The 112,258-nt window shown below is 43.8% G+C and carries 97 protein-coding genes; 47 read left to right on the top strand and 50 right to left on the bottom strand.

Annotation, left to right across the window (positions count from 1 at the left end):
* Positions 1–149 precede the first annotated feature (149 nt).
* Complete coding sequence (locus EIP89_RS00980) at positions 150–3,032, bottom strand: alpha-amylase family glycosyl hydrolase (protein ID WP_124396791.1); 2,883 nt, start codon at positions 3,030–3,032, stop codon at positions 150–152.
* A gap of 125 nt (positions 3,033–3,157) precedes the next feature.
* On the opposite strand from EIP89_RS00980, the gene EIP89_RS00975 reads away from it, so the two are divergent.
* Positions 3,158–4,654 (top strand): pyruvate kinase, encoded by a 1,497-nt coding sequence (locus tag EIP89_RS00975; RefSeq protein ID WP_124396790.1) that lies wholly within the window; start codon positions 3,158–3,160, stop codon positions 4,652–4,654.
* Here the strand turns inward: EIP89_RS00975 and clpX are convergent.
* From clpX to EIP89_RS00960, 3 genes are read right to left on the bottom strand one after another with little or no spacing between them, the layout of a single operon-like run.
* On the bottom strand, positions 4,629–5,894 hold the full coding sequence (gene clpX, locus EIP89_RS00970; protein ID WP_124396789.1) for an ATP-dependent Clp protease ATP-binding subunit ClpX: 1,266 nt from the start codon (positions 5,892–5,894) through the stop codon (positions 4,629–4,631). The two genes, EIP89_RS00975 and clpX, sit on opposite strands and share 26 nt — an antisense overlap.
* Positions 5,895–5,900: 6 nt before the next feature.
* Positions 5,901–6,575, bottom strand: a complete 675-nt coding sequence (locus tag EIP89_RS00965) for an ATP-dependent Clp protease proteolytic subunit (RefSeq protein ID WP_124396788.1) — start codon at positions 6,573–6,575, stop codon at positions 5,901–5,903.
* 7 nt (positions 6,576–6,582) lie between these two features.
* A complete protein-coding gene (locus EIP89_RS00960) occupies positions 6,583–7,884 on the bottom strand; it encodes a trigger factor (RefSeq protein WP_124396787.1) in 1,302 nt (433 codons plus the stop codon).
* A 167-nt stretch (positions 7,885–8,051) separates the two neighbouring features.
* Here EIP89_RS00960 and EIP89_RS00955 point away from each other — a divergent pair, with 167 nt between their 5' ends.
* The 5 genes from EIP89_RS00955 (at position 8,052) to EIP89_RS00935 (ending at position 16,044) form a co-directional block, all read left to right on the top strand.
* Entirely contained in the window at positions 8,052–9,206 is a 1,155-nt protein-coding gene (locus EIP89_RS00955) for an SPOR domain-containing protein (protein ID WP_124396786.1), read from the top strand.
* Positions 9,207–9,298: 92 nt separating this feature from the next.
* A complete protein-coding gene (locus EIP89_RS00950) occupies positions 9,299–12,307 on the top strand; it encodes an amidohydrolase family protein (protein WP_124396785.1) in 3,009 nt (1,002 codons plus the stop codon).
* Complete coding sequence (locus EIP89_RS00945) at positions 12,294–13,577, top strand: amidohydrolase family protein (protein WP_160160471.1); 1,284 nt, start codon at positions 12,294–12,296, stop codon at positions 13,575–13,577. Before EIP89_RS00950 ends, EIP89_RS00945 begins: the two co-directional genes overlap by 14 nt.
* A gap of 14 nt (positions 13,578–13,591) precedes the next feature.
* Positions 13,592–14,446, top strand: a complete 855-nt coding sequence (locus EIP89_RS00940) for a glycosyltransferase family 2 protein (RefSeq protein ID WP_124396783.1) — start codon at positions 13,592–13,594, stop codon at positions 14,444–14,446.
* Between the two features lie 56 nt (positions 14,447–14,502).
* Positions 14,503–16,044 (top strand): acyl-CoA carboxylase subunit beta, encoded by a 1,542-nt coding sequence (locus EIP89_RS00935; protein ID WP_124396782.1) that lies wholly within the window; start codon positions 14,503–14,505, stop codon positions 16,042–16,044.
* 643 nt (positions 16,045–16,687) lie between these two features.
* Here EIP89_RS00935 and hppD read toward each other — a convergent pair.
* Positions 16,688–17,821: a 4-hydroxyphenylpyruvate dioxygenase gene (gene hppD / locus EIP89_RS00930; protein WP_124396781.1), complete on the bottom strand. Its 1,134-nt coding sequence runs from the start codon at positions 17,819–17,821 to the stop codon at positions 16,688–16,690.
* Between the two features lie 38 nt (positions 17,822–17,859).
* Positions 17,860–19,017 carry a homogentisate 1,2-dioxygenase gene (locus EIP89_RS00925; protein ID WP_124396780.1) on the bottom strand — a complete coding sequence of 386 codons (1,158 nt, stop codon included), beginning with the start codon at positions 19,015–19,017 and terminating at the stop codon, positions 17,860–17,862.
* Positions 19,018–19,251: 234 nt separating this feature from the next.
* Between EIP89_RS00925 and EIP89_RS00920 the strand changes: the two genes are divergently transcribed.
* A complete protein-coding gene (locus EIP89_RS00920; RefSeq protein ID WP_124396779.1) occupies positions 19,252–20,550 on the top strand; it encodes a Type 1 glutamine amidotransferase-like domain-containing protein in 1,299 nt (432 codons plus the stop codon).
* A 157-nt stretch (positions 20,551–20,707) separates the two neighbouring features.
* On the opposite strand, the gene feoB is transcribed toward EIP89_RS00920, so the two are convergent.
* The 19 genes from feoB to EIP89_RS00825 all read right to left on the bottom strand — a co-directional run bounded on the left by feoB (position 20,708) and on the right by EIP89_RS00825 (position 45,853).
* Positions 20,708–22,810 (bottom strand): ferrous iron transport protein B, encoded by a 2,103-nt coding sequence (gene feoB, locus EIP89_RS00915; RefSeq protein ID WP_124396778.1) that lies wholly within the window; start codon positions 22,808–22,810, stop codon positions 20,708–20,710.
* Positions 22,811–22,862: 52 nt separating this feature from the next.
* Positions 22,863–23,090, bottom strand: a complete 228-nt coding sequence (locus EIP89_RS00910; protein WP_124396777.1) for a FeoA family protein — start codon at positions 23,088–23,090, stop codon at positions 22,863–22,865.
* A gap of 140 nt (positions 23,091–23,230) precedes the next feature.
* A complete protein-coding gene (locus EIP89_RS00905) occupies positions 23,231–24,547 on the bottom strand; it encodes a sialidase family protein (RefSeq protein WP_124396776.1) in 1,317 nt (438 codons plus the stop codon).
* Positions 24,548–24,553: 6 nt separating this feature from the next.
* Positions 24,554–25,609, bottom strand: a complete 1,056-nt coding sequence (menC, locus tag EIP89_RS00900; protein ID WP_124396775.1) for an o-succinylbenzoate synthase — start codon at positions 25,607–25,609, stop codon at positions 24,554–24,556.
* A gap of 12 nt (positions 25,610–25,621) precedes the next feature.
* The gene (gene menA, locus EIP89_RS00895) at positions 25,622–26,515 is read right to left on the bottom strand and encodes a 1,4-dihydroxy-2-naphthoate octaprenyltransferase (protein ID WP_124396774.1); all 894 of its coding nucleotides are present in this window, start codon (positions 26,513–26,515) and stop codon (positions 25,622–25,624) included.
* Between the two features lie 84 nt (positions 26,516–26,599).
* Complete coding sequence (locus EIP89_RS00890) at positions 26,600–27,262, bottom strand: c-type cytochrome domain-containing protein (protein ID WP_124396773.1); 663 nt, start codon at positions 27,260–27,262, stop codon at positions 26,600–26,602.
* Positions 27,263–27,267: 5 nt separating this feature from the next.
* Positions 27,268–28,173 (bottom strand): DUF5777 family beta-barrel protein, encoded by a 906-nt coding sequence (locus EIP89_RS00885; protein WP_124396772.1) that lies wholly within the window; start codon positions 28,171–28,173, stop codon positions 27,268–27,270.
* Positions 28,174–28,749, bottom strand: a complete 576-nt coding sequence (locus EIP89_RS00880; RefSeq protein ID WP_124396771.1) for a YceI family protein — start codon at positions 28,747–28,749, stop codon at positions 28,174–28,176.
* A complete protein-coding gene (locus tag EIP89_RS00875; protein WP_124396770.1) occupies positions 28,746–29,186 on the bottom strand; it encodes a hypothetical protein in 441 nt (146 codons plus the stop codon). Before EIP89_RS00875 ends, EIP89_RS00880 begins: the two co-directional genes overlap by 4 nt.
* A gap of 295 nt (positions 29,187–29,481) precedes the next feature.
* Complete coding sequence (locus tag EIP89_RS00870; protein ID WP_124396769.1) at positions 29,482–30,363, bottom strand: hypothetical protein; 882 nt, start codon at positions 30,361–30,363, stop codon at positions 29,482–29,484.
* Positions 30,364–30,366: 3 nt separating this feature from the next.
* On the bottom strand, positions 30,367–30,843 hold the full coding sequence (locus EIP89_RS00865; protein ID WP_124396768.1) for a DUF5004 domain-containing protein: 477 nt from the start codon (positions 30,841–30,843) through the stop codon (positions 30,367–30,369).
* 21 nt (positions 30,844–30,864) lie between these two features.
* Positions 30,865–32,247, bottom strand: coding sequence for a RagB/SusD family nutrient uptake outer membrane protein (locus EIP89_RS00860; RefSeq protein ID WP_124396767.1), 1,383 nt, complete (start codon positions 32,245–32,247; stop codon positions 30,865–30,867).
* 12 nt (positions 32,248–32,259) lie between these two features.
* Entirely contained in the window at positions 32,260–35,292 is a 3,033-nt protein-coding gene (locus EIP89_RS00855; RefSeq protein WP_124396766.1) for a SusC/RagA family TonB-linked outer membrane protein, read from the bottom strand.
* A 262-nt stretch (positions 35,293–35,554) separates the two neighbouring features.
* Positions 35,555–40,711, bottom strand: a complete 5,157-nt coding sequence (locus EIP89_RS00850; protein ID WP_124396765.1) for a T9SS type A sorting domain-containing protein — start codon at positions 40,709–40,711, stop codon at positions 35,555–35,557.
* Positions 40,712–40,980: 269 nt separating this feature from the next.
* The gene (gene rmuC / locus EIP89_RS00845; RefSeq protein WP_218019304.1) at positions 40,981–42,612 is read right to left on the bottom strand and encodes a DNA recombination protein RmuC; all 1,632 of its coding nucleotides are present in this window, start codon (positions 42,610–42,612) and stop codon (positions 40,981–40,983) included.
* A 437-nt stretch (positions 42,613–43,049) separates the two neighbouring features.
* Positions 43,050–43,979, bottom strand: a complete 930-nt coding sequence (locus EIP89_RS00840; protein WP_124396764.1) for a peptidylprolyl isomerase — start codon at positions 43,977–43,979, stop codon at positions 43,050–43,052.
* Positions 43,980–43,989: 10 nt separating this feature from the next.
* Positions 43,990–44,274, bottom strand: coding sequence for a hypothetical protein (locus EIP89_RS00835; protein ID WP_124396763.1), 285 nt, complete (start codon positions 44,272–44,274; stop codon positions 43,990–43,992).
* 16 nt (positions 44,275–44,290) lie between these two features.
* Entirely contained in the window at positions 44,291–45,310 is a 1,020-nt protein-coding gene (locus EIP89_RS00830) for a peptidylprolyl isomerase (protein WP_124396762.1), read from the bottom strand.
* 6 nt (positions 45,311–45,316) lie between these two features.
* The gene (locus EIP89_RS00825; RefSeq protein ID WP_124396761.1) at positions 45,317–45,853 is read right to left on the bottom strand and encodes an FKBP-type peptidyl-prolyl cis-trans isomerase; all 537 of its coding nucleotides are present in this window, start codon (positions 45,851–45,853) and stop codon (positions 45,317–45,319) included.
* An 88-nt stretch (positions 45,854–45,941) separates the two neighbouring features.
* Between EIP89_RS00825 and trmB the strand changes: the two genes are divergently transcribed.
* The 10 genes from trmB (at position 45,942) to EIP89_RS00775 (ending at position 59,762) form a co-directional block, all read left to right on the top strand.
* Complete coding sequence (gene trmB, locus EIP89_RS00820) at positions 45,942–46,613, top strand: tRNA (guanosine(46)-N7)-methyltransferase TrmB (protein ID WP_124396760.1); 672 nt, start codon at positions 45,942–45,944, stop codon at positions 46,611–46,613.
* A gap of 181 nt (positions 46,614–46,794) precedes the next feature.
* The gene (locus tag EIP89_RS00815; protein WP_124396759.1) at positions 46,795–49,260 is read left to right on the top strand and encodes an FtsK/SpoIIIE family DNA translocase; all 2,466 of its coding nucleotides are present in this window, start codon (positions 46,795–46,797) and stop codon (positions 49,258–49,260) included.
* Positions 49,260–49,895: an outer membrane lipoprotein periplasmic chaperone LolA1 gene (gene lolA1 / locus EIP89_RS00810; RefSeq protein WP_124396758.1), complete on the top strand. Its 636-nt coding sequence runs from the start codon at positions 49,260–49,262 to the stop codon at positions 49,893–49,895. The genes EIP89_RS00815 and lolA1 overlap by 1 nt, the downstream gene beginning before the upstream one ends.
* 6 nt (positions 49,896–49,901) lie before the next feature.
* The gene (locus EIP89_RS00805; RefSeq protein WP_124396757.1) at positions 49,902–51,392 is read left to right on the top strand and encodes an LptF/LptG family permease; all 1,491 of its coding nucleotides are present in this window, start codon (positions 49,902–49,904) and stop codon (positions 51,390–51,392) included.
* Entirely contained in the window at positions 51,389–52,609 is a 1,221-nt protein-coding gene (locus tag EIP89_RS00800; RefSeq protein ID WP_124396756.1) for a glycosyltransferase family 4 protein, read from the top strand. Before EIP89_RS00805 ends, EIP89_RS00800 begins: the two co-directional genes overlap by 4 nt.
* A gap of 1 nt (position 52,610) precedes the next feature.
* Positions 52,611–54,476, top strand: coding sequence for a putative porin (locus tag EIP89_RS00795; RefSeq protein ID WP_160160470.1), 1,866 nt, complete (start codon positions 52,611–52,613; stop codon positions 54,474–54,476).
* A gap of 325 nt (positions 54,477–54,801) precedes the next feature.
* Positions 54,802–57,498, top strand: coding sequence for a valine--tRNA ligase (locus EIP89_RS00790; RefSeq protein WP_124396754.1), 2,697 nt, complete (start codon positions 54,802–54,804; stop codon positions 57,496–57,498).
* A 3-nt stretch (positions 57,499–57,501) separates the two neighbouring features.
* Entirely contained in the window at positions 57,502–58,008 is a 507-nt protein-coding gene (gene tpx / locus EIP89_RS00785) for a thiol peroxidase (RefSeq protein ID WP_124396753.1), read from the top strand.
* A gap of 9 nt (positions 58,009–58,017) precedes the next feature.
* Entirely contained in the window at positions 58,018–58,497 is a 480-nt protein-coding gene (locus tag EIP89_RS00780; RefSeq protein WP_124396752.1) for a GAF domain-containing protein, read from the top strand.
* The gene (locus tag EIP89_RS00775; protein WP_124396751.1) at positions 58,494–59,762 is read left to right on the top strand and encodes a DEAD/DEAH box helicase; all 1,269 of its coding nucleotides are present in this window, start codon (positions 58,494–58,496) and stop codon (positions 59,760–59,762) included. The genes EIP89_RS00780 and EIP89_RS00775 overlap by 4 nt, the downstream gene beginning before the upstream one ends.
* Here EIP89_RS00775 and EIP89_RS00770 read toward each other — a convergent pair.
* The gene (locus EIP89_RS00770) at positions 59,739–60,959 is read right to left on the bottom strand and encodes an NRAMP family divalent metal transporter (RefSeq protein WP_124396750.1); all 1,221 of its coding nucleotides are present in this window, start codon (positions 60,957–60,959) and stop codon (positions 59,739–59,741) included. The two genes, EIP89_RS00775 and EIP89_RS00770, sit on opposite strands and share 24 nt — an antisense overlap.
* A gap of 252 nt (positions 60,960–61,211) precedes the next feature.
* On the opposite strand from EIP89_RS00770, the gene trpS reads away from it, so the two are divergent.
* Positions 61,212–62,183: a tryptophan--tRNA ligase gene (gene trpS, locus EIP89_RS00765; protein WP_124396749.1), complete on the top strand. Its 972-nt coding sequence runs from the start codon at positions 61,212–61,214 to the stop codon at positions 62,181–62,183.
* A gap of 10 nt (positions 62,184–62,193) precedes the next feature.
* Complete coding sequence (locus tag EIP89_RS00760; RefSeq protein WP_124396748.1) at positions 62,194–64,011, top strand: ABC transporter ATP-binding protein; 1,818 nt, start codon at positions 62,194–62,196, stop codon at positions 64,009–64,011.
* Positions 64,012–64,376: 365 nt separating this feature from the next.
* Here EIP89_RS00760 and EIP89_RS00755 read toward each other — a convergent pair whose 3' ends face one another.
* Positions 64,377–66,290 carry a T9SS type A sorting domain-containing protein gene (locus EIP89_RS00755; protein WP_124396747.1) on the bottom strand — a complete coding sequence of 638 codons (1,914 nt, stop codon included), beginning with the start codon at positions 66,288–66,290 and terminating at the stop codon, positions 64,377–64,379.
* 457 nt (positions 66,291–66,747) lie between these two features.
* Positions 66,748–67,353, bottom strand: coding sequence for a S24 family peptidase (locus tag EIP89_RS00750; protein ID WP_160160469.1), 606 nt, complete (start codon positions 67,351–67,353; stop codon positions 66,748–66,750).
* 103 nt (positions 67,354–67,456) lie between these two features.
* Between EIP89_RS00750 and EIP89_RS00745 the strand changes: the two genes are divergently transcribed.
* The 9 genes from EIP89_RS00745 (at position 67,457) to EIP89_RS00705 (ending at position 74,280) form a co-directional block, all read left to right on the top strand.
* Complete coding sequence (locus tag EIP89_RS00745) at positions 67,457–67,666, top strand: hypothetical protein (RefSeq protein ID WP_124396745.1); 210 nt, start codon at positions 67,457–67,459, stop codon at positions 67,664–67,666.
* A 193-nt stretch (positions 67,667–67,859) separates the two neighbouring features.
* On the top strand, positions 67,860–69,815 hold the full coding sequence (locus tag EIP89_RS00740) for an integrase catalytic domain-containing protein (RefSeq protein WP_124396744.1): 1,956 nt from the start codon (positions 67,860–67,862) through the stop codon (positions 69,813–69,815).
* Positions 69,812–70,768, top strand: coding sequence for an AAA family ATPase (locus tag EIP89_RS00735; protein ID WP_124396743.1), 957 nt, complete (start codon positions 69,812–69,814; stop codon positions 70,766–70,768). Before EIP89_RS00740 ends, EIP89_RS00735 begins: the two co-directional genes overlap by 4 nt.
* A 183-nt stretch (positions 70,769–70,951) precedes the next feature.
* Positions 70,952–71,359: a hypothetical protein gene (locus EIP89_RS00730; RefSeq protein WP_124396742.1), complete on the top strand. Its 408-nt coding sequence runs from the start codon at positions 70,952–70,954 to the stop codon at positions 71,357–71,359.
* Positions 71,344–71,553, top strand: a complete 210-nt coding sequence (locus tag EIP89_RS00725) for a hypothetical protein (protein WP_124396741.1) — start codon at positions 71,344–71,346, stop codon at positions 71,551–71,553. Before EIP89_RS00730 ends, EIP89_RS00725 begins: the two co-directional genes overlap by 16 nt.
* Positions 71,546–71,755 (top strand): hypothetical protein, encoded by a 210-nt coding sequence (locus EIP89_RS00720; protein ID WP_124396740.1) that lies wholly within the window; start codon positions 71,546–71,548, stop codon positions 71,753–71,755. The genes EIP89_RS00725 and EIP89_RS00720 overlap by 8 nt, the downstream gene beginning before the upstream one ends.
* A gap of 1 nt (position 71,756) precedes the next feature.
* Positions 71,757–72,407, top strand: coding sequence for a DUF3164 family protein (locus EIP89_RS00715; protein WP_124396739.1), 651 nt, complete (start codon positions 71,757–71,759; stop codon positions 72,405–72,407).
* A complete protein-coding gene (dnaB, locus tag EIP89_RS00710; protein WP_124396738.1) occupies positions 72,368–73,726 on the top strand; it encodes a replicative DNA helicase in 1,359 nt (452 codons plus the stop codon). Before EIP89_RS00715 ends, dnaB begins: the two co-directional genes overlap by 40 nt.
* Before the next feature lie 8 nt (positions 73,727–73,734).
* Complete coding sequence (locus EIP89_RS00705; protein WP_124396737.1) at positions 73,735–74,280, top strand: hypothetical protein; 546 nt, start codon at positions 73,735–73,737, stop codon at positions 74,278–74,280.
* 277 nt (positions 74,281–74,557) lie between these two features.
* Here EIP89_RS00705 and EIP89_RS00700 read toward each other — a convergent pair whose 3' ends face one another.
* Together EIP89_RS00700 and EIP89_RS00695 are read right to left on the bottom strand one after the other, a co-directional pair.
* Positions 74,558–75,076, bottom strand: a complete 519-nt coding sequence (locus tag EIP89_RS00700) for a phage virion morphogenesis protein (protein WP_124396736.1) — start codon at positions 75,074–75,076, stop codon at positions 74,558–74,560.
* A gap of 71 nt (positions 75,077–75,147) precedes the next feature.
* A complete protein-coding gene (locus EIP89_RS00695; protein ID WP_124396735.1) occupies positions 75,148–76,161 on the bottom strand; it encodes a putative phage head morphogenesis protein in 1,014 nt (337 codons plus the stop codon).
* Between EIP89_RS00695 and EIP89_RS00690 the strand changes: the two genes are divergently transcribed.
* From EIP89_RS00690 to EIP89_RS00625, 14 genes are all read left to right on the top strand, one after another.
* Positions 76,151–76,849 carry a DUF2586 family protein gene (locus tag EIP89_RS00690; protein ID WP_148086775.1) on the top strand — a complete coding sequence of 233 codons (699 nt, stop codon included), beginning with the start codon at positions 76,151–76,153 and terminating at the stop codon, positions 76,847–76,849. The two genes, EIP89_RS00695 and EIP89_RS00690, sit on opposite strands and share 11 nt — an antisense overlap.
* Positions 76,850–76,867: 18 nt before the next feature.
* A complete protein-coding gene (locus tag EIP89_RS00685; RefSeq protein ID WP_124396733.1) occupies positions 76,868–77,284 on the top strand; it encodes a hypothetical protein in 417 nt (138 codons plus the stop codon).
* A 3-nt stretch (positions 77,285–77,287) separates the two neighbouring features.
* A complete protein-coding gene (locus tag EIP89_RS00680) occupies positions 77,288–77,671 on the top strand; it encodes a hypothetical protein (protein ID WP_124396732.1) in 384 nt (127 codons plus the stop codon).
* Between the two features lie 20 nt (positions 77,672–77,691).
* Complete coding sequence (locus EIP89_RS00675) at positions 77,692–77,994, top strand: hypothetical protein (protein ID WP_124396731.1); 303 nt, start codon at positions 77,692–77,694, stop codon at positions 77,992–77,994.
* A 260-nt stretch (positions 77,995–78,254) separates the two neighbouring features.
* A complete protein-coding gene (locus EIP89_RS00670; protein ID WP_124396730.1) occupies positions 78,255–80,147 on the top strand; it encodes a tape measure protein in 1,893 nt (630 codons plus the stop codon).
* Between the two features lie 3 nt (positions 80,148–80,150).
* On the top strand, positions 80,151–80,681 hold the full coding sequence (locus EIP89_RS00665; RefSeq protein ID WP_124396729.1) for a DUF6046 domain-containing protein: 531 nt from the start codon (positions 80,151–80,153) through the stop codon (positions 80,679–80,681).
* A 19-nt stretch (positions 80,682–80,700) separates the two neighbouring features.
* Complete coding sequence (locus EIP89_RS00660; protein WP_124396728.1) at positions 80,701–81,657, top strand: hypothetical protein; 957 nt, start codon at positions 80,701–80,703, stop codon at positions 81,655–81,657.
* A gap of 5 nt (positions 81,658–81,662) precedes the next feature.
* The gene (locus EIP89_RS00655) at positions 81,663–82,157 is read left to right on the top strand and encodes a hypothetical protein (RefSeq protein ID WP_124396727.1); all 495 of its coding nucleotides are present in this window, start codon (positions 81,663–81,665) and stop codon (positions 82,155–82,157) included.
* Complete coding sequence (locus EIP89_RS00650; protein ID WP_124396726.1) at positions 82,150–82,422, top strand: hypothetical protein; 273 nt, start codon at positions 82,150–82,152, stop codon at positions 82,420–82,422. The genes EIP89_RS00655 and EIP89_RS00650 overlap by 8 nt, the downstream gene beginning before the upstream one ends.
* On the top strand, positions 82,419–82,652 hold the full coding sequence (locus EIP89_RS00645; protein WP_124396725.1) for a hypothetical protein: 234 nt from the start codon (positions 82,419–82,421) through the stop codon (positions 82,650–82,652). The genes EIP89_RS00650 and EIP89_RS00645 overlap by 4 nt, the downstream gene beginning before the upstream one ends.
* Entirely contained in the window at positions 82,649–83,224 is a 576-nt protein-coding gene (locus EIP89_RS00640; RefSeq protein WP_124396724.1) for a tail protein X, read from the top strand. Before EIP89_RS00645 ends, EIP89_RS00640 begins: the two co-directional genes overlap by 4 nt.
* 1 nt (position 83,225) lies before the next feature.
* Positions 83,226–84,122, top strand: coding sequence for a hypothetical protein (locus EIP89_RS00635; RefSeq protein WP_124396723.1), 897 nt, complete (start codon positions 83,226–83,228; stop codon positions 84,120–84,122).
* The gene (locus EIP89_RS00630; RefSeq protein ID WP_124396722.1) at positions 84,119–84,556 is read left to right on the top strand and encodes a hypothetical protein; all 438 of its coding nucleotides are present in this window, start codon (positions 84,119–84,121) and stop codon (positions 84,554–84,556) included. Before EIP89_RS00635 ends, EIP89_RS00630 begins: the two co-directional genes overlap by 4 nt.
* Positions 84,553–85,365 (top strand): hypothetical protein, encoded by an 813-nt coding sequence (locus EIP89_RS00625; RefSeq protein WP_124396721.1) that lies wholly within the window; start codon positions 84,553–84,555, stop codon positions 85,363–85,365. Before EIP89_RS00630 ends, EIP89_RS00625 begins: the two co-directional genes overlap by 4 nt.
* Positions 85,366–85,369: 4 nt before the next feature.
* Here EIP89_RS00625 and EIP89_RS00620 read toward each other — a convergent pair whose 3' ends face one another.
* Entirely contained in the window at positions 85,370–85,690 is a 321-nt protein-coding gene (locus EIP89_RS00620; RefSeq protein ID WP_124396720.1) for a hypothetical protein, read from the bottom strand.
* Between the two features lie 4 nt (positions 85,691–85,694).
* Positions 85,695–85,886: a PID-CTERM protein-sorting domain-containing protein gene (locus EIP89_RS00615; protein ID WP_124396719.1), complete on the bottom strand. Its 192-nt coding sequence runs from the start codon at positions 85,884–85,886 to the stop codon at positions 85,695–85,697.
* Positions 85,887–86,260: 374 nt separating this feature from the next.
* Here EIP89_RS00615 and EIP89_RS00610 point away from each other — a divergent pair, with 374 nt between their 5' ends.
* Positions 86,261–86,854, top strand: a complete 594-nt coding sequence (locus EIP89_RS00610; protein ID WP_124396718.1) for an acyl carrier protein phosphodiesterase — start codon at positions 86,261–86,263, stop codon at positions 86,852–86,854.
* Between the two features lie 111 nt (positions 86,855–86,965).
* Here the strand turns inward: EIP89_RS00610 and EIP89_RS00605 are convergent, their stop codons facing one another.
* The gene (locus EIP89_RS00605; protein WP_124396717.1) at positions 86,966–87,745 is read right to left on the bottom strand and encodes an amidohydrolase; all 780 of its coding nucleotides are present in this window, start codon (positions 87,743–87,745) and stop codon (positions 86,966–86,968) included.
* Between the two features lie 16 nt (positions 87,746–87,761).
* Here EIP89_RS00605 and EIP89_RS00600 point away from each other — a divergent pair, with 16 nt between their 5' ends.
* Positions 87,762–88,790 (top strand): tetratricopeptide repeat protein, encoded by a 1,029-nt coding sequence (locus EIP89_RS00600; RefSeq protein ID WP_160160468.1) that lies wholly within the window; start codon positions 87,762–87,764, stop codon positions 88,788–88,790.
* A 7-nt stretch (positions 88,791–88,797) separates the two neighbouring features.
* Here the strand turns inward: EIP89_RS00600 and EIP89_RS00595 are convergent, their stop codons facing one another.
* The 5 genes from EIP89_RS00595 to EIP89_RS00575 all read right to left on the bottom strand — a co-directional run bounded on the left by EIP89_RS00595 (position 88,798) and on the right by EIP89_RS00575 (position 98,551).
* Positions 88,798–89,190, bottom strand: coding sequence for an HIT family protein (locus EIP89_RS00595; protein WP_124396715.1), 393 nt, complete (start codon positions 89,188–89,190; stop codon positions 88,798–88,800).
* An 11-nt stretch (positions 89,191–89,201) separates the two neighbouring features.
* Positions 89,202–89,678: a transcription elongation factor GreA gene (greA, locus tag EIP89_RS00590; RefSeq protein ID WP_124396714.1), complete on the bottom strand. Its 477-nt coding sequence runs from the start codon at positions 89,676–89,678 to the stop codon at positions 89,202–89,204.
* A 79-nt stretch (positions 89,679–89,757) separates the two neighbouring features.
* The gene (locus EIP89_RS00585; RefSeq protein WP_124396713.1) at positions 89,758–90,798 is read right to left on the bottom strand and encodes a PorV/PorQ family protein; all 1,041 of its coding nucleotides are present in this window, start codon (positions 90,796–90,798) and stop codon (positions 89,758–89,760) included.
* Positions 90,799–90,822: 24 nt separating this feature from the next.
* Positions 90,823–94,893: a hypothetical protein gene (locus EIP89_RS00580; RefSeq protein ID WP_124396712.1), complete on the bottom strand. Its 4,071-nt coding sequence runs from the start codon at positions 94,891–94,893 to the stop codon at positions 90,823–90,825.
* 10 nt (positions 94,894–94,903) lie between these two features.
* A complete protein-coding gene (locus EIP89_RS00575) occupies positions 94,904–98,551 on the bottom strand; it encodes a TonB-dependent receptor (protein ID WP_124396711.1) in 3,648 nt (1,215 codons plus the stop codon).
* 181 nt (positions 98,552–98,732) lie between these two features.
* Between EIP89_RS00575 and EIP89_RS00570 the strand changes: the two genes are divergently transcribed.
* Both EIP89_RS00570 and EIP89_RS00565 read left to right on the top strand, forming a co-directional pair.
* Positions 98,733–99,203: a hypothetical protein gene (locus EIP89_RS00570; RefSeq protein ID WP_124396710.1), complete on the top strand. Its 471-nt coding sequence runs from the start codon at positions 98,733–98,735 to the stop codon at positions 99,201–99,203.
* A gap of 44 nt (positions 99,204–99,247) precedes the next feature.
* Positions 99,248–100,117 (top strand): hypothetical protein, encoded by an 870-nt coding sequence (locus tag EIP89_RS00565; protein ID WP_124396709.1) that lies wholly within the window; start codon positions 99,248–99,250, stop codon positions 100,115–100,117.
* 1 nt (position 100,118) lies between these two features.
* On the opposite strand, the gene pfkA is transcribed toward EIP89_RS00565, so the two are convergent.
* From pfkA to gldF, 12 genes are all read right to left on the bottom strand, one after another.
* Complete coding sequence (pfkA, locus tag EIP89_RS00560; RefSeq protein WP_124396708.1) at positions 100,119–101,090, bottom strand: 6-phosphofructokinase; 972 nt, start codon at positions 101,088–101,090, stop codon at positions 100,119–100,121.
* 6 nt (positions 101,091–101,096) lie between these two features.
* The gene (locus tag EIP89_RS00555; protein WP_124396707.1) at positions 101,097–102,218 is read right to left on the bottom strand and encodes a THUMP domain-containing class I SAM-dependent RNA methyltransferase; all 1,122 of its coding nucleotides are present in this window, start codon (positions 102,216–102,218) and stop codon (positions 101,097–101,099) included.
* Complete coding sequence (locus EIP89_RS00550; protein WP_124396706.1) at positions 102,219–102,599, bottom strand: hypothetical protein; 381 nt, start codon at positions 102,597–102,599, stop codon at positions 102,219–102,221. It lies immediately after the preceding gene.
* A 15-nt stretch (positions 102,600–102,614) separates the two neighbouring features.
* Entirely contained in the window at positions 102,615–103,475 is an 861-nt protein-coding gene (locus EIP89_RS00545; protein ID WP_124396705.1) for a fructosamine kinase family protein, read from the bottom strand.
* 1 nt (position 103,476) lies between these two features.
* Positions 103,477–104,097 (bottom strand): Fic family protein, encoded by a 621-nt coding sequence (locus EIP89_RS11570; protein ID WP_218019303.1) that lies wholly within the window; start codon positions 104,095–104,097, stop codon positions 103,477–103,479.
* Between the two features lie 187 nt (positions 104,098–104,284).
* The gene (locus tag EIP89_RS11565) at positions 104,285–104,572 is read right to left on the bottom strand and encodes a Fic/DOC family N-terminal domain-containing protein (RefSeq protein ID WP_218019302.1); all 288 of its coding nucleotides are present in this window, start codon (positions 104,570–104,572) and stop codon (positions 104,285–104,287) included.
* Positions 104,573–104,894: 322 nt separating this feature from the next.
* Positions 104,895–105,242 carry a hypothetical protein gene (locus tag EIP89_RS00535; protein ID WP_124396704.1) on the bottom strand — a complete coding sequence of 116 codons (348 nt, stop codon included), beginning with the start codon at positions 105,240–105,242 and terminating at the stop codon, positions 104,895–104,897.
* Positions 105,243–105,353: 111 nt separating this feature from the next.
* Positions 105,354–105,995, bottom strand: a complete 642-nt coding sequence (locus EIP89_RS00530; RefSeq protein ID WP_124396703.1) for a hypothetical protein — start codon at positions 105,993–105,995, stop codon at positions 105,354–105,356.
* 200 nt (positions 105,996–106,195) lie between these two features.
* On the bottom strand, positions 106,196–107,197 hold the full coding sequence (locus EIP89_RS00525; protein WP_124396702.1) for a DHH family phosphoesterase: 1,002 nt from the start codon (positions 107,195–107,197) through the stop codon (positions 106,196–106,198).
* Between the two features lie 54 nt (positions 107,198–107,251).
* Positions 107,252–108,043, bottom strand: coding sequence for an SDR family oxidoreductase (locus EIP89_RS00520; protein WP_124396701.1), 792 nt, complete (start codon positions 108,041–108,043; stop codon positions 107,252–107,254).
* Between the two features lie 3 nt (positions 108,044–108,046).
* Positions 108,047–109,762 carry a gliding motility-associated ABC transporter substrate-binding protein GldG gene (gene gldG, locus EIP89_RS00515; RefSeq protein ID WP_124396700.1) on the bottom strand — a complete coding sequence of 572 codons (1,716 nt, stop codon included), beginning with the start codon at positions 109,760–109,762 and terminating at the stop codon, positions 108,047–108,049.
* A gap of 6 nt (positions 109,763–109,768) precedes the next feature.
* Complete coding sequence (gldF, locus tag EIP89_RS00510; RefSeq protein WP_124396699.1) at positions 109,769–110,500, bottom strand: gliding motility-associated ABC transporter permease subunit GldF; 732 nt, start codon at positions 110,498–110,500, stop codon at positions 109,769–109,771.
* 632 nt (positions 110,501–111,132) lie between these two features.
* On the opposite strand from gldF, the gene EIP89_RS00505 reads away from it, so the two are divergent.
* Positions 111,133–111,837 carry a hypothetical protein gene (locus EIP89_RS00505; RefSeq protein WP_124396698.1) on the top strand — a complete coding sequence of 235 codons (705 nt, stop codon included), beginning with the start codon at positions 111,133–111,135 and terminating at the stop codon, positions 111,835–111,837.
* Positions 111,838–112,258: the final 421 nt, after the last annotated feature.

Below are 112,258 nucleotides of genomic sequence, written 5' to 3'. Positions count from 1 at the left end.
CATTTGCCGGGTTGCTGTTTAAAGACTACTCGCCTCACTTAAAATGTCTATGATGGCTCTAATTTACTTCAATTAAGGGTTTTATCAAAATAAAAAAGAAGGCGTCCTTTACTTTTTGGACACCTTCTTTAATTTTTTCTTTTTAAAAATTAATGAACTTTATTTAATCTGAAAGTGGCAGAATGCTGCTTGCAAGTGAGTTTAAGAATATACATACCGGCTTTTACCTCGTTGCCAAATGAATCTTTACCATTCCACCAATGTAAATGAGTACCGCCACCGAGCTTTTCTTTGTCCAAAAGGGTTGTTACCTTTCGACCGCTCAAGTCAAATATTTCAAGGCTTACTTCATCTAATGAGTGCAAATAAAAGTCGATGGATGTACCAGTAGCAGGTACAGGATTGGGATACACGCGCAAGCCAGGGTCAAATACTTGAGCACTTGAAGGTACTTCGTCGACTGAAAGAGGAATGATCGGACTCAAGTCAGGAGCTGGTAGTGGAGAAGTTGTGTAAATGCGATACTCACCTGGCTGAAGGGTAATTTGAGCATTCAGATCGGTAACATTTAAACTGGTATTAGTAAAATATTCGTACCAGGTACCAGTTTTGTTAAATCCTGGAATAAAAGAGATAGGCTGTACGTGAATATTTCCAAGAATCACTACGTCCATTGATGGATGATAGAGGAAAATCCGCTTGATCAATCCACCTACATCAAGAGTAAAGTTATTGGTCGAAAAAGCTGGATATTGCGTTTTAAGACGCGATACTGCTGCGTATACTTTGTAAAGCCGAGCTCTATTAGTTACTTGAATATAATCCCAACGAATAGGCTTTTTGTCGGTGCGACAAGAAGTGCTAATTGTTCCGTTTGGACAATAATTAATAGAATATGGATAACCAAGTTCATCAAACTGCCACCACATTTTCGGCCCGGGTATGGGAATGAGCAAAGTAGCTATCATTTCAGAACGTTTTAAAGCCACATTTAGATCTCGTACGTTGTGATTTGAATTCGATGTATTTCCAAAATTTAAGGCTTCATACATAAGTCTTTCTTCATCGTGACTTACGGCATAGCCTATCACATGTGGCGAATTCCACCCGCGGGCCTGATGAGAAATCCAGGAGAAGTTGCTGTTTGATTGAAAACCGAGAATACATTGTTTGTAGGCCTCATGTATCATTCCCCATAGCATCATACCATTATTGGCCAAAACAGTCTCTTCGTCATTGTTAGCAAAATGCTCGAGAATGACATATGCCGTAGGATCTACACTCCAGATGTGGGACGAATAGTCAAGCCATATGTTTATACGGCTCTGGTCGTATTGATTCCATGCACCTATGTTGCCCAGTGTGTAGTTTTGAGTAAAGCCTTTTGACAGGTCAAACCGATAGCCGTCAATTTTAAATTCTCTGATCCAATATTCCATAACGCGCTTAGAAAACTGACGTGTGTGTGGGCTTTCATGGTTGTAATCAAAACCTACACCGAAGGGATGGCGATCTGTCTCATTAAACCAGGGGTTTTCTGGAGTTGGCTGACCATACTGACCAGCATTTGGATTGAAATACATCCGAACTTGTGGGTTCTGACCGAAAGAATGGTTTAAAGCTATGTCAAGAATTACAGCGATTCCATTTCGATGACATTCTTCTACGAATCGCTTGAAGTCGTTTTTCGTTCCGTAATATTTATCAACAGCGAAATAAAACATTGGATTATAACCCCAACTTTCATTGCCTTCAAATTCCATGATGGGCATAATCTTAACGGCATTAACACCTAAATTCTTTAAATAAGGCAACGTGTCTTTAAGAGATTTAAAATTGTGTGAATGAATAAAATCTCTCAGCAGCAATTCATAAATCACTAGGCGCTCTTTTGGTGGGCGTTGATATTGAATAGTGGTATCCCAAGGGTAAGGATCTTCGCCAGGTTGAAGCACTGAAACTACATGCGAAGTCTTACCATGTGGATAGGGGATAAGATTCGGAAATACTGACGGTGGAATGTATTGATCGTTCCATGGATCGAGCTGAAGATCAGCATATACATCGCCCACTTGTAACAAAGTAGAATCGATCCAATACTGATATCTGTATTGTTGCTTAGGAGTTAAACCATCTATTTGAATCCACCATACATCGCCGTTTTGATTGCGTTTCATGAAATATTTCGGGTCAAGTTCCCAATCACTCCAGTCACCCACGGCATACACAAACTGTTTAAAGGGGGCATGTAGGCAAAGAATGAGGGAAGAATCGTTTAAATAATTAATGCCATATTTCACATTAGCCGGCGGATTTTGAACGGTTACAGGAGGTTGAACTATAAAATAGGTGGAGTCGTACACTGTAGTTGAACCGTTCGTAGCTTCGAGTGTAATGTAGTGTTTTCCAAATCCTAAGAGGTTTGTGTTTATGGATCCAGTAATTGTTTTGGTATTGTTTTGCTGCGAAATGGTAGTTCCATTTACTTTAATTCTAAGTGTACCAAAATCACTAGATGCCCCTTCGATTTGTATGACCTGATTTATCTGTCGAATCAGATGCTTACCAAACGGTTTTACCAGCTTAGCTGCAAACTGACCCGGCTGATAGACATCTACGAAAATATCGCTGCCATCAGCATTTCGACCTACCCGCGTGCCTGTAGCATTTCGGAATACAAAGGCCATTTTGTATACAATCGTACCCTGTGGCAGATTGTAAAAAGTTGGGATGTGATACTTGATCTGATGAAGATTATTCCCGAGAGGAGTCATTAGCACCTTTGGATCGGCTGTACCCCAAGTACCCTGAACATGCATCCAAGAGGTAGGTGTAGGACTTGTATTGGTGATTACACCCGTATGTGCATAAATCGGAACAAATCCTGCCAACTGACCATTGCCCTGCGATGCATCGTATATGATGGTAACAGTGTCGTTTTGCGTGGGAAAAATTGGAATCGTGGTGATTACTTGAGAATGGGAAAGTACACCTACCGTCCATCCCAACAGCGCGAATAGTTTTCTTCTCATATTCAAATAAATTCTGTTGGCTAATATAGTGTATTTTTTACACTTTCTTAAAAGTTGACAATAATCATTTGACCTTCAAAGATCATTTACTGACCTTGCTGTACCACTTCCAACACATCATAAGTATGAAAACCATCAAAGACTTAGTGGATTTTTTAATACACCTTGAAAAAAAATTTACGCAATCAGAAATTAAAATGCAGGAATTGATGCTTCATCCTAATTATGATGTGTCAGCTAAAAATTTAGCAAAATATCTGGTTTTGAGAAGTCACGAACTACGCCCTATCCAAAATCAACTGCATCATTTAGGGCTATCTTCACTGGCTGCATCTGAAAGTCATACCCATTATCAACTGCTCAATGTACTTAAATGGCTCGCGCCAGAATACAAAGGGAAAGCGTGTACCCTCTCTGATGACGTAGGAAGGGAAATGATAAGCCAAAGAACCAGAAAACTATTTGGCGAAAAACACGCCGATCACAACATCCCTTATCTAATGGTGACTATAGACGAACGCAAAGCCGGCGATGTGAAATACTTTGAAAAATTGCTTATAAACGGGATGAATATCGCTCGAATCAACTTTGCTCATGCCGACGAACTAACTGTTAACCAGATAGTAAATACCCTTCAAACTGCAATAATAAACACAGGGCTGCCCTGTAAAATTCACATGGATTTAGCAGGACCCAAACTGCGCACCCTTATACCAAACAAAAAGAAAAAAATAGAACTACAGCTCAACGATGTCATCTATTTACAAGCAACTACAACCAATGAAAATTTCCCGAAGAAAACAATTTTGATTTCAGAAACTCGCGTATTCGAAACATTACAATCAGGCCATAGAATTTACTTCGACGACGGAAAATTTCATGGAATCGTAGAAGAAGTAAAAAATCAGACTGCAGTGATTCGAATTGTCAAAACCCCTCTAAATAATGCTGTTTTAAAACAGGATAAAGGCATTAATCTGCCAGATACACATCTGAACACTCAATCACTTACTGCTGAAGACATCAAAAATCTTAAAATGATAGCCTCATATGCCGACTTGATTGGCTATTCATTCGTTCGTAAAACGGAGGATATTCAACTTTTGAGGACGTATTTAAAAGAATTCGGCATTCACAAGCCGGTGATTTACAAGATCGAAACATCAGAAGCGGTTGACAGTTTTGTCGAATTGCTCTACGAGGCAATGAAAGACCCACTTTTTGGTATAATGATCGCCAGGGGAGACTCAGCCATTGAAATAGGCTTCGAAAGACTTGCTGAAATTCAGGAAGAACTCCTTTGGCTATGTGAAGCAGCACATACTCCAGTGATATGGGCAACACAAGTTTTAGAAAGCTTGAACAAGACCGGCTTAATCACACGCAGCGAGATTTCGGATGCTGTAATGGCATCTATGTCAGAGTGCGTGATGCTCAATAAGGGAAAAAACATCGTTCAGACGATGCAAACGCTTAAAGACATTTTGAGAAGAGAGTCGTCTCATCGCGAAAAGAAAAGATTCACGATGAGACCTCTCGGTATAGTTAAAAAATTCGTGTCAGAACACTTAAATGATAGTCAGAGCGAAGGATCAATCATGAAACTGCCTTCAGATGTGTGAGTAAATCCGACTTTTCAACCTGCATAGCAGCATATTCGGGAGTTAGTTCGAAGACATTGTCCTTGAGCTCCATTGAAGGCAGCTCAAACATAGCCTCTGTGAGTATGGTTTCACAGATAGAGCGCAGCCCTCTGGCACCAAGTTTAAAGGTGATCGCTTTGTTTACGATGTAGTCAATTGTTTCCTCAGGTACGATGAGCTCAATGCCATCGAGGGCAAAGAGTTTTTTGTATTGCTTAATTAAGGCATTTTTTGGCTCTGTAAGTACTCGACGAAGGGCGGCTGCATCGAGGGGCATAAGATGGCATACCACGGGCAATCGGCCGAGCAATTCAGGTATCAGGCCAAAAGTGCGCAAGTCTGAGTGGTCGACAAACTCAAGCAGTTGGTCTTTTTCGAGGGTGCGTTGTTTGTTAGAATGATACCCTACAGTAGAAGTATTTAACCTTCGAGCAATGATTTTATCAATGCCCTCAAAGGCTCCACCTGCGATAAAGAGGATGTTTTTCGTATCGACCTCTATAAACTTTTGCTCAGGATGTTTGCGCCCTCCCTGTGGCGGCACATTTACCTTGCTGCCCTCCAAGAGTTTTAGCAAGGCTTGTTGTACCCCTTCGCCCGAAACATCGCGCGTTATGGAAGGATTGTCGCCTTTGCGAGCGATTTTGTCGATTTCATCGATAAAGACAATTCCGTTTTGTGCAGCCTCTACGTTGTAGTCGGCGGCTTGCAATAGTCGGGAGAGAATGCTTTCCACGTCTTCGCCTACGTAACCGGCCTCTGTGAGTACAGTGGCATCGACCATCGCAAAGGGCACATCGAGCAGCTTGGCCACCGTACGGGCGAGTAGTGTTTTACCCGTTCCGGTTTCGCCAACAAGGATGATGTTTGATTTTTCAAGCTCTACGTCATCGTCTTGAGCCGAAATGGCCTGAAAAATGCGCTTGTAGTGATTGTATACTGCTACAGAAATCACTTTTTTAGCTTGCTCCTGACCGATCACATATTGATCGAGATAGGCTTTGATTTCTGCAGGTTTATAAATCTTGCGCTGAGTGGATGTTATTGTGCTTTTCTTCTTCCTATTGGCATAGTCATGACCCAACTCAGCCCCTACCAATTCATAGGCTTGCATCACGCAATAGTCGCAAATATGCCCGCTCACGCCCGCTATGAGCATATTCACTTCCTTTTTTTCGCGACCGCAGAAGGAACAAGATTGATAGTCGGGTCTTTTCATTTGGGATTAACCTCTGTTTTTCTTAGAAACCAAAACTTCGTCGATCATACCGTATTCTTTGGCCTCTTCGCTGCGCATCCAGTAGTCGCGATCGCTGTCAGCAGCGATTTTCTCAAAGGTTTGTCCGGTATGCTTTGAGAGAATGTTGTAGAGTTCGTCGCGAACTCGAAGGGTCTCTTTTAAAGCAATCTCCATATCGGCTACCTGACCTTGAGTGCCACTCATGGGCTGGTGAATCATGATACGACTGTGCTTCAGAGCAGTACGCTTACCAGCGGCACCAGCACACAGGAGCACAGCAGCCATTGAGGCAGCAATACCAGTGCAAATGGTGGCTACATCAGGAGCTACCATTTGCATAGTGTCGTAAATACCAAGACCTGCATACACCGACCCACCAGGCGAGTTGATGTAAATCTGAATGTCTTTTTTAGCATCTGTACTTTCCAAAAAGAGCAATTGGGCCTGTACAATGTTAGCCACTTGATCGTTTATGGCCGTACCCATGAAGATAATACGGTCCATCATCAAGCGGCTGAATACGTCCATTTGAGCCACATTGAGCTGACGCTCTTCGATGATGTAAGGTGTCAGAGAATTTTTAATGTATGACTCAAGCGTAAGCGATGAAATGGACTGATGCTTTACTGCGTATTTTTTAAATTCTTTGCCGAAATCCATAAGGATATTAATTAATATTTGACAAAATTTCTCTAAATTGAGTTAACGTTACGGTAAATGGATTTGTTTTGTGGCTTACTAATGCATTTTTCAGCATATATTCGTACGTACGGTCAAACATCTGTTCAGCTCTTTTTTTGTCTTTTAACATTCCCTCTACGTAATTTTTCATCAGAGGTTTCATCGTTTCGAGCTGATCTTCAGGAAGTGTTTTGGTGTATTGTTCGGTATAAAAATCTATTACGTTCTCCCACGAAACTTGCAAATCAAGCAAGCGAGCTAACGTTTTATTTATCAAGGAATTAGTTAATTCCCACACCAAACTGCCTGAAATGGTTTCGAAGGGAGTATTGTTTTTGTTTTTTTCATAAGAATTCCACCATTTCGCCAGAAAATCCATCGGAAGATTGGTGATTTTAGAACGCACAAATTCGAAGGCTTTTTTCAAGAAAATGTCTTTGGATAATTCGTTGTATTGCTCTTCGAAATCTTTTTTCAAAAATTGCTTGAATTCTTCTGGATTTTCAAAGGTTTTGGAAGGTACTATTTTTTTTGCTAAAGTGAGTTCATCGATCTCTTCAAATTTTACCATTCTTCCTAAATGAAAATGATGCGATGAACGAAGATTGTCAAATTTTTTATCTTCAGGATTTAGTAGATAATCAAACACATTTATATGCTCATCTTTTTGTTGAAATTTTTCAACAAATTCCTGAAGTTTATCGTCTGTTATATCGCTTTTCGAAATATAGGTAACTGAATGTTCGGGTTCTTGATTTCCGTCATGGCCGTGAGTATGGGTGATGATTTCAAAAGCCTCAGCTTCATCCAAGCTGTTTGCCTCTATTACATTTTTATTTTCATTCTTTAAACGGGCAATCTCTTCATCTACCTCTTGTTCGGTAAGCTGTACAGCATAAAGGGGTTCTGATACTATTTCTGTGATCTCAATTTGGACCTCGGGTTCAGTTCCGAATTCAAAATTCACTGTTACATTTTCGCCTGTAGAAAAGTTGGCTTCTGGCGAAAACTCTGCAACGGGATCTAAGAGTAGCTTAAATTGATTTTTTGCGACTTCTTCTTCAAAAGCTTTATACGCTTTTTCATATGTTTCATTTATTCCAAAGCTATCACCATACATTTTTACGATAAGTGACTCAGGAGCTGTACCTGGTCTAAAGCCTGGAACGACAGCAGTTTTTTGATATTTTTTTATAGCTTTCTTTCGCTCTGAAAGAAACTCTTCCTTAGAAACTGTAACTGTAATTTTTTTGTGATTTTCAGCGAGTTCAGTAAGTATTACTTCCATTCGTGTCAGTATAATTTAGTGGGCAAAGCTACGATGACTCTTTTAATCGATTTAAGTTTGTTAAAACAAATATGTGTTTCAAATAATTAAAAAGACATTTTTAACAAATTTATTAAGTAAAAACAAAAAAAAATTTACATTTACGCCTTGAAATAAAAAAATTAAAGATGAAAAATATGTTACGATTTGTAACTCTGCTCCTCTCCACTTTTTCATACGTTCAGAATGTAAGTGCACAAGGCCATTTCGTTGTTAATACCTCTTTAGGCGTAATGAAATTGATTTCTCCTTTAGACTCCTGGTCGTACTCTAGATATAAGATAAATGCAAGTCTGATACCTGAAGTGGGTTATCAATTTAACGATAAATTCTACGCGGGGGCGATGCTGTATGTGGGCATTCTGAATGGAGCTAATGCCAATCGTTATTTTGAGTCCACATATTTCGCGCCATCACTGGTCGGTCGATTTAACTTTTTGCCCTATATCAGCAATTCTTCAAAAATGCGGCTGGAAGTAGAAGGTGGTCTTGAGGTTCTTAGTTATTACACTACACTTTACAATAGAATTACCAATGCTAAAATTCTTCAAGTGCCTTCAAACAGAGGTTCGCTGAGCTTCGCTCCTGGAGGTTTTGGAGGATTGCGAGTAACTATACCCCTCAACAACTACCTGGGTTTGAGCGGTGGATATCGATTCCATTTGGTAAATAATCCCTGGATTGACGGGGTAAAAAGTAACCCCGATGAGTTTCTGTCATTCTTACATGATTTCAATGTAGGCTTTCGACTTTCCTTAGAAAACATGCTCAAGAAAAATGAGGTGCGCGTAGATCGCAAGAAATATCAAAATCTGAATGCTCAACTGAATGATTTGCAGCAAAATCAACAAAGATTGACAGCCTCAAACGAAGCAAAACTGAAAGAAAAAGACAACAGAATTCTGGCCCTGACCAAAGAAAATGACAGTCTGAGAGCTTACATCGCTAGCTTGAACATCGAAGAAGAAGACGATTCAAAATCAGGCCAAATTGTAACGACTTCGGGCGGTAAAGTGCGAGGCGATAAAAAGCAAATCGATCCGATGGAGGCGGTTAAAAACAAAGCCTTCCGCATCATCGTGGGCAGTTTCCCTACCCAGCTGATGGCTCAAACGTACATGGAAAAATCGCCACTCAACAACCCAGACATGTTTGTGGTGTATGTAGAAGATCTGAAAACTTACAGGGTAGTGTACAAATCGTATCCGACACGCGATGCAGCCATGAAAGATCTCGGCAAGGTGCGTGAAAGCGTGAAATCGGCTTGGATAATTTATTTCTAATCATCGATCAACTTTTTTCGCCAAGCAGGTTGCCCATCATTGGCAACCTGTTTTTTATTTGTAGCGACATGAAATTGTAATTGCGGAAAGTAATGACAATAAGGCAGATCCTTTGGCAACTTGTGTTAGTCATCGCGTGGCTAACCGGCACAGCTCAGATTCAACAACCAATAGGGGGTATTACGGAAACCGATGAATTAACAGTAGTGTACACAAATGCTCTCGTAATCACAGAGCCCGGAGCTGCCCCGGAGAAGCTCAACATAGCAGTGCGAAAGGGAAAAATCATCCGTGTATCGGCTCAGCCTCCCCAGCCCGGCGAAGTAGTGGTCGATTGCAATGGCATGTACATCTATCCCGGATTCATTGATTTAGTAAGCCAATACGGCATCGAGGCTGAACCAGCTTCAACATCGCCTTCGCGAAGGAGAACATCATCACAGCCTATTCAATACGATAGACAGCGTACCGGAGCTCGCCATTGGAACGACGCCATTCGCTCGGAATATCACTCTTATGAGGATTTTGAGTACAGCAAAAAAGAAGCTGAAGAATGGCAAAAAGCTGGTTTTACCGCTGTGCTGTCTCATAGAAACGACGGCATTGCCCGCGGTTCGGGGTCTTTGGTATTGACTGGTAATGGCCGCGAAAATCAATTGATGCTTCGCGAGCGGGCAAGTATGCACTATTCTTTTTCAAAGGGAAGCAGTAAACAACCCTACCCTACCTCATTGATGGGCGCAATTGCCCTGCTGCGCCAACTTTACAGCGATGCCGATTGGTATCGAAAAGGTGGTAGAGACGGCGAAATCAATCTGGCCATAGCTGCTGAAGCTGCCGCATTAGGACTGCCAATGCTCTTCGAAACACGCGATTTGTACGACCTATGGCGCGCTTCAGAATTGGGAAAACCTTTTAACAGAAGTTTTATCCTTTACGGAACAGGCAGAGAATATCAACGAGCCAAGGAAATCAAACAAATGAACACCAAACTGATTTTGCCCATGACCTTGCCCAAAGTGCCCGACGTTTCATCGCCGTACGACCATCGACATCTCACCTGGGAAAAGTTGGCACATTGGGAGATGGCTCCATTTAATCCGTTTGTTTTGAGAAAAGAAGGGGTTGAATTTGCTTTTACCACAAAGGGGCTTAAAAACAAAACAGAACTTTGGAAGTCGATTGCTGAGTTCCTCAAATCTGGGCTTGACACCACATATGCATTAGCTGCTCTCACTACTGTGCCTGCCAACATGATCAATGCAAGCGATGTATTAGGTAAAATTAAACCGGGCTACGCTGCAGCTTTTATTGGTTTGGAAAAGCCCTTTGGCGATGCCAACAACAAAGTACTCTTACACGTAAGCTACGCTACAAACATTTACGACCCCATTATCAAACCCTCAGCCGGTGTATATGAAGTAAAGATGGCTGATTCTACCGCAAAACTGCTCATTTATTCTACACCGACCAAACCAAAAATCAAGTGGGCAACAAAGGATACTACCGATGTAGAATATACCTTATCTCTTTACAGCATTTCATTGCGGATACCAATTAATAAAAAAGAAAAAAAATATCGAGTTCTTGAAGGAACTTTTACGCCTTCATCCATTTCTGGTCAATATTTAGACGAAGGAGCGCGCTTACAAAATTGGTCAGCGACCAGAGTAAGCGACTTACCTGACACTGCTCAAAAGAAGAACGACTCCATTCAACCTCTGCCTGGCTACATGAAATATCCTTTTACGGCTTGGGGATTGGACAAACCTGCTGAACAGGAATTCTTACACATAAAAGGAGCCACTCTATGGACAAGTGAAAGAGATGGAAAGCTGGAAAATGCAGACATCATCATTCGCAACGGAAAGATTCAAGCCATCGGTACATACCTTCGCACTCCGGCGGGTGCAGCTGTTTGGGAAGCGAAAGGCCTACATGTAACGCCAGGTATCATCGATGAACACTCCCACATAGCCATCAGTCGAGGAGTGAACGAAGGCTCACACTCCATCACATCTGAAGTGCGTATTGGCGATGTGCTCAATCCTGATGACATAAACATCTATCGCCAGCTGGCTGGTGGAGTTACAGCTGCGCAACTCCTCCACGGGTCAGCTAATGCCATTGGCGGGCAGAATGCGCTCATAAAATTGAGATGGGGTGCGCTGCCCGATGAAATGAAAATGGCTGGTGCATCTGGATTCATAAAATTTGCTCTTGGAGAAAATGTAAAACAGAGCAATTGGGGCGATCAAGCAGTGACGCGCTTTCCTCAGACGCGCATGGGCGTAGAACAGGTGTATGCCGATGCTTTTAACAGAGCAAAAGAATACGAAGCTCGGAAAAAAGCTGCGGCCAAAGCAAAAATTCCCTTCAGAACCGACTACCAACTGGAAGCATTGGTCGAAATCTTAAACGGCACAAGGCACATCACCTGCCATTCGTATGTGCAAAGTGAGATCAATATGCTGATGAAGCTAGCCGACTCTTTAGGATTTAAAGTAAATACCTTTACGCATATACTCGAAGGGTACAAAGTTGCCGACAAGATGAAAGCCCACGGCGCAAATGCCTCGAGTTTCAGTGACTGGTGGGCGTACAAGTGGGAGGTTAAGGAGGCTATTCCCTTCAATGCAGCTATACTTCACCGCGTAGGCGTAAATACAGCGATCAATTCTGACGATGCTGAAATGGGCCGCCGACTTAATCAAGAAGCCGCTAAGGTGGTAAAATACGGAGGACTGCCAGAAACGGAAGCGCTCGCAATGGTGACCATTAATCCCGCCCGGATGCTGCATATCGACCATTTAACCGGTAGTCTGAAAGTTGGAAAAGACGCAGATATCGTTGTTTGGAGCGGTCATCCATTGCTCAGCAGCTCTTATCCGTTGGCCACGTTTGTAGATGGCAAGCGACTGTACGACTACACCGCCCAGAAAGCTAAAGAAGAAGCTATTCGCGCAGAAAAAAACCGATTGATACAGAAAGCTCTGGCTGCCATAGCCTCAGGAAAAGAAAAGGAATCCATCAAGCCAGATGCAAACTTTATGTATCACTGTGAAACCATTATTCAGTACGATGCCCATGAAAACGAATAAATTAATCCTTCTTGCAATAGCGATTATTCATCAAACTGTTTTTGCACAAAAGGCGCTACACTGCCTGACCAATGCCCGCATTTACGCTGAAAACGGAGTTATAGAAAATGGGTTTATCACCTTCCAAAATGGTATAATTCAGCAAATTGGATCAATGGCCGAATGGAAGAACCCAGGAACTGATGCCGTAGTGGTCGATGTAAAAGGCCAGAATGTCTATCCCGGATTCATAGCCCTTGACTCACGCGTGGGTTTGACGGAAATTGATGCTGTACGCGCCACGCGCGACTTCAACGAAGTTGGCCAATTCAATCCGCATGTTCGGACGCTTATAGCGTACAATACAGATTCAAAAATTATTGAAACCATTCGTACCAATGGTGTGCTCGTGGTACAACCTGCGCCCACTGGAGGAAGAATCAGCGGACAGTCAAGTGTATTTAAGCTCACCGGCTGGAATTGGGAAGATGCCATAATCAGTGCTGACGACGGCTATTACATCAATTGGCCAGCAGCCACCGAAACCACCGGTTGGTGGGCCGAGCCCGGAGAAGACCGCTCCAATGAACAATACCTTTCTCAAGTACGCGAATTAGAGGAATACCTTTTGAAAGCCAAAGCGTATTCACAGGCTAAAAATCTACCGTACGACGTTCGGCTTACCGGTTTATCAGCACTTTTTACCCGAAAAAAGCGCTTATACATACGTGCTTATAGAGCAAGAGAGATACGCGATGCTGTGCTTATGTGCAAACGATTGGGCATCGATAAACCAGTGATTTCAGGTGGATGGGAGGCGGATGTAGTAGCCGAAATCTTAAAAGAACAAAATGTTCCGGTAATACTCGATCGCCTCACACGATTACCCGATAGCCGCGATGCACATGTTCACAGTCCTTTTGCCTTGCCAGCGGTGCTCGACTCCTTGGGCGTACTGTTTGCCTTTTCATATGCAGGCGATATGGAAGCAATGGGTACGCGCAACTTGCCCTTTACGGCCGGCATGGCCCGTGGATATGGATTGAAGGAGACATCAGCACTGGCTGCAATCAGTTTAAATGCTGCTAAAATTGCCGGCATAGATCATTTGGTCGGTTCACTCAAACCTGGCAAGCGAGCATTTCTATTTGTAAACAAAGGAGATGCACTTGAAATGATCACCAACAATCCTTCGCGCATTTACATCGATGGCGAAGAAATTCGCACAACCAATTTTCAAACAGAGTTGTATCAGCTGTATTTGAAAAAATACAATCTCGATAATCCATAAAATAGCGCTCTGCCATGCCCTTCTTTTCGGTAGTGATACCGGTGTACAATGCCTCTGAACACATCACCGAATGCTTGCACTCTGTGATTGGTCAGACGTATAAAGATTTTGAAATCATCATCGTAAACGACGGTTGTACGGATGACTCGATGAAAAAGGTCGCCGAATTCTTTGAGGCATTTCCTGAGTATGAACCTAAAATAGTGCACCACAATTACAACCGAGGCTTAGGTGCAGCGCGAAATTCAGGGGTATTTCGCGCAAACGGAAAATTCATAGCTTTTTTAGATGCTGACGATTACTGGGCTGTAACAAAGCTGGAAAAAGCCGCTTCGTATTTAGAAATTTTTCCCATTTGGGACTTGCTGTATCATCCAGTCGTTGAGTTTCACAATGGCCGACAGCGAAAGCGCTCTGCATATTTTGCCAGCGGATTAGACGATTTCATTTTGAAAGGCAATCCATTGGTGCCATCAGCCGTAGTGCTTAGCCGAAAAATTGCCTTAGAACATCCTTTCAGCACCGACCGAAGCCTGCTCGGAGTCGAAGACCTCGACTTGTGGTTTCGGCTAATACAAGCCAAAGTACAAATGGCTATGATCCCTGAGGCGCTCACTTTTTACCGAATTACTTCCGGTCTTACATCGCGCATCATGCAGCACTTAAGTCGCTGCGAGAAGGTTTTTAAAACCTATTTAAAAGAAGAATACATCGCCACAGCCATGGAGCGCAAGTACTACGAAGCTGCCCGATTGATGCAGAAAACCGGCCGACACAAGAGAGCAGAAATCTTCTACCGTAGGTCGAAAAATAAGGATTTTAAAACCCGAATCCTTCGACTGGCCAATCGACTACACTTTGCTGTGTAAACTGTTGCCATACCAGCTCCTTGGCCTATCATTGCATACAAAAACAGCCTGCACCGATGAAAGAATCCTTTAAAAAACTGCTCGACCTAAAAGATGAAGCCCTAAAGGGTGGTGGAGAAGAGCGCATCAAGGCACAACACGAAAAAGGAAAGCTGACCGCCCGCGAACGCATCGAACTTCTGGTCGATCCGGGTTCCTTCCAGGAGATGGGAATGCTGGTAAAGCACCGAAGCAAAAACTTTGGCCTTGACAAGCAAGTCTTTCTGGGCGATGGAGTGGTGACCGGATACGGTACCATCAATGGTCGTCTGGTTTATGTCTTTGCGCAAGATTTTACGGTGCTGGGTGGCTCACTTGCAGAGGCACATGCAGAGAAGATTTGCAAAATCATGGACCTGGCCATGAAAAACGGTGCCCCAGTAATCGGTCTGAACGACAGTGGTGGGGCTCGTATTCAAGAGGGGGTGGTATCGCTGGGCGGGTATGCCGACATCTTTTACCGAAACACTTTGGCTAGCGGTGTTATTCCCCAAATATCGGTGATTATGGGCCCTTGTGCAGGCGGGGCAGTGTATTCGCCGGCACTTACTGACTTTGTAATCATGGTAGAGGGCACATCGTATATGTTTGTTACTGGACCCAACGTCGTTAAAACCGTAACGCATGAGGAAGTAACCTCTGAAGACCTCGGTGGAGCAAGCGTGCACAGTACCAAGAGCGGTGTAGCTCACCTTACCTACCCCAACGAAATTGCCTGCATCGAGGGAATCAAAAAGTTGCTTTCCTACATCCCACAAAACTGTGAGGAGCCTGCGCAATCGCTGCCATACCAGCCGGGCGATGAATCAAGACCTGCATTGGATGACATCGTGCCAGAAAATCCAAACCTGCCCTACGACATGAAGGAGGTAATCCATCAAGTTGTAGACGAGGGTTCATTCTTTGAGATTCACCGCGATTTTGCTGAAAACATCATTGTGGGCTTTGCGCGGTTGGCAGGCCGTTCTATAGGTATTGTGGCGAATAATCCTGCCTATTTAGCTGGGGTGCTTGACATTAAAGCCTCGCAAAAGGGCGCTCGTTTTGTGCGCTTTTGCGATTCGTTCAATATTCCGCTGCTTGTCTTTGAAGATGTACCCGGATTCTTACCCGGAACTGATCAGGAGTGGAACGGGATAATTACCAACGGTGCAAAGCTGCTTTATGCCTTCTGCGAGGCTACAGTGCCACGCATCACAGTGATTACACGCAAAGCTTATGGTGGCGCTTATGATGTGATGAATTCGAAGCACATCGGGGCTGACCTCAACTTTGCCTGGCCTACGGCTGAAATCGCTGTGATGGGTGCCAAGGGGGCAGCCGAAATCATCTTCAAAAAAGAAATAGCAGCTGCTGATGACAAGGCAGCTAAACTGAAAGAAATGGAACAGGAGTATGCCCGACTCTTTGCTAACCCATACCGTGCAGCCGCTCGTGGATATGTAGATGATGTAATTCTGCCCAGTCAAACCCGTGAGGTGTTGATTCGGGGTTTTGAGATGCTGAAAAACAAAGCAGTGTCTCTACCTCGTAAGAAGCATGGAAATATTCCGTTGTAAATGTGCAGATCTGCCAACTTGATCGTGGTTTGCTCAACAGGGGAAATAGTCTATTTTTACACTAGACAGTGTTTGTATTCGTAGGCAGTGCCTAGGCTTTTTTGTAATGTTATTTCATGGATAGGGGGGAGTAGGTCGAATAGTCCTGTTTGTGCTCGAGGTATGCTGGTTTATCAATTCCCTTGTCAGTATGTTTCACAGGTGCAAATTGGAGTGTGTGAGTGAGTTATAATGTTTTGAAATTGTAGCTTACAGAGCAGAAACGCATTATTAAAAAAGCGAAACTTCGGTGCTGAAAGTGAATGCACAATCTACCTGGCATCGCCTTCTCGCGTGAGGGATAGAAGCGGATATGAGCCGCAGCGGGTGGGGCATTGCGGCACCTGGGCGAGGCTGGCTGGCCCGAAGGGCAGACAACGCAGCCCAGAGGTTTAGAGAAGTGCATAGGGCTGACATGCCAGGCAGATGTGTGAAAAGTAAGCAGGTGTAGGCCTGTGGTGCCGCCCCCACCCGCAAGGCGAATATGAGCGGATAGCCCGACCCGAACGACTGAGCGAAGCGAAAGAAGTGAGGGGCACGCCCAAAAAAATAAAAAAAACCGGACATTCGTGATATGCCCGGCTGAAATGATTTGAGATTTGGTTTACAAGGTGCCTCTCAGTGCCTGCTCGCGTTCGATGGCTTCGAAGAGCGCCTTGAAGTTTCCCTTGCCAAATGACTTAGCTCCTTTGCGTTGGATGATTTCGAAGAACATGGTGGGGCGGTCGAGCACGGGTTTGGTGAAGAGCTGAAGGAGATAGCCTTCGTCGTCGCGGTCGATGAGTATGCCGAGCTTGCGCAGCTCAGTCAGGTCTTCGTCGATGTGGCCTACGCGGTCGAGCACAGTGTCGTAGTATGTGGGGGGCACGTAGAGAAAATCTACCCCGCGGTTTTTGAGTTCGGTGACGGTGTGGATTATATCGTTTGTGGCGACAGCGATATGCTGTACACCGGCACCATTGTAAAACTCGATGTATTCTTCGATTTGAGACTTTTTACGGCCTACGGCGGGCTCGTTGATGGGGAATTTAATTCGGCCGTTGCCGTTGGTCATTACTTTTGACATGAGGGCGGTGTATTCGGTAGAAATGTCTTTGTCGTCGAAAGAGACCAGCTGTGTAAAGCCCATGACGCGTGCGTAGAAGTCCACCCATTTGTTCATTTCGCCCCAACCCACATTGCCGACCATGTGATCGACGTAGAGCAGACCAACTTCAGATGGGCGGTAGTCGGGATTCCATGGGCGAAACCCTGGCATAAAGGCGCCTTGATAGTTCTTGCGTTCGACGAAGTAGTGAAGAGTTTCGCCGTAGGTTTTAATGCCAGAGAGCACCACCTGGCCGTGTTCGTCGGAAAGGGTGGTAGGCTCGAGACAGCTTTCGGCACCGCGTTGAGTTGTAGCCTCCCAGCTGTAGGTGGCGTCGTCAACCCACAGAGCGATGACTTTCACGCCGTCGCCGTGGCGGTTGATGTGTTCATTGATGGGACCACCGGCTTGAAGCGGTGAGGTGAGCACCAGTGTAATCTTACCTTGGCGGAGTACATAGCTTACGCGGTCGCGGCTTCCGGTCTCAAGACCGCGATAAGCTACCGGCTGGAAACCCCAGGCAGACTGGTAATAATGAGCTGCTTGCTTGGCGTTGCCCACGTAAAGCTCTACGTAGTCGGTGCCATTGATGGGTAAGAAATCTTCAGCCTGAGGGAATATTTTGGGGATGTCTTGAGCTTGTGTTTGCATACGTTATAGATTTTTATGGAGTTACTAAAATAAAAAATTTATTCAAGCCAGCTGCGATAATAGTCTTCGTTTTCGATCTGTAAGGCGGTTTCAGTAAGTTTTAGAGGCTTAAAAGTATCGATCATCACGGCCAGCTCGCGGGTTTCCTTCTGGCCAATGGAGCGCTCGATGGCTCCGGGGTGGGGGCCGTGAGGAATGCCTGCGGGATGAAGGCTTATGTAGCCTTTCTCTACGTGATTGCGGCTCATAAAGTCGCCATCAACGTAATAAAGAACTTCGTCTGAGTCAATGTTGCTGTGGTTGTAAGGAGCCGGGATGGCGTCGGGGTGATAGTCGTACAGACGAGGTGCAAAGGTGCAGACGACAAAATTGTGACCTTCAAAAGTCTGGTGAACGGGCGGTGGCTGGTGGATGCGGCCAGTGATAGGCTCAAAGTCGTGTGCTGAAAAGGCATATGGATAGAAATATCCATCCCAACCTACCACGTCGAAGGGATGTGAGGCATAGACAACCTGATGTAAGTGGTTTTGTTTTTTAATCTTGATCAGGAAATCGCCTTTTTCGTCGTAGGTTTCTAGTATGCTTGGCCGGCGGATGTCGCGCTCGCAGAAGGGTGAATGCTCGAGCAACTGGCCAAACTGATTGCGATAGCGCTTAGGAGTAACTATGGGACTAAAAGATTCGACAATGAGGAGGCGGTTTTCTGCGGTTTCAAATTGAATTTGATAGATTGTGCCTCGAGGAATAACGAGGTAATCACCATAACCAAAGGAAAGGTTACCGAGAAAAGTACGCAACATACCAGAGCCCTGATGTACGAAGATAAGCTCATCGCTGTCAGCGTTTTTGTAAAAATAGTCGGTCATCGACTGTCGAGGTGCAGCCAGAGCGATGTTCAGATCGTTATTAAAGAGCACAATGGTGCGGCTGTCGAGAAAGTCATCTTCAGGCGCTATGTCCCAACCCCGCAGCATGCGAGCTGTAATGTTGTGCGTAACGGCAGCTTTAGGCGTCAAGTCGATGGCCCGGTGAATCTCCTTTACCATTGTAGGTCGGTAAATGTGATAGAGCAAAGAGCTCACGCCTGAAAAGCCTTCAGTGCCAAAGAGCTGCTCGTAATAGAGCGAGCCGTCGGGCTTGCGAAAAACTGTATGGCGCTTGGGCGGTATTTTTCCAAGGGTATAGTAGAAGGGCATAATGGCTTCAGTTTTCGGTTAGTGGGCTGCAATTTAGGACTTCAGAACGGGAGAATTTATGAAAATTGTTAGGTAGTGGCTTTTTGATTTTTGGCTCAATCAACAAATTGATTGAATCAGTAAGTGTAAAACAAGTTTTGAAAAGTCGATTTATTAGGAAACCTTTTTTAAAAAGCAATTTGCCTATAATTTTTACTTACCTTGCTCTAGTGATTTGCAATTTGATTTAGCTCAATGAAATTCAGCGTTTTTTTGCCTTTGTGCATCTTGATTTGGCAGGCACTATACGGCCAGTCGTACGATGTGTATCACTCCGGCGACACAGTCGATGCCGTAGTTACCCCATCGAGAGGCATCGTGCTGATGGGGGGTGCTAGTGAGCACGACGCGGCCATGCGCTGGTTTCTGCAGCGGGCTAATGGGGGGGATGTAGTAGTACTACGCACATCTGGAGGCTTGGGATATCAAAATTACTTACATGCTCAGCTGGGTGTACCCGTGAATTCCGTGCGCACATTTGTGCTAAAATCTCGTCAGCACAGCTATGATCCTCAAGTAATTAAGTATCTAAGTCGAGCTGAAGCTATATGGATCGCCGGTGGCAATCAGGCTACTTATGTAAACTACTGGAAGGATACACCGGTAGATAGCCTGATAAACTACCTCTACAACGTAAGAGGCGGTGTGGTAGGCGGCATCAGTGCCGGCATGGCCATTTTGACGGGTTTTTACTATTCGGCACTTACCACGAGTGCCGAATCGAATACCGTATTGAATAATCCCTTTCACAGCAGTGTAACGCTCGGCACGAACGACTTTATACAAATACCCATCTTACAAAGGGTGATTGGCGACACACACTTCAACAATCCTGACCGACGTGGTAGGTTGATAACCTTCATGGCACGATTGCTCGAAGAAAAAGGTTCTCCGGTACTTGGCATCGGTGCTCATGAATATTGTGCAGTGGCAATTAACGACAGTGGAATCGCCAGGGTTTACGGAGAATATCCAAAATATTCATCCGATCGGGTTGTTTTCATACGTCTTTCTTGCGATACCCCCACTACACCAGAAGTACTCGTAGCCGGTACACCTCTTACCTGGAACAGAGGCGGAAAGGCTCTAAAAGTATTTATTGCTCCAGCTGATTCTCAAGGCACTGTGACCCTTGATTTAAACGACTGGAAATCAACCACCGGAAACGGCTATTGGGAAGATTGGTACGTTATAAACGGAATTCTTTACACCACATCCAATGCAACTGCACCCACTTGCAGTGCTTTTAGTGGGTTAAACACATCGGAACCTTTTTTAAATCACATTAGCGGAGTTTATCCAAATCCGGCCCTCGACAAAATCTGGCTTAATGTAATAGGGCCGACGCATTACATACTGCTTGATGCAATGGGCAAAGTTTTAAACGAGGGAATTTATTATCCAAATGAAGCTATCGATGTACAGAGGCTACCAAAAGGCATTTATCTGCTACAGACTAATCGCGCCTCTTACAAATTTTTAAAAAGCAGATAACTGATAATCGAGAATTTTAAAACCTATTGTTTAAGTTCTTTTATCAGTAACTTTCGGACAATTCGCACAGCCTGCTGTGTTTTTAGTAAAAAAGAGTTTTTTGATGAGATACACCACAGCGAGGAGCAAGGCAAAGTATGTTAAAAATTCTTGCATTTTATGAATTCAAAATCTGATAGGCAATTAATGAGACAATATACGCAAGTGTGCCCATACTGACAAGTTGAATCAAAGGCCACTTCCAAGAGTTTGTCTCGCGTTTTACGATAGCAAGTGTACTCATACACTGCATTGCAAAAGCATAAAAGAGCAATAAGGAAATACCTGTTGCAAAATTGAAGACCGGAGTTCCATCTGGGCGCATCTCCATGCGCATACGATTGCGCACGGTTTCCGACTGTTCATCGGCATCACCTACGCTGTAAATAGTAGCAAGGGTTCCTACAAACACTTCACGAGCAGCAAAGGAGCTAAGGATGGCAATACCGATTTTCCAATCGTATCCAAGAGGTGCAATGACGGGCTCGATGGCTTTCCCGAGCCTTCCCAAATAGGAGTTTTCCAGTTGAACAGCTGCTATAACTTCAACAGCCTCTTTCGACTGATGGTGTCCTGAAAGCGGATCAGCTAATGCGGCCTCAGCTTTCGGGTAAGGACTTTCTAATTTGCTGGAGCCGGTAGAAGCCAAAAACCATAAGATTACAGATATCGAAAGAATAATTTTTCCAGCTTCCAGTACAAAGGATTTGGTTTTATCCCATACTGAGTAAAAAATGTTTTTGGGCAATGGCAGTTGATACTCAGGTAGCTCTGCAACAAAAAAGTGATGTGTATCTCGTTTCAACAATCGATGTAAAACCCATGCAGCCGCGAATGCGGATGCAAAGCCGATCATATAAAGTGCCATAAGCACAAGGCCTTGAAGATTTATTAACCCGAAAAACGATTTTTTAGGGATAATGAGAGAAATCAGAATGGTGTACACAGGTAGCCTAGCTGAACACGTAGTGAACGGAATCACGAAAATAGTTATCAATCGCTCACGCCAATTTTCAATATTTCGGGTCGACATTACCGCAGGTATAGCACATGCAGTACCAGACACAAGCGGCAATACACTTTTGCCGCTCATACCATACCGACGCATAATCTTATCCATCAAAAAGACAACACGGCTCATGTAGCCAGTCTCTTCTAACAGTGAAATGAAGAATATCAGTACAGCAATCTGCGGAACAAATATTACAATCCCGCCAATGCCGGGAATAACACCATCTGTGATCAGATCAGTGAATCGGCCTGGAGGTAGTATCGACTTTAGCGCATCAGCAAGCATGGCAAATCGACTGTCAATCCAATCCATAGGTGCACTTGTCCAGGCGAATACTGATTGAAAAATAAGCAGCAAAACGGAGGCAAAAATTACGTAGCCAAAAATTTTATGAATGAATATGCGATCGAGCACTGCTCGTAAGTCGGTACCTTTAAGTCGATTTACTACATATGTTTTCTGCAGAATTTCATTTATTTTTTGATACCTGAGTATGGCTTCGCGTTGATGGTATTTTTCTAAATCGCTTATTTCACGACGAATAGCTTGAATTTCAGCAATTTTTTCTTTTGGCAGAAAATCCGGATTTTCGTAAGTAGTAAGCAACCAGGATTTATAGTAACTGTACTGAGGAAATAATCCGCTAATTTTTTCGCAGGGAAGGTTTTTAAAACTCTGGGATAGCACCACCATTGGTTCTGTTGCTGTACGCGGGTGGTTGATTATTGCTTTCTTAAGTTCTTCGATTCCAATTTTTTTTCTAGTGCTTACTGGTATTACTGGTACACTGAGCAATGCCGACAGTTGGGAGATGTCTATTTCGATTCCTTTCTTTTTGGCTTTATCGATCATATTGATCACCAGAATCAGCGGCAGACCAAGGTCTCTGAGCTGTGAAAAGAGGAAGAGGTTGCGCTTGAGGTTTTCGGCTTCAGCTACATATACGACTAAATCAGGATGATCTTGATTTTGCTCGTTTACAAGTACATCAAAGACAATCTGCTCGTCGGCCGAAGTTGGATGAATCGAATACGTTCCGGGCAAATCAAGGATTACGGCTTGGGTATTTGCCGAAACAAAGGCCGTACCTTGCTTTTTCTCAACGGTGATGCCTGGGTAATTTCCTACCTTATGACGCAGTCCAGTGAGTATATTGAATAGGGATGTTTTTCCGGTATTTGGATTGCCGGCGAGCGCTATTTTCAGCACGTAAACTTTTGGTTATTAAATAAGTCTAAACAATGATGCATTCTTCGATTACTTACTTTGTGGTATTCACTTTTATTTGAACAGCCGTTTCTTCGCGAATCACCAAGTAACTTCCATTAACCTGAACACAAATAGGGTCGCTAAGCGGTGCTCTACGTATCATCTTTACTTCAATCCCAGGTAAAAAGCCCATCTCCAGCAATTTAAGCGGGATGTTTTCAAATCCGTTTTCACAGATTACGGCAGTTTGCCCCGGTTCCATACTTGCAAGTGTGTTCATTTATTTAGACTTATTTTAAATTGCAAATATAGACTGGTTCAAAATAAGTAAACATGATAAAAATTGTCATTCGGGGGCAGTTTAAAACTTTTTTACATTATGTAAAGTTTCTCATTTGAAGGAAACTGTTTCTGTGTTATTCAATACAAAAAGAAAATGAACTTATCTAGATCTAAAATTCTTTGAGAAACCAGGGCAGTGAAAACGTTTGTTGTAACTCCGTCAAAAGAGGTCCAAACCGGCCTTATAGTGCCTTTCCAGGCATCGATATGATTGTAATCGCCAAAAAATTTTTCTTCTGTTACTTTTACCGGCTTTCGATTGATTCTCTGGCGACGCCATGTATTGCCGCCGTCTTTGCTCCATTGTAACACGACATTGTATTGCTCCTTTTTTGCATTCACTTGCTCATAGTAGAGGAGGTAAATATTCCCATTTGACTGGTCAACGCAACCGGTCACGGCGAAACGAGCTAAGGCTGATGCTCTTGTACTCAGAGCCCGAGGTGTGGTCCATGTGCCATTCTTATTCAAACTTTTAGAAAACATAACAAAATACTCGCCTGTAATGGGATCCCAATCGATCCAGGTTAGATAGAGGTTGTTTCTGAAACGGCTTTTAGAAGCATCTGCCATTAGAAAGGGCATACCATTCGCCCTCTTTAGGCCGGGTACGCGCATGCTCCAACCACCGCGATGTAGAAAAAGAAATTTTTCCTGATCAAGCCAGGTTTTCCCTTCGTCGTGCGAAAAATTGATCCAAAGGCTGTCGTTGCGACTCCAAACTACAAAAATCGAACTGTCAGCAGTAACTGCTGGAACTGCACCTTCTGCAGTTGCATTACTATCAAGACAATTGCCTGGTATTGATGAAATTTTTTTTGCTGGTGTCCAATGATTCCCGCCATCAGTAGAATGAGCATACATGATGTAGCTCTTGTGAGCAGAGTCGTTGCTGTGATATTTGTCAAATTGCGTCCAAGTAAGGTGCAGCGTATTTAAGACAGGATGTGCCACAGCCCAGGGCTTGTCTTGCTTTTTCGGCGGATTGAACCCGGCAAAGGAACCTGCAGTCCAGTTCATTCCATTATCAGATGAAGACTGCACTACAATGCGGTCGAGTATTTCATCGCTTTTCCAATTCATGCCTGTCGGGTCTGAGAGGTGGAAATAGTGAAAGTCACCACGATAGTCGGCTACAAGCACTGGATCGCCCCAAACGCCATAGAGCGATTTTAACTGTTTCCCTTTCCAAGTGCGACCGCCATCGTGCGAATAAAACACCCCGTCGAGCACTGTGCCTATTACCATCTTTTGTAGATCTTTACGGCTAATGGCTATAGAAGGCTCACATGTTCCGAGCTTGCTTTGATAGTCTGTATTTACAAGAACATTCCGAGGCTGAGCAATAGAATGATAGATCGAAATAACGAATAGAAGAATGTAAAGAGGTTTCATACGCCTTTAGTGATTTTCAATTCCAAATTGAGATACATCCCATGATTTTGCAGTATTAATAATTAATTTTCCTTTTCTTACCTCAAGCGGAGAGTAGATGTTGTTTTCGTACAACATGCCTGTACCTAGACCCTGTGGCAAGCGTGGTATTTGCGTTACAACCCATTGACTGATGGCATTAAGCCCTATATTGCTCTCGAGTGCACTGGTTACCCACCAATCGATACCATTTTCTTTAGCAAGCTTAATCCATTCTTCTGAAGACTTAAAGCCACCAAGCAGCGTAGGTTTAATGATCAAATAGTCAGGACTGATGGTTTTTATAAGATCTTTTTTCTGTTTCAAATCAGAAATGCCAATGAGCTCTTCGTCCAGAGCGATAGGAATAGGGCTTTCGGCACAGAGATGCGCCATTTGCTCCCATTGGCCTGGTTTAATGGGTTGCTCGATGGAGTGGATTTCGTATTCGCTGAGCTTGTTTAATTTCTCAAGAGCTTCCTCAGGTTGCCAAGCTCCATTGGCATCGAGTCTGAGCTGTACTTCGGTATTGTCGTACTTTTTTCGAAGTTCTTTGATAATTTTAAATTCTTCTTTCCAATCCAGTGCTCCAACTTTCATTTTCAGAACTGTGAAACCTTGCTCGAGGAGTTCGTCTATTTGAGCTTGCATATGTGCCGCGTCGTTCATCCATACCAATCCATTGATTGGAATGCCCGCTCTACCGGTTGTAAAAACAGATGGGTAAAGCATCATCGGATGATCGCAATCGAGGCTATGCATAGCCATTTCAAACCCAAAGTAGAGAGCTGGGAAATTTTTAAGCGAGGTTTTGATTTTCTTCGGATCGTCGTTGATGTGTTCCTCGAGCCATCGAAGCTTTGCATCCCATTTCGTCATATCGTCGATGCTCAAGCCCGGAATAGGTGCGGCCTCTCCTATGCCGTAAAATCCCTCCTCTTCAAGTACAATGTACCACACATGCCGTTCTGTCATCGAACCACGACTTGTGCGAGCTTCAAACTTAAATTTTAGTGTATGTGGAAGGATTCGAAGTGTTTTCATAAAGTTCACATGTTACAAATTAATACCAAACCCTAAAAGCAATACATACAGCAGCGTCATAAGGGCTACTTTCTTAAGCTCAGGGTCATAGGCTTCACATGTCTTAATTTGAAAAACTTTTGCAATATGACCAACAAGCGCCGGAACCACAAACAAGTACAAATAGGAATATCGACCATATCTGCCAATTTCGATGAACGGTATGGGTAAAACAATGGGTATAAGCAAAAGCAACAAGTGATACCATTTAGAATTTTTAAAGCCTAAATAATTGGCGATGGTATACTTACCACTCGCCAAATCGGTCTCCATGTCGCGCATATTGTTCAGATTGAGCACAGCCGATGCCATAAGGCCGACAGATAAGCCGGGGAGGAGAACAAGTGGATTCCAAAATTTTGTCTGTAAAAAATAACTTCCGCCTACTGCTATAAGACCAAAAAAAATCGTTACAAATACTTCTCCCATCCTTTTGTATCCATATGAAAAAGAACCATATGTGTAGTTAATTGCCGACCAAATACTTAAAAGAGCTAACCCTAAAAAGAGTCCGAAAATCCAAACTGGTAAATTGCGCAATGCGATGTGGAGCAACAAAACACCTGAAATGGCTGAAAGCCCGGCAAACAGCAGCATGGCTTTTTTCATCGCTTTTGGCGAGATAACACCAGAAGCTACCATGCGCTTTTCTCCCTTTCGATGGCTATCAGCCCCTGTAAGCGCATCACCCAGATCGTTAGCAAAGTTGCTGAGCACTTGAAAGAAAACCGCGGTGAGCATGGCCAATACTAAGACCACAACATCAAGCTGCACCTCAGCACGAGCAATGAGGGTGCCTAAAACGATTCCGCTGAGCGAAAGGGGTAGTGTACGCAATCTAGCTGCTGAAATCCAATGCGTGAGCATGAAAGTCCCAAACAAAGCAGCAAAGAAAGAGTAAAAGCCTTTTAAAAAAGCGAGTGTCTTAATTTTTTTACAAATGCACCGTCATTAGTTGTTTGGGGCACCACTATTAACCCAAGCTTTAATGGTATTAAGTTTACATTCATCGAGCTTAATACCTGATGGAGGCATGGCTGAAAAACCAGGAGTATGAGAGATTGAACCTATTAATTTACCATTGTCGGCTACGGTTTTTACGCCGTTGTAGGTATTGAGCACCACTCCCCCACTGGGTGCACCTGCCGTATGACACGACACACAAAAATCATTTAGTATCGGCTGAACATCGCGCGCAAACGATACCGAGCTGGTATCGCAAGCTGCATTGGAGGCACATCCCACCACATTACCTTCACCTTTATCAATCCACTTGATTACCAAGTCAATAAAATCTTGGCTCATAGGAGCAGCAGGTGGCGGAGGCATACGCTTATCTGGCCGGGTTTCGAGCATCACTTTTACAAGTTTCGAACCTGTACCATTGCCCGGTTTTACTGCTCGCATTATGCCGATGTAATTGGTCAGGTCATAACCGTCAGCAGCCGTAGTAGCGTCGTGACAACCAGCCGTGCCGCAATTGGCCTGAATGACCGGCAAGATCGATGCTTCAAAGCAGATGGCTTTTAAATCTTCTTCGTTACGCCGAGTGCACTGTAGCAATACCATTGCAGAACTCAAGGCGATGAATGTAATGGCAATATACTTTTTCATTCCATTTACAATTTTGGTGATTGAAGGGTGAATACCCTTGAAATGTTGAATCCGAAATAAATTTCACCATCGAGCCAATTCCCTGTGGTCTGCGTAAGCCAAATTGGGTCGCTCAAACCCCTACTGTTTGTGATGTGCAGTTGAAACACATGTCCGCCGGTTTCGATGTCTAGGCCGATACTGAGTGCATTATTAAATGGCGTGGTTTGAGTCCCATCCCAGCCAGTGTTTCGGTTCATCATAGGTGAATACTCAGCATTGAGGGCTACACGATTGGTGAGTTTGTATCGCCCTCCTATGGTTATGGCTGCCACTGCATTGGGCTGCGATGATGACTGTCGCAGATTGTAATGGACATACGTCGGTGCTACAAGAATCGAAAATTTTTCACTTGCTTTGTGAGAGAGCAGTATTTGCTGTACATATATCAATCGATCGGTCGTCAATCGCTGCAAACCATCGTTTGGCCAGCGCGTCCCTATCATATTGACACTACCATAAAGGGTAACACCTACGGGCCACCCTTCCTTTTTTTGTCTGAGAATGGGAGCCTTGTACCAGGCATCATACATTTTAAACAAGCTAGCCCTGCCCACACCTACATTTAACCATGAAAGAGGCGAATAATCAAGACTTACACGCACCTGGGCGTTGTCGAGTCCAAAGAAGTTATACAAAAAGTCGTTATTAAAACTCCCGAAGCGATGTAAGATCATAAACTGTAATACACCTTTGGAGGGAATTTCGTTGCTCTGATTGTTGATAATTTTTGTGCCTTTAAAAGTGGCAATAACATGTTCGTTTTTGGGTTTTTCGCTCTTTTCAGCCTCTTCTAGCAGGTCGAGTAGGTCATTTTGTGCAAACGCAAAAGTTTGAACAATCAAAGCCAAACTCAAAAAAATTGTTTTCATTTATTTACCGGCTTCCTTTAGTTCTACTTTAAAGTCTACATCTATCACTTTTGCAATCTTGTCTTCTACCAGCTTGGGTATTTTGATGTCGTGGTCGGCACATGCCACTCCAAAGGCCGAGGTAAGGATGATCGTACCATCGCGGATTTCGAGCTCGGCATCATCTTCCCGGTTTTTGGATATATCGCGAATAGTCAGCGTGCCAATGAGTTTTACTTTGTATTTACCGTTTTTGGAAAAATCGATTTTTGAATAATCTGCGATTTTTCCCTTGTAAGTAGCTTTAGGATATTTGTCGCTTTCCATGTAGTTTTCGTTGAAGTGCTCTTGCATCAATGCCTTTCGGAAAGTGAAGTTTTTAATCAGCACATTAAAGGCAATCTCACCGGTTTGAGCATCTAAGACACACCCCATGGAGCGATTTACAGCCTCCACATCGTCATCTACTAAAGCATTGCTTTTGAAGTGTACATATCCGTTGCGAGTCATATATTTCTGTGCAACAGAAGGTATAACTCCTGAAAAAAGAGCAAGCACTATAAAGAGGCCCTTCAATTGAAAGAATAAAGTATTCATAGGGTTGGTTGTATTACTACGGATTGTTTGAAATAAATAATTAAAGCATCGGGATCAATCAGATCTTCTTCAAGCCCAGTAAACTCCCCTCGGATGGTACACACCTCGCCCGATTGAATGTTTACGTTTCTTACTCTAAAATCTAATTGCGCGTTAATAAGCAGTTTTGTATCAGGTATTTCTAATAAGAGGTATCCACCTCCCTTTTCATCCAGTGCAATTTCTAAAATTCTGCCTGTCCATTCAAAAATTTTCCCGTAGTAGAATGCCTGATTTTGCAGGAGTGCCTGCGCTATTTCATCTGCTTCAGCAGATGTTACTAGTGTATAATCAGCTTTTGCTTCTGTCAGATTTTTGACTGGTTTAAAATACAAATACAGTCCAGCAGACAATCCTATAAGAGCTAAAACTGCAATAAGAATGACTAACTTTTTCATCGAAATAGAAAACGTTTTTGGAAAATTGGTTTGTATAAAGGTATAATATTTTTTTGAGTAATTAGCAAATGAAGTTAATAAATTATTTGACCTCTGAATATGTGACTGAAAAATTATATGTAGCTACTTGGTTTTTGTAAATTTCTAAAATTAAACGTTTTGGTTTAAAAAGTGATGAAAAGCAAAATCTTTGAACCAACATTCGGAGCAAATATTTGTATCAACATATATTATAAAAAAACCAAGACCGAGCATAAACGCTCGGCCTTTATATCTTTATTAAGACTACTTACCTTCAGTCACAATCAAATTTTATTTCAATTTCATAGTTGCTGCGATCGAGACCGGTTAAGAATCTGCGTTTAACGATTACAATTTTCATAGACCGAATCACTACATCTGGCGGCATGCCTGTCGGTTTGTTTTGTTCAATGAATTCATTGGGGATAATCAATTTCCGAAACATACCATTACCTCTGTAATTGAGTTTCATATTCTGATTGTTTCCCGCATTGAAGGCTGTCGATAGATTATACACGATGCCACCGGAATCGATTACCGATACTGCCATGTAAACAGAGTCGGGGTCTAGATTTTTCATAGACGGCTTGTCTTCGCGAGCATTGTCGTAGATTATTGCTACTACATCATCTTTTTGCGGCTTAGAGGGAAAGAAGAATGCCGGAGGTAGTACAGTAGCCGGTGGATCTACTTTGAGTATAAGATCAGGCGATTTTCGATCAGGTTCACCATAGCCGCCACCATCTTTGGGTTTTACCAGGAAATGAATGTCTTCTTTGTAGCATGTAGCGGCATCTACTTCATACCAGTCTTTGAGCGAAGGGGTAAAAGTGAAGCTATACACCAGATTGGATTCCTTAGTCATTTTCAACGCTTCATTCGAATTTTTCCAGGGTTGGCTTCCTGTTCCATTCACATATGGGTGACCCGATGGATGTTCTTTAGGTTTCCATGTCCAGATGTATAGATCTTTACCGTCATTGGCATCTTGAATCAGGTTTTGTACGAAATCCAAGTTTTGATCGAGCAAAGCCAGATTAACTATTATCTTTAAAGGTTTACCCGGATCGATTTCTAAAGGCTCGGAAGTAACAACCTGACCCAATCCGAATCGTGCAGATACTATTAGTAAAGCTGATAAGAGTATTTTTTTCATGGTTTACTGTCTTATTAAAGTGAGATTATAGCCTACATAGAGATCGTTTTCACAATTTTCTCTGCGTATTTGAATCTTCCAGACCGGGTCATAATCCCTTGCCATGGAGCGCAGATGAATGGTGTCTGTCTCGCCGTTGTTGTTCAAAATTCCCATTGTAGAGGGGAATTCGGGGTTGTTAAATGCCCATGTACCTGATGTGCCAAACTTAGTTGGTATGTTACCAGGGTTGTTAACTTGGTATGTATTGTCCGGATTAAATGTGATTTCGAGCGGATCTCCTAAGGTTGCGAAATCTTCACTCACATTCAATTCATCGCCTAAAGGAGATTTAAAGTCAGTAATCGACAACTCTGCTGCTCTCCATCGGCCTACTATTCCGTAGGCCAGATTTGGGTCAGGGCCAAGTTCGCCTTTCCGTTCAGGTCGACAAGCTATGGCAGCCCCTAGTATTGTAAGACTAATCAATATTTTTTTCATCGTTTTCAGTTTTTAAATTAATTAATTACAACCGCCTTCAGGATTTCCAACAAATGTTTGATTGATGTCGCTCGCTGGAAACTGCAGTACCATTCCCGGACAATTCCAAGGGGCTCCGCGAATGATGATGTTTTCGCCACGAGCACCTCTGCGCTTGAGGTCCTGTACTCGATCGCCTTCTCCAAACATTTCAATGCGACGTTCAAGGCGTGCAGCATCTCTTATTTCCAAAGCCGTAGCAGTAGCGGGCAGATTTTCGCTGGAGTCTCCAAAAGCCCTTTCGCGAATCTGATTTACCAAGCTTATTGCTTCTGGCAGATTTTGGCTTAACTCTGCAAGTGATTCAGCGCGAATAAGCATCATATCTGTAAGGTGCAGAACAGGTATGCTAAAAACATCCTTGTTAAACTTTTTAACAGCCACGAATTCTGTGGGCAGACCTTCGTCTCTCAGCTCATAGAAAGACAAACGAGTGTCATTTGGCCGGGAATTCACAAGAAGGTAGAATTCTTTTGATGCGCGCAATGTGGGGTTTGGATTGTTGTCAGAGCGATAATTTCCTGTAAATGCCCCACTTCTGCCATCGATAAAACTGGCTGTTTGCGTAGAAACTGTTTGAAATATTGCTTCTGTATTTTGCCCCATCTTGAATCGATCAATGCCTTCGAGTGTGAATTGCCCAGAAGATATTACCTGTCCAGCATAATAAGCCGCACTGTCGAATTTATTCATCTGGAAATAAACTTTGGCAAGGGCTGCCATAGCTGAATACTTAGTTGCGTAATTACCATTGGTAGTAGGCAAATTGTCTTTTGCAAACCACAGATCGGCCAGAATGGCTTCATAGCCTTCTTTAACCGTACTACGCACCTGTAACTGCGTACCGGTATTTTGGATTTGAATACGTATACCTAAATGCGAATTATCAGCTGTAAAACCGTAAGGCTGTGCCCAGAGTCGGATGATTTCAAAATGGCCCAAAGCGCGTAAAAAGCGACCTTCAGCTTCGAATGTGTTGCGACGCGAGGCGGGCATTTCGACCATATCGAAATTCTCAAGCATAAAATTTATACGGAAGATAGAGCGATAAGGCTCGCGGTACACGCCGTTTGTAGTGCCGTTGAAGAAATTGACCCGGCGCAGATATACCTCGTTGAGGTCGTTGTTGTTAATCGGTGCTGAAAGGTTGTCGCTAAGTACTTCGTTAAGCATCTGTATGCGGCCGTTGTAGTAGTTAGCAGCCACATCATAGCAAGAGTTGAGCACCTTTTCGAAGTCTTCAGGTGTTTTCAGCGCGTCTTCGATCAGCAAAACCCCCTCTGGCTTTACATCGAAGATTTTGGAGCATGAGGCGGTGATCAGTACGCCTGCCGCTGCTATGGAGAGTATTCTAATTTTTTTCATTTTTCTATGGTGTTAGAAGCTGATGTCAATACCGAGGTTAAAAGTTCTCTCTTGAGGTGGTGTCAAGTAGGTGATGTTGGGGCTCATGTTTCTATCGGTTACGTTTTCAAAATCGCGGGCAATCTCCGGATCAAGTCCGATGAAACGAGTAAAAGTCAATAGGTTGGTTCCGGTAAAATAAATGCGTGCAGAGCGCAATTTAAGTCGTCTTGCTGCTTCAGGTGTCAGATTATAGCCGATTGTCAAATTGCGCAAGCGGGCAAAAGTGGCGTCATGGAGCCAAAGAGTTGTATTGATCCAGGGTGTACCAGTTCCATAGGTTTCAGGTGTTGTAGTCAATCGCGGATAAGTAGCTACATCCCCTGGTTTGCGCCAACGGTCAAACTGATCGGTGCGGTGATTCCATCCGTCAGAGTCAAAGGTTCCAAGCTGACGCTTTGAAGAAGAGTCGTAAATATTGCCACCTATTGTAAAGACAAACAGAAAGCTCAGATCGTAATTCTTGTATCTAAAAATGTTGGTAATACCGCCAACGGCATCTGGCAACACTCGCCCTGCTGGAACGCGGTTTGCCGGGTTCCATTCGAAGGTGGGCTCTCCATTAATGTCAAGATAGACAGGACGACCTGTAGCCGGATCAACATGGGAAAAGCGCACTAAGAAGTTGGTACCCACCGGATACCCGAGCACCACACGCGTATCATTTGTACCGCCTGATACTGCCTCTTCGTTAAAGCCGCTGATATCAGTGATTTTATTCCAGTTGCGGGCAATGTTGAACTCTGTAGTCCAACTAAAATCTTGTTTTGCGATATTTTTTGATTTTACCACCCATTCAACTCCTTGGTTGTAAATGGTAGCGAGATTGTCAAAAAAGTTGTCAAAACCGGCATATCCCGGCAACGAAACGTTGAGAAAGACATCTGTGGAGTATTTATAGTAGTAGCTCAACTCAGTGGTAACTCGGTCTTCCCAGAGGCCCATTTCCACACCCATGTCAAAGATTTGGGATGTTTCCCATTTCAGCGTGGGGTTTTCAAGAATTAACGGATAGAGTATGGGTTGGCCGTTGTAACCGCGTACGGAGTCGATTCCAAAGGAAGAACGCCACAGGTCGCGATTGCCGGGAGGCGCCACACCGGCTATACCGTAAGATGCCTTAAGTTTCAGAAAGTTAATTACCGGATTATATCTCATAAATGATTCTTCAGAAACTATCCAACCTCCACTTACTGAAGGGAAGAATCCTACGCGGTTTTCAGGTCCAAACTTGGAAGAGGCATCCGCACGAATTACACCTTGTAAGATGTATTTATTTTTATTGGTAAAGTTGATACGGCTAAAAACAGAGCCGAAACGCGACTTTTCAGGTGTGAAGTCTTGGCGGTTGTCGAGCTTGTCTTTAGCCTTCCAGAAAGGAGCACCGGCTATGGTCGAAAAGTAACTTCTGCCACCGCGGGCCTGTTCTTGAAACTCTATACCGGCCATTATATTCAGTTTGTTGTTGTCATTGATCTTCCAATCATACGTAGCTGTGAGGAAGGTGTTCCAGTTATTGATGATGTTTTGAAATCGGCGGGAGTCACCTACTCTATCGGTCACTAGCAAAAGCTCGGCAGGTTCGTAGATGTCTTCCACCAGATTCATGTAGTCGTAATTGGTATTCAGATTAATGAAGAGATTTTGAATGGGATTGTATGTAATGGTGATCCCCGAAATGGAGCGAAGTTCTTGAGTTCTCCACTGCTTGAGCTCTCTAAGCCGCACGGGATTTGTTCCACCAATGAAGTAAGAACCATCTGGATTGCGAATCGGATAAATGGGCAAAGCAGTTGACATAGCGGCCCCTAATCCACCAGCCCAACCTTCATCTACGCGGTTATTGATTCCTTCAACCAAGGAGAGGTTAGCTGAGATTTTCAGTTTATCAGTAATATTATATCCACCATTTACTCGAATGCTAGCCCGATCATAACTGTTACCGGTAAGGTAGCTTTGATTTCCGTCAAAGGAGGCTCCAGCAAAAAAGTCATATTTTTTAGTCTGACGTCCGGCTGAAAAATCATAGCGCTGTTTGATACCTACGCGTATAACTTCGTCCACCCAGTTGGTATTGGTATTTAGAGCATCCTCCCATCGCACACCACCAGGTAAAACAGGTACTCCAACCTTTCCGTCGTTGATCCAAGCCTCCTTATACATCTGCAAAAATTGCGGACCATCGAGCATATTAGGGCGGGCTACAGGAGATGATGTACCTACCCGAGTGGAAAAATTGAAAGTCCAATCTGGAGTTTTTCCTCTCTTCGTGGTGATGAGAATAACTCCATTGGCACCACGCGATCCGTAAATACCAGTCGCTGAAGCGTCTTTTAAAACTTCAATGGACTCGATATCTCCGGGATTTAGGGTAGCCAATGGGTTGTTGTTCATGGCTCCCGAGTTACCTTTTATAAAATAATCTTGCGTAATGGGAATACCATCAACTACGTAAAGTGGGTCGCCAGAACCAGAGATAGAAGCAATACCCCGAATGCGCACCACAGAGCCTGAGCCAGCCAAGCCACTACCCGTAATGATCTGTACACCGGCAGCTTTCCCCTGTATAGCGGTTTCAAAACTCGGTGTAGGCATATCGGTTACTTCCTTAGCCCCGAGTTTTACTACCGATCCGGTGAGGTCTCTTTTGCGCTGTACACCGTAACCTACTACTACCACTTCATCGAGTCGACTTACCTCTTCAGTCATCGATACGTTGATCTCCAGTGTCTGACCCTGTTTGAGATTGATTACTCTTCGCTCGGTCTTGTAACCAATGAAAGAATAGACTACCGTGAGATTGACATTAGCCGGCAATCCACGCAGTTCATAGCTTCCATCCAGATCAGTCACATTTCCCTTACCGGTACCTTCCACCAGCACATTAACACCCGGCAACGGGCCTGATTTGTCTGTCACTTTGCCTCGAATGGCTTGGGCAAAAAGCTCTGTGCTAAAGCCTGCCAGAAGCAGCAAAATGAACATTCGGGTAAACTTTCCACTCATGGTTTATGTGTGTTAATAAATCTTTAAGCGCCAAATATACACTTTTAAATCACTTAGTGTAATAAATACACGTTTGAATTCCAAAAGTCATTTATTTTTACAAAGAACTACCTTGTAAAAGAACCTTTAACTGACTTTTATCAGATTATTCACAATTGTAAAAAATACACGGCTAGTATAAAAATTTTCCGAAGAGTCATAAAGCAAAAAAGCCCTCTGAAATCAGAGAGCTTTTTTGTGTTTTTAGTGAATAAATTCAGTATTATTGAATCACTAATCTTCTCGACAGCCATCCCTTTGAAGATGATACTTGTAATAGATAAACCCCTTTTGGAAGCAATTTTAGGTCAAAATTGTGCTTAAAGTAACCATTTGATGACTCCAGTACGGTTTCGAATACCGTCTTGCCCATCAAGTCGCTGATTCTAATAGGTAATTCATCTCTATCATCGCTAAACGACACTTCAAATACACCGTCATTCGGGTTTGGATAAATCTGCATTAAGGTATTTATAATACTTTCTTCCAGACCAATACTGAATTTGAGTGTATCGCACGAAGTGGTACTGCCACAGCTGTTGAAGGCCTTAAGGCATACAGGATATACACCATTGCCAGGGAAGGTAAACGTCGGATTGAGCTGCGAGCTGGAGCCAGCCGTTCCAAAGGTCCAATACACGGAGTCGGCATTAGTAACTGTAGAAATAAAATTTACAACATAATTGGTCGCCGAATATGTAAAACTTGCTGTAGGCAAAGGTTTTACACCTACAGTTACTGGCGTGCGTACATTCGAACAGGGGTTAGAGGTGTAGTACACGGTGATTTTCCAGGTATTGTTGGGTATGAAGTTGTACGTTACATTACAACCTGACCCTCCCCATGTGCGACCGGCGTGAAGTTGGAAGACAATCGGGCCATTCACTACTCCATTGGCTATTGTAAGACCTGAGCGCGCGTAGTTCATTGTTCCGCCTAATTGACCAACACCTGAGTACAATTGATTTTCAGAAAGACCTGTTGTAAGGCAGCGCAGCTGTGAACGCTGCTCAATCATCCAAGCCCCACTTGCGGCCGTGAAACTGTATTCTACGCTGATGGAATCAATGTGTACACCCAACGGCAAATGAACAGTCATCACCCCAGGACATGAAGATGAACCCGGCAGCGACTGAAATCCGTAATCAGAAGGAATATCGCCTGCGGAATAGGTGAAAGTCTGTGCAAAGGATCCGGTACCATATCCCAGGTAGTATGTATTCTGAGCGGATACCGAAGACACAAAGAACGTCGGGCCTGAACCCACTGGAGTGTTTGATGTTGGCGAGTTGTACCAGCGATACGAAACTCCCTGATAATTCTTCGCTTTTAATGTCACTGTATCCACACCGGCACACACAAATGCCGAATCAGCCTTTGGTGCAAGCGGCACGTAAACGGATGTAAATGCAACTGTATCGTTACTCTTCACTTGGTCATTAGTCAAATTTGTGTACACCTGTACGTTGAGGTTGGCCCCGTTCACTGTATTGATAGTACCAAGAAGCAAAGTATCTGATTGCCCAGTTTGCAGAGTACCCGTGTACGAAGCAGTAAAGGTTTGGGTAATATCGCCCGTGATATTGGCCACTACGGGAACATTTGAAATCGGGTCAAAGCCATTGTTTCGAACCACTGCGCGAACTTGCGTAGCACTGTTGCCACACGCCTGCATTACCGGGCTAATGACATCCGAAATCTCAACATCAAATTGAATTGGCATACATACCGTTACGGGACCAACAAATGCGCTTGAATCGTTTACTGAAGAGCACTTTGCACGAATGTAAAAATCCAGACAGGTAGCCGATGGCAAGCCAGTAATGGTAGCCGGGTTGGAAGTTACGTTGACCAAAGTACCCACATTTGACCCCGGAGTAAAACCAGTCGGCCCCCATTCGATGTCCCAGCTGCTCGTGTTTGATCCTGACTGCGTCCAACTAAATGTGGCCGTGGTTGCGGTGTTGGTGGTCTTCACGAAGTTTTGAGGCGCAGGACATTGAGGAAGATTTTCGACCACTATTTGATCGATAAACAAGTCCGGGCCAAATCCGCTGCGTGCATGAAATTCAAAGCTCTGACGTTTGCCGACATACGAAGGCGATAGATTTACAATTTGTTCGATGAAATTAGAAGCTGGTGAAGTTGATCCAGCACCTGGTGTGTTAAATGAAGGTCCCCCCAAAACTAAGATGGTATCGGCTATGCCAGTACTGTCATTGCGCGACAACACATACAACGAGTCACCTGGAAAACTATTCATGTACTGGTGCGACCAATAAAAGCGCAACCTCGCCAGCTGATTGATCTGAACAAATGGCGTGCGCATGATCGCCTTTACGCCAGTAATCCAGTTCCAGAAGTTAGCGCGTGCCAGGGTAGTACCACCTGTGGTAAAGTGAGACCAGTTTTGGCCTTGTGAACCTGTGGTACTGAATGTGAAACACAGCGGGGGCCAAGTGGTAAACGTCTCGCTGAACGGCACTGTATAGGGCAAACACTGTGTAGTGAATGCAAAAGGCCCTATCCAGTTGCTCTGTTGCGATGTACCACAGCTATCTCTCAGATAGAGATGATACTGGGTGTTTTGAGTAAGGCCTGTTAAGAATATTACATTGGTAGTAACAGTTCCAGTAAAGATGAAGTTGCCAGTACCCGGTGTAAAGCCAACGACACCAACCTCCCAGCGAGTTGTGCTGGAGGGGTTGTTTTTTGTAAAATTTACAGTAGCTGAGGTGGCAGCGATATTGGTAACAGAAATATTAGACGGCGGGAGACATCCCGGAATGTTTTCAATTTCTATGAAATCGATAAACACATCCGGTCCAAAACCTGAACGAGCTACAAAGCGCACATCTACTTGATTGCCCAACAGAGAAGTAGGGATTATTACTTGTTCATTTTGGAATTGACCAGGAGTAATCGATGTACTGCCGGGTGTGTTGAAGGTTGGACCGCCGAGCGACTGAATTCGAATCCAAGAATTTGAGGTCGCAGCTTTTACCTCAACGAAGAGTGAATCACCCATGTAAGAGGGATTGTGCTGATGCGACCATGCGTACTTAATCCATGCAGGCTGTGTATAATTAAAGCGCGGAAGCTGCATTCTGGCCATAGTACCTTGTACCCAAGTCCAGAAGTTTGCTCTCGCCATCGATGCTCCTGAAACATTGTAGTGTGCCCAATTCTGAGTAGGCTGACCAGTGGTAGAAAAAGTAAAACAAGTGGGAGGCCAACCTATAAAGTCTTCGAAAATGGGAAGCGGCGCTGTATCGCAAAGTGTTGTAAAAGCCACAGGACCAAACCACGAACTCACAGAGTTTACCCCACAACTGTCGCGAATGTAGAGATGATAAGCTGTGTTGCTCGTCAATCCGGTAATGGTGATAGTTGTTCCTGTCACTGAACCCGACTGTTGTTGAAAGCCCATACCAGGAGCGAAACCTACAGGACCAATCTGCCATTGCGTAACGCTACTGGGATTATTCTTTACAAAAGTGGCAGTGACTGAGTTAATGGTCACGTTTGTAACAGTGAGACTGGTTGGGCTTACACAACTGGGCACTTGCTCCACCTCTACAAAGTCGATAAATACATCTGGCCCAAATCCAGACTTGGCAACCAAGCGAATATACACATTTTGACCGACAAGCGATGTGGGTATGAGCACTTGCTCCAGTTGAAACTGGCCGGGTGTTTGAGTACCGCTGTTCTGTGTATTAAAAGAAGGACCAGCCAGTGTCTGCAAGCGTATCCAGTTTACTGCGGTATCAGCCTTTACCTCTAAAAAGAGCGAATCCGAGTAACCAGTCATAAATTGATGAGACCACGTGTAGCGCACCCAGGCTGGCTGACTTAAGAAGATTCTCGGTAAGTTCATAATTGCTGTAATACCCGGCGACCAATTCCAAAAGTTTGCTCTTGCCAAGGTAACGCCACCCGTAGTGTAATGAGCCCAATTTTGTGTAGTGGTTCCTGTAGCGCTAAAGGTGAAGCAAGTAGGCGGCCATGTAGCGAAAGTCTGGGCAAATGGAAGTGATAACGGACTGCAAGTCGTGGTAGCTTGTAGTGCACCCGACCAAGGCGATACAGTAGTGGCATTACAGCGAATTCTCAAATAAACTTGATAAGTCGTACCGGGCAGAAGCCCTGTGATGATGTGCTGTGTGCCCGTTAGTCCTGTCAGTAAAGTACCAGTACCCTGTGTAAAACCAACTGGACCGTATTCAATTTCAAATGTAGCGTTAGTATTAGCTACCCACCCGATGGTTATTTGATTAGTATCTGCTGTCACCAGAGTAGGTGCCGATGGTGCATTGCAGTTGGGCGTAACGGAAAATGGGCCAAGCCACCCACTTGTATCGCCAGAGGAGCAGATGTTCCGAACAAAAAAGGCAATCTGCTGACCTGGTGTAAGACCCGTCAAGTTGAATGAGTTTGTGGCAGTGGTTACAATGGTTCCAGTTCCGAGCGTAAGGGGAGCGGGTCCATACTGCAACTGATAGCCAATCGAAGGAGTAACAGCTTGCCAGTTGGCCGTTACGGCATTAGAAGTTACGTTTGAAAAAGTGATAGAAAGTGGCCCAAAACAAGTAGCCGGTGACCAGGTATATGTGAGACCAGGTGTTGGCAAGTTGGTACTTACAAAAGGCATGGAGGCGGTATTTACCGTTCCAGGCACGGCATTGGCATAAGTAGATGTGGTGGTTACGTTTCTGAAATCAAACGAGTGAAAACCTCGGAGACCTACTTGTGCTGTTACACTGGTTGATGTATTTGGTGTAGAAAAGGTACCAAACACAATGCTCAACTGATTGGTGGTTTCATGCAGACGGATTTGAAAGTTGATGGTGTCGGCTGTGTTTGCTGAACCTGATCGCCTATAATTGGTCCATTGGATCACACAAATTCGGTTAGGAGCTGTTCCAAGGGTTTGCAAGCGTATAGAAGCCGCAGATCCATTGGCTTGTAAGTTCATATTAAATCCGGCTACTGTTCCTCTTTTATTTGTTGGTGCGGAGGAAGTATTGCTTATTGACGTGTAACCGGTACCATGCATATTTACAGCCTGGGCACCATCGGCCGAAATTCCAAAGCGAATGACTCCATCTGCTCTAATCCCGATGCGGTCGTATACCACACCGTTGTACATAAAATTAAAACCGATCGGAAACCCCGGACCGGTCTCAGTTGTACCTCCCAACAGATTGGCTGGATCCACAAAGCGCTGATCATCTGTTGTCGCATTGCCGAGTACTGTTCCGCCTGTGATGGGCACATAGGTACCTGATGGATTGATCGAAAAAGAGTATGTAGCTATCTGTGCTTTTACTATTACATTGAAAATCAATGTAAAAAACAAGCATAACGATTTTTTCATACACCTATTTTTGACGTACACAAAAATATTTGTCACAATAAATAGTTACATTTTAGTTAATTTTGGAATAAAACTTAACAATTATTTAATTTGTAGCTACATAGATCTTTCCAGCTTTGTATTACTGATTTTGTTTTTCAATTTTTCCTTACAGAAGTCTAAAAAACAAAAATCCCGATGTTGCTTAGCACTAATCGGGATTTCTTTTAAAAATACTCTAACTTGCTCTTTTCTAATTGACTAAAAAATTTTGAGCTCTACACGAACACTCAAGCCTCTAAATCATCATCGTCTTCTTCCACAAAATCTGTGTCTTCCGTTACATTTTCATCCTCCAATTTCTTCGTTTCGTTTGATGGCAATATTTCGACGTCGCGCAATTTCCGTTTAATACTTTCTGTGCGAGTACCGGCAAGCTTGTCGATCTGTCCTAAACCGGTTTTTATATTTCTCTTGGCTTTTTCCAGTAAGTCACCAAATTTCTCGAATTCCACTTTCACCTCGCCCAACACTTTCCACACTTCGCTGCTGCGTTTCTGTATTGCCAGCGTGCGGAATCCCATCTGCAAGCTATTGAGCAGGGCTGCCAATGTAGTAGGCCCAGCAACGGCTATCTTGTATTCATCGCGAAGCTGATCGATCAAACTCGAACGTCGGATTACCTCAGCGAATATGCTTTCGAAGGGCAAAAACATGATGGCGAAATCGGTGGTGTACGGCGGATTAATGTATTTGTCGCGTATATCCTTTGCGTTCTTTCGCATCACATTCTCCAGATTTTTGATCGCAGCGTCTATTTGCTCGGGATGTCCGTTTTCATAAGCAGCCAATAGCTGTTCGTACACATCTTTCGGAAACTTGGCATCAATAGGCAGATACACTGCATCATCCTCCTTATCGCTGCGACCGGGCAGTTTTATGGCAAATTCCACCGTTTCGCGGCTTCCGGGTTTAATGGCGAAGTTGGAGACGTACTGATTCGGCGAAAGCATTTGCTCCAAAAGGATGCTGAGCTGTACTTCACCTAAGGTACCTCTAAGTTTTACGTTAGAGAGCACTTTTTTCAGGTTGCCTACTTCAGAGGCTATGGTTTGCATTTCGCCCAAGCCGCGTTGCACTTCGTTCAGCTGCTTGCTCACGGTGTCAAAACTCTGACCAAGGCGATCGCCGAGGGTTTTTTCGAGTTTTTCCTCCACAGTAGCACGTATTTGTTCAAGCTGTTTGTTGGTGTAGTCAATCAGTTCTTTCTGGCTCTTATCCACCTGGTCGAGCTTTTCTTTTTGAATCTGGCTCATGGCATTCACACTGCGCTCGAAGCGCTCTTCAAAGCCTTTGAACGAACGGTCGATGGCCTCGCGCATTTGATTACTATCAGCTTTGGCCTGATTGGTCAGCTCCTGCAGTTTAGTCTCTACTTTGCTCTCGATCTTGTCGAGCTGAATTCTAAGAGTGCTGTTCAATTCATCTAACTTCGACTTCTGTTCGGTTCCAAAGCTTTTAAGCGTCTCTTTGATCTCAGAGCGATTCTCGCGCTGCGCCTGATCGGTGTTTTGGCGCAAATTCTCCAGTTTTTCAGCCAATGTTTGATTAATCGTAGTAAGGCTACCAGAAGAGAGGTCGTGAATGTTTTTAATGGCCGCCTGTAGCTCCGCCTTAAAGTCGCGAATGCTATCCGAGAGCTCACGGCGGCTTTCAGCCAGCGACTGATTGAGCTCCTGGCGCTGATGGACAAAGTCGCTTTTCACCGAATTCTCGAGGTTTGTCACCTTAGCATCGAGCGCAATGAGCTTCTGCATCAATTCTTTGAGCTCATCGCGTGGGCCAGACTTGCGAAATAGCAAAAGAATCGTGGTAAGCACTACTACTGTGAGCAGAAGGATTTGTAAGATCTCCGCATTCATGCTTTTTCGTTGTTGTTAGTAATCAATAGACCAATTAAAGTTTTTTGACCCGATCATGTAATAGTGCAAAGGTATTGTATTAGTTAGGAAATTATTGTTCATATTTTTCTGTAAATCATCTGTATTTTAAAGTCATATTGAGAATTTTCTTTACATTTTTTAGACAGACTCCTGCATCTGTCAGACAGAGCATTTTCCTTGTTAGCAACATTACGCCCTTCCATGAGAATACGCACCAAAGCACCATGCATAAAGAGGAAACAACTTGCTCTACAGATATGCCATCTACTGTTTCACTTCCCCGAATTCGCGAATTCTGATTTTGGTACGTTCAATTTTAAATCATAAAAAAATTCATTTACCAGGCAACACGAGTGCATTCATCCCACGCATGCACTTAAACTAAAAAGCCGCGTTAGTCCGCGGCTTTCATTTCCTTACGCTACACGCAGTATTTGAACTTCAAATATCAAGGCTGCTTCAGGCGGAATGATGCCCGCCACACCCTGCTTTCCATAAGCCAATTCTGGCGGCAGATAAGCCAACACATGGTCACCCTCAGCACATAGGAGCAGCAACTCCTCCCAACCGCTGATCACCTGCCCCACACCTACCTTTAGAGTAAAAGGCTGCCTATTGACCGAGGCGTCAAACACCTGCCCATTCGTCAGCATACCCACGTAGTGCACGGTCACTGTATCTCCAGCCTTTATGCGCTTGCCATTGCCGCGCTGTACAAACTTATATCCCAATCCTGAGTGAGTTTTCTCCATATCGGCGATCAGCGCTTGTATTTCTTCTTGCGCCTGTCGATCTTCCTCTTCTCGGCGCTTAATCAGCTCTTTTAATTCACGTTCGTACACTACCTCAGGCGCATAGTCAGCCAGTGCCTCACCGACACGCTCTATCGTAATGCGCTCGATCACATCGCCTTGTCTGATGGCATCCACCACATCTTGCCCTTTAAGCACTCGACCAAACACCGTGTGCTTGTCGTCGAGCCATGGCGTCTCCTTGTGCGTAATGAAAAACTGCGACCCGTTTGTATCAGGGCCAGCATTAGCCATCGAGAGCACTCCAGGTCCATCGTGGCGCAAGTCAGGATGAAATTCATCCGGAAACTGATACCCCGGCCCACCGCGACCATTTCCCAGCGGGTCGCCCCCTTGAATCATAAAGTCCGCAATCACGCGGTGAAAAGTGAGCCCATCATAGTACGGTTTGCCCAATGCACGAGCCTTATTTGGTATTCGCCCTTCGGCCAGCCCCACGAAGTTGGCCACCGTCACAGGCGCTTTTTCGTACTCCAGGTTTACAGTTATCGTTCCCCGGCTGGTCACGATGTGCGCTAAAAGTTGATTATTCATTATCAGGAAATTAATTGATTAATAAGAATAAAAAAAATTCTATTTTCAGTTTTTTTGGGGCGCCTGTCCGTCGTCCCCTCGCGGGGCCACCGGCCACCGGTCTTCGGCTGCTACGCGCCTTGCAGTCAGGCGTGTAGCTACGGCCGTCCGGGTCTGCAGAGCCAGCCCCGTACGGCTCTTGCTCCACCTGCTTGCCAGCCGCGGCTTGTAATCCGCCTACGCCCTGGCGCAGTAAAGGCCGGGGGGTGAGCCTTAAGTCGGCCCACCCCCCGGCCACACTTCGGAGCAAGCTCACAATCAGCAGCAGGCACTTATTCTACAGCCAGCACCTCCACATCGAAGATCAAGTCAGCATTTGGCGGTATCACTCCACCAGCCCCACGCTCGCCATAGCCCAGGTGAGGCAGAATCAGCAGTCGCACCTTGGTTCCCGGGCCAAACATCTGCAAGGCTTCGTCCCAACCTTTAATCACCTGGCCCATACCCACCTGAAAGCGGAAGGGCTGTCCGCGGTCAATCGACGAATCGATCTTGCGGCCATCGGCGAGCATAAGAGTGTAGTGGCAGGTCACAAACTGCCCTTGCTTAGCCGGCTTGCCCGTGCCCTCTTGAGTGATGATATATGCCAATCCGCTAGGCGTGCTTTGCGCTGCGCGCTTCAGGTTTTCGAAAGCCTCTTTTGCCTTGCGGGCTTCCATCTCTAGTTTTTCCTTCAGCGCCTTGCGCGCAGTTTCGAAGGTCTTGGCCGGATCGTAGTTTTTCAATTCCTTTCCGATGCGCAAGATTTTCACTTCGATCATTTCGTCGCCCTGCTGAATGGCATTTACTACCTCTTGGCCCTCAACTACGCGGCCAAACACTGTATGGCGACCATCGAGCCACGGAGTTTCTTTGTGGGTGATAAAGAATTGCGAACCATTCGTGTTCGGACCAGCATTAGCCATCGAGAGCACTCCTGGCCCATCGTGTTTCAATTCAGCCACAATTTCGTCTTCAAACTGATAGCCCGGTCCACCAGAACCATTGCCGCTAGGGTCACCCCCTTGAATCATAAAGTCCGCTATCACGCGGTGAAACTTCAATCCGTTGTAAAACGGAATGCCTTTTGGCTTGGCTGTGTTATCGATTTTGCCTTCGGCCAATCCCACAAAATTGGCTACTGTCATAGGTGTTTTGTCGTGGTAGAGCTTCAGCAATATGTCGCCTTTGTTTGTTTTGATGATGGCATAAAGTCCGTCCTCGAGCTTTGGCGTCTTGCCATTTACTTTCGGCTGACTGTTGCACGAAATGCCCAGCATCAGCAGGGCAATGAGTAAGGCTATTTTTCTCATTGGAATTTATTGTTGAGTTTGGATTTTTTCGATTTTTATACTGTACACAATCGGCTGTCGCATTCCTACTTCGTCGAGGTCGCCTGCCAAGCCAAAGGCCAAATACGAAGGCAATACCATCTGCACGCTATCACCTGGGCTAAAGAGCTTTAGCATCTCATGTAATCCGATTTCGGCATCTTCGCGGTCAATGCGCAGCATGCGCCGGGTAGGAGCCTCTTCGTAGAGGCGCTTGCCATTGAGCAATTCCATCACCGAGCGAAACACCACCACATCGCCCTCTTTTGGCTTTAGCGATTGTCCGCCTTTTTTCAAAATGCGATAATACACCCCATTGGAGTGCACAGTGTAGTCCCACTTGCGGTCTTTCACATAGGCCTCTATGGCTTGGTTTTCCGCCTTTAAATATTTGCGGTTCATCTCGATCAACTGTTCGCGATCGATGTTTTGATGAGGATCCTCTAAAGCATTCTGGGCTTCTTTGTTACGCTGGCCACACGATAGGACCAGCATCACTGCCGCCGTCAGAGCAAGGTGTTTCATTACCGACATTACACGGCAAAGATAATGGCCTCCCCATCAATCAAATTGTATGCTTTCCTTTGTAGCTTGTTAATATCGCTCAGGCCCAATGCCCAAAAAGAAGCTGAAAAAATTCGCTGAAAACCGCACATATCCGCACTACACCGAAGTGTGGCGCCACACGACCGACCTAGCTAACTACCCCCTGCGCGGACGATGGACTGCCGACTTCTTTCACAACGACAAGCCCCTAGTGCTCGAACTGGGATGTGGCAAAGGCCACTATACCATCGGACTGGCGCGCCGATTTCCGGATAAAAATTTCCTCGGCATCGATGTAAAAGGCGCCCGCATCAACAGCGGTTGCCGCATCGTGGCCAGCGAAGGCATTACCAATGCCGGCTTCCTACGTGCCGAAATCGAACTCATCGATCAACTCTTCGCCCCCGGTGAGGTCTCCGAAATTTGGATTACCTTTCCCGATCCACAGATCAAACACCGCAGAGCCAAACATCGCCTCACCCACCCCGACTTCCTCAAGCTCTATCGACACATCCTCAAGCCTGAAGGCGAAGTACATCTGAAAACCGACAGCGAATTTCTACACGGCTACACCTGTGGCATCTTGCAAATGACAGGTGCCAGCATTCTCGACGCGTTTTACGACATCGACCTCCAAGCCTCTAAAACCCATCCCCTGCTCTTCGAAATCCAAACCGAGTACGAACAACTCTTTCGCTCCCAAGGCAAAAAAATCACATATCTGAGATGGCGATTCTAAAAACTGACTTTTGGGAGAAATTTTTCCTCTCAACAAAAAACTGGATTTATTCAACGAGTTGAAATCCACTTAAAAGTAGACCGAGTGAAAATGCAATCCTAATATTCTCCCAAAGGAGGAAGTCGCCCAAAAGCCATCCGACGCAACTTCACTACTTTTGCAAACCGAACTAAAGCCGCCAATGCCAGCTAAAAAGGCCTCAAAATCAAAGAATAAAGACACAACTCCATCGACGAGCACTACTGATAAGCTGCTCAGTGGGCCAGTGTACAAGCTGGTATTTGGCTTTGCAATACTCTTTGCAGCTCTTTTTCTGACTGGTTCTCTTGTCAGCTATTTCATTTTTTGGAAAAGCGATATGAGCGCCTTTGACCAAAGCTTTTGGCAGCTCATCGCTAACAAAGACTTTCAAGTTCGCAACCTTTGGGGAAAGTTTGGTGCAGCCCTCGCGCATTCCATGGTTTACAGGTCGGTGGGTTTAGCTGCCTTTGCCTGGGTATACTTGCTCTTTCACATCGGTGCGCGGCTGGCCCTTAATATCTCGTTCAAAGGCTTTTACAGCATCGCTGTCAATTTTTTGTTTACCATCATCTGGCTTCCTACTTTTTTAGGACTGATTTTGCCTGATTCGCTCGCCCTGCTCGCCGGTGCCAATGGGTACTTCTTCAGCGAATGGCTTGTGAGCCTCACGGGCTCAGTAGGTGCTTACACAGTTGTGCTTTTTGCTCTCCTTATCTTTTTGGCTGCGCGCCAGCAATGGACACCAGAAAAATTTTCGGCCTGGATTAACCGATTTAAAAGTCAACCTAAAAACACTTCTACAGCTGCTTCGCCAGAGACCTCCACGCCACTCGAGAGTTTCGACTATTCCACAGAAGTTTCGAGCATTAAGGAAAATATCTCACCGGCACCAAAATCAGGCAGTGAGCTCCTAATCGAACAGCCCGCTCCAGCCAACAATGAAGACGATGAAGAAGCATTCACAGTAGAAATACGGCAAGATACAGACGCGCAAACTCCTACCAAATCGCCTGGCCCTTCCACCTCTGTGCCTTCGGAAGTAGAGGTAAAAGAAGACCGAACCCTCGACGAAGACACAGCCAACCGCCTTCTTAAAGAATACGGCGAATATGACCCCAAGCTTGAACTGGCTTCGTTTAAAAGTCCAACCCTTGATCTGCTAGTAGATTACGGCAGCCGGCATATCACCGTAGAACGAGCCGAACTCGAGGCAAACAAAGACAAAATCGTTGAAACCCTCCAGCAATACAGCATCGAAATTTCAAAAATCAAAGCAACGGTAGGCCCTACTGTTACGCTTTACGAAATAGTGCCGGCTCCGGGCATACGCATCTCAAAGATTAAAAACCTCGAAGACGACATAGCCCTCAGCCTTGCTGCTATGGGCATACGCATCATAGCACCTATTCCGGGCAAAGGCACCATAGGCATAGAGGTGCCTAATGCACACCCGCAGATCGTGCCCATGCGCACCTTGCTCGCCAGCGAAAAGTTTCAAAATACCGACATGGAATTGCCCCTTGTACTGGGCAAGACCATTAGTAACGAAACCTTCGTAGCCGACCTTACCAAAATGCCACACTTGCTTATGGCAGGTGCAACTGGTCAAGGTAAATCGGTGGGCATCAACACCATTATTACATCTATCCTCTACAAAAAACACCCCTCCCAGGTAAAATTTGTGCTCGTTGACCCCAAAAAGGTAGAGCTCAACCTCTACAACAAAATCGAGCGCCACTACCTAGCCAAGCTACCCAACAGCGAAGAGAGCATCATTACCGACACAAAAAAGGTAATCTACACGCTCAACTCGCTCACCATCGAAATGGACAACCGCTACGAACTGCTAAAAGCAGCCAATGTGCGCAACTTGAAAGAGTACAACGCCAAGTTCATTCAGCGCCGGCTCAATCCAGAAGAAGGCCACCGATACTTGCCCTATATCGTGCTTGTAATCGATGAGTTTGCCGACTTGATCATGACGGCTGGCAAGGAGATAGAAACCCCTATAGCTCGCCTTGCTCAACTGGCCCGTGCTATTGGCATTCACCTCATCATTGCCACCCAGCGTCCATCAGTCAATGTTATCACCGGTGTAATCAAGGCCAACTTCCCGGCGCGCATTGCCTTCCGCGTATCGAGTAAGATCGACAGCCGCACCATACTCGACACCGGCGGTGCCGAGCAGCTCATAGGCCGTGGAGATATGTTGCTCTCCACCGGCAACGACCTTATACGTTTGCAGTGTGCCTTTATTGATACCCCAGAGGTCGAAAACATTGTGGACTACATCGGCTCTCAGCGCGGTTATCCGTCAGCTTATTTGCTGCCTGAGTATGTGGGCGACGACGAAGAACCTGATATTACAGATGTGGATTTGAGTAAGCGCGACAGTAAGTTCGACGAAGCTGCTCGTATCGTCGTAGCTACCCGACAAGGCAGCGCCAGCCTCATTCAGCGCAAGCTCGGCATCGGTTTTGCCCGGGCAGGGCGCATAATCGACCAATTGGAAGCTGCCGGAATCATCGGGCCCTTCGAAGGCAGCAAAGCTCGCCAGGTGCTGGTAAATGATGAGGCTGAGTTGGAACACATTTTGAAAAATTTAAAAGAGAAATACGCTAAGTGATGCATCGATTGTTTATTTACTTATTCATTTTCAATTTATTATCTTTTTACTCAAACGCCCAAACAACCCATAAGGAAGCCAAAGCTCTGCTCAACAAAGCAGCTGATAAACTACAAAATGGAAAGCCATATGTGATTGATTTTGAATACTTATTTGAAAATCAAAAAGTCAATCCACCTGTTCAACAATCGGAAAAAGGGCAAATCATGCTCAAAGGCAATAACTACAAACTCACCTTTATGGGTATGGAGCAAATTTTTGACGGCAAAAAGCTCTACAACATCCTCTTAGACGACAAAGAGATACAAGTGATGCAACCCGAAGAGAACGATGTCGTAAGTCCATCGGCCATTCTCAATCAATACCGAGAAGGCCATACCTACTACTTGGGCGGAAAAAAGAAAATCAACAACATCACTCATGAAGTCATTGTCATAAAGCCAAAAGCTACCGCCGATGTCGATTACATCGAAGTTACAATTAATCCAAAAAATCACCAGATTCACAGCCTGATGCAGCGCAGCCGCGATGGAGCTGCTACCACGTTTAAAATCCTTAAAATAGCCGAAAATGCGGCTGGCGTGGATATCTCCTTTCAGAAAGATCGCTATAAGGGCTTCAAAATCATTCAATAAAAGCGCTTGAAAATCATCGATCGCTACATACTCAAGCTTTACCTGAGGCCTTTTATCATTGTCTTTGTCGTAATGGTGCTCTTCCTGCTCATGCAGTGGGTGTGGAAGTACATTGACGATTTGGTAGGTAAGGGTGTAGAGTGGTATTACATCGCTGAACTACTTGTGTACTTTGCCGCCCAAATGGTGCCTCAGGCCATACCTCTGAGTGTTCTGCTAGCCTCGCTTATGGTGTTTGGCGATATGGGAGAGCACATGGAGCTTGCCGCCATGAAGTCAGCCGGCATCTCACTCTTTCGAATGATGAGACCTCTTTTTTTCACCGTGCTCCTTACAGCAGGCGTTTCGTTTTTGTTTAACAACTACGTCATACCCGTTACCAACCTCAAAGGTGAAACACTGCTTCGAAATATCGCCAGCAAGAAACCTGCTCTCAACATTAAGCCGGGAGTATTTTATGGTGGAATTGAAGGATTCAACATTAAAGTGGGTGAGAAATACGGCGAAGACAAAAACAAACTTCGCAACATCCTCATCTACGACCACACCGATCGACTGGGCAACATCAAGGTAACCACCGCCCGCGAAGGCGAAATGCGCGTAACGCCTGATAAACAATACCTTGAGATCACGCTTTACAACGGCAGTACCTATGAAGAAATTCAAGCGCGTAAGCGCAGTGATATCGAAAGGCGCCCTTTTGCGCGCAGTACATTCGAAAAATCCATAATGAGGCTCGACCTCTCCTCTTTCGAATCGGGCGACCTTCGAAAGCAGTCAGGCAAAGACTTTACCATGCTGAATGTAGCTCAACTCGACGTGGCAGCCGACTCTATAAAAACCGTGTTTGAAAAGAGAATTTCAGAGCTCAATGCTATGATGATAGAGCGTTTTGAGCTGCATAACGAAAATGCCGTGCTTGGAACTCAGCTTGGCGTAAACAGTGCTAGTGGAAATTCAGAAACTGACACCACTCAAAAAGCACAGGACAGCATCTCTGCTGACATGCTTGCTGGCCTCACTCCTGAACAGCGCAGTTTAGTACTTGAAAATGCGCTGCGTTTGGCACGCAGCCATAAATCGTACTACGACCAAGCAAAACTCGAATTCTACTGGTGGCGCAAAGTGATTGCCCGTTACTACATCGAAAAGCACAAAAAATTTGCCCTGTCGTATTTAGCCCTCATAATGTTTTTTATAGGCGCAGCCCTCGGCGCGATCATCCGAAAGGGGGGGTTGGGCATGCCAGTAGTGGTGAGTGTACTGACCTTTATAATCTACCACGTTACGAGTTTTACCATTGAAAAGCTCGGTCGGGAGATTGTGCTTCAGCCTTGGTTTTCGATTTGGTTGCCATCCATGATTTTTACGCCGATTGCGCTATTTTTGGTGTATAAATCGGCCACTGACTCAGCACTGATGCAGTGGGAAGCCTGGCAAAGACTTCTGTCGCCATTTAAAATATTTACGTTTAAAAAGGCAAAAAGCGCTCAATGAGATTACTGCTTCTCACCAATAAGTACCCCTATCCCGGCAGAGATGGCAGCAGCATAGCCATACTGAATATGATTCAGGGCCTGCTGTCGCAAGACATTGAGGTGCATCTCTTTGCGCTGAATGCCACCCGCGTGTATGTGCACCCTACACAATTCAGCTTCGACGAGCCCGGACAACTCTACATTAAGTCGATGCGCGTGAATACCGATTTTACGCTATGGAGTTTGGTGCGCAACCTCTTCAGCGGACAATCGTATCACGTAGAGCGCTTTTACAACCGAAAGTTTGAAGAAAAGCTCATCGACATACTTACAAGCCGCACCTTCGACGTGGTTCAGTTCGAAGGGCTGTCGATGACTGTATATCTGCCTACAGTGCGCAAATACGCCCCCAAAAGCATTGTAAGCTTGCGCGCACACAATGTGGAATACAAAATCTGGGAGCGCTGGTTGGCACACAACCGCAGCATCATATCCTTTTTTGTAAAAATGCAAGTTAAACGACTCAAAAAATACGAGAAGGCTATAGCCCAACAGGTCGATTGCATTTTGCCTATATCTGATGTAGACAGAAAGGAGTTTGTGGCTATGACAAAAAATCCTGCAAAAGTTCAGACCGTGCACTTTGGACTTAAAGTCAACAACATGCGACGGTTTTCGAATTTTCAATTTGGCAGGAAAAAGATCGTGCATCTGGCTTCTTTCGACTGGTTGCCCAATCGGCAGGGAATTGAATGGTTTTTGGCTGAAGTATGGCCTAAAATCTTAAAAATTTGTCCGGAAGCAGAGTTTCATGTAGCTGGTAGAAACATGCCAGATAAATGGTTAAAAAATCCTTCAGAGAAGGTTTCTTTTCACGGTGAAATCAGTTCGCCCATTGAATTTTTACTAAGTGGTAAAATTTTGGTTGTACCCTTGCTCAGCGGCAGTGGGGTGCGCATCAAACTCTTGGAGGCACTTGCACTTGGGATGCCGGTAGTATCAACTGTGGTAGGTGCTGAAGGCATTGAAGTAATAAACGGAGAACATATCCTGCTGGCCAATGATCCGCAGGAATTTGCCCATGCGGTGTGTTTGCTGCTCGACGACGAAGCCATGCGCCGACAGCTGAGTTTCAATGGCCGCAAACTGATAGAGGAGCACTATGATCTCACCTCCATAGCCTGTTCATTGCACCAGTATTACAAAGAATTTTCGGACAACAGAATCTCCTACTGATTTGAGAAATTGGCTTGAAAATGCTCTTTCGGGCATAGCTCTGTTCCTTTTTGCCATAGCGAGTAGTAACACCACAGCCCAGTTTGCAGGTAGTCCTTCCACCTTGCCAGTTTCTTTTCAGTATAAAACCCTTGCAAATGGGTATAAAGCGGTTGATACAGCATTTACCCCGGAACTGTACGGTGGCTACAGCTTCGACGAAAGTCGTACACGCTTGCGGTTAGAACTTGGGAATCTGGGAGCACCTATTTACGACTTGCTGTACAATCCCGTGTATCACAATTACTTGGAATGGGGAAATGCGCCCTTCTACCACCAACGCTACCGGCACGAGCAAGTGCGTTTTTACAAAGCAAATGCGCCCCTTACCGAGGCGCGCTACACCCAGGGCTACAATCGCGGACAATTGTTTCGGATTTTTCACACACAAAACATTCATCGGCGTTGGAACTATCACCTTCATTGGCAAAGGCTGAATTCCGAAGGCTTTTACCCCCACATGAACACCGAGCGTTCAAACTTTACCCTTTCGACCGATTACCTCTCTACCAATGGACGTTATACGTTTCAGGGGTATTACACTTGGCAGCGGCAACTTTCCAATGAAAATGGCGGGTTGCGTTTTGATACCGTATTTACGAAAAATACACGTCGCGACAGACCATTGGTGCCAGTAAAATTTAGAGACGGCAAAAGCACCTCAGCCGTGCAAACGGCTTATTTTCAACACACATACGACCTTCTGCAGATAAAGAGTACAGATGGAGAAGAGAAGGATAAAAAGCTCTTTTCGATAGGCATCGGTCATCGCTTCAGATACGAGCGCGAGCGGTACGAATACTTCAAAAATCACCGTGACGAAGACACCATGTACTTCAAGCAATTCAACTATTCTACGGAACAAACACAAGACAGCACCACGTTTGAATACCTTCGAAATGAGGCTTTTGCATCCGTAGGCTTAGGTGAACAAGTAGAACTCAGAGGAGGTGTAGGGTTTCAGCACAGTCTGCACAGCAGCAGGTATCACAAGCATTATTTTCCGCAATGGCGAACTTTTGGCGAATTTGAATGGAGGCGCAAAAGGATGCACGTACAAGCCGGCATAAGCTATCTTCCGGCAGGCGAAGCTACAGGAGCAAGTGCGCTCTATGGCAGATTTCAGTATGTTTTAAACAATAACCTTCGACTTTCTGCCTGGATTCAAAATTCGATGGAGGCCCCACACGCGTTTTACAGACTCCATTTATCAAATTTAACTGGCTGGAATACATCCTTTAAATACATTCGATACCGCGAAGCAGGCGGAGAAATTGACTTGCCCTACATGGGTACTTTGACTTTGCGCAGCTGGCTGAACGAAGGGCTTATCTTTTTAGATTCGACGTTAAAGCCCTTTCAGCATGACGGTCAGGTAAGCATATTGCAAGCGAAGTGGACCTTTGAACAGCCTTTAGCCAAATGGCTGACTTATCGCCATACTGCAGCCATGCAACAAGTGAGTCGGCGGGAGCTGATTCGCTTGCCGGAGTGGATGGCTGATGCCGAGGTCTATAGTCGATTTTATCTCTTTCAGCGAAATCTCGGAGTAATTGTCGGCGCAGGTGCAGCATGGTTCAGTCAATTTGATGCAATGGGGTATTCACCCGTACTTGGCAGCTTTTATCTGGCTGAGCAAAAGGAGATTGGAAATACCCTTCTGGTAGATGCATTTATACATTTTCAGATCAAAAGCGCAGTAATAACTCTGCGCTACGAGAATGCCACAGCAGGCTGGCTGACGCCTTACAATTACTTTGGCGCAAAAAACTATCCTATGGCCGATCCGGTGCTACGCGTGGGCCTGCTCTGGCGATTTTTTAATTGAGAAATTCGTTAAAAACATTAACTGCCTCAGCTCATGAGAAAAGGCTTCAACCAAACGCTGAGAGCAGCATTCACCCGCGCCAGGGATGGTAGGGGCGCACCGACAGGTGCGGTGCCTGCCGCAGGCAGGTACGGAACCCCCGGACAGCCCGGCCCCCGGCGAAGTGCTGAAAGCACAAGCCGGGGGAGGCGCCCAAATAATAAAAAAGAAAAAAATCTTCCGAATGTTGGTGCTTCCTTAATAAAGCAAGCTAAGTGAATCCGAAAGGTCGCCATGCGGCTGTGGCAAATAACTTTGCGGCCTTGACTTGCTTAGACTAAATTAGATGGAGATTTCTGCCAAATACACCCCTGCAGACATTGAGAAGAAGTGGCTGGAGTACTGGACTCAGCACGAGTGCTTTGCATCTGTACCTGATCAACGACCGCCTTACACGATCGTGATACCACCGCCCAACGTTACGGGCGTGCTACACATGGGGCATATGCTGAACAATACGATCCAGGATGTGCTCATACGCCGGGCGCGCATGCTGGGCTACAACGCGTGCTGGGTGCCGGGTACTGACCATGCCTCCATCGCCACCGAGGCAAAAGTGGTGGCCATGCTGCGGGAAAAGGGCATTTCAAAACATCAACTGACGCGGGAAGAGTTTCTGAAGTATGCCTTCGAGTGGAAGGAGAAGTACGGAGGCATCATTTTGCACCAATTGCGCAGGCTAGGGGCTTCGTGCGATTGGAAGCGCACCACCTTTACGATGGACGAAGACTATTACCGTGCGGTAATCAGGGTGTTTGTGGACTTATACAAAAAAGGCTACATCTATCGCGGCCTTCGGATGATCAACTGGGACTGCGAGGCGCGCACTGCCCTGAGCAATGAGGAGGTAATCTACAACGACGAAGGGGAAAAGGTAACGTTTTACTACGTAAAATACTACATAAAAGGCTCTGACGACTACCTGACGGTGGCCACGGTACGGCCTGAAACCATCATGGGCGATGTGGCGGTGGCAGTAAATCCGACGGACGAGCGCTATGCCCATCTGATTGGCAAAACGGCCATTGTGCCCATCATCGGGCGCGAAGTGCCCATCATAGCCGATGAGTATGTGGACAAGGAGTTTGGAACGGGCTGTCTGAAGGTAACCCCTGCTCACGACCCCAACGATTACGAAATCGGGTTGCGACACAATCTACCCGTGATCGATACCCTCAACGACGACGGCACGCTCAACGAACTGTGCGGTGTGCCGGAGTTTGTGGGATTAGACCGCTTTAAAGTGCGTAAGCTAATGCGCCAGAAGCTGGAAGAAGCAGAAGTGCTTGTAAAGACAGAAGATACCATCACACGCGTAGGCCGATCAGAGCGCACGAATTCGGTCGTGGAGCCAAGGCTGTCGCTGCAATGGTTTATCCGGATGAAGGAGATTTCGGCCAAAGCCCTAGAAGTGGTGGAAAAGGGCGATATACAGTTGCATCCGGCCAAGTTCATCAATACTTACCGCCACTGGATGGAGAATGTGAAAGACTGGTGCATCTCACGCCAGCTGTGGTGGGGCCATCGCATTCCGGCCTTTTACTATGGCGACGGACCCGAAGACTACGTAGTAGCCGAAACACTGGAAGAAGCTGTAGAACTCGCGCGCCAAAAGTCGGGCAATGCCGGACTCAAAGCCCAAGACCTGCGTCAAGACCCAGATGTACTCGACACCTGGGCTTCGTCGTGGCTGTGGCCACTTCAAGTTTTTGGGGGTTTTAACGACCAATGCTTTGACCGCGTGCGCGGCAAAATCGACTTTACTAAAAATGCCGAGCTTGCCTACTACTACCCCACCGAAGTACTGGTAACAGCACCGGAGATTCTCTTCTTCTGGGTGGCAAGGATGATTATAGCCGGAATGGAGTACGCGGATAAAATTCCCTTTAAGCACGTGTATCTCACCGGTATCGTGCGCGACAAGTTGGGCCGCAAAATGTCGAAGTCGCTGGGCAACAGTCCAGACCCCGAACAGCTGATGGCTACCTATGGCACCGATGCCGTGCGCGTGGGCATGCTCTTCAGTTCGCCGGCAGGAAATGACCTGCTCTTCGACGAGAAATTGTGTGAACAAGGGCGAAACTTTGCCAACAAGATCTGGAACGCCTTTCGCCTGATTCAGAGCTGGACGGCAGAAGAGCGGCCAATGAATGCAACGGAAGCTGCTGCTGTATCCTGGTTTGGCCAACAATTGGCTGCTGCTGTACAGGAGATCGACGACCTCTTCGCAAAGTACCGCATCTCTGAAGCGCTCATGGCGGTGTATGATTTGATTTGGGACAAATACTGCTCGTGGTATCTCGAATGGATAAAGCCGGCCTATGGCGAGCGCATTTCACAAGAAGCACTTGAATCTTCAAAAAGCTATTTCATTGACTTGATGAAGCTGTTGCATCCTTTTATGCCCTTTATCACAGAGGAGTTGTACAGCCATCTATCCAGCGGCACAGGACTGATTATGAATGCTCCCTGGCCAAAGGCAGGAAAGGTAGATGCGGAAGCTGTTCGCGCTTTTGAAAAGAGCAGTGAAATTGTGACAGCCATCCGAAACTTCAGAGCCCAAAACCAAATTACACCTAAAGAGCGCATCACCCTGTTTGTGAAAGCAGAAAACGCTGAAGTACTCGCTCACCCATACATCACAATGATCCTTAAACTCGGCGGACTTGCGAACATTGAGGTGCTCAGCGATGTACTTAGCAACGTGAAAACATTTTTGGCTGGGGGCATTGAGTTCATTTATCCCATCAATGAAGACGCGTTGGATGTAGATGCCGAATTAGCCAAAGTACAAGCCGACCTCAACTATGCTAAAGGATTTTTGGAGTCGGTGATGAAAAAGCTCGGCAACGAGCGCTTTATGCAAAATGCACCTGAACAAGTAAAACAAAACGAACTCAAGAAAAAACAAGACGCAGAGGCCAAAATCGAGGCCCTGACCAAGCGATTAGAACAACTAAATCAACTCAAAATCAAACAATAAGACATGGCAACCATCACATTTAAAGGCAATCCTGTTCACACCGTGGGCAATCTGCCCGCTGTAGGCAGCAAGCTGCCGAATTTTACACTCATCGATACTTCGCTTAAAGAAGTAAAAAACACCGACTTTGAAGGTAAATATTTGGTGTTGAACATTTTTCCGTCGGTAGATACAGGTATTTGCGCAGCCAGTGTACGTCAGTTCAACGAAAGAGCTGCTTCGCGCAACAATGTGCGCGTGCTCTGTATCTCGAAGGACTTACCCTTTGCACACAAGCGCTTTTGTGGCTCTGAAGGCATTGAAAATGTCGTAAGTGCCAGCGACTTCCGCAATCCAGATTTTGGCATCAACTACGGCGTTACAATGGTAGATGGCCCGTTGGCCGGATTACTAAGCAGAGCCGTAATTGTTGCTGATCCGAGCGGCACCGTTATTTACACCGAACAAGTGCCCGAGATCGCTCAAGAGCCCAATTACGACGCAGCACTAGCAGCCATTCCAGCACAATAGGTCAGTGAGATGAAAGAAACTTTCGAACAGATTAAAAACCGCATTTCAGCCCTACTCGATTCAGAAAATACGGCAGAAGAGCGTCTTTTAGAGGTCTGTAAGGTCATCAACTCCAGTCTGCCGCACATGGACTGGGTGGGGTTTTACTTTATGAACGACGAAAAACAAGTACTGGAGTTGGGGCCTTTTGTGGGTGAGCCAACCGATCACACAGTGATTCCCTATGGTAGAGGCATTTGCGGTCAAGTAGCCGTGAGTGGTACTACGCTGAATGTGGCTGATGTGTCGCAGTCAGATAACTATCTGGCATGCAGCTTGGCTACGAAGAGTGAGATAGTGATTCCCCTAAACGATGGTGCCGGTAAACTGATCGGCCAGCTCGACATCGACTCGCATGTACTAAACCGCTTCGATGACGAAACATCCGCATTTCTCGAAGAAATTTGTCAGCTTATTAGCCAAAAGGTGTACACTTCGCAAAGCGTATGACCTTCGAAGAACTCAACCTGAAGCCCGAATTGCAGGAAGCGATCGGCTACATGGGCTACAGCACCCTAACTGAGATACAGGAAAAAACCTATCATCCCATACTTGAAGGCCGAGATGTGCTCGGCCTTGCTTCTACCGGATCAGGCAAGTCGTTGGCATTCTGTCTTCCCTTGTGCCAGCGCTTGCTGGATAAAGGAGCCTACGAAGGAGTGCTCATTCTTAGCCCTACGTGGGAGCTGAGCATACAGACTGCCAATCAGTTGCACGGACTCATATATTTCACTCCCTTACATGCTGAAACCATTTATGGCGGCAATGATTCAGGGGCCTTTGATCGCGAAAAGCGCGCTTTAGAAGCCAAAGTACAATTTATTGTAGCTACCCCGGGCCGACTGTTGGCACACATGCGAAATGCGTACGCCGATATGTCGTACTTCCGCTATTTGGTGCTCGACGAGGCAGATAAGATGCTCGACATGGGTTTTTACGACGATATCAAGCAAATCATCAAACGACTGCCTGCCGAGCGACAGAATTTACTTTTCAGCGCCACCATGTCGCCACGCATACGCAAGTTGGCAAACGAAATCCTCCGAAATCCCGTGGAGGTGTCTATTGCAGTCGCAAAGCCAGCCACTGGTATTCAGCAGCAGGTAGTGCTTGTACAAGAGGAAACCAAGAGCAAATACCTCTCTCACTTCCTCAAAAAGTTGAAACCCGAAGAGCAAGCCATCGTCTTTTGCGGGAAGAAGAAATTGCTACAATCGCTCGTCAATCGACTGAACAACAAAGGAATTCGCGCTGCCTACATCTCTTCCGAGCTGGAGCAAGCAGAGCGCGAAGCCGTGCTTACGGCCTTCAAATCAAAGCAATACAAAGCACTGGTGGCTACCGATGTTTTGGCACGTGGCATCGACATAGCAGACCTTGCCGCCGTAGTCAATTACGATGTACCCCCGTCGCCTGACGACTATGTACATCGGATCGGACGTACCGCTCGACACAACAAGACCGGATTGGCCATCACCCTTATATCGCCTTTGGAAATGTCCAAATTTTCTTTCATCGAAAAAAAGTTAGGCATAGAAGTACCAAAGGTGTCAGCCGGAAACGAATTCGGTGAATCTTTTGAATGGAATCCTAATTTTGGCAAAAAACAGAAAAAGAGACCCCTTAAAAAACCTTCTACACCACCTAAACCTCAAGTAAAAGCTAACAGAAAACCCCCAAGAAAAAGTTCTTCAGCCCCTAAACAAGCTGAATAGGTACAAGGCTGAAAATCCTATTAAATACAGCAAACCCGCAAGGGTGAGCATGGCACGTACATTCCAAATCGATTTATTAAAAAAACCGATTCTGTACAAAAGAGTAGCGTTGAACACAGCCAGTATAGGTGCCGTAACAAAGCTCACTACAGTAGCAAAAGTGACCAGTGCTTTCATATTGCTCTGGAAAAAAACAATTACCGAAAGTCCACCCAAAGCTGTAACCCAAAGAAACAATGTCCGCCATCGCGACTTATTGGTCTGCGGTCGCAAGGTAGAGATGCTCTCTGCTATGACTCTTGGATAGGCATCGAGCACCGTTAGTACCGTGCTGAACATACAGGCAAGGGCAGCCACCTTCACTACCCATGCCAAAGCCGGCCCTAAAGACGATTCATACATCTGCACAAACATGCCTGCAAAAGCAGTGGCATTCTCTGGCATGGCATCTACCCGGCCATAAAGAGAAAAATAGCCAAGCAACAAAAAGACTACAGCTAAAAGAGTGGTGCCCCAGAAGCCTGTGTTGAAATCAAACATATACCCTTCTCGAGCCTGCGGCTGAATTCGGAACTTTTCCACAGACCACAGCGACTGCCAGATGCTCAAGTCAATGGGTGAAGGCATCCATCCCATAAGTGCAATCAAAAAAGTAAAATGGACGCCATCAAGCCAATTTACTTCAGGCCAATAAGGCTTCGAAGGCGTCTTCCAGGCGAAGGCCAAAGCAAGAAGCGTAGAGGCACTGAGCAATATGACAATCCACTTCACAATGCGGTCGAGCCAAGCATACCGCCCGCGCAACAAAAGCGCAAGACACAAGGCTAAGATGGCGGCTGAGCTCACTTTGACCGACAGGGTGGGCATCATCAACACGTTAAAAATCCCGGCCGTAACCAGCGTAACAGCTCCAAGGATACCCGGAACTGTGCCGATGCAGATTAAAAGATTGATGTAAAAAGGCGTTTTGCCCAATTGGTAATAGCCCTGCACCAGCGATTGACCCGTGTGTGCTGCGTAAATAGGACCTGCCACAAAAAACGGCCACTTTAACACATTCGCAAGCACCACCACCGGTATGAGCAGAAGGCCATACTCAGCGCCGGCTCGGGTACTTTGCACAAGGTGAGAAACCCCTACGGCTGCACCAGCATAAAGAAGGCCCGGACCGAGCTTCTGAAACCAATTAGACGACATGTATCTGGATTTGTGCAAAGATGAGTGAATGTTTTAAAATATGATTAACATTCGTCTAAGAGTACTAGAAATCACTGGTTTTTAATTGCAAACGCTCCTCTATATCCAAAGAGTGGACAAGAGTAAATATTTATCTACGATCAAGACATCGTTCAGGATGGTATGCCAACGGACGTAGATAGCCGCGGTTCGTATTAGTTCAAGTGTGGCCATGTACCTTTGCCTTTTAAATTCAGATTTATTTTATAAAGAATGCCGAGATATCTCACAGGAGTTCAAAGTTCTGGACAACCCCATCTGGGCAATGTATTGGGAGCCATTGCTCCTGCCATTGAATTCTCAAAACAGCCCGATGCTGAAAGTTTCTTTTTTATTGCTGATTTTCATTCTCTTACAACTATAAAGGACGGCGAATTGCGCCGAAAGCACACCCGCAGTGTGGCAGCTGCCTGGCTAGCTTGCGGGTTTGATGCACAGAAAAATGTCTTCTACCGCCAGAGTGATCTGCCAGAGGTGACCGAGCTGGCCTGGTATCTCAGCTGTTTTACACCCTACCCCATGCTGGCCAATGCACACAGCTTTAAAGAGAAAAGCGATCGGCTCAGCGATGTGAACGCCGGCCTATTCAACTACCCCGTGCTGATGGCAGCTGATATCTTGCTCTACGATGCCGACTTCGTGCCTGTGGGCAAAGACCAAAAGCAGCACCTCGAAATCACCCGCGACATCGCCTCAGCCGTAAATCACGCTGTGGGACAGGAAATTTTAAAACTTCCAGATGCCCTTATTCGCGAAGATGTAATGACCATACCCGGAATCGATGGGCGCAAGATGAGTAAGTCGTACAAAAACACCATCGACATCTTCGCTCCCGAAAACATGCTTAAAAAGCAAGTAATGAGCATTGTAACAGACAGCACTCCTCTGGAGCAACCCAAAAATCCAGACACGTGCAATGTCTTCGCCCTGTACAAACTACTGGCTGCACCTGATCAAATCGCTGAAATGCGCAAAAAATACGAGGCGGGTGGCTATGGCTACGGACATGCTAAAAAAGAACTTTTGGCTCTGATTCTTGAGAAATATGCCTCAGCACGATCAGAATACACACGCCTCATGAACGATAAAGCAGAATTAGAAAATCTTCTAAGAGTGGGGGCAGAAAAGGCTCGTGCCGTAGGCAGTGTGATATTGCACCGAGTGCGCCAGGCCTTGGGTTTTTAATCTGATATTTATGAACAAGCCCCTTCGAAAGATCTATCCCTATCTCTTTCGCTATAAAGGTTTAATTGGCCTGAGCGTACTCTTTAACGTGCTCAGCATTGCCTTTTCACTGGTTTCAGTGGGTTTGGTGATTCCGGTTCTTCAATTGATTTTTGGGGTAAATGGCCCCATGTCGGAAAGCATTACAGGCACATCGCTCTTCGATCAGATTAAAAGAGAATTCTACAAACAGATTGAATATCGACTGGCGAATACCTCCGTTTCCGAAGCGCTGCTGTACGTAGTCATTTGGGTCATTGTTGCCTTTTTCTTCAAAAACCTCTTTCACTATCTAGGTTTGTATGTGATTGCACCGGTCAGGAATGGCATCTCTTTTCAGCTCCGCAGAGAGTTACACGCCAAATTGCTCCAACTGCCAATGGCCTTTTACGCTCAAAGACAGAAGGGCGACATTATCTCCCGCATCACGGTGGACCTACGAGAAATAGAAGCTGCGATGATCGTTTTACTGGAAATGATTTTTCGCGATCCGCTGATGATTATTGGTTCTCTTGCCGTTTTGCTTTGGATGAATTACAAACTCACGCTCTTTGTGCTGCTCACGTTGCCAGTAGTGTCCTATGTGATCAGTCGAATTGGGCGCTCACTTAAAAGACAATCTACCACAGCCCAGTCGCAGTTGGGCAGTTTGATGAGCCACATCGATGAAACGATTACCGGCCTGCGCATTCTCAAAGCGTTTAACGCCGAAAAAATTAAACAAGCTCGATTTGAACGCATTAATGCAGATTTTTACAAAACCTCAAACCGCGTGATGCGCCGATACGACTTGGCCTCGCCTGTAAGCGAAATGTTGGGCGCCATCATAATGGCTGCTGTTATCTGGTTTGGTGGCCGCATCGTCATAGCCTCTGACCAATTTGGTCCGGCGAATTTTATAGCCTATATTCTTTTCTTTTATCAAATGATCCCGCCCAGCAAGGCGATAAGTCGAGCATCTTATAACCTGAAAAAAGGCGCAGCCTCGGCTGAGCGCGTTCTTGAAATTCTCGAAAGCGAAAATCCCATTACATCACCTCCCAGTGCTCCAAAAATTACAGAATTCAAAGAGGCTATTCACTTCAAAAATGTTCACTTTGGCTATAGGGAAGAAATCATTCTTCACGACATCAATCTGACCATACCCTATGGGCAAACCGTAGCCCTGGTGGGCCTATCTGGCAGTGGAAAAACATCGCTCGTAAATCTCATTCCTCGATTTTACGACGTTACATCAGGACAAATTACTCTGGATGGCCGCGATATTCGAGAAATTGACTTAAAATCCCTTCGATCGCTCATGGGCATTGTAACGCAAGAGCCCATTCTTTTCAATGACACTGTGCGAAACAACATTGCCCTTGGAAAGCCTGAAGCAAGCCATGAAGAGATCGAAGAAGCAGCGCGAATTGCCAATGCTCATGACTTTATCGTAAAACTCGAACAAGGTTTTGACACTGTAGTAGGCGATATGGGCTCGCGTCTTTCTGGAGGACAGCGCCAGCGCATTGCCATTGCAAGAGCCATTCTTAAAAATCCTCCCATTTTAATTCTCGACGAAGCCACTAGTGCCCTCGATACCGAAAGTGAACGACTCGTGCAGGAGGCCATTACCCGTTTGATGCAAAATCGTACCTCCATCATCATAGCCCATCGCCTTAGTACCATCCGACATGCCAATAAAATAGTGGTAATGGACAAAGGTAAAATCGCTGAAACTGGAACACACGACGAGCTATTGTCGGCCGGCGGAATCTATGCCCGCCTTATCAAGCTGCAGGAATTTTAATCAATCCAATTTTGATTTAAAACTTTAACAAAATCCCATTAACGGTGTTCTGTGAGACCTGCGGGAAGTCAATCAGATTTATGAATTGTAGTTTTGGATAAATCCTTTTTCCACACAGAAACACACAGATAATTCTCCAGATTTTACGGATTTGTTTGTTGATTTGGTTTGAATGTTTAAAAGTACAAACAAAACCCCCTCCCTGCGTCCGAAGGACGAAGTGAGGAGGTTTAAGGGTAAGTTATAATTTTTACTTGCTCACCCTAAATCCCTCTCTACATCCGCTTGTCGGATATAAAGAGGGACTTCTCTCATCCTCTTTATTGCTGAAAGCAATAGAAATAGGGACGGGGGGTAAATACAATCTACGGCACCACAATCTTCACAGCCTTCTGCTGGGCACCGGCTTCTACACGAAGCACATACACTCCGGCAGCGAGCTTTGGCAGGGCTATTTCATTGCGGATGCCACTTTGAACGTTTGCATCTGTGGAAAACACGACACGGCCGCTCATATCGGTGACACTTAAGCGAGTATTGCCTAAGTTTTCAAAACCTTTTACATACAGCACTCCCTCATATACCCAAGCGTTGAACTTATCAGCTTCTTGCTCTGAAGTGCTCACAGTGCTCTTGTTAAAGTGCAGCACAAAACGGTCAGGATTGTTCGTCGGATAATGGGTAAAGGTGTAATCGCCATTATTTAGCACTGTTAGTGTATTGGTCATTTTGTCTTCGAGGGTGACGATGATTGACGGGTCGAAGTCAGATACATCGAACAAGCTAATTGTGTAGGCTCCAGCTTCAGAACATTTGAAATGCGTTGGAAGTGCAAATGCTCCTGATAATGCTTGCAATGTGTTGATCGAGTACATCTTATTGCTCAGCACGCTGTAAAGCATTGGATAGCCATCGATGTTGGTAAACTTATACGCATCGTACTGGCCATCAAATTCGGTAGTAGCGTCTGACTTAAAGAGCACATACATCTCGTCTTTGCGGTCATTTTTACTTACGCGCACATTTACGCGGTCGAAGTTATTTTGTGTCTTAAGCAAACCATCGCCCCCTGAAGAGGTTCGACGCGATAATGCAAATGTAAATGTTTGACCTGTCGCTGTAGCACGCACAAAAAAGGCCTCACCTGGAGAAAGATAGCGTGCAGATAGTGGAGTATTTGTTGATGGATTGTAAGAAATATAACCAGTTGGGGTGCGAATTGATAAGGATTTTTCAGGTGAATCATTATCAGAAGTCAAACCATTTAAATCAAAATCAGCATGATAGGGATTTGCGAGCAAATTCCATCCTTGTGTTTCTGAAGTTGTAAAAGTTACACCTGTTGGAGCAGTGCCATAATCCATAGTTCGAACCACATCTGCAGTATTAGCTGACAATACGCCAGTAAAAACAATATTTGTATCATCAGACGGTATTGTAAAAAAGCCGTAAGGTGAATTTTCACCTGCCGCTATAAAAACACCTTGACCACGAGTAAATGTACCAGTATGAGCCGACGTCCAACCCCCGGTAGCACTCCAGTTGTACACCGATGTAGAAGTAAATTGGCCAGTACCTATAGAATTAACGTTTATGCCATCTACCGGCGAGCCTAAGGCGTACCATTTGAAGGAAGAGCCAGGTGTCAGACGCATCTGATGATTTACTGTTCCGGTTCCTGAAACAGCTCCATAAATAAGGCGAGCGTAATCGGTTTTTGATGTGGCTTCAAGGGTAATTGTTCCATTGTTTGTGAGAGTGCCAGTTACTTCTAAAGATTTTCCGGCTGATAATTTTACATTACCATTTACCACAAAAGTTTCAGTTAAATTATTAGGTAATATCAATGGCGTTGATCCAGATGTGGCGTTTACCGTATTTACACTACCCCACTGACCATCGGCATCTGTTAATACATATTTTAGATTTCCAGTCAAATGATCTCTGATTTCTATTCTACGTATTCCATTAGAATTATTGTTATTAACATAAGCACCCCATCGACCAAGAGCCGTTGCTGAGTCTCGATACCACTGAGCGATGGATGATGCGTACGTTATGCCTACATTTTCGATATATGTGGCAGCTATCGGTCTTCCGGTTCCGGAAACATTATCAAACAGCAAAACAAAATTTTTCGCTGTATCTAATGAGGTTTGCCAAATTGCGGTAATATTCGTAGAAGATGAGCCAAAATTTGCAACAGTTACTGAATTTGAAGTAGTTAACCTTGTTACGACTGAAGTACCTCCTGCCCCATTATTAAGCATAATTCTCATAAAAATATTGTTTCCTGGGGTAAATCTTGTATTTCCTGTGGGTTCTGTTATAAACCAACCTGTATAGCTACCAGATCCATCAGTGGTAAATTCTCCATAAGATCCCAAGATGACATACTAGGACTAGAAGTTTGATAATAGCTGCCGGTGAGGGGTTAAGTTCTAATTGTATATAACTTAAAATTAATAACTTATTGAAAATCAAATTAAAATAGTGTGACAAATTAATTTTAATTTAAAAAAAATAAATATTATTTGAAGCATTATAAAAGATTTTTAGCCAAAAATGAAATTTTTAATCGTCTGATTCTATGCAAGTTGAAAAATTTGAATATTGAACTAAAACATTATGCAAATCCTTATAAAAAAAAATGTGACATAAATGTGACAAAATTTGTGACAATGTTTTTTATAAAACTCATTTTATGTAAAATGTAAGAAAAAATTGATATTTACGCTATTCAAAACGTATTAATCCAAGTATTAAATACATATTATAAACTTCCTTACTAGGTACAGTAATATCAGGGTACGATGGGTTGTCGGATCTTAAAATGTAGCCAGATTCACTTTGTAAAACTCGCTTAATTAAAATTCCCTGAACTGTATCAAGTACATGAGGTTTATTCCACTGTATGAATGTTTTAGCATCTATTTTTTTAATAGCAATCATATCGCCAGGCAGATAGGTGGGTGACATGCTATCGCCCTTGACGCGTATGATGCAGGTGGCTGATCGAAACTCAGGTATCACATACCTATGCTCGATCATGTGCTCGGTAATGACCAGCTCACCTGCGCCATAGCCGGCTAAGGCCTCAGCCGGTATGAGTGGCACGCCTGTGGGTGAGGGTACCGCCTGGGGGACTTGATCGCGCAGCATAGGTCCACGACCTGTCAGAAGCCAATCAATATTAATATCAAACATATTTGAAATATCAATTAGTATTTCTACAGAAGGTTTGTTTTTTGGATCTTTTAATCGATTAAGCTTTTCCGGCGATTTGTACTTTAAACCTTTGATAGCAAATTCATTTAATGACTTGTATTTATAGTATTCCATTATTTTTAATATCCGAGAAAAAAATGTATCTGGCAGATTCAAATTTGTTTGCATATATCAAATATGTTTGAAATATTTGCGCTGTTCTAAAAGAAACAGCAGCATGCAATCGACAAATGTACTGAAACCCACAGTAGCAAAGCGCGACCGAATAAAAACAGAGGTGGTAAAATGGCTTGCAGCCAAATACAAAGTGTCGAAAAACACCATCTACTGCATACTGCGGGGAGAGTTTAACAGCCCAATAGAAGAGGAAGTGCTTCGCGACTACAGGCTTAAGTATAATGAAATTAAAAAAGCTTTAAAGGTGTGAAATGCACGCAATAAGTATTGATCATTGGCAATTACTAGGGTTCAAAAGCAGTACTGCCCGAAAATTAAAACAAAGAGGGCAGGCTGTGATGGTGAAAGACACGAATAAAAAGACCCTTATTCTGCTTGATAGCTTGCCTGAAAGGTACCAGCTGAAAATAAGGGAAAAGATTAGTGCTCTAAAAAGTGAGCACATGAATAGCCTGCAAAACACTGATGCAGGTTATGAGCAGCTAGTAGATGCGGCCGTGGTAATGACGGCTGAGCATCTACGCATCAATGCCGGCTACATTACCAATGAGCTAGAGGAGTACATCATTAAAAACTACCCTCGATATACGACATATTATGTTGAAAATCACTCGCTGGGAAGGCATCGCATAATAGGCTATGCCAAATTGTGCGCCCTTTCAGAGTTTGTACATGCCAGGTTTAAGCGCATACAAAATATTGCGCGAAGTGAGCGCGAAGCAAAGCGATACAAGCGCTCCCTGGTAGCAAACCTTGCAGAGGCCATTGAGCTGATGCCTAGAGAATTTTTTTCAATAAAGATGCCTACAGGGCGCCGGCTGATAGATTGGCTCTATCAGCTAGAGGAAAGACAAGGCGAGGATATCAACTACATAAAACCCAAAAGGTCAAATAATAAAAACAGAAATAAGCTAACCGATGAGCAGAAGAGGGTAATCCAAGCCCTCTATGCTGATCCCATCGCAATTAGCATCGCTGATATATATAGAAAACTGCTAGAAATCGGCAAAAAAAACCGGTGGTGGCTAAAGGACGGGGAGTACACCCCCCCAACCTACCAGACGGTTTACATGTATCTACAAAGCGTGAAAAACTCCCTTAAAATAGAGCGCCACGGGCTGGTGTACCACAAGAACACCATGGTGCCCGAGGTGCAGCGCAGCTACCCTACCCGAAAAAATGCGATATGGGGTATAGATGGCACGGCACAAAACGAGTATGTACGCCACAATGGTAAGGTAAGGCAGTACGCGCACATAGTAAGTGTTTACGACTATGCATCCTTTAGATTGCTCGACGTACAGGTGACCTTAGGGGCTAATGAACGTGCCGAGGTGCTGATACGCTGCCTAAAGAATGCCATAAAGGAATGTGGCTACAAGCCGCTATACCTGCAGCTAGACAGAGGCCCTGGCTACAATGGGGTGAAGCAGTGGTGCGATGCGCACGACATCAGGGTGCTGCCTACCCAGGTAGGGCTGGCCCGGGCTAAGGTAGTAGAGCTATTGATAGGTCTGAAAAACCGACTGATAGACAAATACAGCGGAGCATGGTCAGGCAGCAACCGCACGGCACAGGCCGACGGCAGCCAGCCTGGTGAGAAGTACTTAGAAGCTGCAAAACGACGTGCCAGAGACTTCGCCATCGCTTCTGAGAGGCTTCGCACTGAGGTAATGGAGCAATGGAACCATTACGTAATAGAAAGCCGAGAAGGCAAGCCCTGCGGCAAAACACCCACCGAACTGTGGAACGAGCTAGAAAGCGAAACGGCCAAGCTCAGCTATGCAGACCTGGCCGAATACGGTACTACACACCACGTGCAGCTGACTACCAAGGGGGTAACTGTAAGCAGCAGAGGTGTGGAATACACCTATTTTCCGCCGGTTGAAACAGAAGAGCAGCGCAGCAAAGCTGCAAAAATCTTTGAACAAATACCCTTACAAAGCGGCAAGCTTTCTAGAGTACGAGTACAAGTACTCGACTATGGCAAGCCTGCAGTAGTGTATAAAGACAATACCTTTTTGGGTATATGGCCATTAAAAGAGCGCATATCCATGATGCCAGGCGATAGCAAGCTGAACAACTACCTGCTGCTGCAAAAAGAAATTGCAAAAAATGCTTTGAAAAAAGTCAGTGAGCTGCGAGAGGAGCTAAACAGCAACCCGACGCTAAATGCCCTAAAGAGCCAAGCCATGACAGGGCGTAAGCGCATAGCGCCCTTGCTGGATAAGAGCGAACTGTTCTTGTACGAAATGGCCGAAAAAAGCGACGAAACAGATGCCATACTACTCGACCAGATGCAGACAGAGCTGCAGTACGAGGAGAGAGAGTATGTGCACCCTGTAACGGGCGAAATAAAAAAAGTGCGCATCCCAATCCAAAATAAACACGACCTATGAAAGCAGAAATTAGCCCTCTACAAGAGGCCTTCAGAAACAAGCTTCTGGCCCTAAAAGAGTCAAAAAATCTCAAGAACAATGAGTTAGCATCAATCACAGGGCGTAGCGAGAGCGTAATCAGCGAGCTGCTGAACGGCAAAAGAGCCTTTGCCGATACGCTGATACAGAGTATGATGGCGCGCCTGGCCGACTACATGGCCGAATACAACCTCGTGCCTGTGCGACAATACCAGGTGATGCAGCAGATCGCAGCTAAATGCAAGCAGCAGAGCGATATACGCCTGCTGGTGGGCAATACCGGCATCGGTAAGACCGTATGTATGAAGCGCTTTGCCAGCCAAGAGCCAGCCGTGTACTACATAAAGATATTTAAAACCTATACCTGGCATAAATTTCTACTGGAGATATGCCGTGTAATGGGCATACAGGTGCGCGAGGGCGTAGGCAGCACTACCCTGCTAGAGCAAATCATCGAAAAAGTAGAGCAAATAAGCGGTGAAAAGCCCTTGCTTATAATCGATGAGGCTGAAATACTCAATCAGGCCATCTGGAAACAAATCAAGAATCTCTATACAGCCACCGAAGGCCTCTTAGGCATACTGATCGTAGGCATCAGCTCGGTAAAGAAGCAACTGGCCCAGTGGGCAGGCCTACAGATACTGCCAGCAGCCGAGCAGGCAACTGCCACCCTAGAGCAATTCAGACCCATAAAAGAAGACAACAACATATTTACCACCTTCGTACGCCGGCTAAAGGTACTGCAGATCGATAGTCCTAAAGGTGAGGATATTGCTTTCTTCTGCCAGGCTAAAGGCATCAAAAACCAAAAAGTAATACAGCTGGCCGCCTCACACTGGTGGAACTACGCCATGGCCGACTCCACCATCAAAGCACTAATAGCATCAGGGGTAGATCTTGACAAAATCACCCAAGAAGAATTTAATATGATTTAACATGCAAGAAATTGAAAAATACGATTACGCCATAGCAGGCATACACTGCAGAATACGAAACTACAGCGTAAATATAAAAGAAAACACTCTTATCATATACAGCTGCAAAATTACACTTTTTAAACGAAAAATACTACACATACTCCACTATAGGAATTCACAAAGCGCATTAAATAAATCACCATGAAACCAACAGCGGAACAAATCAGAAAATTGCACACCCTCATGCGAAGGCTACAAATCGACACTAAAGAGGGCAAGCGGAAGCTGATAGCACAAATCAGCAACAACAGGACCACAAGCGCAAAACAGCTCACCACCGAAGAGTATGTAAAGCTCATAAGCCTGCTGACCATGACGCTACAGAAGAACCCACAGTATCTCGAAAATAAAATGAGATGGAAACTCGTCTTTACCTTCAGAGATAAGGGCTTCAGAAATCAAGACGGTAGCATTGACTTTGAGAAAATACACAACTACTGCCTAAACCACTGGAAGAAAGACATAAACAACATGAGCACAAATGAGCTCAGAAAGTACATAAGTGTAGTAAGCAAATGGAAAAACAAAGAACAATGCCAAAAAGAATAAAAGACCCCAAACTGATTGAAGCAAAAAAAAGACTTCGCGAAAACATTCGCAAGGAATTTTTTGAGCTGATAAACGACGGGCGAACTATAGACTACGCCTTGTCGAAGCTGTCTGATAAATATGCCTACAGCAAGCTAACAATCTATCAAATGATAAAAAGATTCGGAATCTATAAAATAGACAACTATGAATAAACTAAGAAACTACATTCTCGGAAAACTGCTCAGACAAGTTTTCAGGACGATAGACTGTAAAATACACTACTACACACTAAGCCAAAATGTGGTAAAAGAAGACACACAAAGGTTTATCGACTACCAGAAAAAAATAAACCTTTTGAGAGATGTAAAAAGAGAAATAATCGAACAATATAAAATAAATCTAAAAACACAATAAGATGAAAAATATCGAACTTAACGAACAAGAATATGAAGAATTCCTTCGCTATAAACGAGAAAAGCAGGAATTGGAAAAAAAACAGCGACAAGAAGAGGAGAAAAAAATTTACCGAAACATAGTGGACGAAACGGTAGAAAAATTTTTTCCCGTATTGCAGAATATAAGCAAAAACATGGCCGAGGAGAAGAAAAAAATCATAAAAGAATTTGAATCGGCTATAGAGCTGAAGAAGAAAATCTTTGAAATCGAATCGACACAGCAGAGCCACACCTTTACCAACAGCGATGGCACCAAGCGCATCACCATAGGAGTATATCAAACAGATGCATATCGAGATACAGTAAACGAAGGCATCGAAATGGTGCGCAATAGCATCATTAACCTTGCAAAAGACAAAGAATCAAAGCTGCTAGTAGAGGCTATACTGAAGCTACTGAGCAAAGACACAAAAGGCAATTTAAAAGCCAGCAGGGTATTGCAGCTGTACAATTTAGCACAAAAAATCGGCAACAAAGAGCTGATGGAAGGGGTACGAATCATACAAGAAAGCTACCAACCCATCACCACCAAAACATATATAAGAGCCGAATACAAAGACACTGATGGAAAATGGAACAACATACCCCTGGGAATGACCGAAGCCGACTAAAAAAGGCAGAGGCTCAAGAGGAATTTATTTACAACATCGAAGCAGAGCAAGCTGTACTATCAGCGCTACTGATCGATAGCAGTGCCCCCGAGGCTGTAGCCGACCAGCTAAGCCCGGAGGTCTTCTATGATCGAAGGCACCAGGTAATTTACCAGGTCATAGAAGAGCTCTACCAGCAGGGCAAAGCTATTGATATTATCAGCGTTAATCATCAGCTGCAGAAAAAAAAGCTGCAAAAAATCGCTGAGGCACCTGCCTACTTAGTAATCTTAGCACAAAAAGTATTTTCAACAGCTTATTTAGAATACCATGCAAAAATACTACTCGAATCATATTTCAGAAGACAAATATACAAAGCAGGGAGCCTGCTGATGCAAAAGGCCTATGAGGCTGATATCGACGCCATCGATGTACTAAACGACGCTACAAAAATCATCAACGATACAGTAGAAAAAAGAATAGAAAATAACATAAAAAGGCTAAGCAAAGAACTCTACCCGGCGCTTAAGCAGCTGCAAGTAGACAGGCAGGCCCTACCTACAGGCCTACCCGAGCTCGACAAGCTCCTCAATGGAGGATTTAAGGCGGGGGAGCTCTATGTACTGGCAGCTCGCCCATCGATGGGCAAGACGGCCATGATGCTCAACTTTGCACTACACCTAGCCATAGAGCATGCGGCAGCAGTGCTGATCTTCAGCCTAGAGATGACCGTATATCAAATCATACAGCGGCTGGTGAGCATGCAATGCCATATATCTGTACAGCATCTATATAATAGCAAGCTTACAAACGAATTTATACATAAACTGAATGGAATAAAAAAATTAGAAAACGCAGAAATATACATAGACGACACCTCCTCGCTGCACATTAAGGAGCTGAGGGCCAAAGCCAGAAAAATGCACAAGAAGCATGCTATAGGATGCATAATGGTGGACTATCTGCAGCTGTGCGATGGGGGCAACGGCAAAAACACACTACGAGAGCAAGAAATAGCCACGATAAGCAAAGGCCTGAAAAGCATAGCAAAGGAGCTGAATGTGCCAGTGATAGTGCTCTCGCAGCTGAACCGGTCGGTTGAAACGCGGCAGGGCTCAAAGCGACCTGTGCTGAGCGACCTGAGAGAATCGGGAGCTATAGAGCAAGATGCCGATGTGGTATTTTTTCTCTACAGGCCCGAGTACTATGGCTATACCAGCTGGGAAGATAGCACACCCTGCCAAGGGCAGGCAGAGCTGATAGTAAGTAAAAACCGCAACGGCTCTACTGGGGCAGTGCGCATGCATTATCACAAAGAGTACACACTATTTAGCTGTTAAACACTGATATGAAAACCAATTACATCTTACTAAGCCACAAGCCGACAAATGAGGCTGAGAAGTGCCAGATAGAGCAACTATCTGGATCTACGCCCACGCAGGTGGTACATACCAGCACCCCAAGCCACATCAGGCAGCAGGTGCAAGAGTGCCAATACCTACTGCTGCTGCCCTTTTATCGCTTTCACGAGACGGCTGTTTTTGCCAGATTTACTGCCATTGAGCTCGGCAAGACCATCAGACGGCTGCAAGAGCCTGACCTAATTGCTCTGATTGAGGTGATAAAGACGCATCTGCCACACTACCAGCAGGTGAGCTCATCGAGGGCATCTGCTGTAGCTGATCGCAAAATAGCCAGCTATATATTATACCACTATACGCACATGAGCCTTCGACAAATCGCGCAGATCATACCTCTAAGTGTAGCCACAATAGGCTACTACGTGCGCGAAGTAAACCATAGCCAACACTATGACCCAGAGCTCTACAGAAGGCTCAAAGAGGTAATTCAGCAAATAGAAAAAACTATAAATACCCATGAGAGCAGAGATTAAATCACATTTTAACGGGCCTTACTTAGAAGTAACCCCAGAGACTGACGCCGAAAAGGCTTGGATGGACGACTTTAAAAAAAACCAGAAAAAATAGGAAAATACTGGTACATTTTGGTCGTGGTAAGATGCGCGTATTTGACCGCACTAAAGTCGAAGCGAGTATATTTCAAACTTTATTTCCATCATTAAAAGTAAGAGCAAGAATAAAAAAAATAAACAAATTATCATCTGCGTCCAATATAATATACTAAAGAAAAAAATGGATACTGAAAAAAAATTACCGAGGCGAGAGCAAGGAAGCGATGACCTGGTGGAGCAGGTCGGTGATAGACTGCTCCAGGGTGAAGGAAGGGCCGATAAACTTGCGCTGGGGGATGACGGTGCGCCTGAGGCGGCCGGTATCGGTGGCGCCATAGTTGTGCACGGGTGCATAGTTAAAGCCAGACGGGCTAAAGGCTTCGGCATAGATGGTAACGGAGCCGGGTTGGTCGAGGCGGTAGGCTGGGGATTCGCCCAGGTCACCGGTAGAGCCGGTGAGTATCTTGCGGGTGCGAGCGGCACCTTTGGTGCGGGGGTCGAGCCGGCGCTTCACTTCGGGCCAGGGCTCAAAGGAGCGATCGGTGAAGCCCTCGTCGTGAAAGTTTTTTTTAAAGAAGTCAACAGCCAGCTTGCCAGCGGTGGTGGGTAGCTGATCGCTTAGCTGGCGCTGGATGTCGGCAGATATTTTATCAAAATCGAAGGGTAGCACAGGGCAAAAAATGATTATATTAGCGGCATAAAACGTCGGCAATTTCATAGATAGGTGCGTGTATAGGCCGGGGTTGCGCACCCTGGCGCCCGGGCCCGCTCAGTGCGGGCTTTTTTTATTTAGGGTGTGAAGATAAGGATTTGATTGTCGAAGATAAAGCAAATTTTTTGGTAAGGGATTTTGCGACTGAGCACAGACCTGCGGATAAGTGTACTGAGGGAGCTGTAGGGCAGGTATTCTGTGAGATAGATTGCCACGGAAGGGGAAGAGCGCAAGGCTTGGAGAAGATTTTTAGAGAGGTTTTTAGCCGATGATTTTTTAAATTCGAAGAATTGATTTCCGATACGAGCATCTGGGTTGGCAGAAGGATTATGGAGTAGGTTGTGGGCGAAGAAGCGCTGACGCAGGCGAGGTTCTTTAGCTGAAATGGTGGGAAGCAGGTAGACATCTTCATTGAAGTGAGCAGCGAGGCGCTGAGCGATGAGCAGATTGGCTTGGTACTCATGTGAGGTGTAGTGGAGGTAATGGGTATAGATGGAGGGCCCATCAGCGGCAGATTTGATGTAGGCGAGCTTATCGGGCAGGTGAAGGCTGGCGAGCTTGAGCAGGTGTGGTGGAGTGTTTAGGAAGTATGGGTGAGAGAGGGAGAAGATGCGCTGAGTGAGGGCTGGGTTTTCGTCGAGGCCGACTATTTTTTTGGGCAGTGGCAGGTCAGAGTTGTCGGTAGGGGGCTGGTGAGTAGATGCCCATGAGCATTTACAGCCGTAGCGATTGCCAGGGAAGTGCGACTGCCAGAAGGGGTCGTCTTTAGGCCAGATGCGGTTCCAGAAGCGCCTATGGGTGGGGTCGGGCTCGGCGGATCTGCTGGGCAGCCAGATGATGTTTGGGAAGAGTTTTTCGCCTTGCATGGTATTCCATTGGTGTAGGGTGCGCAGGCGTTTTTTGATGGTATTGTATTCTACCTTGGCGTAGGTATAGTGTTTTTGGAGGTGTACTTTTAGTTGGTCAGGGGTAAGGGTGTGAGCTTTTGAGAGGGTAGAGAAGACTTTAGCAGCGGCAAATTGGGCGATGTTGTTGTGCAGGAGCACATTGGTAGGGTGGTCGGTGGTATGCAGGGCAGAGGTGGTGACCATACTGCCTGCTTTGCGGCTCGAGCCTACAAGTTTTTATTTAGACCGTCAGACTGAATTTGTAGGCCTAGCCACTATGGAAATAAACCGAACTACTACCCACATAAACTTAGGCTATCTGGCAGGCCGCATAGCGCGCATACCGGTGCAGCGCTCCATTATGCGAGTAAAAGACGGGCCTATCAGACTGATGCTACAAGATGAACAAGCATTAAATACCAACCAGCTATCACTACCTGAGGCTGAGCATTTATTTAGTGATAAAATAATATTCCCATACAGACACGTAGGCCTGCAAGGATGGTACTGGATGAGTGATCAGCTCTTAAGCCATACAAACTACGGCAGGATACAGCGCGCCAGAGTATTTAATAAGGCCATGAGGGTAGTGCATCGCACCCTCTTGCAAGAGCTTTCAGAAGAAATACCCCTTACAAAAGAGGGCACCCTGCCGGCAATGATTGTGAAAGCGCTGCAAGCTAAAGTAGAGGCTGAGCTGGTACGCGAGATGACCTCACGCGGCAACATAAGCGCCGACCCCGACAAGCCCAGCGATACAGGAGTGCGCTGCTACATAGACGAAAAACAGAAAATACTGAACAACAAAAAATTAGAAGTTCAGGTGCGCATACGGCCTTTTGGCTACAGCGATTACATAGAAGTAAAACTCGGCTATGAGGTAATTAGATAAAAAAAAAAAAAAAAAGCCATGTTTGATTCAAGAGAATACGAATTCAGCGACATCACCCTGATACTGGGTGGCAGAGACGTGACCGGCGTACGCGGTATAAAATATACCGTAAAACAAGAGAAAGAGCTGGTGTACGGCAAGGGCAAAGAGCCGCTGAAAATACAAAGCGGCAACAAGAGCTACGAAGGCGAACTCACCCTACTACAGAGTGAGCTAGAGGCCCTTATAGCAGTAAGCCCCGATAAAAGCATACTGAGCCTGCAGCTCGATGCGGTAGTGGCCTATGGCAACCCTAGCCAGGGCGATGTGATGATTACCGATGTACTGCAAGGCATACAATTTACCGAAGAGACAAAAGAGAGCAAAACAGGCGACAAATTCCTGGAAATCAGACTCCCGTTCATATTCCTGCGCAAAAAAGCTCAATACAGTTAAAAAATGAAACCACTGCTTTTTATCATTAGCTTTACTGTGTTAGCAGGCTTGCTAACTGTAACATGCAGCAGCACCAAGCACCAAGTGAGCATACCCGAGGTGGTATTCGTACCAGGTGCGAGCTATAGCACCGAAATACCAGTAGAAAGGCTCATACCAGGAGATTCCTTTTTTTTTTACGACCAAGAAAACTCCGTAAAAATACACATGCAAGTTGACAGCAATAGGCTATTAAAAATCACTGCCGACTGCCCTGATGCTGAGGTAGCCGTAGAAAAAGAAATCGAATTCATTGAAATTCCGAAATACCATAACCCCTTAAGCGCCATAATCGTAGGCCTGCTGATAGGGGTAGTAGTGGGCATAGCATTGCGAACGCTTCGATAACCCTAAAAAACCAATGTACAATGAGTGAACTAATCGGCCAAGTACCCCAATCAGAAATCGATGCCTGGAAGGCAAAATACGGCAAAGTAATAGGCGTAAAGGTAGAAAATCACATAGCCTACTTGCGCCCACCTGACCGCAAGATCATCAGCTACGCCAGCCAGGCAGGCAAAGACCCAATAAAATTCAACGAAATACTGCTCAACAACTGTTGGCTAGGAGGCAGCGAGGCGATTCGCCAAGACGACAGCCTCTTTCTATCAGCCAGCTCGGTACTCTCTGAACTTATTCAAATCAAAGAGGCAGAATTGATAAATTTTTAGAAGCTGTCAGGGTTCAGCAAAGCGACTGGATACGCCAGGCCGACACTCTGATTCGCCACTACCTGCACTGCGACCCTGACAGCCTAACAGACCAGCAGTGGTGCATGCGCCTCAAAGAAGTAGAATGGCTACTTCAAACCCTTAATCAACAAAAATAGCAGCTCTAAAACTAGGCCAAGCAAAAAAAATACCCCCCTGGCCAACATATACATCCAGTAAAAAACCACATAAATAGCCAACACCTCAAGCATGACGAGCCCATGAATACCCTGGTAGAATACACCCTATATCTGCACGACAAGGTAAGTGCTACCCTGCAAAAGATAGCAATAAATAACGAACAAGCACTCGAAAAATTTGCTAACCTACAGAAACAGTCGGTGCAGGTGAGCCGTACACTGGCCAACATGGGCACAAGCATCGGCAGCCTGAGCCAAAAGCTGCAACTGCTCAAAGCCGAAAGAGACTGGATACCGGCAAACGATATACAAAGCCTAAAAGCTTACAACAACGAAATAGCCAGACTAGAAAAACATATCCAAAGACTGCAAACCATCAAAGGCAACCCACTACAGCGCTGGGCAAAAGAAGCCCTCAGCGCCCTGCCAGGAGCTAACCTGCTGCTCAATCCGATAGTGGCCATCTCAACAGGCGTAGGCATCATAAGTCGATTGGGCATCGAGGCAGAAAAGACCGCCAAAGAATTTGAGGTAATGCTGCAAAGCAAAGACAAAGCCGATGCCCTACTAAGCAGTATAAACGCCTACGCAGATGCATCGACATACAAAAGCAGCGAGCTTGCAAAGCTCGCCGCCATGATGCTCAGCTTCAACATACCAGCCAGCCAAGTGGTAGAAAACCTAAAAATAATCGGCGACATCGCCATGGGCGATGCCGGCAAGATGCAACAGCTCACCCTAGCCTTTAGCCAGATGAGCAGTACCGGCAGACTCACAGGGCAAGATTTGCTGCAAATGATCAATGCAGGCTTTAACCCACTGCAGCAGCTCAGCAAATCAACCGGGCTAAGCATACCTCAGCTAAAAGAAGCCATGGAAAAGGGACAAATATCTGCGCAAATGGTTCGCCAGGCCTTCGCAGAAGCAGTAGGACCAAGTGGTACCTATTATAAAATGAATGAACAAATAGCCCAAACCACCTCTGGAAAGCTGAGCATGCTGGTAAAAAAATCGCTCAACACCCTCCAATCGCTCTACACCGTCATAGAGCCACTACTGGCGCCCTTGCTCGAAACTACCACCAAGCTGCTTGACCTGCTAGGCAAAGGGATAAGCTATGTGGTGGAGGGTTTTACGCGATTGCGCACAGCACTACAGCAAGGCAACATCCCCCTAATAACGCTCATAAGCGCCCTGGGTAGCTATCTGCTCACCATACAAGCAATCACTCTGTACAAAAACATAGCCATAAAGGCCACACACCTATGGACGGCTGCACAAGCAGGCCTCAATACCGTGTTAAAAATGAACCCCATAGCGCTAAAAATCGCTCTACTGACAGCATTAGCCACGGCCATCTACTTGGCATTTCAGAAAATTGGATGGTTCAGAGGGGCCGTATATGCCGCCTGGGAAGCCCTAAAAGGTTTCGGCCAGATGCTAAAAATTTTACTATTTGACAACCTAAAGAATATCTTACAAGGCATTGGCCAAGTCGGAGAGGCACTACTGGCACTCTTCCAAGGTAAATTTCAAGTGGCAGCACAAAAAGCTAGCGCAGCCTTCAATAACCTTACAGGCATAAACACGGCCAATCAGCTGATCGAAAGCTTTAGCGCTACTAAACAAAAAGCTCTATATGCCTACGAACAAGGAGTAAAAGAAATAGAAGAAAAACAGAAGAAAAAAACTACACGCACCGATGTGAAAAAACCAAAAAACCTCTATGACCTGGTAACGTCAGCAGCCCAAAATACCATGATGCCCGAGGAAATACCAGCACTCAAAGGCGGCCTAACAAGCTTAAATACAAGCTCACATAGCCCAACAACACAAACTAAACAAATAACAATCAACGTCCAAAAATTCATTGACCAGGTCGTATTTAACCACTACGAACAAAGCGAAGACGAACTGCGCGCGAAGCTCGAGCGAATCATGCTCCAAATACTAATAAGTGCACAAAATGCATAAACAATGAAACCCAGCAAAGCCATCGGCATAGCCCTACCTCCATACCTGCCTACACAAAAGATAACCGTACAACTAACCGAGGCTACAATACAAAACACAGAGCTTAACGCACTAGCTGAATTCCGCTATCCCTTCAAATTAAAATTTGAAAACGAGCTTGATGGGTTTTTGCTGCCACTCGAGCCAGTAATTACCATAAGTGGAGCAAATAAAATCGTGCGCAGATACATACAAAGCGGAAAAAAAGGCAGCGTAAAAGAATTCTTCTGTACAGACGATTACCGAATCACCGTAGCAGGGCTGCTGTGTAGCGATGAAAATGCAAGCGCCGAGCAGTATGCAAAACGCCTGAAAAACTATTTAGAATCAAACGAAAGCCTACAAGTACAATGCCCCCTGCTCAACGAAGTCTTCGATATCTTCTCAATCGTAATCGATAGCTACGAATTCCCCTTCACCCCAGGAGAAGAATACCAGCAATTCACCTTTACGGCTTATAGCGACGAAAGTTTAGAACTCTTTATAGAAAACTAAACAAAACACGATGCTATTGATGCAGCACAAAATACTCATAGCAGGCAAACAGCTCAAAAACCTAGAGCGCCTAACAATTATCAACAGTGTAGATGCCCCTTTAAGCGCTGCCGAAATAGTTATACCATACAAAACAATACGCAGGCCCTTCACCGTACTTCATCAGTCTAACTCAGACCTTTCACTCATCAAAAAAGGAGCAGGGGTTGAAATACACTTAGGATATAACAATAAATTAAAACTGGAATTCGAAGGCTACATTACTCATGTAGATAAAGACAATACCAGCATAACAGTGCAATGTGAAGACAAATTTTTCGAATACAAAAAAAACATTGCCGATAAAATCTTTACAAACACCAGCATAGAAACAATAATTAACTACATACACCAGCAGCTAAAACTGCGCAGACCATACAGCATTGACATAGATATAAAATATTCAAAATTTTCTATAATTCAACAAACAGCCTACGATGTACTTAAAAGATTAGCAGAAGAAACTCACCTGCAAATTTTTATAAAAAACGACCACCTATACATCACCCCTAAAATGTTAAAAAAATTTAATCTCATAAAATACCATACCGAAAAAAATATTGAAAAAATAGAATTTGAAAAAACAAACCTATCAGAACACAAAGTAGAAATAATTATAGAAACAAAAAATAAACAAGGACAAACCATACAATACACCTACGGTGAAAGAGGAGGCGATAAAATATACCTGAAAATACAAGGAATAGAAAATCAAAAAGACTTAAAAAAAATAGCTGAACAAGCCTATAATAACACCAAAATTAACTACCAAAAAAAATGTAAAATAATCGGATGGCTACAGCCCTATACCTCACCAGGCGATGTAGTAGAACTAAAAGGAACAGAAATAAACGACGGACTCTACTACTGCCAAAAAGTAGAAGTACACTACGGCGAAACAGGAGGAATGCGTAACCTATACTGTGTAGAAATTTAAACAAAATGAAAGAAAAAGAAATCAAAGACATAATAAGAAAAATATCCCATACAAACACATCGGATATATTTTTTACAGCCGAAGTAAAAGAAGTAAAACAAACCAGCTGTACAGTGATTGAAAAAAATACCTTAATACATGAAGACGTATGGCTAGTAGCAGCTGGAAACGCTGAAAATGCCCTAATAATTTATCCCAAAGTAAAAAGCAAAGTGCTAATAGCCGATCTGTCAGAAGGTAAAAGAGCACTATTGGCAATTTTGCAATATAGCCAAATCGAAAAAATCGAACTGCTCGGCGACCAATACGGAGGAATACTCATAGCCGAAAAAGTTGTAGATTGGATGAACAACGTATTCAACGATTTGCAAACACTAAAAAACCTTCTGCAAGCCACACCCATCGCCGGAAATGGAGCCCCCGCTAACATACTCTTTACCCCCCAAACCAAAATGGTTCAGCTCGATAACGTGATAAACAAAAAATTAAAACATGGGTGATATAAAAATAGACACTACCGGAGACCTCGCATATCAGAACGGGGATTTTTCGATAGAAACTCATCAAAAACAAAGCGCATTGATTGTGCTATATAGTATGCGAGGAGATTTTAAAAACAATATATACATAGGTGCCGACCTGATAAAACTAATTGCAACGGAAGATGCAGACAAAATATTCGAAATTAGAAAAGCATTGAAATTTGATGAAATAAATCCATCTAAAATCGATATTGAAAATAATCAAATAAATCTAATACTATGAGCGAAAATTACGAATTTGACGATATTGATATATCAAAAAAAGTTAGACCATACACACTAATAAGTGTGTTGCTTTTATTTTTTTTATTTGCAATTTTAGATGCATTAAATTTATTAAAAATAACGGATAAATATATAGAAATAATTGGCGATATTTGTTACATGGTAATAGGCTTCTACTTCTCAAGTAGAGGAGTAGAAAAAATATTTAGAATTATTAAAAAGAAATGAGAGTAATAACTACACAAGTAAATCAAACAATTTGGGATATAGCCTTACAACATACCGGTACAATAGATTCAGTGTTTACTATACTCGAAGCAAACGCATTCTTGCGCCCCGATATTACATTACCAGAAGGTATTAAAATATTAATACCAGATACAGAAATCAACAAACAAATAAAAGATTATATCGAAAAAAATAACATAATACCCGCGAGCGGTGATATGTACACACAGATACCATTAAATGAAGAAGATATGATACAAATAAAACAAATATTAAACTACGAATTCTCAAATGGACCTGGCCCCATGCCCGCCGTACGCCTATCAAATTTAAAAGGAGATGTAACCATACAAATAAATTATGACCGAGTAGAAGAATTAAACAACACGATCTACTTAGAACATAGCATCGATGGATTGCACTTTGTGCAAATACCAGAAACAGAAATACAATTACAACCCGAAGAAAATACACACATCTATACACTTAATATACTGACAAATTACCTACGAGTAATGCTTAATAATGAAACATCACAAGGCATACTAAAAGAAATAATCTATCGAGTATAAAATGGCACGAAGCATCGCTGAAATATACAACGAACTGAATCGCGTAAAAGAAAATATGCAAGAACTGCACATGTATGTGTGTGAAGGCACTCAAACCCTTAGACGCGATACGGCCGAAAACTTGCGCGCTGATTTACAAAATGGCAGTAAAGTAGCCATATGGCGCCTGTGGCTGTGGATAATGGCCGTAGCTAGCTGGATGGTAGAAAATCTATTTGAGAACCATAAAAAAGAAATACAAAAAATCATCTCAAATACTCGACCTCATACATTACAATGGTATGCCGAAGAAAGCAAAAAATTTCAATATGGCTATGCCTTAACCTGGCTGGGCGACCGGTTTGGCTACAGCTCTGAACGCCCCGAATCCCAAATAATAAGCTACAGCTCAGCCTCAGAAGAAGCAGGTAAAATACTACTTAAAGTAGCTAAAGGCAACAAACCAAACTTACAACCCCTATCGCCCACCGAGCTGGTGGCCTTTACCGAATACTGGCAAAAGTGGAAAGACGCCGGCGTACAGCTCGAAATACGCTCTCTACCAGCAGACCAAATATCCATTCACGCAATAATAGAAGTGGACAGAATGGTACTAGACAGTAATAACAAATTGCTGCGCGACCCACAAATAGACCCAATCCGACAAAAAATCGATGAATTCGGAGCTTCACTCGAATTCGATGGAATATTTCGACTATCGGACTTCGTAGAAGCCTTAAAAAGTGCTGAAGGCGTAAGAGATGTTCGCATACTTTCAGCCAAACACAAAAGCCATATTTCAGGATGGCAACCAATACTGATGTCCGTAAAGCCCTATAGCGGGTATTTTATCTTTGATTATAACGATAGCCTCCTAGAATACACTGCTGTTGAAGATAACTTATTCACCAGTATATGAATTTGAATATAATTCGAACAGCACACTTGCTGATACCACCCTTTTTGCGAAAAAAAAGATTTAAGGCTTTTATCACAGTATCAGTAAGCTATCTGAATTACCTATGTGAAAGTCAAAAACTTTATCGATTTCAAATCAATACACTGCTACAAGTCACCCCTCAAGTCATCTACATAGAAAGATACCTTAAGCAGTTTTTTAATGACCAAATACGATTACAGGAAGGCTACTACTTAGGTCCCTTTCTGAATACAGAAAGCGCTATCTATCTGAACCCACTTAATGAAGTCGCCCATATCTACTACAGCGGAGAAGCTAAAATAGATTTTGTGGTGCAAATACCGGTAAGCCTTCAAACCCAAAAACAGCAAATAATGCGGCTGATAAACTTTTTCAAATTGCCTGGCAAAAAATATAAAATAGACTTAATATGAATCGTATAGAAATACAAGAAGGAGGATTTCCGCTAAGAGCTGAGGATATTCTCTTGCTACAAGAAAACCTTTTTGAAATACAGCGCCATTTAACCGCCCTGGTAAACCATCAACCCTGTATATTAAAAGGAATGCACATAACCCAAAGTGGCAATGCGATTACCTGTCAGAGCGGCATCTTATATGTAAACGAAGAGATTTTTCTGGTACCGGGAGCCACTTTTACATACAACCCCGATCAATCCCTGTATTTAGTACCACACACATCCATGATCGACAATAGAATCTATGCTGATGGCCAAGAACATGCTTGTCAGCAGATTCGAATCTACATCTACCAGTACACAAGCACACCCCCCGTACAATCACTTGCCTTAAACCAACTTAAACGCCTGTCAGACTTAGTACACCAGTCTGTCAAAGGGTTTTTAATAGAGGATTTTGCATTAAATAAGCAAGTAAACCTTTCTTATCAAGCAGGATTTACAGCAGCAAATCAATCACAATCAGCAACCATTCTATACAATGATTACGGAAATATCATGATAACAGCACAATTTAATGCATCCCAGAGCAATGGAGTACTGTTTGTCATGCCCCAAGACCTCAGGCCCCCACAAGATATCGTCACATCATTTTTTAATGGAACAACAAATGGCATTCTGGTACTCAAAGCAAATGGACAAGCTTTGGTGTACAATGCCTCACTTAGCGCAACTAATTACATAACCTTTCAATTTAAAAAGAACTTTGAGCCGACAATTTTTTACAATATAGCTGTTCAAAACACAGGCCCAAATAGTAATTAATTTCTTACATTAACTTTTTATTAAGCACATTTCGAAATTTATTAAATTTCGTTTTGGAAGTAAAGGCATAACCGGTATTGCTATAAAAAATTACATTACCTGCTCCATTAGTTGTTGCCCCATCACTACTTGTAACCACTTGATTAAAATATCTGTACGTAGCGTTTGGGGTTAGACCATCTATTGTAACTCTATACACAAACGGAACTCTGTTATTATTTGTTCCATTAATACCTTGAATATACTGAGGTAAAAAAACCTCAGTTAATGAGGGTTGAGAGGTCACATAAATAGGCAAAACCAATAAGTAAATGAGCTTTTTCATGATGTTAAGCGTTTTTTCGGTTTGACATCATTTTTTTGGCGCCATAGGCTACGCCGGCAGCGATAAGCAGGCCGATACCGCCATCGATAGGAACAGGGCCTCCCGGAGGATCAGGTTGAGCAAAGAGGGCTACGGGAGCCACCAGCAGGGCCATCCAGAAGAAAGCCATTGTCGTGTTGTTGAACATTTTTTTCATTTTTTGTAAGAATTAGACACTTTTTCGTATTGTGCCAAAAATATAAGGGCTATGAAAACTCCTCAGTGATTTGGGATTAAGTTTTTGTTACCATTTGCTGCGTTATAAGAATTAGAAAACAAACTCATTCAGATTTTTACTTACAGATTATTTCAATTAATGGATGAAATTTTATGCTAAATCACCTTCAAAAGAACATGAATACTAGATCTTAACTTATAGATAGCAACCTCTGCAGAGGGGAGTTTATTTCTTAATTTTGGTCGAGAACCAAAAATTCAAAAAAATTTTTTGACGATTTTCGGATGAAGAATCTGTGAAAAAATATCTGTACTCTATTTACTCCAACTTTCGTATTCTTAAAATGCGCTAGAATGAACTACCTCGGCCATTTATACCTCTCTCCCCCTGATGCAGAATTTAGACTTGGCAATCTGATGGCCGATGGTCTACCGGCTAAAAAAGCTTTAAAATACCCCTTGCGAATGCGCCTTGGCTATCGCTTTCATCATTGGATTGACGACTTTACTGACAAGCATCCGGCATTTCGCCACAGCCGCGAAGTATTAACCGAATCTCAAAAGCACTATGCCGGGGTAGTTGTGGATGTATTGTATGACCATTTTTTGGCAAAAAATTGGAAAGATTATTCCAGTGAAGATCTGGGTTCCTTTGCAGAGACTTTTTATACCCAATACAATCAATACGAGGGACAATTACCTGCAGATTTCAGATTCATGATGCGCTATATGATTCAGTACCGTTGGCTGGAATCGTATGCCAATCTAATGGGATTAGAACGGGCTCTGATAGGTCTTAGTAAACGCACACACTTTCAAAACAACATGCATGTGGCCTTGAAAAACATATTAAGTCATTATAATTTATTAGAATCTCACTTCCGGTCACTTATGGCTGATATCACGCCGGCGGCTAAAAACTGGCTATCAGAGAGCGTTTTCTTTTAATTTTAGCTAAACTTCGTTTTCGGGAATCAAAGTAAGTACTATAACAGAAATAGATAAAAGTGACATCAAATGCACATGAATATCCATTAACATCAAAAAGAGTAACCAGGATTAATGCAATTCAAATCTGTCTGCATCCCTGAGAAATCCAAGGGATTCTCTCAACTCGGAAAGGTTGCTTTTAGACAAATTTGCTGAAATCACCTCTTCCCTGCCCTCACTAGCTGTGGCCAACGATTGTCCTAGCACATCAAATACAGCCGAATCGCCAGAGTGATATACCCCTTTAGCATCATAACCTATGCGATTTACACCGGCTACGTAAGCCATATTTTCGATGGCACGGGCTGGTAACAGTGAGCGCCAGGCATGGCTGCGCCTCTGGGGCCAGTTGGCCACATAAAGCAGCAGGTCATAGTATTCCTCTGGCCGCTGTCGAGACCACACCGGAAAGCGCAGATCATAGCAAATCAAAGGACAAATTTTCCATCCGAGATATTCTACTAGTATTCTCTCTTTGCCGGGGGTATATACTTTTTCTTCACCTGCCAGCGAAAAAAGGTGTTTTTTATCATACGAATATTCATCCCCTTCAGGTGTGATGAAATACAGCCTGTTAAAATATTTGCCACTATCGAGCGTAATGAGCGAACCTACGACGGATGTTTGATAAGTTTCCGAAAGCTGACGCATCAGCTCAATACCTTGCTCAGCAGCAGTATTTCCAAAAAGATGTGGCTCCATGCTAAAGCCAGTGTTAAACATTTCGGGCAGTATCAGCAGGTGGCACTGAGGCATATCTTCGCACAGTTTTTGAATTTTGGCGTGATTGCCCTCTACATCGTGCCACAGGATATCGTATTGAAGTAAATTGATGCGCAATTCATTCATAATTCAATTTCTTTTTTTGGTTCCGGTTTTAATCGGCTTAAGTACAAAAGTACAGGCGCAAATCATCACGCAACTTCATCAGGCAGGGAAGTACGACCAAGTACTGTTATTCGGAAATAAAGTAGATTCGCTGCGCGGGGATGAAGCTTTGCTGGTGGCCGATGCATTTTTCAGAAAAAAAAATCCTCAAAAGGCAGAAGAAATTCTCACCAAAATCATCAAACGAGGCTATACGACAGAAGAAGCTTACTGGCAACTCACACAAGTACTTCTGGCCCAGGAAAAATGGGTTTTAGCTCTCGAAAACATTGAGAAAGCATTAAAATTTAACACATCGAATTTTGTTTATTTGAAAATCCGCGCTGGTATTTTGCTCCAGCTCGGCAAAAACCGCGAAGCAGAAGCAGAATATCGAAAACTATTGCGCTTGCGGCCAAACGATGAATCGCTCTACTGGCTTACATATCAAGCTATTGCTGAGCAGGAAGATTACCGACGAGGAAAGTCTTTTTTGATATCTAACATTGCAAAATTTAAAACTGCAGAATATCAAAATCGAGTTTACGACGCTTTAGTGCGCACCTATCACTACACCCTTGGTAAACCAGACAGTGCTCTCTACTACACTAAAAAATGGCAAAATTCCACCGGCAAAAACAATCAAAATGTTTCCCTTGAACTTTTGTTGCTTAACGCTTTAGAAAAATTTGATGAGTCTATTCAATTCGCAAACACACATAAAAAGTATTTTAAAGAAACCGCTGATGGAATTCTATGGGATGAAATACGCGGGCAAAAGGAATATGCGATTCAGGTCTATTATCATCCAAGTCGCAAATACTATACAATGTATTTGATGGACGCTGAGCAGCAGTATATACAAGGAAAGATGTTTTGGAAAAAACTATCAGAGACGCAATCAGAAGTCAAAATAGAAACAGCGCGAAGAACAGACACAAAAACATTTTCAATACCTATTACTGATTATGCAGCCTTAAAAAAACAAAGCACGCGCATAGCACGTGCTTTGAATAATTTGGAATAAGTTTAATCTATAAAAATTTACAGATTTTCTCTTGAGAAGCCTTAAGTATTTCTGGCGTAAGTTGAAGCTTCGGACGCGCAAAATTGATGTCCTGAATTGAGTTGATCGGCATCAGATGTATATGAGCATGAGGTACCTCAAGCCCTACAACAGCGACACCTACTTTAATGCAAGGATAAGCCTTTTGGATAGCTGGTGCAATTCGCTTAGCTAAACTCCAAAGCTCTGAATAAATGGAATCAGGCAAATCGAAAAGGTTATCAACCTCCATCTTTGGAATCACTAATGTATGCCCTTCAGTTAATGGAAATATGTCAAGGAAGGCATAACAGCTTTCTGTTTCTGCAATTTTGTATGAAGGTATTTCCCCCTTAACAATTTTAGAGAAGATAGAAGCCATAACCGCAAATTTTATTCAACCGAAATTTCAAGAATTTCAAACTCTAATGTACCTGCCGGAACTTTAATAGCCACTTTTTCGCCTACTTTCTTCCCAACAAGTCCTTGACCTATAGGCGAGTTAATAGAGATTTTGCCCAATTTTAGATTTGCTTCTGTTTCAGATACGAGGGTGTACGATACAATCTGATTTGTTTTCAGATTTTTCAACTTTACAGTACTCATCACCATCACTTTCGATACATCTACGTCTGACTTATCCATCAGACGAGCGTTAGCGATGAGGTCTTCAAGTTTAGAGATTTTTAATTCCAAAAGGCCTTGAGCCTCTTTGGCGGCATCGTACTCTGCATTTTCTGACAAATCACCCTTGTCGCGAGCTTCTGCAATCTGCTGAGAAATCTTTGGACGTTCTACGTTTTTTAAATAATCAAGCTCTTCTTTTAACTTCTTTAAACCTTCTGCGGTTAAGTAGGTGACTTTTGACATAGGTGTTCTTCTTTTAGGTTAAATAATAAAAGAATGAGACCTCTGTACGAGGCCTCATTCACGCAACAAATATACGATTTTAAAGTGATAATCTTACTCCAATAGAGTGAGTACCCTGAAAGGGCGTACGAGTCGTGCGAATAGAATAGTCAAAGGCGAGATTAGAACCTGATTCTTTAGACATAGGCACTAAAAAAGAGATACCAGCCGCTAATCCAGTATGAATGTTAGTCTGCTGTCGATCTTGCCGGTTATCAAAAATAGTATATCCAACTCTAGCCATAAAAGTTTGTCGGTAGGCGTATTCAACACCTACGCCATATTCATCTTTCTGCAATGAGTTAGATTGAAAGTTTATAGCTGCCGTCAACAGTTGATCGCCTCCTAAGAAGAAATCATAACTCCCCCCAATTACGAGATTTGATGGAAATTCAAATTTAGCTGATCTACTAGAAAAGGTTTGTGTATAACCTCCACCGGGTACAGTAGCTTGGATGGACAAACCATCTCCACCAAATGAGGCTGATGGACCAATGTTGCGGAGTGTGATTCCAAATTTTAGACGATTTTCTTCACCGGTGTGATATTGTACACCAGCATCCACAAGCAGAGCTGATACATTGAGGTTTGGAAGGCCTTGATTGTAAAATTTGAGATTGATACCACCATATATACTCTCAGTAAACTTTTGAGCATATCCGCCGGTGATGATGGCAGCGTATGGTGAAATTGTAGAAATACCACCATCCGGCTGAGCCTCTGTGCGAACGATCAATTCTCCATAAGAGAAATTGTTGATCGATAGTGCCAAAGCTCCGGTATTTCCAACAGTTTTTACTAGACCAATAGAGTTTACAGTGATATCACTGCCGGCAAGCCATTGCGTATTTGTAAAAGCTATTTCGAGATTTTCAGTATTGGCAATACCGGCGATGTTTAAAAAAACAGACTCCACACCACGTACTCCGGCTGTATTAACATTTCCCCAACCAGAATTTCGAGCCCAAGTATTGTTAAGCAACTCACTTGCACCAGCTGAACCAACACGCTGAGGGTTACCGGCAAAGAGTGAGCCTGCAGAGAGGCTCACAGCTATTGCGATAGATGTTATTCTTCTCACTTTTTATACACAGGATTTAGGTTCTTAGAATGCGTTTAAGTCCACAGGTCGCATAGCACCAAACCACTTCACGACTTTATGACCGATACCAAAAGCATCTATATGTATAATATACATACCACTGGCAATGGGTATTCCGTAGTTATTTCTTAAATCCCATTCAACCCAAGTATCGGTATTGTCTTTTGTTATGGTACGTACCAGCTCTCCATTGGTAGTAAAAATATTGATATTACAACGTACTGGCAGATTTATAATCTTCACTCTATTGTCTAACTGTGAAGTTTCATAAACTGAATAGGCAAAATATGGATTTGGAACTACGCCGATTAAATCAAGAGCGTTTTTAGCGGTTTGTAAATCATTATTGCGAGCTGCTATGCTGCGGGTGCTAAACTTGTAAGACGGGTTGCCGTTGTTTCCGTCAGGATTAGCACTGTACTGTGTTTGATAATTAGAGAAAGAGCGAGATACCCTCAATTTAATGGTTACCTCAGCAGGCATACTCACATTCGGATCTACGTTGTAACCGGGAGCAGTTAGTGGAATGCTCACCCAATCAATATTTCTAAACACAGCGGCTCTTGAAATTGGTTGAGCTAGGTTGCTAATTTCATTGAACAGCGGGAAATCCTGAGGAGCATTTCCGCGATAGGTTAGGTCAATCGGTTGACCAGAACCATTTAAACCGTCAGCTGCAAACACATATACGTAATGTTGGCCACCGAAAACAAAGTTTCCTAACTTATCTTGAACCTCAGAGGTTGGATTCCAACGCATGTCATTACCTCTTTGACCCACACGGAAGGAGTTTTCTCCAAAGGCCATGTAAAGCCTTCTGCCTGTTTCGACATCAATGGCATACCCTGGGAAGTACGACCATCCTTGAGGTAAAGAAGGATCTTCGACTAACTGGCCATTAACTAAGCTTAAAGAGGTGCTTTTTCTGAGTTCAAATTTTGAAGCTCCTCCGATGGCCAGTGCAGGTTCTTCACAAAGTTCAAACACTGGAACACGAGTCCATTTACTCTTATCACTTGTAATTACGACGTTGATAGATCGCAATGTAGAAATATCCCTTCTAGGAGTTTGAGCACGGGCAGGCCCCATTCCCAAATTATTGGGTAAAGCTAATGTATTTGTTCTAGCTAAGGTATAAGGACCCCATGTACCATCAACAAACGTTGCGAAGAAACGACAAGGATCCATTGGCTCTGTTGTATTTGAGCCTGGCAGCACAAAGGTTTGGTCAGGATAAAGGTTTGCAGGAGGAGAAGTAGCAACTGTATTAGTACCCACAGCCAACCAATTTCTTGGAGTAAAGGAGGTATTATCAGATACCCCTGAGAGCCATGCTTTATTGGGATCAGAGAAAATTATCTGGGATCCCACTACGCCATTGCGGTAGGTACACTGCCAATCTCTTCCTGGGTTATTGAAATTGTTAATGGTTACAGATAATCCTAGTTCTGGAATGATTTGCTCATTGGGGAAACTCAATGTAGTATCGCTGAAGATTGGATTGGGGAGGTTACCACCAGTTATTACCCAACGAGCGGTATCACCTACGCCAATGAGTTTCAGATTGAAGTCACCAGCAGGAACTCTTTTTGGGTCAACCACTTTAATATCGATAGGACCAAAACCAGGTAAGTAGGCCAATTCATCTACCCTGCCATCGCGAACGATTCTTTCTTCAATGTCAGGTCTTAAATCAATGAATTTACCCATATTGCCTAAACCCTCATAGCGTATAATTTCTGGTGAATCTCCATAATTAGCTCCTAAAACCAAACCGTTTTGCTCAGGCTTGGTGATTCTTGGAATTCCTTTGAAAACAACAATTCCCTCGGAACCTGAAGTCTTTCTGCCAGGTAGGTAGGGAACTTTTTGCGTCAGTTCAGGACGTGCAGGATCAAAAGGCGCAAATTGATTAACTGCATATGCGATGGCAATAAAGTAATATTCTCGGTGGTTTATTAGTCTTCTGTTGGATCCGGTAGCAAAAGCATCCTCAAGTATTCTAAATGACATGCGAATACCGTTGTTGTTGGCTTGAATGGTCATATCTTGTGGCACAAGCGCATTCAAGCTTGGATCTCTTGTATAATTTACTAACTGACCATGCTGATTTTTTATATCACACTGAGCTACTAAACGAGCTAAGGCAGGATTGTACAGATCAGCTACACTTACGTTAGCATCTCTCAACTGGAAGATTTGGAAACCTTCAAACTTGTAGTCATAATAACCCGTGTCACGAGCAGTTTGGATTTGTTGTGGTGTTGCTCCGGGAGGATCTGGTATCAGAGGATCTCTTTGTCGGTAACGCAAATTAAAATTATTGGATGTTTCGTCGTAGGAGAGATTTAGGATAAGTTCCCGATCCAATTCTACTATATCCAGCTTTGGACCGTCTGGACCGTCAAGCAACTGAAAGCAATTGTCGAAAAGTTTTTGGGCTTTGTCGTCAGCGATAATGACTAACTCCATAGAAGCAAAAAGGTCATCTGAGAAAAAATTCCTTGCCCATACCGCTCCTGTGGTGATGAAGTTGAGAGCACCTGGAGCAAGCGAGAAAGGACCAGCACAGTGCAAGCCTCTTTTATCGGCTTTATTGGCAGGTGATTCCCACCAGCCACCATTCGGAAGCGGTTCATCAGGCTTATATGCACCAGTCGTATCATATGAGAGACCCGGATAAGCAAAGAAGGTACGAGTACCAGAACCATCTACGGTAAATCCGTCACCATTGTTGGTATTACCGGGACCGCTGGGATTTTCGATGACTAGTGGGTTTCCATTTCTCCAGATGCATTGCAAGTATTGATAAAATTCAGCAGCATTTCTCGGGTCGGTTGTGTTGGGGTTAACACCAGGGCTACCCGTGTTGTTGTAATACATAAAGCCGCTCATAATGATGCGCTCATTGCGACCGATGGCAGGGTTCTCAGGTTGACAAACACCAAAGTCGTCGCGTACACCATCTACGCAGCCATCGCGGTCATTATCTATTCCATCAAAATAATCGGCAAAAGGACCTTGGAAAAAGTCAAAGCCAATAGCTGGAGGATATGCTCCATATCCTAATGGACCTGCATCTACTGGTTCAGCATTGTACACGTATCCAAGACCACGAGCAATATCACAACCTATGATATCGTCGTAAGGGTTACCGAGGTCGGCGTCAAACCAGGTTCCAAAGAAGGTATTTGTGAGTCTAAAGGTTGACTTGTTCAAGATTCGGTAGTTGTAAAACGTCATGTTGTTGATCTCGTCGTTGGTGGAGAAGGCAAATGCTTGTGCACGAATTTCAAAACCGAGGGCTCCGGCCTGGGTTTCTGTGTGAATGTTCCCGCGGTCGTTGTACACCCACCAAATCGTCATATCACCATAGAGAAGGTCCACTTCCTTGATGCGACAATCAAAAGCTCTATCAAGGTCGTAGGCAGGATAATCAAAGCGATAGTCGTAAAGGTCATTGCCATCTAAATCCATGAATGGAGCAAGTTTAAAGTCTAATTCACCGTTGATCCCATTACCCGGCCAATCGCGAATGATGGTAGGTACTTCATTGTCGTAATTGGGATATTTGGTGGACAGGTCGCAGTTCGGATCCTCTTTACACTGAAGCCATCCTCTGTGCTTTTCGACTTGAGAACGGAAGATGATCCAGAATCTGTCATATGTACGACAAATCTCCGCATTTACACTAGCTAAACCGTCGTTTGACAAAGGACCAGGCCAATAATCGTTACCGCGCTGGCGATAGGTCATTGCTCCTAGTTTCAACTGATTACCTTCATCTAAACCACCCAACCAAAGTGCACCGGCAAACATAGAGTGGCGGTTTGAGCCTTTTGGCACTTCATATCTGGGCTGATTGAGGTTCCACCACATATCACCGGCAGCCAAAACTGTAGCTCTTACGTTATTCAGGTTAAGGTCAGCCTGGGCAGTGGCAGGCGCGCACAATTCCTGTAGAGTACGGCCTGTACGCTTTTTCGGGCTTCCAAGGCCCGGGATTTCTCTGGCGTTCATTAAAAAGGCAGCATTTGCCAGAGTGAGAATGAATAGTGTTCTCAACCAATTCATATTCACTTTATTAGAAATTAAACATAATACCTAAACGAATTCTTCTCGGCAATCCGAAATTAAATGGGCTCAACAAACGCACGTTGTAGAGGTCGATGTATGACTGTGCACTCACTTGAGAGTTGATTGAGTTTACAGCTTGTGGTGAGGTAAGGTAACCATCATCGTCTGGTAATCCAGTGTATGGATAAACGGCTACTACGTTCTTTGTGTTGAGGAGGTTAAGAATCTGTAGGTAAACATCCAATCCATACACCTTCTTGCTTTCTTTGTTGAATTTCACATCAAAAACCTTGTTTATTCGTGCATCTACTCTTATTTGCCAGGGCAGGCGTGAACCGTTCACTTGTCCAATAAGGGGTGATTGAGTTTCTGAGCTGTTAATAGGATAGGCAAACAACCTTCTTGAATAGGGTGTTCCTGAGTTTGCTGTCACCACAATATTTGCACCTGCGTTTTCGAAAACGCGCTTGTTAAACCATATTGGACCATTGTAATTTACTCCTTTTCCATATCGATAGTCCAGTCGAGTTACAATTCTGTGACGTGTATCAAAGCTCAATGGTAGGATGTAGCGAATGTTTGGTTGTCCGGAGCGGGCCAGGTTTGCACCCGAGTTAGGACCTGAACCAGTACCATCAGCAAACTGCAAGGTATAGTTGGCAGTTACGCTCACATTATTGGTACGGCGAAGGTCAAATTCGAAGGTAAAACCCTTTACAGTACCAAAGTCTCGGTTACCATAAGTAATGTATGTATTAGGATATGCCTGAGTGAGTGCTATTGTCTGCATCATATCGCGCATTTCGCGATAGAAGGCTGCTAGTTTGAGAACAGATCTGGATGAGAGCACTTGTTGGAAACCGAGTTCGTAATCTGTGGTTCTCTGGGGTTTAAGGTTTGGATTGTTAATTGGGTCTTGCAGGTTTTTACCGAATTCCAACTCGAGGTATTCGATTGGATTAAATCTCGACAATCCCACATCAGGGCGCTGAGCGAGCACATCGTAGTGTGCGTAGAACAGTGCGACATCTGAGATGGGGAAGTTGAAGCTTACACGTGGCATCACCACTACCTGAGGTCTGTAGTCAGTAAACGAGTTTGGACCGAGACGTTGATTTTCCGGACGATCGTAAAGCACCGGGCGAACATTACCTCCACCGAGGTCAGCTATGAGTTTGGGGTTATCTACCCGACGGCCTAAAATGTCGTACCAGTTATCGCCATCGCGGAAGCCTACTATGTTTGAAAATTCATTACCACCTATAAAATAGTTGTAGTTGTCGACATAGAGTGCGTAATTGTCACCTATATTAGATGGAATGTTGCCACGAATATTCGGGAAAATTCCATTGCGTACTTCACCAACAGTTACACCTGGGTACAAATTGTATGGATCCTTGAGAACCGGCTGGTTCAGGTCAAAATAGTCAACGCGAACACCTACGTTGAAACGCAGATCGTAGAATTCAAATTGATCTTGTATATAACCAGCGACGTAGATGGGCTCAAAAGCACCAATGGGTCTAAGCAATCTTCCATCAGCCCCTCTACGAGTAAAGAAGTCGTTGATAGAAACACGGCGTTCTGAAATCCGACCGGTGTGGTCATATCCATAATATCCCACTAGTCTAGAACCACTCAAATTAATGAGCTCATCAGCACTGAAGAGATCGAGAGAAAATACAGAAGGATCGTAGCTAAATACATTTAGGAAATCTAATCCATTCGGGTCAAGACCAATTCTCCTTCTGAAGCGTTCGTCAAAGGCATTTTGTTTTCCAGCGTCAAATTTTCTTGGATAATATATGGTGTCTAAGAATACGCCATTTTCATCTCTTACAGGCATGGGCTTACCAAAGTCAAGCTCCCTGATGTGGTCATTTTGCAGCTGTTGCATAAGGCCCCAAAGTCCGTTAGCCCCTACACTGAATGAACGGTCGATGCGCTGTTCGAATTCAAAACCGGTAATAATCTGATGGCGCAAATATTCAAAAGAGAAGGAGCCTGTAACGCGAAACTGAGAAAAGCGCCCCTTGCTATAACCTTCTATTTGAGCACCAACATTGCCCCAAAGTCCGTTATACACTGTCTGTGGGTTGTCGCCATTCCAGAGAGCACGACCTTGGCGAAGGGCATCATAGGTGCGAGTGTTGCCGAGAAACGGATTCTCTCTTACAGTTTCATAAAAAATTTCTGTATATCTGGCTCTTACTGGATTATACGGACCCGGACGGAAAGTAATAGCAGTATCAAATGGAACGATGGCTAACCAACCTTGTAATCCTGTTGCAGTGTCAGTTCCATAACTGTAGATGAATGATTGGTATCTATCGAAGTATCCGATGTGGCCGTAAGCAAAAATATTGTCGCCAAATCGCGGGTCGAAACTTCTGCGTTCACTTCTCGAGTAGTCAACTTGAATCTGATAATAAGCATTTTTAATTTTAGACCTTCCCTCTGAAGAACCTAATGTCTGTTGAAATCTCGCAAACACTGCCCAGTCGGAGTTATTAGACTGTCCATAATTTTCATAATTGAATAATGAGTTTAAGAAACTAACATCCTTACCCCAACGCGCTGAAAGACGACCTCCCAGCAAAATGCCCGAGTTTGCTCCAGTCTTTATGTTGATGTTTGACTGTAACCTCAATTCACTACGATCGGCATTTAATCGTGCAGGGATCTCTTCCAGGTCAGCCATTGTAATAAATTCTGTATTGTAAAGAACCCCTTGACCCAAGTTTGCTGGACGCACTGGTGTTTTCTGCAACTCGCGCAATACATTCTCTTTTACTCGGTATTGCTTCGTTACAAAAGGTCTTGGATCTGCTTCATATTGAAACTCAGAAGAGATCAAAAAACCTACAATGGGTTTTCCTTTCTTCTTGATCAACGGACCACCAGCAGTTAATGCAAAAAGATTGAAGTGATATTTATCAAAAAGAGAAGATGATAATATCTCAGCTTCTCCAAAATAATTAGAAGAAGGGCCCTTAGTGGTTGTAGAAATTACTCCACCGATGGCATCTCCAAATTGAGCAGGAAGACCACCGGTATATACTTGCTGCTGAGCGATAGCCCCCTGAGGAAGTGAAAGGCTTCCGCGCACCTTTACACCATCTATAAAATAGGTAGTAGCATCTTCGCGACCCCCGCGGATGCTAATACCACCGCCCTCTACAGCTTGAAAGGCACCAGCCGCTGTAGCAGCTACTGCTGCTACATCGCGTATGGCCATTTGAGTGATTTCTTCAGAGGTTACCACAGTTTTATTATCCACCAGAGGTTTTTCCCAGGTAATGGTGACTTCGGAGAGCATTTCAGTGGCTTCCTGCATAGGAACATTGAGTGTAGTAGCTTCATTGGGCTTAATCAATATTCCGGCAATTGTTGCTTTGGCATAGCCAACCGCTGTTACCTCTACATTATAAGTTCCGGGATTCAAAGGTGAAATGTTGTAATTACCGTTATCATCACTTGCAGTACCCTTAACAATTGCACCTGCTTTATCTTTTATTACTACATTAGCAAAAGGAACAGGTTCTTTTGGATTACCTTTCTCAAAAATTCTACCTAATAATCGGCCTGGTCGCTCCTGAGCTCCGGCTGAAATAGCTATAGCACATAAGAAAAGGACGAGTAATCTTTTCACCATTTTCTGAACTTTATAATTTGGGCATTTAAGAGGGCATAAATTAAAAACATTTTAAATAATCCCTCAACAAGGGCAATAAGATTTTTTATTCCCGCGTTAGTGTGACGTATCTTACTGATTTTATTTTTGTTATATTTAGGTTAATGCTAACTGAATAAAGTTTGAAACAATTTTGGTCGAAATGTTGGCTTTAATTTTTGGAAATTTAAAATCGTTTAGAGGCTGGAAACTGCTTGTCTTCTTTTCTACGATTCACCTTTTGCTTTCTAATTGTAAAGCCTCAGAACAGCATATGGTTCCAAATGTAGTAGTAGACGAACTCATTTATTTAAATCTGCCTTCAAGTGCACCACTGCAATCGCCTGGCGGATGGATTTATCATCCTGGAGGTTTTCGAGGACTTTTGATCTATAGAGCTTTTTTTAATGGAAATGCAGATGACTTTAGAGCCTTTGATCGCACGTGTCCAAATCACGTCAATCAGTCATGTGGAAGGGTTTCTGTACTGACCGATAATGTAATGACTGCCTGCGAATGTGACAGCGCGCTCTTTGTGCTTTTCGACGGTACTCCTGCGGCTGGAAATCGCTCCCAACCCTTGCGACAATACAGAGTTCAGTTTTTCGGCAACAGCATCCGGGTTTTTAATTGAGTATCGATTTTTCTTGTTTTTATTTGCTGTAAATTTTAGTAAAAATGAACACCCGTATAGTGCTAAGCACGGCTGTTTTGATTTTTTCACTTCCTCTCTTCTCTCAAAATTATTATCAACAAGGTTTTTTTATTAGAGGTGGCGCCTCATACACGCTAAGTCAACCCTACTCCATTCCTTTTAATAATTGGGAAAATCGAACGCTGACAGACTCTACACTCGATATACAAGTTAATTACTTTTCTCCTGGCTCGGGAGCTTTTGCTCATTTTGGGTTTGGTTATCAGATTAATGACATTTTCCGCTTTGGTTTGGATGTGGCTTACCAATTCAACAGTTCCTCTACGGTAAAAGATGTGTATACAACTCGAATTGACACGCTTGATTTTACATTCGAATCACCCAGAACGCTCACTTCAAATGCTTTTCTTTTTACGCCAGAAGTTACCTTTATGCTTCCGATGGAATATATAACCAGACCCTACATCAGAGTTGGGTTTCCTATTATTGTAGGTGTAATTCAGGAAAAATCTTCGGTTCTATTGCCCAACAACAGTAATTTTTACGATTTTATAGAAATGCAAACCAACTACATCGGGCGATTCTCTTTAGGGCTTTCCGGGGCATTAGGCATCGAATGGTCTCTCGATGACCGGCTTTTTCTTTTTACCGAGGTACGAGCTTTAGGCGCAAATTTTAGCCCGAGGAGGTCTGAATTGGTGTTTTACGAAGTCAATGGTCAAGGCCAATTAAATCAATTTGCCCGCTACGAGCGCGAAACGGTGTACGACCGAAACATCCGCATTACCGATCAGGATGAAATAATTGCTAATGAACCCAGTAAAGCTAGACCTTTTAGTCTGCCTTTCAATCACATAGGTTTTTCTGTAGGGCTTACTGTACAGCTGTTTTGATTTATCGCGAGAGCGTTTCAGCTATTTCCAGCAAATACTTGTTCAGCTCTTTGTTGTGCTTAATAGCCTTTTCAAAAGGAACATATACGATTTCTCTTCCCTGACGTCCTACCATTACATTGTATTTTCCAGAGATTAACCCTTTTACGGCAGCATATCCCATTTCGCTGGCCAATACGCGGTCGTAGGCTGAGGGACTACCACCGCGCTGGATGTGACCAAGTATGGTCACACGCACGTCGTACTTGTCAAAGTTCTTTTTTACCGCATCCGCTACTTGATAGGCGCCCCCGCTTTCGTCACCCTCCGCCACAATTACGATGGATGAATGCTTCTTGCGCGACCAGCCTTCGCGCAGCTTTTGAATCAGACCATCTATATAAGTAGGGGTTTCGGGCACAAGTATAGCTTCAGCACCACAGGCTATGCCTGAGCGTAGGGCGATAAATCCGGCATCGCGCCCCATTACTTCTACTATAAACAGACGGTTGTGCGAAGCGGCAGTATCGCGCAGTTTGTCCACAGCTTCAACCACAGTATTGACCGCAGTATCATAGCCGATGGTCGAATCAGTGCCATATAGATCGTTATCAATCGTACCGGGAGCACCTATGGTTTTGATGCCGTGCTCTTCATATAGTACAGATGCTCCTTTAAACGATCCGTCTCCACCAATGCAAACTAGCCCTTCGATTCCAAATTTTTTGAGATTTTCAGCGGCTTTAGAGCGCCCTTCAGGGGTACGAAATTCATCGCTGCGAGCAGTTTTCAGGATGGTACCTCCGCGCTGGATGATATTTGACACGTCACTGCTTTGCAAGGGTACGATGTCGCCTTCGATCATTCCTAGATAGCCTCTGTAAATACCATACACCTCTAACCCATTGGCCAATGCAGTGCGCACAGCTGCCCGTATGCAGGCATTCATGCCCGGAGCATCGCCTCCTGATGTAAAAATTCCAATTCGTTTCATGGCACACTAATATATATGAAATTGTTGAAGAAATACCGGAAGTTGACCGTTGTAAAGAGGAATGGTCTGGGAAGATTTCAATCCCATATGCCTCGTATGTTCCTTACCGGCTGAGAGTATCCAGCACTCACTGCCGGAATAATTCTTTTTCAGGGTATCACCCAACTTTGTGAAAAAAGCCTTCGAATCGATTTTCAATCGTTGATTGTACGGCACATTCATCAGTAAAAAGGCTTTATCAACCGGACTTTTCCACTGAAAAAAATCAGCTCTTTCTATTCGAACTTTGCAACCTTCAGCAATTTTTTCAAGGGTTTTTTGGGCATTTTTAATTGCTGTATAATCATTATCAATACCATAAATTTCTACATCTGAAAGTGGTGTATTTTGTGGTACTGAATTTAAAAGATTTTTCCAATAGGTATCAAAAGATTCCCAACTAAAATTTGAAAATGAAAAATGCTGTCGATAGCTGTTTGGATACTGTTTTTTCCTCATCATCACAGCTTCACTAATGAACGTCCCTGAACCGCAAAAGGGATTCACAAATGGCGTATTCTGATTGTATTTGCTAAGCCTGAGTATGCCGTGTGCCAATACTTCGTTAACAGGAGCTTTGGCCGAAAGCGTTTTATATCCTCTTTTGTACAATGGTTGGCCGGAAGTGTTGATGTAAATAGATACAGAATCTCTGTAGATGTATTGATAAAACTCTACATCCGGATTTTCCACATTTACATTGCTCCTGGAGCCTGACGTTTTACGCTGTACATCTGCTATGGCATCCTTTAACAGAAGGGAAGCGTACATCGAATTGTCGATCCAAGGGCATTGAAAGACATCGCTTTTAACGGCAAATGTTTGATGTGTTTTTACAAAGTTTTGAAAGGGAATTTTCGACACATTTCGCACATAGTGTTCTTTAGATGCTGCTGTAAATTTCTCCAATAAGATGTACACAAAAACAGTAACTCCCGAGCGCACATTTACATCTACGACCAATCGATGATCTCCTTTACAAATTACTGACCTTTTTTGCACAGAAAGTATCTCACCACCATACTCGCGAATGTCGTCGACAAGGAGCTGTTCAAATCCAGAAAGAGTCTTTACAAGCAATGTGTACATTTAGTGGTAGATGAGTTCGATTTTCGGTGGATTTTTTTCGTCGAATGGCAATTGTGTAAAGACCACATTGGCACGGGCGGTGTCATCTTTTTTTACGGCGAAAAAAACACTGTCGAGAAAAGTATTTTCTCCTCTCAAAGCCTGAATTACAAGCGTAAAAGCAGAGTCGCGCTCACGAGCTACAAGGGTTGTTTTTACTTGTGTAACGGTAAGCGAATCCGATAATTCATAGGGTAAAATTTCCACATTGGAGATAAACGCCTGGCTATTTTCTGTCATTTCATCGCTATCTTGTGGCTCATTAGTACTGCCACAAGACGAAAGTAACACCACCCCTAGGGTTACCAAGCTGATCAAAATCAGGTAGTTGTGTTTTTTCATAAGTTTTTGGTGGATTTACACATACATTCGAATGCAATCTACACAATCGGCCTGATACGAAATGCCAAAAAGTGCTGCATGTACCAGCAGCGGATAGAGTTTGTAAAGCGGAATTCTTTGCCTAAAGTCTGGCAGCAGTGGGTACGTTTCGTAATACGATTGATAAAAGGTACTGTCGAAGCCGCCAAAGAGCATGGTCATGGCAATGTCCACCTCGCGATGGCCGAAGTACACGGCCGGGTCGATAAAATAAGGTCGGCCGTCGGCCGCAGCCATCACATTTCCGCCCCACAAGTCGCCATGTAAGAGCGAAGGCTTTTCATCAGGCAGTAGCTCGGGTAGTTTTTTGTACAAAATTTCCAAATCAGCAAGCAGAGTTGCCACCAAATGACCCCGTCTGTGCGCCTCCTGCGCTGCCGGCCAGAGTTTGGAATGAAAATAGCACTCTGCCCAACTGTCGTACCGCCCATTCGGTTGCGGTAAGGAGCCGATATAGTTGTCTTCATCAAGGCCAAAAAAGGGCTGTGGCCGAAGGTGAAGTTCAGCAAGAGCAATACCTGCCTGCCGCATGGTGGCCGAAGTTTTTCGACCGGGCTCGACCCATTCTAATACTAAAACATCGTCATCGACCAGCCATACTTCGGGCACATTCTTCAGGCCCTGATTTTTGAGCAGTTGAAGACCATTGGCTTCTTTGCGGAAAAAATCCGAAGGCATAGACTGTGTGATAGTTTTGACGAAAAAACGCAGACCTTCAGCCTCTGCACAATAGGACTGCCCGATGCAACCGCCGTGGACTCCTTTGAATGTAAGACATACATCTTTATTGATAAGATTTTTGATAATCTTATCAGAAAGTGAAGAAGGAATATTCATCTCAATTTTTCAAAAATTTCAAGAGGTACCGCTTAAACACAAAAATCCGATTTCTGCTCTGACCTGTAATTTCGTATAAAATGTAATGATCTATAAATAAGATGTTTTGATCTACGAACAATGCGACTAAGTCTGAAGCAGCCTTAAAGCTCAAACCAGTAATATCGACTACTTTATCGATTTTGATATATGGATTTTCATACAAGGCATTCAGTTTACACATACCTTTAGCAGTTCTTTTTCCAAACTGATAATTAACCAAACTTTCTACTTCTCGTTTAACATTTAAAATAGAATGAAGCTTATCGAGAGCCTGTTCAGCCGTTTCTACCACTCCTACTAGGAAGTATTTAATCCAACCGTACATATCTCCATCTGTTCGCACTCGATGCAATCTAATGTAATACAAATACCTGTCTCTCTCAAAAAAAGAAGAAATGTATAGCAAGGGCTTTTGCAAAATTTTTCGATCCAGTAAAAGCAATGTAATAAGCAATCGGCCCATTCGACCATTGCCGTCCAAAAAGGGATGAATCGTTTCAAATTGATAATGCGCAATAGCTATCCGCAGAATATCGGGTAAATGAATCTGGTCGTTGTGCAAAAAAAAACTCCATACCACTCATCAATTCCGGCACATTATCATGATGTGGTAGAATGAACACAGCGTCTGTAAGCGAAAGACCTCCAATCCAGTTTTGACTTTTTCGATATTCACCTGGCAATTTATGCTCACCTCCCACTCCTGTCATCTGGACTCGATGTGTTTCGCATATTAAACGTCCGGAAATTGGAAGCACCTCAAGTGTTTATATGGAATATTCTAAAGCCCGAATGTAGTTGCGTACCTCTTTCCAATCGCCACGTCTTTTGGGTTGAATTTCATTTTCAGGCAACAATGCTTCTGAAATGTTGGTTTGTATACCTTCACTTGATAATACAGCTTCTTGCGTCACGTGCATGTGTATAAAAGCATCAACACTGGGCACAAATCGAGATAAAGCATTTAACTCGCCTAGTTTTAAAGCTGCTTTTTCAATCAACTCATTAATTTCCGCACTGCTCCATTGCCATTCGGTATTGATTTTAGTAGGCATAAAATATTTGGTACCGATAGCCCTGTGCACAAGAGCCTGGATGAAAATTCTCTATGTTAGGCATGAGACTGAGGTACAATAAAAAGAATTTTATTTTACTTTATCGATGTAATGTAAAACAGGATTCTTTTTTATTTTATTTTCAGGCTTGAAAAAGTCACTTGATCACCTCTGATTCAGGTTTTGGTAATAGTCTTTAAATAACATCCGATTTTGAAAGTGCGATTAGATTAGTCTTGTAAAATAAATACTATGTAAAATTGTCTATTAAAAAAACAAAGGGGCAACTCACTGCATAAAATATAAGTATGAGATTTTTTATTTATCTTTTCATATTTTCAAAAAAATTCTTTCCCAAAGTCCAAATATATTCGCGATAAATTTCAATAATTCTGTTCATAAAAAAATGATGTAAAGGGTCATCATCAAGGGGTAAAGTAAACAAAATATCAAAGTCACTTTTTACTCTATAGTAAAATACATTATTCTTTGAAAAACCATTGGATTTAATAAATCTTTGTTGGGCTTTTTTATCCCCATTACTATGTACAACATACCGAAATCTTTTATCGTTCGGATTTACACATTTCTGACAATATTCAGGCACTATAAGCTTTAAATTTTGATTCCATCTTTTACCAATTATCCTTTGATTTGAATAGGTAATCATCAAATCGAATGATTTTCTATTGCCAAAAACCGTTTATCCATAATTTCCATCAATTATAAATGGCTGATAAAATTGTAATGGAAATGCACTTTCTTTTTTAGATTTGTTGTTTCACAAAATAATTTTTCTTTTACCCCAATTTTCGCCATCATTTTCCAGAATAAACAAGTGATTCTTTTTATTATTGTGCTCAATGCGATTATAAATTACAGCCATTGAGTCTAGATCATAAAGATTATGTATTCGATAAGGTATATTTTGGTCATTCATTGAAAGAACTAAATTCTTGGGAATCTCCACTGATGTAGATATTCTGAAATATTTTGATTTCAAAGCATCACTCAATATATTCTTTTCCTCATAAATGCATTCTAATTTACCGGTTTTTAAATTAAGTCTGTAAACATTTTCCTCTACAATTGAAGAAGTAAATACATACGGATATACATAACCAAAACGATTAGCTGTATGCGTACCGCTCATTACAACTGAAGATAACATGAAAATTAAAAAGCCTTCAATTTCTTCAGCATAAACACCATTATTAAGTCTAGGGTCGGAACTCAAGCCCCATTTACATTTGATGTTGCCAGGGTCTTTATAAACAAGCTGTCTTTCACCAAAAATCCACCAACCCGATTTATATGAATCAACCCGATCATAATGAATTCCATTGGCACTCCCTTGTCTTATAATTCTAATTTGACCAGCACTAAGAAGCTGAATTACAAAGAAAAACGAAAGACTAATCAAGGCTTTTTTATTTTAATTAATTTTAAAACTCCTACTCTTCTCACGGTTTTCGGATTCCCGTTCAAAATCGCTTTCAAGGCCTTGTTTTGGTTTTGACACCTAAAAATTCATGTATATATATTAATTATATCCTAATTTTTATATTAATTTTAAAATCAAATTTTTGGATACCCTCTGATCAAAGAACTCTTTTTAATTGTTCACGATGGTACTACTTCAAAAATTGTCTCTTCAAATCGCTTCACAGCTTCCTGAATCGTACCATACCAGGTACCACCAGCGGCATTGCGATGGCCTCCACCATTGAAGTATGTGCGGGCATATTGGTTTACATCCACTTCACCTTTTGATCGGAAAGAGATACGCACTTTTCCTTCTTCTTCTCTGAAAAGGGCTGATACTTTTACTCCTCGTATCGAAAGCCCCATATTTACAAAACCCTCTGAGTCCTCTTTGTCAGCACCTGATTGGAGAAATTCTTTTTCCGTAATCCATGAATAGACCACCGAATGCGACAGATAAGTCATATGGCTAAGCATGACGGCCATCAGCCTGAAACGCTCAGGTCGGTTTTGATCAAAAATAGCTTCATGAATGGCCGTATGTGGAGCACCGGCTTCGAGTAAGGTCGCCACAGCCCTATGCGTGCGCGGCTGTACTGTATTAAAGCGAAAAGAGCCACTGTCAGTAAGTATGCCTGTGTATAAACACGTGGCCACATCGGGAGTGAGCCATTTCAAATCAGGGTATGCTTCTGAAAGTACTTGAAAGAGCAATTCACAGGTGCTGCAATACGACGTATCGGAAAATGAAATCGCATAATCAGTATCAGGCTGCTGGTGATGGTCGATAAGCACCTTCTTTCCAGCAAAGGTGCGGAGTAGCTCGGCCATGGCATCGCCGGTGCGGCTCAGGGTATTGTAGTCCAGACAAAAGAGCAGATCGGTATTTTGAAGTCTTTCAGCAAGTGTATCCGGGTTTTGATTGAAAGGCACATATTCATCAACTCCGGGCAAAAAGTGGAGCGACGGCGGTATTTCATTGGGTGAAATGAAAAGTACATTTTTGCCCATTTTGCACAGGATGTGATACAAGGCCAAAGAACTGCCCGCTGCATCGCCATCGGGATTGATATGGGTGGTAATAAGAATACTTGAACTGCTATCAATCAATCGGCGCAAGGCAATAGCTTCTGTAGTCATGTACACAAAGGTAGGTTTGACAGATGAAAACGTATTTCGCGAGAAAAAACAGGTTTAAAGCGATGGTGTTCGCCCACCATCTACGGGCACATTAATTCCGGTGATGTAAGCCGCTTCAGGCGAAGCTAAAAAGACTGCAGCCGCGGCAATTTCTCGCGGCAAGCCAAAGCGCCCAGCAGGAATCTCACCGATCATCTCCTGGCGAATTTCATCAGCGGATTTTCCGCTTTTGCTTGCCTTTGTTTCGATGATAGACCGCAAGCGATCGGTATCGGTAGCGCCGGGCAAGATGTTGTTAACCGTAATGCCAAAAGGAGCCAATTCGGTGGCTAAAGTTTTTGACCAATTGGCCATTGCGGCCCTGATGGTATTGGAAACACCCAGGTTGGGCAAAGGGGCTTTCACCGATGTTGAAATCACGTTAATGATTCGGCCATAGCCAGCTTTTTTCATACCGGGCAGGCAAGTCTGCATGATGAGGTGTGAAGCTATCACATGCTGCGAAAAAGCCTTTTCGAGCTCAGAAGTAGCTGCTTGGTGCAAAGGCCCAGGCGATGGTCCACCGGTGTTATTAATGACTATATGAAAGGTCTTTGAATGGTCAGCGAGATAGTGATCGAGAGTTTCTTTCAGTATTAAGGGCAAAGTCTGATCGGCAAGGATGTAGTCGTGCTGCTGACCGATATTCTTGTTCAAAAGATTGAGAACTTCCTTGCATTTGGCTTCATTTCGAGCTAGTAGGGTCACAGTAGCACCTGCAGCGGCCAATCGCTCTGCAATGGCCTGTCCGATCCCGGCAGTACTTCCACCCACCAAAGCGTTTAAGCCTTTTAAATCAATATTCATCCGTTAAACATACATTTTTTTTCGAATCTGAGTATAGACAACACCGGCAATAACGACCAGTACAACCGGCAGGGCCACGTTAATAATGCGCCACAGCCACATCTCTTCATACACACGGCTCATCTTCAGCAGTCGGAGTTTAAACTCGCGGTTGCGCAGGGCGATGAGGCCTTTGTCGTCGAGCAGATAGTCAAAAATGTTGAGCATCAAATCCCGATTGCCGTATTGTGTACCTGTAAACTGATCGAATCCCAGCGGCAGGGGAGCTCCTTTCTGAATATTTGGGTTAACGATGTTCAGTTGATTTTTAATCACATCTCCGTCAGCTATTACTACTTGCTGAGTCGGGACACTCTCTTCGCGGAAGGGTATCTGGCGTCCGGATTCTTTTGGTACGATTTGATTTTTAAAATACGACGTAAAAGTCCCTTCCAGCAGCAGACCGACGGTAAGGAAGCGCTTTGGATACGGCTCAGTACCAGGGTAGTTATAGAGATGTGCCAAACGTACGATGTGGGGTGTAGCCACAGTACGTGTAGCATCGGATGTTTTAAGCAGTGGAGTCTTTTTGACCCCCGGTGCTATTACGGTATCAATGGTAGAAGCAAATTCGAGTTTTATGGAATTTAAATCTTTTGTTATCGGGTGAAATAACAGCGGATCGATAAGCGGAAAGTATATCCACCGGCGCACCGAGCGCATATCGCTCACCCAGGCCGCCTTGCGATCTTGCACCAGGTTGGTATTGATGCGAAATCCGTAGCGGAAAAACAAATTGCCCAGTCTGAGTTCATCGAGAATTGGGTACGCCATAAACTCCGATGCCCGGCTGAGTGAGTCCATATCAGCTGCCACCGCATCGATCAGCCATACGACCTTACCCCCGTTCATGATAAACTGGTCAATCAAAAACAGGTCAAGGTCTGTAAAGGGCTTTTGAGGTTTAGCAATTACAAGGCATTTGTAATTGTCAAGTCGCTGCATCTGTCGCAAAATGCTCACTTCGCCGGTGGCTGAGTCTTTTTCGAACTGTCGAATGTTAAAGCGAGAAACCGTGTAGTGCTCCGAAAGCGCCCGCGATATATCGGCTACTCTGCCGGGCAAGAGCTCATCATGCCCTTCGAGAAAGGCAATGGTGGGGCTAAACTTTCGAACAAGCTTTCGGATGGCATTGGTCAGATTGTACTCAAGATTTTGAATGGCAATGTTGATCTGATTTTCGGGGGTAGTGTTGATATGTGTGCTGAGCAATTGAATGGCCGACTCTTTCTCGCCATAGGTAGCGATTATGCCCGGGAAGAGCTGAAGAAACTGTACCTGATTGCCCTCGTTCACTTCCACCTGCACCGGCGATAAGCCTTTAAACTCGAGCTGCTCCTGAAAGTCGCGAACAGCCTTTTTGTCGCCTACCGCGGCCGGGTCTTCGATTTTGAAGAGAATATTTCGATTGTACGCCCTAAACTCTTGTAACACTTGCCTAACCTCGCGCTGCAGCTTGCGGAATCCCGATGGCAATTCACCATCCAGGTACAGCGTAAAGATCATAGGTTCCTTTACTTCCGTCAGAAGTTCTTTGGTTACTGGCGAAAGGCTGTAGCGCTTTTCGGCAGTTAGGTCAAGGCGTATCACGCCTGCATATTGAACCAGTACATATACCACTATCACAGCAGCAAGCAAGCTGCCGTACCACACGTAGAGTTTTTTTACCTTGTTTGTCATCCTCTATCAGCTTCTGCGCACGATCAGTACCAATCGCGTTGTGGCCAGAGCCACTGCGATCATTCCCACAAAATACACCACATCCCTACTGTCCACCACCCCTCGGCTGATGCTGTTGTAGTGTTCGCTAATGCTGAAGTGTGCCAGCAGCAACCCACTCTTGCCCAGCACGCTAAGTGCAGCCAGTTGATCGATTACGTAAAAAAAGAAAAAACACAAAAACACCCCGATTAAAAATGATACAATTGAGTTCTCAGTGAGCACCGAAGCCAAAATGCCCAGCGCAGCATACACCGCTCCAAGCATAAGTAAGCCTAAGTATGAGCCTATGGTGGCGCCTGAATCTAAATTTCCCGGCGGATCGCCAAGTACATATACTGTAATGACGTACACCAGTGAAGGCAACAGCGAAAGAACCACCAACGTCACAGCCGCCAAGTATTTTCCGAATATTAACTGCCACTCGGTCAGCGGACGCGTGAGCAACAGCTCAATAGTGCCATAGCGAATCTCATCTGAAAACATCCGCATCGTGATAGCCGGAATGAGAAACAAAAACACCCAAGGCGCAATGATAAACAGGCTATCTAAACCGGCATAGCCCATCGAAAGCACATTCAGCCCTCCCGGAAAGACAAACAAAAACAGCCCAGTAAGGAGCAAAAACGTAATTATCGTCAAATACGCCGTCAGCGAACCAAAAAAACTTCTAATCTCCTTCCAATACAGGCTACTCATTTACTTTTTTGACTATATGCCAGCAAAAGTAACAACATAGCGTCTGAATACTTGAGCAAATCACTCTCTCAAAAGACTTCCTTCAAAAAAATTGCTCAGATGAGATTAATTGAAGACGAATAGGATAAGTCACTTTTCGGGCAATTTCTGCTTCTCCGACACCTAACTAACTGATAGTAAAAGCGATAGAACATAATTCGCTTTTTATTATATAAAAAGTATTACACTATTACACCAAATTAAAAACTTAAATAAAAAGCCGAATTTTAAACTCAATCTTTTTTTAAAAAAACATCATTTAATCAAAAAACATCTATTATGACAATAACAGAATTAAATTAAAAGATCTTTAGAATCAATATTTTTTATTTTTTGAGAAAGCTTTACGCTATTGTGTGAGCGTTAATGACTAACGACCTTTTATAAATATTTTAACAATTCTTGAAACTTAATACAAAAATTCATGGTTTTTTTATGAACTTAAAAATATTTTAAACTTTTATTTCAAAAATATATAAATGTAATCTTCAGAGAAAAATATAATGATTTCAATAAATATATTATGAATCCCAAGATATTTTTAAAATTATTTGATTATATTTTTTTATTTTTGTAAAAAATCAATGAATAATATGAATATGAAAAATGTTTTAATTATTTTATTCGCAGTAACTGCTTTCTTAATTGGATCTTGCAAAAAAGAGAATTCTACATCTATTAAGAATGGAATAAGCATAAAAGTTTCAACAAAATTTGCATCTACAAACTTTAATCGCACAAGCCAGTCGCTTCACATTGATGAAATGTGGATAAACATCTCTGAAATAGAATTTGAACTTAATAATCATCCAGATAGCCTCATTACCGAAGAGGAAATGAAAGGACCTTTTGAAATCAAAATAATTGAAAATAACTCACCTAGAGATGTAATGCTAACAGATTTTGTAAAATTACCAGATGGCTTATATTCTGAAATTGAATTTGAAATAGATAAAAATCCAAAAACGGATGCAATAACTAACAAAGCTAGCATAGTGGTTATTGGAAGCTTAGGTAATCAGCCTCTTGAAATTGAAATTGAAGATGATTTTGAGTTTGAAAAAGAATTTGATACACCTATATCATTAAATAATCTATCACAGATTAACGTATCGCTCATATTTGATGTTTCATTAATTTTTGATCCGTCAAAAGGTGGAATCGATCTCACTCAAGCAACAGATGGAAATCAAAATGGAAAAATTGAGATTGGCCCAAACAACATCGATGGCAACAATGTACTATATGAAAGATTAAAAGATTTGATTGAGCAAATAATAGATGTTGAAAACGATTAATTCTCTAAATCTAAAAACCAATGGCCACCTAAAAAGGTGGCTTTTTTTATATAAGTACATTCGTTCAAAAAATAAAAATTATTAAATATGTGATGATTTTTGTAGTCAGTCATTAAAAGTAGATATTTAAAAAATTTCAACTCGATTACTACTAATTTTTTTAAATAATAATTTAAATTAATTTCATCTTCATTCAAATTATTGTTTATTAACGCAAGGATTTTTGTCTAAATTATTTTGTTACATATAAATACAATCCATGAAATTTTCTTCAGAACATTCTTTTTTTCATTGAAAGAAAAAAATTAAGAATTACTTGAAACCATTTCTTTAAAAGTTATATAAATCAGTGGCTTATACCTACTTCACACTGAGCATTTATACAAATTATTCATTATTCAAAAAGATTTTTTAATCAACC

It is taken from the genome of Thermaurantimonas aggregans (assembly GCF_003851885.1).
Classification (GTDB): Bacteria; Bacteroidota; Bacteroidia; order Flavobacteriales; family Schleiferiaceae; genus Thermaurantimonas; species Thermaurantimonas aggregans.
The sequence above is the reverse complement of the archived record's forward strand: the minus strand, read 5'-3'. Positions and strand labels throughout refer to the sequence as shown.

What these genes read in the sequence shown, in the direction of transcription:
- EIP89_RS00980 (WP_124396791.1), bottom strand. Translation starts at nt 3,032, where the DNA reads ATGAGAAGAAAACTATTCGCGCTGTTGGGATGGACGGTAGGTGTACTT.
- EIP89_RS00975 (WP_124396790.1), top strand. Translation starts at nt 3,158, where the DNA reads ATGAAAACCATCAAAGACTTAGTGGATTTTTTAATACACCTTGAAAAA.
- clpX (WP_124396789.1), bottom strand. Translation starts at nt 5,894, where the DNA reads ATGAAAAGACCCGACTATCAATCTTGTTCCTTCTGCGGTCGCGAAAAA.
- EIP89_RS00965 (WP_124396788.1), bottom strand. Translation starts at nt 6,575, where the DNA reads ATGGATTTCGGCAAAGAATTTAAAAAATACGCAGTAAAGCATCAGTCC.
- EIP89_RS00960 (WP_124396787.1), bottom strand. Translation starts at nt 7,884, where the DNA reads ATGGAAGTAATACTTACTGAACTCGCTGAAAATCACAAAAAAATTACA.
- EIP89_RS00955 (WP_124396786.1), top strand. Translation starts at nt 8,052, where the DNA reads ATGAAAAATATGTTACGATTTGTAACTCTGCTCCTCTCCACTTTTTCA.
- EIP89_RS00950 (WP_124396785.1), top strand. Translation starts at nt 9,299, where the DNA reads ATGACAATAAGGCAGATCCTTTGGCAACTTGTGTTAGTCATCGCGTGG.
- EIP89_RS00945 (WP_160160471.1), top strand. Translation starts at nt 12,294, where the DNA reads ATGAAAACGAATAAATTAATCCTTCTTGCAATAGCGATTATTCATCAA.
- EIP89_RS00940 (WP_124396783.1), top strand. Translation starts at nt 13,592, where the DNA reads ATGCCCTTCTTTTCGGTAGTGATACCGGTGTACAATGCCTCTGAACAC.
- EIP89_RS00935 (WP_124396782.1), top strand. Translation starts at nt 14,503, where the DNA reads ATGAAAGAATCCTTTAAAAAACTGCTCGACCTAAAAGATGAAGCCCTA.
- hppD (WP_124396781.1), bottom strand. Translation starts at nt 17,821, where the DNA reads ATGCAAACACAAGCTCAAGACATCCCCAAAATATTCCCTCAGGCTGAA.
- EIP89_RS00925 (WP_124396780.1), bottom strand. Translation starts at nt 19,017, where the DNA reads ATGCCCTTCTACTATACCCTTGGAAAAATACCGCCCAAGCGCCATACA.
- EIP89_RS00920 (WP_124396779.1), top strand. Translation starts at nt 19,252, where the DNA reads ATGAAATTCAGCGTTTTTTTGCCTTTGTGCATCTTGATTTGGCAGGCA.
- EIP89_RS00910 (WP_124396777.1), bottom strand. Translation starts at nt 23,090, where the DNA reads ATGAACACACTTGCAAGTATGGAACCGGGGCAAACTGCCGTAATCTGT.
- EIP89_RS00905 (WP_124396776.1), bottom strand. Translation starts at nt 24,547, where the DNA reads ATGAAACCTCTTTACATTCTTCTATTCGTTATTTCGATCTATCATTCT.
- menC (WP_124396775.1), bottom strand. Translation starts at nt 25,609, where the DNA reads ATGAAAACACTTCGAATCCTTCCACATACACTAAAATTTAAGTTTGAA.
- menA (WP_124396774.1), bottom strand. Translation starts at nt 26,515, where the DNA reads ATGCTCACGCATTGGATTTCAGCAGCTAGATTGCGTACACTACCCCTT.
- EIP89_RS00890 (WP_124396773.1), bottom strand. Translation starts at nt 27,262, where the DNA reads ATGAAAAAGTATATTGCCATTACATTCATCGCCTTGAGTTCTGCAATG.
- EIP89_RS00885 (WP_124396772.1), bottom strand. Translation starts at nt 28,173, where the DNA reads ATGAAAACAATTTTTTTGAGTTTGGCTTTGATTGTTCAAACTTTTGCG.
- EIP89_RS00880 (WP_124396771.1), bottom strand. Translation starts at nt 28,749, where the DNA reads ATGAATACTTTATTCTTTCAATTGAAGGGCCTCTTTATAGTGCTTGCT.
- EIP89_RS00875 (WP_124396770.1), bottom strand. Translation starts at nt 29,186, where the DNA reads ATGAAAAAGTTAGTCATTCTTATTGCAGTTTTAGCTCTTATAGGATTG.
- EIP89_RS00870 (WP_124396769.1), bottom strand. Translation starts at nt 30,363, where the DNA reads ATGAAAAAAATACTCTTATCAGCTTTACTAATAGTATCTGCACGATTC.
- EIP89_RS00865 (WP_124396768.1), bottom strand. Translation starts at nt 30,843, where the DNA reads ATGAAAAAAATATTGATTAGTCTTACAATACTAGGGGCTGCCATAGCT.
- EIP89_RS00860 (WP_124396767.1), bottom strand. Translation starts at nt 32,247, where the DNA reads ATGAAAAAAATTAGAATACTCTCCATAGCAGCGGCAGGCGTACTGATC.
- EIP89_RS00855 (WP_124396766.1), bottom strand. Translation starts at nt 35,292, where the DNA reads ATGAGTGGAAAGTTTACCCGAATGTTCATTTTGCTGCTTCTGGCAGGC.
- EIP89_RS00850 (WP_124396765.1), bottom strand. Translation starts at nt 40,711, where the DNA reads ATGAAAAAATCGTTATGCTTGTTTTTTACATTGATTTTCAATGTAATA.
- rmuC (WP_218019304.1), bottom strand. Translation starts at nt 42,612, where the DNA reads ATGAATGCGGAGATCTTACAAATCCTTCTGCTCACAGTAGTAGTGCTT.
- EIP89_RS00840 (WP_124396764.1), bottom strand. Translation starts at nt 43,979, where the DNA reads ATGAATAATCAACTTTTAGCGCACATCGTGACCAGCCGGGGAACGATA.
- EIP89_RS00830 (WP_124396762.1), bottom strand. Translation starts at nt 45,310, where the DNA reads ATGAGAAAAATAGCCTTACTCATTGCCCTGCTGATGCTGGGCATTTCG.
- EIP89_RS00825 (WP_124396761.1), bottom strand. Translation starts at nt 45,853, where the DNA reads ATGAAACACCTTGCTCTGACGGCGGCAGTGATGCTGGTCCTATCGTGT.
- trmB (WP_124396760.1), top strand. Translation starts at nt 45,942, where the DNA reads ATGCCCAAAAAGAAGCTGAAAAAATTCGCTGAAAACCGCACATATCCG.
- EIP89_RS00815 (WP_124396759.1), top strand. Translation starts at nt 46,795, where the DNA reads ATGCCAGCTAAAAAGGCCTCAAAATCAAAGAATAAAGACACAACTCCA.
- lolA1 (WP_124396758.1), top strand. Translation starts at nt 49,260, where the DNA reads ATGCATCGATTGTTTATTTACTTATTCATTTTCAATTTATTATCTTTT.
- EIP89_RS00800 (WP_124396756.1), top strand. Translation starts at nt 51,389, where the DNA reads ATGAGATTACTGCTTCTCACCAATAAGTACCCCTATCCCGGCAGAGAT.
- EIP89_RS00790 (WP_124396754.1), top strand. Translation starts at nt 54,802, where the DNA reads ATGGAGATTTCTGCCAAATACACCCCTGCAGACATTGAGAAGAAGTGG.
- tpx (WP_124396753.1), top strand. Translation starts at nt 57,502, where the DNA reads ATGGCAACCATCACATTTAAAGGCAATCCTGTTCACACCGTGGGCAAT.
- EIP89_RS00780 (WP_124396752.1), top strand. Translation starts at nt 58,018, where the DNA reads ATGAAAGAAACTTTCGAACAGATTAAAAACCGCATTTCAGCCCTACTC.
- EIP89_RS00775 (WP_124396751.1), top strand. Translation starts at nt 58,494, where the DNA reads ATGACCTTCGAAGAACTCAACCTGAAGCCCGAATTGCAGGAAGCGATC.
- EIP89_RS00770 (WP_124396750.1), bottom strand. Translation starts at nt 60,959, where the DNA reads ATGTCGTCTAATTGGTTTCAGAAGCTCGGTCCGGGCCTTCTTTATGCT.
- trpS (WP_124396749.1), top strand. Translation starts at nt 61,212, where the DNA reads ATGCCGAGATATCTCACAGGAGTTCAAAGTTCTGGACAACCCCATCTG.
- EIP89_RS00760 (WP_124396748.1), top strand. Translation starts at nt 62,194, where the DNA reads ATGAACAAGCCCCTTCGAAAGATCTATCCCTATCTCTTTCGCTATAAA.
- EIP89_RS00755 (WP_124396747.1), bottom strand. Translation starts at nt 66,290, where the DNA reads ATGAGAATTATGCTTAATAATGGGGCAGGAGGTACTTCAGTCGTAACA.
- EIP89_RS00750 (WP_160160469.1), bottom strand. Translation starts at nt 67,353, where the DNA reads ATGGAATACTATAAATACAAGTCATTAAATGAATTTGCTATCAAAGGT.
- EIP89_RS00745 (WP_124396745.1), top strand. Translation starts at nt 67,457, where the DNA reads ATGCAATCGACAAATGTACTGAAACCCACAGTAGCAAAGCGCGACCGA.
- EIP89_RS00740 (WP_124396744.1), top strand. Translation starts at nt 67,860, where the DNA reads ATGAATAGCCTGCAAAACACTGATGCAGGTTATGAGCAGCTAGTAGAT.
- EIP89_RS00735 (WP_124396743.1), top strand. Translation starts at nt 69,812, where the DNA reads ATGAAAGCAGAAATTAGCCCTCTACAAGAGGCCTTCAGAAACAAGCTT.
- EIP89_RS00730 (WP_124396742.1), top strand. Translation starts at nt 70,952, where the DNA reads ATGAAACCAACAGCGGAACAAATCAGAAAATTGCACACCCTCATGCGA.
- EIP89_RS00725 (WP_124396741.1), top strand. Translation starts at nt 71,344, where the DNA reads ATGCCAAAAAGAATAAAAGACCCCAAACTGATTGAAGCAAAAAAAAGA.
- EIP89_RS00720 (WP_124396740.1), top strand. Translation starts at nt 71,546, where the DNA reads ATGAATAAACTAAGAAACTACATTCTCGGAAAACTGCTCAGACAAGTT.
- EIP89_RS00715 (WP_124396739.1), top strand. Translation starts at nt 71,757, where the DNA reads ATGAAAAATATCGAACTTAACGAACAAGAATATGAAGAATTCCTTCGC.
- dnaB (WP_124396738.1), top strand. Translation starts at nt 72,368, where the DNA reads ATGGAACAACATACCCCTGGGAATGACCGAAGCCGACTAAAAAAGGCA.
- EIP89_RS00705 (WP_124396737.1), top strand. Translation starts at nt 73,735, where the DNA reads ATGAAAACCAATTACATCTTACTAAGCCACAAGCCGACAAATGAGGCT.
- EIP89_RS00700 (WP_124396736.1), bottom strand. Translation starts at nt 75,076, where the DNA reads ATGAAATTGCCGACGTTTTATGCCGCTAATATAATCATTTTTTGCCCT.
- EIP89_RS00695 (WP_124396735.1), bottom strand. Translation starts at nt 76,161, where the DNA reads ATGGTCACCACCTCTGCCCTGCATACCACCGACCACCCTACCAATGTG.
- EIP89_RS00685 (WP_124396733.1), top strand. Translation starts at nt 76,868, where the DNA reads ATGTTTGATTCAAGAGAATACGAATTCAGCGACATCACCCTGATACTG.
- EIP89_RS00680 (WP_124396732.1), top strand. Translation starts at nt 77,288, where the DNA reads ATGAAACCACTGCTTTTTATCATTAGCTTTACTGTGTTAGCAGGCTTG.
- EIP89_RS00675 (WP_124396731.1), top strand. Translation starts at nt 77,692, where the DNA reads ATGAGTGAACTAATCGGCCAAGTACCCCAATCAGAAATCGATGCCTGG.
- EIP89_RS00670 (WP_124396730.1), top strand. Translation starts at nt 78,255, where the DNA reads ATGAATACCCTGGTAGAATACACCCTATATCTGCACGACAAGGTAAGT.
- EIP89_RS00665 (WP_124396729.1), top strand. Translation starts at nt 80,151, where the DNA reads ATGAAACCCAGCAAAGCCATCGGCATAGCCCTACCTCCATACCTGCCT.
- EIP89_RS00660 (WP_124396728.1), top strand. Translation starts at nt 80,701, where the DNA reads ATGCAGCACAAAATACTCATAGCAGGCAAACAGCTCAAAAACCTAGAG.
- EIP89_RS00655 (WP_124396727.1), top strand. Translation starts at nt 81,663, where the DNA reads ATGAAAGAAAAAGAAATCAAAGACATAATAAGAAAAATATCCCATACA.
- EIP89_RS00650 (WP_124396726.1), top strand. Translation starts at nt 82,150, where the DNA reads ATGGGTGATATAAAAATAGACACTACCGGAGACCTCGCATATCAGAAC.
- EIP89_RS00645 (WP_124396725.1), top strand. Translation starts at nt 82,419, where the DNA reads ATGAGCGAAAATTACGAATTTGACGATATTGATATATCAAAAAAAGTT.
- EIP89_RS00640 (WP_124396724.1), top strand. Translation starts at nt 82,649, where the DNA reads ATGAGAGTAATAACTACACAAGTAAATCAAACAATTTGGGATATAGCC.
- EIP89_RS00635 (WP_124396723.1), top strand. Translation starts at nt 83,226, where the DNA reads ATGGCACGAAGCATCGCTGAAATATACAACGAACTGAATCGCGTAAAA.
- EIP89_RS00630 (WP_124396722.1), top strand. Translation starts at nt 84,119, where the DNA reads ATGAATTTGAATATAATTCGAACAGCACACTTGCTGATACCACCCTTT.
- EIP89_RS00625 (WP_124396721.1), top strand. Translation starts at nt 84,553, where the DNA reads ATGAATCGTATAGAAATACAAGAAGGAGGATTTCCGCTAAGAGCTGAG.
- EIP89_RS00620 (WP_124396720.1), bottom strand. Translation starts at nt 85,690, where the DNA reads ATGAAAAAGCTCATTTACTTATTGGTTTTGCCTATTTATGTGACCTCT.
- EIP89_RS00615 (WP_124396719.1), bottom strand. Translation starts at nt 85,886, where the DNA reads ATGAAAAAAATGTTCAACAACACGACAATGGCTTTCTTCTGGATGGCC.
- EIP89_RS00610 (WP_124396718.1), top strand. Translation starts at nt 86,261, where the DNA reads ATGAACTACCTCGGCCATTTATACCTCTCTCCCCCTGATGCAGAATTT.
- EIP89_RS00605 (WP_124396717.1), bottom strand. Translation starts at nt 87,745, where the DNA reads ATGAATGAATTGCGCATCAATTTACTTCAATACGATATCCTGTGGCAC.
- EIP89_RS00595 (WP_124396715.1), bottom strand. Translation starts at nt 89,190, where the DNA reads ATGGCTTCTATCTTCTCTAAAATTGTTAAGGGGGAAATACCTTCATAC.
- greA (WP_124396714.1), bottom strand. Translation starts at nt 89,678, where the DNA reads ATGTCAAAAGTCACCTACTTAACCGCAGAAGGTTTAAAGAAGTTAAAA.
- EIP89_RS00580 (WP_124396712.1), bottom strand. Translation starts at nt 94,893, where the DNA reads ATGAATTGGTTGAGAACACTATTCATTCTCACTCTGGCAAATGCTGCC.
- EIP89_RS00575 (WP_124396711.1), bottom strand. Translation starts at nt 98,551, where the DNA reads ATGGTGAAAAGATTACTCGTCCTTTTCTTATGTGCTATAGCTATTTCA.
- EIP89_RS00570 (WP_124396710.1), top strand. Translation starts at nt 98,733, where the DNA reads ATGTTGGCTTTAATTTTTGGAAATTTAAAATCGTTTAGAGGCTGGAAA.
- EIP89_RS00565 (WP_124396709.1), top strand. Translation starts at nt 99,248, where the DNA reads ATGAACACCCGTATAGTGCTAAGCACGGCTGTTTTGATTTTTTCACTT.
- pfkA (WP_124396708.1), bottom strand. Translation starts at nt 101,090, where the DNA reads ATGAAACGAATTGGAATTTTTACATCAGGAGGCGATGCTCCGGGCATG.
- EIP89_RS00555 (WP_124396707.1), bottom strand. Translation starts at nt 102,218, where the DNA reads ATGTACACATTGCTTGTAAAGACTCTTTCTGGATTTGAACAGCTCCTT.
- EIP89_RS00550 (WP_124396706.1), bottom strand. Translation starts at nt 102,599, where the DNA reads ATGAAAAAACACAACTACCTGATTTTGATCAGCTTGGTAACCCTAGGG.
- EIP89_RS00545 (WP_124396705.1), bottom strand. Translation starts at nt 103,475, where the DNA reads ATGAATATTCCTTCTTCACTTTCTGATAAGATTATCAAAAATCTTATC.
- EIP89_RS11565 (WP_218019302.1), bottom strand. Translation starts at nt 104,572, where the DNA reads ATGCCTACTAAAATCAATACCGAATGGCAATGGAGCAGTGCGGAAATT.
- EIP89_RS00535 (WP_124396704.1), bottom strand. Translation starts at nt 105,242, where the DNA reads ATGATTACCTATTCAAATCAAAGGATAATTGGTAAAAGATGGAATCAA.
- EIP89_RS00525 (WP_124396702.1), bottom strand. Translation starts at nt 107,197, where the DNA reads ATGACTACAGAAGCTATTGCCTTGCGCCGATTGATTGATAGCAGTTCA.
- EIP89_RS00520 (WP_124396701.1), bottom strand. Translation starts at nt 108,043, where the DNA reads ATGAATATTGATTTAAAAGGCTTAAACGCTTTGGTGGGTGGAAGTACT.
- gldG (WP_124396700.1), bottom strand. Translation starts at nt 109,762, where the DNA reads ATGACAAACAAGGTAAAAAAACTCTACGTGTGGTACGGCAGCTTGCTT.
- gldF (WP_124396699.1), bottom strand. Translation starts at nt 110,500, where the DNA reads ATGAGTAGCCTGTATTGGAAGGAGATTAGAAGTTTTTTTGGTTCGCTG.
- EIP89_RS00505 (WP_124396698.1), top strand. Translation starts at nt 111,133, where the DNA reads ATGAATATGAAAAATGTTTTAATTATTTTATTCGCAGTAACTGCTTTC.